General features: G+C 31.9%; 98 protein-coding genes, 2 tRNA genes, 7 pseudogenes and 1 other annotated feature. Of the genes and pseudogenes, 74 read left to right on the top strand and 33 right to left on the bottom strand.

Annotated features, from left to right (window positions below; all coding sequences use genetic code 11):
* Positions 1–49 precede the first annotated feature (49 nt).
* The 13 genes and pseudogenes from pglZ to VLK81_RS00475 all read left to right on the top strand — a co-directional run bounded on the left by pglZ (position 50) and on the right by VLK81_RS00475 (position 14,322).
* On the top strand, positions 50–2,695 hold the full coding sequence (gene pglZ / locus VLK81_RS00535; RefSeq protein ID WP_324618620.1) for a BREX-1 system phosphatase PglZ type A: 2,646 nt from the start codon (positions 50–52) through the stop codon (positions 2,693–2,695).
* A gap of 23 nt (positions 2,696–2,718) precedes the next feature.
* The gene (gene brxL, locus VLK81_RS00530; RefSeq protein ID WP_324618619.1) at positions 2,719–4,839 is read left to right on the top strand and encodes a protease Lon-related BREX system protein BrxL; all 2,121 of its coding nucleotides are present in this window, start codon (positions 2,719–2,721) and stop codon (positions 4,837–4,839) included.
* A gap of 414 nt (positions 4,840–5,253) precedes the next feature.
* The gene (locus VLK81_RS00525; protein ID WP_324618895.1) at positions 5,254–5,673 is read left to right on the top strand and encodes an Eco57I restriction-modification methylase domain-containing protein; all 420 of its coding nucleotides are present in this window, start codon (positions 5,254–5,256) and stop codon (positions 5,671–5,673) included.
* A 500-nt stretch (positions 5,674–6,173) separates the two neighbouring features.
* Entirely contained in the window at positions 6,174–6,341 is a 168-nt protein-coding gene (locus VLK81_RS00520; protein ID WP_324618618.1) for a hypothetical protein, read from the top strand.
* A gap of 957 nt (positions 6,342–7,298) precedes the next feature.
* Positions 7,299–7,571 (top strand): type II toxin-antitoxin system RelB/DinJ family antitoxin, encoded by a 273-nt coding sequence (locus tag VLK81_RS00515; protein WP_324618617.1) that lies wholly within the window; start codon positions 7,299–7,301, stop codon positions 7,569–7,571.
* Positions 7,561–7,839: a type II toxin-antitoxin system YafQ family toxin gene (locus VLK81_RS00510; RefSeq protein WP_324618616.1), complete on the top strand. Its 279-nt coding sequence runs from the start codon at positions 7,561–7,563 to the stop codon at positions 7,837–7,839. Before VLK81_RS00515 ends, VLK81_RS00510 begins: the two co-directional genes overlap by 11 nt.
* Before the next feature lie 183 nt (positions 7,840–8,022).
* Positions 8,023–8,319: pseudogene (locus VLK81_RS00505) on the top strand (DUF3847 domain-containing protein).
* Positions 8,320–8,427: 108 nt separating this feature from the next.
* Positions 8,428–8,661: a helix-turn-helix transcriptional regulator gene (locus VLK81_RS00500; protein ID WP_324618894.1), complete on the top strand. Its 234-nt coding sequence runs from the start codon at positions 8,428–8,430 to the stop codon at positions 8,659–8,661.
* A gap of 915 nt (positions 8,662–9,576) precedes the next feature.
* A pseudogene (locus tag VLK81_RS00495) lies at positions 9,577–9,788 on the top strand (hypothetical protein); the annotation flags it as partial.
* A 109-nt stretch (positions 9,789–9,897) separates the two neighbouring features.
* On the top strand, positions 9,898–11,340 hold the full coding sequence (locus tag VLK81_RS00490; protein WP_324618615.1) for a helix-turn-helix domain-containing protein: 1,443 nt from the start codon (positions 9,898–9,900) through the stop codon (positions 11,338–11,340).
* Between the two features lie 107 nt (positions 11,341–11,447).
* A pseudogene (locus tag VLK81_RS00485) lies at positions 11,448–11,613 on the top strand (toprim domain-containing protein); the annotation flags it as partial.
* Positions 11,559–11,681 carry a hypothetical protein gene (locus VLK81_RS00480; RefSeq protein WP_324618912.1) on the top strand — a complete coding sequence of 41 codons (123 nt, stop codon included), beginning with the start codon at positions 11,559–11,561 and terminating at the stop codon, positions 11,679–11,681. The pseudogene VLK81_RS00485 and the gene VLK81_RS00480, both read left to right, overlap by 55 nt.
* Positions 11,682–11,727: 46 nt before the next feature.
* Positions 11,728–14,322 carry a cell wall-binding repeat-containing protein gene (locus VLK81_RS00475; RefSeq protein WP_324618614.1) on the top strand — a complete coding sequence of 865 codons (2,595 nt, stop codon included), beginning with the start codon at positions 11,728–11,730 and terminating at the stop codon, positions 14,320–14,322.
* Positions 14,323–14,518: 196 nt separating this feature from the next.
* Here the strand turns inward: VLK81_RS00475 and VLK81_RS00470 are convergent, their stop codons facing one another.
* The 10 genes from VLK81_RS00470 to VLK81_RS00425 form a co-directional block, all read right to left on the bottom strand.
* On the bottom strand, positions 14,519–14,788 hold the full coding sequence (locus tag VLK81_RS00470) for a hypothetical protein (RefSeq protein WP_324618613.1): 270 nt from the start codon (positions 14,786–14,788) through the stop codon (positions 14,519–14,521).
* Positions 14,789–14,962: 174 nt separating this feature from the next.
* Positions 14,963–16,429 carry a YjiH family protein gene (locus VLK81_RS00465; protein WP_324618612.1) on the bottom strand — a complete coding sequence of 489 codons (1,467 nt, stop codon included), beginning with the start codon at positions 16,427–16,429 and terminating at the stop codon, positions 14,963–14,965.
* Positions 16,429–17,391: an agmatinase gene (gene speB, locus VLK81_RS00460; protein ID WP_324618611.1), complete on the bottom strand. Its 963-nt coding sequence runs from the start codon at positions 17,389–17,391 to the stop codon at positions 16,429–16,431. The genes VLK81_RS00465 and speB overlap by 1 nt, the downstream gene beginning before the upstream one ends.
* Before the next feature lie 264 nt (positions 17,392–17,655).
* A complete protein-coding gene (locus VLK81_RS00455) occupies positions 17,656–18,999 on the bottom strand; it encodes a sigma-54 interaction domain-containing protein (protein ID WP_324618610.1) in 1,344 nt (447 codons plus the stop codon).
* A gap of 27 nt (positions 19,000–19,026) precedes the next feature.
* Entirely contained in the window at positions 19,027–19,152 is a 126-nt protein-coding gene (locus VLK81_RS00450) for a hypothetical protein (RefSeq protein WP_324618609.1), read from the bottom strand.
* 511 nt (positions 19,153–19,663) lie between these two features.
* Positions 19,664–20,422, bottom strand: a complete 759-nt coding sequence (locus VLK81_RS00445) for an MBL fold metallo-hydrolase (RefSeq protein ID WP_324618608.1) — start codon at positions 20,420–20,422, stop codon at positions 19,664–19,666.
* Between the two features lie 361 nt (positions 20,423–20,783).
* Complete coding sequence (gene ahpF, locus VLK81_RS00440; protein WP_324618893.1) at positions 20,784–22,118, bottom strand: alkyl hydroperoxide reductase subunit F; 1,335 nt, start codon at positions 22,116–22,118, stop codon at positions 20,784–20,786.
* 28 nt (positions 22,119–22,146) lie between these two features.
* Complete coding sequence (locus tag VLK81_RS00435; RefSeq protein ID WP_324618607.1) at positions 22,147–22,344, bottom strand: hypothetical protein; 198 nt, start codon at positions 22,342–22,344, stop codon at positions 22,147–22,149.
* Positions 22,345–22,911, bottom strand: coding sequence for an alkyl hydroperoxide reductase subunit C (gene ahpC, locus VLK81_RS00430; protein WP_324618606.1), 567 nt, complete (start codon positions 22,909–22,911; stop codon positions 22,345–22,347).
* A 426-nt stretch (positions 22,912–23,337) separates the two neighbouring features.
* Complete coding sequence (locus tag VLK81_RS00425; RefSeq protein ID WP_324618605.1) at positions 23,338–24,252, bottom strand: helix-turn-helix domain-containing protein; 915 nt, start codon at positions 24,250–24,252, stop codon at positions 23,338–23,340.
* Positions 24,253–24,545: 293 nt separating this feature from the next.
* Between VLK81_RS00425 and VLK81_RS00420 the strand changes: the two genes are divergently transcribed.
* From VLK81_RS00420 to VLK81_RS00340, 17 genes are all read left to right on the top strand, one after another.
* Complete coding sequence (locus VLK81_RS00420; RefSeq protein WP_324618604.1) at positions 24,546–24,701, top strand: hypothetical protein; 156 nt, start codon at positions 24,546–24,548, stop codon at positions 24,699–24,701.
* A 374-nt stretch (positions 24,702–25,075) separates the two neighbouring features.
* Entirely contained in the window at positions 25,076–25,834 is a 759-nt protein-coding gene (locus VLK81_RS00415; protein WP_324618603.1) for a hydrolase, read from the top strand.
* Positions 25,835–25,957: 123 nt separating this feature from the next.
* Complete coding sequence (gene rpsF, locus VLK81_RS00410) at positions 25,958–26,242, top strand: 30S ribosomal protein S6 (protein WP_324618602.1); 285 nt, start codon at positions 25,958–25,960, stop codon at positions 26,240–26,242.
* 15 nt (positions 26,243–26,257) lie between these two features.
* Positions 26,258–26,788 carry a single-stranded DNA-binding protein gene (locus tag VLK81_RS00405; RefSeq protein WP_324618601.1) on the top strand — a complete coding sequence of 177 codons (531 nt, stop codon included), beginning with the start codon at positions 26,258–26,260 and terminating at the stop codon, positions 26,786–26,788.
* A 14-nt stretch (positions 26,789–26,802) separates the two neighbouring features.
* Positions 26,803–27,027 carry a 30S ribosomal protein S18 gene (rpsR, locus tag VLK81_RS00400; protein WP_324618600.1) on the top strand — a complete coding sequence of 75 codons (225 nt, stop codon included), beginning with the start codon at positions 26,803–26,805 and terminating at the stop codon, positions 27,025–27,027.
* Positions 27,028–27,408: 381 nt separating this feature from the next.
* The gene (locus VLK81_RS00395; protein WP_324618599.1) at positions 27,409–28,350 is read left to right on the top strand and encodes a DUF2232 domain-containing protein; all 942 of its coding nucleotides are present in this window, start codon (positions 27,409–27,411) and stop codon (positions 28,348–28,350) included.
* Positions 28,347–30,362 carry a DHH family phosphoesterase gene (locus VLK81_RS00390; RefSeq protein ID WP_324618598.1) on the top strand — a complete coding sequence of 672 codons (2,016 nt, stop codon included), beginning with the start codon at positions 28,347–28,349 and terminating at the stop codon, positions 30,360–30,362. The genes VLK81_RS00395 and VLK81_RS00390 overlap by 4 nt, the downstream gene beginning before the upstream one ends.
* Positions 30,340–30,786 carry a 50S ribosomal protein L9 gene (rplI, locus tag VLK81_RS00385; RefSeq protein WP_324618597.1) on the top strand — a complete coding sequence of 149 codons (447 nt, stop codon included), beginning with the start codon at positions 30,340–30,342 and terminating at the stop codon, positions 30,784–30,786. The genes VLK81_RS00390 and rplI overlap by 23 nt, the downstream gene beginning before the upstream one ends.
* Positions 30,786–32,114, top strand: coding sequence for a replicative DNA helicase (gene dnaB, locus VLK81_RS00380; protein ID WP_324618596.1), 1,329 nt, complete (start codon positions 30,786–30,788; stop codon positions 32,112–32,114). Before rplI ends, dnaB begins: the two co-directional genes overlap by 1 nt.
* A gap of 2 nt (positions 32,115–32,116) precedes the next feature.
* Positions 32,117–32,728, top strand: a complete 612-nt coding sequence (locus VLK81_RS00375; RefSeq protein WP_324618595.1) for a GNAT family N-acetyltransferase — start codon at positions 32,117–32,119, stop codon at positions 32,726–32,728.
* Positions 32,718–33,374: a DnaD domain protein gene (locus VLK81_RS00370; protein WP_324618594.1), complete on the top strand. Its 657-nt coding sequence runs from the start codon at positions 32,718–32,720 to the stop codon at positions 33,372–33,374. The genes VLK81_RS00375 and VLK81_RS00370 overlap by 11 nt, the downstream gene beginning before the upstream one ends.
* Complete coding sequence (locus VLK81_RS00365; RefSeq protein WP_324618593.1) at positions 33,349–33,492, top strand: hypothetical protein; 144 nt, start codon at positions 33,349–33,351, stop codon at positions 33,490–33,492. The genes VLK81_RS00370 and VLK81_RS00365 overlap by 26 nt, the downstream gene beginning before the upstream one ends.
* Positions 33,482–34,465, top strand: a complete 984-nt coding sequence (locus VLK81_RS00360; RefSeq protein WP_324618592.1) for an ATP-binding protein — start codon at positions 33,482–33,484, stop codon at positions 34,463–34,465. The genes VLK81_RS00365 and VLK81_RS00360 overlap by 11 nt, the downstream gene beginning before the upstream one ends.
* Positions 34,462–35,112: an NAD(P)H-hydrate epimerase gene (locus VLK81_RS00355; RefSeq protein ID WP_324618591.1), complete on the top strand. Its 651-nt coding sequence runs from the start codon at positions 34,462–34,464 to the stop codon at positions 35,110–35,112. Before VLK81_RS00360 ends, VLK81_RS00355 begins: the two co-directional genes overlap by 4 nt.
* 64 nt (positions 35,113–35,176) lie before the next feature.
* Positions 35,177–36,442 (top strand): serine--tRNA ligase, encoded by a 1,266-nt coding sequence (gene serS / locus VLK81_RS00350; RefSeq protein WP_324618590.1) that lies wholly within the window; start codon positions 35,177–35,179, stop codon positions 36,440–36,442.
* A complete protein-coding gene (locus VLK81_RS00345) occupies positions 36,432–37,622 on the top strand; it encodes a D-alanyl-D-alanine carboxypeptidase family protein (RefSeq protein WP_324618589.1) in 1,191 nt (396 codons plus the stop codon). The genes serS and VLK81_RS00345 overlap by 11 nt, the downstream gene beginning before the upstream one ends.
* A 258-nt stretch (positions 37,623–37,880) precedes the next feature.
* Positions 37,881–37,956, top strand: a tRNA-Arg gene (locus VLK81_RS00340).
* A 348-nt stretch (positions 37,957–38,304) separates the two neighbouring features.
* Here VLK81_RS00340 and VLK81_RS00335 read toward each other — a convergent pair.
* Positions 38,305–39,357: a glycosyltransferase family 4 protein gene (locus VLK81_RS00335; protein ID WP_324618588.1), complete on the bottom strand. Its 1,053-nt coding sequence runs from the start codon at positions 39,355–39,357 to the stop codon at positions 38,305–38,307.
* A 22-nt stretch (positions 39,358–39,379) separates the two neighbouring features.
* The gene (locus VLK81_RS00330) at positions 39,380–40,078 is read right to left on the bottom strand and encodes a TVP38/TMEM64 family protein (protein WP_324618587.1); all 699 of its coding nucleotides are present in this window, start codon (positions 40,076–40,078) and stop codon (positions 39,380–39,382) included.
* A 104-nt stretch (positions 40,079–40,182) separates the two neighbouring features.
* On the opposite strand from VLK81_RS00330, the gene VLK81_RS00325 reads away from it, so the two are divergent.
* From VLK81_RS00325 to VLK81_RS00270, 12 genes are all read left to right on the top strand, one after another.
* Positions 40,183–41,037, top strand: a complete 855-nt coding sequence (locus tag VLK81_RS00325; RefSeq protein WP_324618586.1) for a DNA-binding domain-containing protein — start codon at positions 40,183–40,185, stop codon at positions 41,035–41,037.
* An 88-nt stretch (positions 41,038–41,125) separates the two neighbouring features.
* Positions 41,126–41,545: a methylaspartate mutase subunit S gene (gene glmS / locus VLK81_RS00320; protein ID WP_324618585.1), complete on the top strand. Its 420-nt coding sequence runs from the start codon at positions 41,126–41,128 to the stop codon at positions 41,543–41,545.
* A gap of 27 nt (positions 41,546–41,572) precedes the next feature.
* On the top strand, positions 41,573–42,955 hold the full coding sequence (gene glmL, locus VLK81_RS00315; RefSeq protein ID WP_324618584.1) for a methylaspartate mutase accessory protein GlmL: 1,383 nt from the start codon (positions 41,573–41,575) through the stop codon (positions 42,953–42,955).
* Complete coding sequence (locus VLK81_RS00310) at positions 42,956–44,413, top strand: methylaspartate mutase subunit E (protein ID WP_324618583.1); 1,458 nt, start codon at positions 42,956–42,958, stop codon at positions 44,411–44,413.
* Between the two features lies 1 nt (position 44,414).
* On the top strand, positions 44,415–45,077 hold the full coding sequence (locus VLK81_RS00305; protein WP_324618582.1) for a methylaspartate ammonia-lyase: 663 nt from the start codon (positions 44,415–44,417) through the stop codon (positions 45,075–45,077).
* Positions 45,013–45,660 carry an enolase C-terminal domain-like protein gene (locus VLK81_RS00300; protein ID WP_324618581.1) on the top strand — a complete coding sequence of 216 codons (648 nt, stop codon included), beginning with the start codon at positions 45,013–45,015 and terminating at the stop codon, positions 45,658–45,660. Before VLK81_RS00305 ends, VLK81_RS00300 begins: the two co-directional genes overlap by 65 nt.
* A 153-nt stretch (positions 45,661–45,813) precedes the next feature.
* Complete coding sequence (locus tag VLK81_RS00295; protein ID WP_324618892.1) at positions 45,814–46,509, top strand: fumarate hydratase; 696 nt, start codon at positions 45,814–45,816, stop codon at positions 46,507–46,509.
* 8 nt (positions 46,510–46,517) lie between these two features.
* Positions 46,518–47,075, top strand: coding sequence for a Fe-S-containing hydro-lyase (locus tag VLK81_RS00290; protein ID WP_324618580.1), 558 nt, complete (start codon positions 46,518–46,520; stop codon positions 47,073–47,075).
* A 587-nt stretch (positions 47,076–47,662) separates the two neighbouring features.
* Positions 47,663–49,084: an IS3 family transposase gene (locus tag VLK81_RS00285; RefSeq protein WP_324618579.1), complete on the top strand. Its 1,422-nt coding sequence runs from the start codon at positions 47,663–47,665 to the stop codon at positions 49,082–49,084.
* A 103-nt stretch (positions 49,085–49,187) separates the two neighbouring features.
* Positions 49,188–49,484, top strand: coding sequence for a hypothetical protein (locus VLK81_RS00280; RefSeq protein WP_324618578.1), 297 nt, complete (start codon positions 49,188–49,190; stop codon positions 49,482–49,484).
* Positions 49,485–49,532: 48 nt separating this feature from the next.
* Positions 49,533–51,992 carry an ABC transporter permease gene (locus VLK81_RS00275; protein WP_324618577.1) on the top strand — a complete coding sequence of 820 codons (2,460 nt, stop codon included), beginning with the start codon at positions 49,533–49,535 and terminating at the stop codon, positions 51,990–51,992.
* Positions 51,993–52,267: 275 nt separating this feature from the next.
* The gene (locus VLK81_RS00270; RefSeq protein WP_324618576.1) at positions 52,268–53,089 is read left to right on the top strand and encodes a hypothetical protein; all 822 of its coding nucleotides are present in this window, start codon (positions 52,268–52,270) and stop codon (positions 53,087–53,089) included.
* A gap of 480 nt (positions 53,090–53,569) precedes the next feature.
* Here the strand turns inward: VLK81_RS00270 and VLK81_RS00265 are convergent, their stop codons facing one another.
* Complete coding sequence (locus tag VLK81_RS00265) at positions 53,570–54,301, bottom strand: HAD family hydrolase (protein WP_324618575.1); 732 nt, start codon at positions 54,299–54,301, stop codon at positions 53,570–53,572.
* A 1-nt stretch (position 54,302) separates the two neighbouring features.
* Positions 54,303–54,740, bottom strand: a complete 438-nt coding sequence (locus VLK81_RS00260) for a hypothetical protein (protein WP_324618574.1) — start codon at positions 54,738–54,740, stop codon at positions 54,303–54,305.
* A 323-nt stretch (positions 54,741–55,063) separates the two neighbouring features.
* Between VLK81_RS00260 and thrS the strand changes: the two are divergent.
* The 3 genes and pseudogenes from thrS (at position 55,064) to VLK81_RS00245 (ending at position 58,531) form a co-directional block, all read left to right on the top strand.
* Positions 55,064–56,985: pseudogene (gene thrS / locus VLK81_RS00255) on the top strand (threonine--tRNA ligase).
* Positions 56,986–57,352: 367 nt separating this feature from the next.
* Positions 57,353–57,748, top strand: coding sequence for a hypothetical protein (locus VLK81_RS00250; protein WP_324618573.1), 396 nt, complete (start codon positions 57,353–57,355; stop codon positions 57,746–57,748).
* A 15-nt stretch (positions 57,749–57,763) separates the two neighbouring features.
* Positions 57,764–58,531, top strand: coding sequence for an ISL3 family transposase (locus tag VLK81_RS00245; RefSeq protein ID WP_324618572.1), 768 nt, complete (start codon positions 57,764–57,766; stop codon positions 58,529–58,531).
* 59 nt (positions 58,532–58,590) lie between these two features.
* On the opposite strand, the gene VLK81_RS00240 is transcribed toward VLK81_RS00245, so the two are convergent.
* The 8 genes from VLK81_RS00240 to VLK81_RS00205 all read right to left on the bottom strand — a co-directional run bounded on the left by VLK81_RS00240 (position 58,591) and on the right by VLK81_RS00205 (position 65,032).
* The gene (locus tag VLK81_RS00240) at positions 58,591–59,649 is read right to left on the bottom strand and encodes an ABC transporter substrate-binding protein (protein ID WP_324618571.1); all 1,059 of its coding nucleotides are present in this window, start codon (positions 59,647–59,649) and stop codon (positions 58,591–58,593) included.
* A 15-nt stretch (positions 59,650–59,664) separates the two neighbouring features.
* Positions 59,665–60,411, bottom strand: a complete 747-nt coding sequence (locus VLK81_RS00235) for an ABC transporter ATP-binding protein (protein WP_324618570.1) — start codon at positions 60,409–60,411, stop codon at positions 59,665–59,667.
* Entirely contained in the window at positions 60,408–61,421 is a 1,014-nt protein-coding gene (locus tag VLK81_RS00230; protein WP_324618569.1) for a FecCD family ABC transporter permease, read from the bottom strand. The genes VLK81_RS00235 and VLK81_RS00230 overlap by 4 nt, the downstream gene beginning before the upstream one ends.
* 279 nt (positions 61,422–61,700) lie before the next feature.
* Positions 61,701–62,114: a hypothetical protein gene (locus tag VLK81_RS00225; protein ID WP_324618568.1), complete on the bottom strand. Its 414-nt coding sequence runs from the start codon at positions 62,112–62,114 to the stop codon at positions 61,701–61,703.
* Between the two features lie 86 nt (positions 62,115–62,200).
* Positions 62,201–62,440, bottom strand: a complete 240-nt coding sequence (locus VLK81_RS00220; RefSeq protein ID WP_324618567.1) for a hypothetical protein — start codon at positions 62,438–62,440, stop codon at positions 62,201–62,203.
* Between the two features lie 308 nt (positions 62,441–62,748).
* Entirely contained in the window at positions 62,749–63,156 is a 408-nt protein-coding gene (locus VLK81_RS00215) for a DUF4418 family protein (protein ID WP_324618566.1), read from the bottom strand.
* 14 nt (positions 63,157–63,170) lie between these two features.
* Positions 63,171–63,830: an ABC transporter ATP-binding protein gene (locus VLK81_RS00210; RefSeq protein ID WP_324618565.1), complete on the bottom strand. Its 660-nt coding sequence runs from the start codon at positions 63,828–63,830 to the stop codon at positions 63,171–63,173.
* Positions 63,830–65,032, bottom strand: a complete 1,203-nt coding sequence (locus VLK81_RS00205) for an ABC transporter permease (RefSeq protein ID WP_324618564.1) — start codon at positions 65,030–65,032, stop codon at positions 63,830–63,832. The genes VLK81_RS00210 and VLK81_RS00205 overlap by 1 nt, the downstream gene beginning before the upstream one ends.
* A gap of 262 nt (positions 65,033–65,294) precedes the next feature.
* Here VLK81_RS00205 and VLK81_RS00200 point away from each other — a divergent pair, with 262 nt between their 5' ends.
* The 3 genes from VLK81_RS00200 to VLK81_RS00190 are packed head-to-tail and all read left to right on the top strand — an operon-like array spanning position 65,295 to position 68,410.
* Positions 65,295–66,356 carry an ABC transporter permease gene (locus VLK81_RS00200; protein WP_324618563.1) on the top strand — a complete coding sequence of 354 codons (1,062 nt, stop codon included), beginning with the start codon at positions 65,295–65,297 and terminating at the stop codon, positions 66,354–66,356.
* A complete protein-coding gene (locus tag VLK81_RS00195; RefSeq protein WP_324618562.1) occupies positions 66,356–67,138 on the top strand; it encodes an ABC transporter ATP-binding protein in 783 nt (260 codons plus the stop codon). The genes VLK81_RS00200 and VLK81_RS00195 overlap by 1 nt, the downstream gene beginning before the upstream one ends.
* Before the next feature lie 42 nt (positions 67,139–67,180).
* Positions 67,181–68,410, top strand: a complete 1,230-nt coding sequence (locus tag VLK81_RS00190) for an ABC transporter substrate-binding protein (protein ID WP_324618561.1) — start codon at positions 67,181–67,183, stop codon at positions 68,408–68,410.
* An 824-nt stretch (positions 68,411–69,234) separates the two neighbouring features.
* Here VLK81_RS00190 and VLK81_RS00185 read toward each other — a convergent pair.
* Positions 69,235–70,065, bottom strand: coding sequence for a hypothetical protein (locus tag VLK81_RS00185; RefSeq protein ID WP_324618560.1), 831 nt, complete (start codon positions 70,063–70,065; stop codon positions 69,235–69,237).
* A 16-nt stretch (positions 70,066–70,081) separates the two neighbouring features.
* The gene (locus tag VLK81_RS00180; protein ID WP_324618559.1) at positions 70,082–71,779 is read right to left on the bottom strand and encodes a M3 family oligoendopeptidase; all 1,698 of its coding nucleotides are present in this window, start codon (positions 71,777–71,779) and stop codon (positions 70,082–70,084) included.
* Positions 71,780–72,300: 521 nt separating this feature from the next.
* Between VLK81_RS00180 and VLK81_RS00175 the strand changes: the two genes are divergently transcribed.
* From VLK81_RS00175 to grdD, 5 genes are all read left to right on the top strand, one after another.
* Complete coding sequence (locus tag VLK81_RS00175) at positions 72,301–73,587, top strand: glycine/sarcosine/betaine reductase component B subunit (RefSeq protein WP_324618558.1); 1,287 nt, start codon at positions 72,301–72,303, stop codon at positions 73,585–73,587.
* A gap of 98 nt (positions 73,588–73,685) precedes the next feature.
* Positions 73,686–74,165, top strand: a complete 480-nt coding sequence (gene grdA, locus VLK81_RS00170; RefSeq protein WP_324618557.1) for a glycine/sarcosine/betaine reductase complex selenoprotein A — start codon at positions 73,686–73,688, stop codon at positions 74,163–74,165.
* A gap of 35 nt (positions 74,166–74,200) precedes the next feature.
* Positions 74,201–75,517 (top strand): glycine reductase complex selenoprotein B, encoded by a 1,317-nt coding sequence (gene grdB, locus VLK81_RS00165; protein WP_324618556.1) that lies wholly within the window; start codon positions 74,201–74,203, stop codon positions 75,515–75,517.
* Positions 75,518–75,590: 73 nt separating this feature from the next.
* Positions 75,591–77,135 carry a glycine/sarcosine/betaine reductase complex component C subunit beta gene (grdC, locus tag VLK81_RS00160; RefSeq protein ID WP_324618555.1) on the top strand — a complete coding sequence of 515 codons (1,545 nt, stop codon included), beginning with the start codon at positions 75,591–75,593 and terminating at the stop codon, positions 77,133–77,135.
* A gap of 9 nt (positions 77,136–77,144) precedes the next feature.
* Entirely contained in the window at positions 77,145–78,299 is a 1,155-nt protein-coding gene (grdD, locus tag VLK81_RS00155; protein WP_324618554.1) for a glycine/sarcosine/betaine reductase complex component C subunit alpha, read from the top strand.
* 192 nt (positions 78,300–78,491) lie between these two features.
* Here the strand turns inward: grdD and VLK81_RS00150 are convergent, their stop codons facing one another.
* The 5 genes and pseudogenes from VLK81_RS00150 to VLK81_RS00130 all read right to left on the bottom strand — a co-directional run bounded on the left by VLK81_RS00150 (position 78,492) and on the right by VLK81_RS00130 (position 83,474).
* Positions 78,492–79,427, bottom strand: coding sequence for a homoserine dehydrogenase (locus VLK81_RS00150; protein WP_324618553.1), 936 nt, complete (start codon positions 79,425–79,427; stop codon positions 78,492–78,494).
* Positions 79,420–80,385 carry an aspartate-semialdehyde dehydrogenase gene (gene asd, locus VLK81_RS00145; protein ID WP_324618552.1) on the bottom strand — a complete coding sequence of 322 codons (966 nt, stop codon included), beginning with the start codon at positions 80,383–80,385 and terminating at the stop codon, positions 79,420–79,422. The genes VLK81_RS00150 and asd overlap by 8 nt, the downstream gene beginning before the upstream one ends.
* Positions 80,386–80,396: 11 nt before the next feature.
* Positions 80,397–81,272, bottom strand: a complete 876-nt coding sequence (locus VLK81_RS00140; protein WP_324618891.1) for an amino acid kinase family protein — start codon at positions 81,270–81,272, stop codon at positions 80,397–80,399.
* A gap of 75 nt (positions 81,273–81,347) precedes the next feature.
* Positions 81,348–82,182, bottom strand: a pseudogene (locus VLK81_RS00135) (homoserine O-acetyltransferase/O-succinyltransferase family protein); the annotation flags it as partial.
* Between the two features lie 11 nt (positions 82,183–82,193).
* Entirely contained in the window at positions 82,194–83,474 is a 1,281-nt protein-coding gene (locus VLK81_RS00130) for an O-acetylhomoserine aminocarboxypropyltransferase/cysteine synthase family protein (RefSeq protein WP_324618551.1), read from the bottom strand.
* Between the two features lie 40 nt (positions 83,475–83,514).
* Positions 83,515–83,749: a binding site (T-box leader), on the bottom strand.
* 178 nt (positions 83,750–83,927) lie between these two features.
* On the opposite strand from VLK81_RS00130, the gene VLK81_RS00125 reads away from it, so the two are divergent.
* Complete coding sequence (locus VLK81_RS00125) at positions 83,928–84,695, top strand: hypothetical protein (protein WP_324618550.1); 768 nt, start codon at positions 83,928–83,930, stop codon at positions 84,693–84,695.
* 105 nt (positions 84,696–84,800) lie between these two features.
* Here the strand turns inward: VLK81_RS00125 and VLK81_RS00120 are convergent, their stop codons facing one another.
* The gene (locus tag VLK81_RS00120; protein WP_324618549.1) at positions 84,801–86,426 is read right to left on the bottom strand and encodes an ABC transporter ATP-binding protein; all 1,626 of its coding nucleotides are present in this window, start codon (positions 86,424–86,426) and stop codon (positions 84,801–84,803) included.
* A gap of 195 nt (positions 86,427–86,621) precedes the next feature.
* Here VLK81_RS00120 and VLK81_RS00115 point away from each other — a divergent pair, with 195 nt between their 5' ends.
* The 12 genes and pseudogenes from VLK81_RS00115 (at position 86,622) to tuf (ending at position 101,214) form a co-directional block, all read left to right on the top strand.
* On the top strand, positions 86,622–87,806 hold the full coding sequence (locus VLK81_RS00115) for a S41 family peptidase (protein WP_324618548.1): 1,185 nt from the start codon (positions 86,622–86,624) through the stop codon (positions 87,804–87,806).
* 124 nt (positions 87,807–87,930) lie between these two features.
* Positions 87,931–89,911: pseudogene (uvrB, locus tag VLK81_RS00110) on the top strand (excinuclease ABC subunit UvrB).
* A complete protein-coding gene (uvrA, locus tag VLK81_RS00105) occupies positions 89,898–92,747 on the top strand; it encodes an excinuclease ABC subunit UvrA (RefSeq protein WP_324618547.1) in 2,850 nt (949 codons plus the stop codon). Before uvrB ends, uvrA begins: the two are co-directional and overlap by 14 nt.
* Before the next feature lie 30 nt (positions 92,748–92,777).
* Positions 92,778–94,382, top strand: coding sequence for an asparagine synthetase B family protein (locus tag VLK81_RS00100; RefSeq protein ID WP_324618546.1), 1,605 nt, complete (start codon positions 92,778–92,780; stop codon positions 94,380–94,382).
* A gap of 28 nt (positions 94,383–94,410) precedes the next feature.
* A complete protein-coding gene (gene gltX, locus VLK81_RS00095) occupies positions 94,411–95,874 on the top strand; it encodes a glutamate--tRNA ligase (protein ID WP_324618545.1) in 1,464 nt (487 codons plus the stop codon).
* Positions 95,875–95,885: 11 nt separating this feature from the next.
* A complete protein-coding gene (cysS, locus tag VLK81_RS00090; RefSeq protein ID WP_324618544.1) occupies positions 95,886–97,274 on the top strand; it encodes a cysteine--tRNA ligase in 1,389 nt (462 codons plus the stop codon).
* A 1-nt stretch (position 97,275) separates the two neighbouring features.
* Entirely contained in the window at positions 97,276–97,566 is a 291-nt protein-coding gene (locus VLK81_RS00085; protein WP_324618543.1) for an RNA methyltransferase substrate-binding domain-containing protein, read from the top strand.
* Complete coding sequence (gene rlmB / locus VLK81_RS00080) at positions 97,532–97,993, top strand: 23S rRNA (guanosine(2251)-2'-O)-methyltransferase RlmB (RefSeq protein WP_324618890.1); 462 nt, start codon at positions 97,532–97,534, stop codon at positions 97,991–97,993. Before VLK81_RS00085 ends, rlmB begins: the two co-directional genes overlap by 35 nt.
* Positions 97,986–98,525, top strand: coding sequence for a YacP-like NYN domain-containing protein (locus VLK81_RS00075; RefSeq protein WP_324618542.1), 540 nt, complete (start codon positions 97,986–97,988; stop codon positions 98,523–98,525). Before rlmB ends, VLK81_RS00075 begins: the two co-directional genes overlap by 8 nt.
* Positions 98,526–98,584: 59 nt before the next feature.
* Positions 98,585–98,660, top strand: a tRNA-Thr gene (locus VLK81_RS00070).
* 329 nt (positions 98,661–98,989) lie between these two features.
* Complete coding sequence (locus VLK81_RS00065) at positions 98,990–99,898, top strand: radical SAM protein (RefSeq protein WP_324618541.1); 909 nt, start codon at positions 98,990–98,992, stop codon at positions 99,896–99,898.
* 122 nt (positions 99,899–100,020) lie between these two features.
* On the top strand, positions 100,021–101,214 hold the full coding sequence (gene tuf / locus VLK81_RS00060; RefSeq protein ID WP_324618540.1) for an elongation factor Tu: 1,194 nt from the start codon (positions 100,021–100,023) through the stop codon (positions 101,212–101,214).
* Between the two features lie 561 nt (positions 101,215–101,775).
* On the opposite strand, the gene VLK81_RS00055 is transcribed toward tuf, so the two are convergent.
* The 3 genes from VLK81_RS00055 to deoD form a co-directional block, all read right to left on the bottom strand.
* A complete protein-coding gene (locus tag VLK81_RS00055; protein WP_324618539.1) occupies positions 101,776–102,510 on the bottom strand; it encodes a hypothetical protein in 735 nt (244 codons plus the stop codon).
* Between the two features lie 397 nt (positions 102,511–102,907).
* A complete protein-coding gene (locus tag VLK81_RS00050; protein WP_324618538.1) occupies positions 102,908–103,990 on the bottom strand; it encodes a BMP family lipoprotein in 1,083 nt (360 codons plus the stop codon).
* Positions 103,980–104,678: a purine-nucleoside phosphorylase gene (deoD, locus tag VLK81_RS00045; RefSeq protein WP_324618537.1), complete on the bottom strand. Its 699-nt coding sequence runs from the start codon at positions 104,676–104,678 to the stop codon at positions 103,980–103,982. Before deoD ends, VLK81_RS00050 begins: the two co-directional genes overlap by 11 nt.
* Before the next feature lie 221 nt (positions 104,679–104,899).
* On the opposite strand from deoD, the gene VLK81_RS00040 reads away from it, so the two are divergent.
* The 8 genes and pseudogenes from VLK81_RS00040 (at position 104,900) to VLK81_RS00005 (ending at position 114,990) form a co-directional block, all read left to right on the top strand.
* Complete coding sequence (locus VLK81_RS00040) at positions 104,900–105,907, top strand: LacI family DNA-binding transcriptional regulator (RefSeq protein ID WP_324618536.1); 1,008 nt, start codon at positions 104,900–104,902, stop codon at positions 105,905–105,907.
* Positions 105,900–106,604 (top strand): nucleoside hydrolase, encoded by a 705-nt coding sequence (locus tag VLK81_RS00035; RefSeq protein ID WP_324618535.1) that lies wholly within the window; start codon positions 105,900–105,902, stop codon positions 106,602–106,604. Before VLK81_RS00040 ends, VLK81_RS00035 begins: the two co-directional genes overlap by 8 nt.
* Positions 106,605–106,929: 325 nt before the next feature.
* On the top strand, positions 106,930–107,835 hold the full coding sequence (locus tag VLK81_RS00030; protein ID WP_324618534.1) for a DnaJ domain-containing protein: 906 nt from the start codon (positions 106,930–106,932) through the stop codon (positions 107,833–107,835).
* Positions 107,836–107,861: 26 nt separating this feature from the next.
* Positions 107,862–110,439: pseudogene (gene clpB, locus VLK81_RS00025) on the top strand (ATP-dependent chaperone ClpB).
* Between the two features lie 316 nt (positions 110,440–110,755).
* Positions 110,756–111,316 (top strand): ABC transporter transmembrane domain-containing protein, encoded by a 561-nt coding sequence (locus tag VLK81_RS00020; protein WP_324618533.1) that lies wholly within the window; start codon positions 110,756–110,758, stop codon positions 111,314–111,316.
* Positions 111,317–111,353: 37 nt separating this feature from the next.
* Positions 111,354–112,493: an ABC transporter ATP-binding protein gene (locus VLK81_RS00015; protein WP_324618532.1), complete on the top strand. Its 1,140-nt coding sequence runs from the start codon at positions 111,354–111,356 to the stop codon at positions 112,491–112,493.
* Positions 112,494–114,290 carry an ABC transporter ATP-binding protein gene (locus VLK81_RS00010; RefSeq protein ID WP_324618531.1) on the top strand — a complete coding sequence of 599 codons (1,797 nt, stop codon included), beginning with the start codon at positions 112,494–112,496 and terminating at the stop codon, positions 114,288–114,290. It begins immediately after the preceding gene.
* A 181-nt stretch (positions 114,291–114,471) separates the two neighbouring features.
* Entirely contained in the window at positions 114,472–114,990 is a 519-nt protein-coding gene (locus VLK81_RS00005) for an adenine phosphoribosyltransferase (protein WP_324618530.1), read from the top strand.
* Positions 114,991–115,343: the final 353 nt, after the last annotated feature.

Genomic DNA, 115,343 nt, shown 5'->3' with positions numbered 1-115,343 from the left:
GCTGCTGAAAAATGCGGCTTGAACTTTTATTAAGTAAGGAGGTGGCAGCATGGCCAGTATGGACAAGGTGAGCCCGAAAGAACGAGAGGGTGGTCTGGGTCATTTAGACACAATAATCCAAGATTTGAATAAGCGATTTGCTGCACCACTTCCGGAGTTTTATAAGCGTCGTATAATCTTCTGGTATGACGAGGATAGGGAGTTTGAGGACAAGCTAGATGATATTCAGATAGATAATGTAAAGCTACTGGTGCTTACAGGCACCAACAACTTTGCAGCTAAGAAGCTACTGAATGTGGATGATACCACCAGCAACTATCTGGTTTACAGTCCGATATCATATAAGTCACAGGAGGATAACTGGCTTTTGAATATCGAGCTTTACAGCGAAGAGTTTAGAGCTGACTTGGTGTCTATCTGGATGAATGAGACCTACCTTCCGGAGACTCCGGATTTCCGCAGACTTGTTAAGCTTTATAAGAAATTCTTCGGAGCACAGACCAGAAGAGCGGCATTCGCAAAGCTCAATAAGGGCATCAGCACGCCATCACAGATGCATCTTACTGTTATGGCGGCTATCTGTGGAACCAAGAATGCTCAGCCTAATAGCATAGTAAAAGCTGTCATAAGTGGTGGAAGCGATATAAAGTCCAATGAGGTGTTCCAGAGCCTTGTAAATTATGGAGCTGTAGCGCCATTCTGGGCACTTGTAAAGCAGGCGACCGGATATTTTGAAGGAGACGATTCCACCATCGAGAAGTTGGTGACACATATTCTGCTTACTGCAACAACCAGAACCCTTCGTATGGAGTATCTGGCAGGCCTCGATAGCTTTATTTCCACACCGCATCAGGCTTGGTGCTACGACTTTGTGTCTGAGTGGATTGCAGGAGATAACAGACAGGACCTCGTTGAAATTCTGCGAAATGTGGAAGAAGACCTCATTCTCAGAAAGCGTTTCAAGCAGGTACCATTGGATGACTTGGTAGCTACTGAGGTGTTCCCTTGCGTCAACGAGTGCATCCTGACTCAGATAATGACAGAAATCAGTAATAATATTATCAATGTAGATGTGATCACAAATACAGTCGAGAAGCGTCGGACTCTGGCGTGGTACGACGATGTGGAATGCTACTACGAGGGTATTCTTCAGGTTGCAAAGATGCAGGCGTTCTTCTTGGAACACTCTGCGGGTTTCCATACTGTGGAGGCAAGAAATGTCTGGAAAGAGTATACCGAAGATTACTACTGTATGGATACTTATTATCGTAAGTATCACTTGGCGTTTGGAAAGAGCCTGAAGGTCGGAAATGACCATCTGGATGATCTTTTCAAGCAGGTGACTGATAAGGTGGAGGGCCTTTATACGCACTGGTTCCTTGGTGAGCTGGGTAATAATTGGTCCGATGCTTGCGCTGATGAACTCGCAAAGTATGGTCGCATTATGGAAGTGCCACAGCAGGTGGACTTTTATGATCAGAATGTTAAGAGTAAGGACAATCGTGTGTTTGTCATAATCTCAGATGCCTTCCGTTATGAGTTGGCAGCATCTCTGGCAGACCAGCTTCGTCGTGAGACACAGAGTAAGGTTGCACTTAGCTCCTGTGAAGGTATCTTCCCTACTGTTACAAAATTCGGTATGGCAGCACTCTTGCCACATAAAAACTTATCTGTAAGTGAGCGCAGTTGCGGTGATTTGCAGATTCTTGCAGATGGAATGTCTACAGATGCAGGCAATCGAGATAAAGTTCTCAAGGCTGCAAATATCAAAAGCGTAGCCCTCAAATATAAGGATATTGCACCGATGAAACGTGCGGAAAGGAGTGCCTTAGTTAAGGGTATGGAAGTGGTTTATATTTACCATGATAAGGTAGACGAGGCCAGCCATACTTCTGACAGCATGGTATTTCCGGCATGTGATGATGCAATTGAAGAAATCAAAAATATTGTAAGAATCATCCGCAATGAGTTCGGTGGTACTCGTGTTTACATTACCGCTGATCACGGATTTCTTTATACCTACAGTCCGCTCTCCGAAGAATCCAAGGTGGATAAGACCTCGCCCAGTGAGCAGGATGTGGAGATTGACCGCCGCTATCTGATTACCCGTAAAGGAGCAGCTCCAGATTATTTACTTCCGGTGAAATTCATGGACGATGGATACGATGCCTTTGCGCCGAGAGAGAGCGTTCGCATTAAGAAGAAAGGTGGAGGCCTCAATTTCGTGCACGGCGGCATCAGTCTTCAGGAGATGGTTGTTCCAGTTATTGAATATCATTACCTTCGCAATGATTCCAAGGCTTATCAGCGCAATAAGGCTAAGTATGACACGAGGCCTGTAGAAGTAGGACTTCTTTCCGCAAGCCGTAAAATCAGTAATATGATATTCTCGCTGAACTTCTATCAAAAGGATGCGGTTGGCGATAACCGCAGTGCAGCAAACTATCTGCTGTATTTTGTTGATTCCAATGGAAAGCAGATAAGTGATACAGCAAAGATTATCGCAGATAAGACCAGTGATAATGGACAGGAGCGTACATTCCGCTGCAGCTTCAACCTGAAATCACTAAAGTATGATAATAGAGCAAGCTATTATTTGGTCATCGCAGACGAAACAGGTCTCAAGATGCCGCAGAAAGAAGAGTTTCAGATTGACATCGCATTTGCAGTCGATGAGTTTGACTTTTTTAGCTAAGAGCTTGTTCGGAAGGAGCAGTAATGAGTGACAATCTTGAAGTGGGCGAAGGCTCTCGTGAAATAATAAAGGACAAATTGCGTCAAAACTTTGATGGAAAGATTGTCCGCAAAGACCTGACTAAGAAAATCAAGGAGGGTGCAAATGTGCCGGTTTATGTTCTTGAGTTTCTATTGGGTCAATATTGCAGTTCAGACGATGATGAGGTTATCGAGCAGGGTGTGCAGAATGTCAAGCATATCCTTGCTGATAACTTTGTAAGACCAGATGAAGCGCAGAAAGTCTTGTCTCGTCTTAGAAGTAGAGGCAGCCATACCATCATTGATATGGTAACAGTGCGATTGGATATTAAGAAGGACTGTTTCTTTGCGGAATTCTCCAATCTGGGATTATCCAATATCCCTATTACTGATGAGTATCCACAAAAGTATGACCGACTTCTTTGCGGTGGTATCTGGTGTATTGTTCAGCTGGATTATGAAACCGAAGGTGATAATAACTTTGGAATCATCGATGTAGATGGAAACACACTTCAGTCCAAAAAGAAAAAACAGAAGGACATATTTCCGATTAGCATTCGTAAGCTGACACCGATTCAGATGCCTCATATCGATATCAAGGATTTGAAACAGGGACGTAAGGCTTTTACCAAAGAGGAATGGCTGGATCTTATGATGCGTTCCATTGGTATGGAGCCAGACGAACTTTCTTATCGTGAGAAGTGGCTTCTTTTGACTCGTATGATTCCACTTGTAGAGAACAACTTCAACCTCTGCGAGCTGGGACCTCGAAGCACAGGTAAATCACATCTTTATAAGGAGATTTCTTCGAATAGCATCCTTGTTTCTGGAGGCCAGACGACAGTAGCAAACTTATTTTATAACATGGCTCACAAGACTGTTGGTCTGGTTGGATTATGGGACTGCGTAGCCTTCGACGAAGTTGCAGGTATCAAATTCAAGGATAAAGATGGCGTGCAGATAATGAAAGATTACATGGCTTCTGGTTCCTTTGCACGAGGAAAGGAAGAAAAGGCAGCATCTGCTTCTATGGTATTCGTTGGTAATATCAATCAAAGCGTAGATGTACTTTTGAAGACATCAAGCTTATTTGACCCATTCCCTCCGGAAATGGGAACAGACACGGCATTCCTTGACCGTATGCATTGCTATCTGCCAGGATGGGAGATTCCGAAGTTTCGACCAGAGCATTTTACAAATGATTATGGATTTATCAGTGACTATCTTGCAGAGTTCATTCGTGAGCTTCGTAAGGAGCAGTACGGTGATGCTATTGATAATTATTTCCGTCTCGGTAAGAATCTTAATCAGAGAGATACTATCGCCGTGCGCAGAATGGCAGACGGATATTTAAAACTTCTGTATCCGGATGGCAGTTTTACAAAAGAAGAAGTAGAAGAAGTTCTCCAGATTTCTATGGAGATGCGTAGGCGTGTTAAGGAGCAGCTTAAGAAGCTGGGCGGTATGGAGTTCTACGATGTTAACTTTTCCTACATAGATAAGGAAACCTTTGAGGAACATTATGTTTCCGTACCTGAGCAAGGTGGCGGTAAGCTCATCCCAGAAGGAATGTGCAATCCTGGACAGGTATATACCGTCTCTCATGGTAAGAGCGGTATGTTAGGCTTATTCCGCTTGGAGAGCCAGATGCTTCCGGGTAACGGAAAGTTCGAAAGAACAGGTATCGGAAGTGATCGTGATGCAAAGGAATCCACTAATACAGCTTTCAACTTTCTGAAGGCAAATGGAAACCGTATCAGTGCTTCCATCAGTATCACAACAAAAGATTATATTATCAACTATCAGGATTTGCAGGGCATCGGCATGACAGGAAAGCTGTCCCTTCCCACACTGATTGCGATTTGCTCGATTGCACTTGGAAAACCAGCACTCAGCAGTCTTGCTGTACTTGGTGAAATCAGCATCAGTGGAACTATAATGAAGGTGGACGAGCTGGCAAATTCTCTGCAGGTATGTTTGGATAGTGGAGCAAAGAGAGTGCTTCTGCCTATCACATCAGCAGCGGAGCTCGGAACCGTACCGGCAGACCTGATTGGAAGTTTCAATTTAATTTTCTATAGTAGTGCTGAGGACGCAGTATTTAAGGCACTGGGTGTAGAGTAAGGAGGTGAGCGTCAGCGATGTATTACGATACATTAAATTCAGAAGAACAGGTTTCGTATCTTATCAAGCCGATTCTTGCCATATTTTTTAATTATTGAGAAAGAAGGTGTCGCTTTGGTATCAACAACCACAGCATATCGAACACAAATGGGTTCAATGGGCTGCTGTTAGAGTGGCCATAGATACAGGAAAACGCCCAGGAATAGCACGGATTCAAGGCATTTTCGGCACTTTGCCACAGATAGCCATTGTATCAAAGATTGCGTTTTGATAGACTATGCTTGCGGGAGCGGACATTTTTTGACAGAGGGAATAGATTTAATTAATAAAGTAGAGGGAAATTCTAACAATGATTGGGTTAGTGAAAACATCTATGATATATAGAAAGACTATAGGCTTGCAAGAGTATCTAAGATATCTCTTTTTATGAATGGAGCTGGAGAGGGAAATATTATTTTTGGAGATGGACTGGATAACCATAAAGAAATGGGAATTAAAAATGATTTTTTTGATATTCTTGTTGCTAATCCACCCTACTCAATAGAAACTTTTAAACCTCATTTAAAATTATTAGAAAATAAATTAGAGTTGATAGATTTAATATCTAATCAAGGTAGCAAAATAGAGGTTTTAGTTGTTGAAAGAATCTTACAACTATTAAAGCCTAATGGTATAGCGACTGTAATTCTCCCAGACACTTTTTTAAGCAGTACTCAAAGTAGTTATAAAGCGACTAGAAGCATAATTATAAAGAATTTTAGAATAATCTCTATTGTTAAGCTGGGAAATTCAACTTTAGGCAAAACAGGTAAAGATACAATAATTTTTTTTTAGAAAAATATAACGAACCACCGAAACATTATAAGATTATTGAAGATAACATACAGGCTATTTTCTCCAATCAAAAATTAAGCCTTTGGAAAGATGATGAAATTTTAGGTGATTATATTGAACATATAGGAGTAGATTTAGAAACCTTTACAGCTTTTATAGAAGAGATTAAAAATTACCATAAATTTGAAAATATAGAATATTTTAAAATGTATTATGATGATTTTAGTAAAACTACAGAACTAAAAACCTTTTAGAACGTGTTACTTTTAAAAAGTTAGATAAAGGTGAACAAATACAAAAGATAAATTCTATGTTTTATTCATTTGTTAAAGAAATAGAAAAGGATAAAATATTTTATTTTGCATTGGTTAAAGATCAGAAAACTTTAATTATTAAGTCTCCAAGTTCAGTAAAAGAACGGAGTGAATTTTTAGCTTATAGCTGGTCAGAAAGTAAGGGAAATGAAGGTATTCAAATAAAAAATATGGGAGGAATGCTATATGACCCATGTATTAGAAAAAGAGGGACAAGCTATTGGCTTTTCAAGATCACATAGGGCGTCAATAGACAGAATTAAAAGTATTAATATCAGTGTTCCTAATATAGAAATACAAAATCATGAAATGGAAAAAGTTTATAAATTAGAGGAGAAAATTCATAAACTATAAGAAAATCAACTAGACTTAAATAAAAGAATAAATGATGTGCTTAACAAATATTTAGGATGAAAGATTAAAGACGATTAGAAATAAAAATCTAATCGTTTTTTATTTTAAGAAAGTGTGCATTGTGGCGTGTAAAAGAATAAAGTTAAGTATTGAAGAACAGATCAAAAAGAAAGAGGAAAGAATAGAGAATTATAAAATCAAAAAGGCAGCTATAGAAAAACTTAATGAATAGGAAAGAAAAGCAAGAAACAAAAGACTTATAGAAAAAAGGTGCAGTGTTTGAAAGTATTTATGGATAATGAAGGTACTCAAAAAATACTTTTAAAATATTCCCACGAGAGATTTACGAAAGCCTAAGAGTAATTTAAGTAATTGAAATATAAAAGGAAAGCTAATAATAGAGAAAAAGGTGCCATATATGAAAGTCATATAATATTCTCGGAACTCTACAATAATCACAATGATAGGAAATTTATCCCAATCATTAGACAAGGAGATTTTAATACGGCTTTACCTACTTACCTAGACTTAAAAACTTGCAATAGATTTAAGAGGTAATCCATTTAATGAAAATTATTATAATGATCTTATCGCAGTGATATTTAATGTTAAAAGAAACCTAAACTAGGTATTAGACCATATTATTTAGATGAATATGAAACGATAACAATTGAGGGAGAAGATATAAAAATCGTAGGCATTATTACAAAAGAAGTTACCTTGCCAAGAAATGATGGAACAAGAGTTTTTGCTTTATATAGTATTCACTTTAGATTATCAGGTAAACTAACTAATACATGGTCTAAATTATTTTTAAGAAATTGGGAATACAAACCAAGTTTTACTCGAGCATGATAATGAAGAATAGAAATAATGAAATCAGCAGGGATAACATAATGACAATGTATTTACAGTAAACGAATTTTGTCATATAATTAAGTCAAAGGAGATGAGGAAATGGCTACAACAAATTTGAATATAAGAACTGATAAAGAAATAAAAGAAGCTGCAGAAAAAATCTACTCCAGTTTAGGCTTAAATATGACTACTGCAATTAATATGTTTTTAAGGGCAAGTATTAGAGAAAGGGGCATTCCTTTTGATTTAAAACTTGATATTCCAAATGATGAAACTATAAAAGCCATAGAAGAAGGAAGAATGATAGCTAAGGATAGTAATGTTATTTCTTACGATAATATGGATGACTTGAGGAAAGCCCTTGAAGTATAAGATAAAGTTTACAAGTAGATTTAAAAAAGATCTAAAGCAAGCTAAAAAACAAGGAAAAGATATTGAAAAGCTGTTTGAAATTATTGAGAAGATAGCAAAAGATGAAGCTCCTGATGAAAAATATAGAGATCATTCATTAGAAGGGATTTACAAAGGGACTCGAGAATGTCATATAGAGCCGGATTTTTTATTGATATATGAAAAAATAGAAGAGGTTTTAGTATTATCACTCGTAAGAACTGGCTCACATTCTGATTTATTTAAATAGCAACAATACATTAAAAAACGTAGGGATAGATTTATATGGTTAAAAGGAAGGAAGCAAGAAGAAATAGAAAATCATTATAGAAATATAGGCGATATTTCAAAAGGCATAAAATTCTAATAATGAAATTTTGAAAGGGATAGCAGAAATGTTATCTCTTTTTATATTGTAAGAAAGGAGTGTTATATGAAAAAATTAGATCCACTAAGTCAAGTGTCAAAAGAAATAAAAGATAAAACTTACGATACTGAAGAAAGATTAAGGCACGTGAAAATCAAGAAAAGAAGATATTGAAATAAGACATAGTAAAAAGAAGAAAAGAAAGAACACATAGACTAATAACAAGAGGATAAGTCTTAGAAAGCCTTATAGAAAATGCGGAAGTACTAACAGATGAAGAAATAAAAATTCTACTAGAAAACCAAAAAAACAAAAAAATTTAAAGAAACACTTAGAATAATGAGAAAAACGATAAAATATTAGGATAGATATTAGATAATAATAGACTGAGAAAAGGTAATCTAAAATAAGAAAAAACATTGACATTAAAATAAAATTATGATAATACTATAGTTAAGCAAAGAAAAAGAAATAAGGGATAATAGAATTGGGAACTACCATAAACCACTAGGTTTATCGCAGCATAGACTTGGTAAAAAAGTAGGGATTTTAAGAACAAGTATAAACAAAATAGAGACAGGGGAAACAATTCCTAGACTAAATGTTTCTAACTATATAGCAAATGCTTTAGGAGTTTGTATGTATAAGATTTTTGACTTGGATGGAAAAGAAACATATAAGTGTAATAGTCGTAATTGTTGTTAAGAATTATATGACTATATTTATTAAAATGGAGGTGATATTAATGAACTACAACAATCCTCAAAGGTATAAAAACGGTGATAAAGATTTCTTCCTTACTAAAAACAAACAGAGAAACGACTTATCCTAATATTTCCGAAAACAAAGGAGGAATTTAATTATGAAAAAATGATGTCATTAGTTTTAGTTTTTATATTAATAATGAGTATGAGTGTTAGTGCATTTGCAGCAGTAGACAATAATTTAGAACAAAATATTGGGTAAATTAGATGAGCACACATAAAAAAAATATAAGTCCAATTATTCAAGCCTTGTTGTGGTTCTTTATATATGTGATTTTTAGCTTAGTGGATAATTCACATTATTTGTTCAAGTGGATAGCTCATAATAAGGTTTTTTACATTTTAGTGGCATTAATTGCAATTTTAATAACTTTTTTTCGAAAAAATATAGGTTATTCCATAACTTTTGGAAATATTTGTGGTTTATTTTTAGGACGTTTTATGGGTGATTATATTAGAAATCAGTCTATGCTTAAGATTACTAAAGATATGAGTTCACAAACAAAATATCAACTAAGTAAGCATTATGGCGTTTTTATATGGATATGGTGTATTCTTATATCGATATTAATCTCACTTATTATAGAACTAATAAAAAACAATAAGGCAAAATGTATCTTAAAGTAAATGAGAAACTCATAACATCAGTATGATATATTGATAACATAACTGGCTTTTGTATTAGGGATTATTTTGCTAAATTTATATAATGTGAAAATAAAGAAGATAAAGATTGAAAAAGTAAAGTAATTCACTTAAAACCAAGAAACCATAATATAGCAATTCAAGAAACAGTAAATCAAATTGGTTTACTGTTTTTTCTTTGCTCAAATTTAGAAAGAGAGGAAAACGGAAGATGAAAAATATAGATGAAAAAATATTGATGGCAGAAGAAGAAATCAAGCAGTTACAAAATCAAAAAAGACAGTTGAAGAAAAAACTTAATGAACAAGAAAGAAAAGCAAGAAATAAAAGACTTATAAAAAAGGTGCGGTGTTTGAAAGTATTTTTGAAGAAAGTAAAGACTTAACAAAAGATGAATCTAACAATTATAAAACTCACAAAAATCATTAGCTGAAGATGATGAACTATTATAAATCTCAAGTCCTATCATCGAATAAACAATACAAAAATATGGTATAATTAAGTACAATATTTGCCAGAGAGGAGGGATACTTTGAACTTAAAAGACTATCTTGGAGAAACAAATCTATATGACAAAAAAGAAAAATTAGAAAGGAATAAACCAAAGTCTTGGTTAAAAACTGTGTCAGCCTTTGCTAATGGTAGAGGTGGGAAGCTTATATTTGGAGTAAAAGAGGATAACATAATTCTTGGACTTAGTGACTATCAAGAGACTTCTGAAAATATTTCTGAAATCATAAAAATTAAAATGGATCCGACTCCAGAATTTGATATGGAAATCAAGGAAATTGATGGAAAAGTTATATTGATTTTAAGTATATTTGCTGGGAAAAACACTCCATATTTTGTAGTAGATGCAGGAAACAGAACTGCTTATAAAAGAGTAGGAAATCAAAGTGTCCCTGCAAGTCGAATTGATCTTTTTAATTTGTCTTTAAAGGGAGAACATATAAGTTACGATTCACTTCAGTCAAAGAAAAAAATTGAAGATGTAAGCTTTAAGGAACTTAAAGTCGAGTACAAAGAAAGAACAGGAAAAGATTTTGAAGAAAAAGATTTGAAATCTTTTGGACTTGTAAATGATGAGGGAAATCTAACCATAGCAGGAGCTTTATTTGCTGATAACTATCAAGTTTATCAGTCAAGGGTATTTTGTACTAGGTGGAATGGGCTTACTAAAGCTAATGGGAGAATGGATGCCTTAGATGATATAGAATTTGAAGGTAACATTATTTATCTGCTAAAAGCTTCTTTAGACTTTGTGAAGAGAAATTCTAAAAAGATGTGGAAGAAAGGCCCAGTCTACAGAATAGAATATCCAGAATATCCCGAAAGGGCAGTTCAAGAAGCCTTAGTAAATGCATTAATTCATAGAGATTATTCTGTGATAGGAAGTGAAGTCCATGTAGATATCTATGATGATAGGTTAGAAATCTATTCTCCTGGAGGTATGTATGATGGTACATTTATTCAAGATATAAATCCACTAGATGTATCTTCATCAAGAAGAAATCCAATCATAGCAGACGTATTTGCTAGAATGGATTTAATGGAAAGACGTGGATCTGGACTTAGAAAAATTATAGAAGCTTATGAAGCTGAAGAAAATTATAAAGAAGAATTAAAACCAGAGTTTAAGTCAACAGAATCTTCATTTACTACAATTTTAAAGAATTTAAATTATGACACCCAAAATGACACTCAAAATGACACTCAAAATGGTACTCAAAATTACGGTCAGAGTGAGGGGAAAAATGAGGGTGAAAATGATGGTAAAAAATTAAAACCAAATGATAGACGAAATAAGATAGTGAAACTTATAAAAGGAAATTCAAAAATAACATCACTGGAGCTTTCTAGTATATTATACGTGTCCGTAAGTACAATTAAGAGAGATTTAAAAGTTCTCACAGATGAAAAAACAATCGAGTATAAAGGCAGTGCTAAAGATGGATATTGGAAAGTAAACAAATAAAGTTAAAAAAGAAAATAGAATTCTCCCGAAAATAATATATTATTCGGGAGAAATACTTTGAGCGAGAGAGAAATCTTTCGCTCTTTTTTTAATTTATGGAGCTATTAATGAAATTAGTAATAGCAGAAAAGCCAAGTGTAGCAGTTACAACTTGCAAAGGTAACCCACGCAAGAACAAGTAAAAACGGATATTATGAAGGAGGTGGATACATTGTTTCATGGTGCGTAGGTCATTTAATTCAAATGGCAAGTCCAGAAAGGCAAGACGAAAAATAGAAGAAATGGACAATAGACGCTCTCCTACAATTCCAGAAAAATATTTTTATAAGTTTTATTTATAATTTCTATGATATAATATAAACGATTTTAAAATATAGGAGGGGAAGTATGAAGAAAAAATTTGTTTTATTTTTTGTTTGTTTAGTGGCTGTAATAGGCATCTGCAATAATTTTGCTAGTGCTGAAGAAGGCTCTTTAGAAAAAGTCTATTTTAAAGACGACAAAGTAAGAATGGAAGTAGTAGAATCTTTAAAGAATAAGGATAATCTTATTGATGAGAGTAAAAAGCTAGATGCTGATACAGCTAAAGACTATGTTCCTACTAGGGATCAAATGAGAAACTTAAAAGCTCTTAGGATTGGACCAATATTTGATGAGTCTTTTGAAATTTTAAATGTAGATAGCTTGAAGGGGATTGAAGAAGCGGTAAATCTTGAAGATTTGCATATTTCTAGTATTCACTGCAAAGATTTAAGCCTACTTGCAAATTTCACTAAGTTAAAAAAAGTATATATCAAGAGCAATGATTTAGAAAATTTAGATTTTCTAAAAGATTTAAGAAGTCTTGAAGATGTGAATGTTAATTCAAATAATTTGACTAGCTTAAAAGGACTTGAAAATCTAAATAAGTTAAAGATTTTAACTGCGACTGAAAATAATATAGGTGATATTTCAGCTATAAGTAAACTTTCAAATTTAGAAGAATTATACCTAGATAATAACAAAATATCTGACCTTAATCCTATTAAGGACCTAACTAATTTAAAAGTTCTTAAGGCTCAAGGCAATATTATAAAGGATATTACTCCTTTAGAAAATTTAGTAAATTTAACTTCGCTTCATTTGAATGGAAATTATTCTGGCCCTTATGACAAGCCAGACCCAAGTGGAAATGCTATTTCAGATATTAGCCCACTTAAAAATCTTAAAAATCTTGAAGTTTTGTATTTACAAGATTTAGTTTATATAAAAGATTTAACTCCTCTAAAGGATTTAACTAAGCTAAAAAATCTCGTTTTAAGGGGAAATATGATAGAGGATATTAGTCCTTTAGAAAATTTAACTGACTTAGAAGTTCTCTACCTTTATAAGAATAAGGTTAAGGATATTAGTCCACTTGCAAAGATGTCTAAAATGAGAGAATTAAATTTTGCTGTAAATAAGGTTAAAGATATTAGCGCTCTTTATAACATGAAAAATTTAAATGATGTTAAGGGCTATTCTAATGAAATTGAAGATATTAGTCCTCTTAGGGAATGTAGGGCTGAAATAAAAAACTTTTCAGACAATAAAATTATTGACTTATCTTCATTAAATTCTCTTGTAGAAAATAAGGAAATGGGATCTTTCTATATAGAAAATCAAAATCCAAGTTTAAGCCTAAAATTAACTGACTATAAAGAAGAAGGGGATAAGTTAATTTTTAGGCTTGAAAATCCAATAATTTCTGTTGATGGTAAAAAGGTTGAAGTAGATTCAAGTAGAAAGTTAGAAATTCTTGAATGGGATGAAAATGAAACTATAACTTTTAAAAATAACTACAATAGGGCTTATGATGAGCTTAAAAGTAGGGGAATAAGTGTTAAGTCTGAAGATAATTACCTACTTATAAGTCTAGCTAAAGATTTATTAGAAGATAAAATTTCTTTACCTATACCTTATGAACTAAGCCTAAATTACTCAAATGAAGATGAAGATTTTTATTCTTTATGCCAAGTGGGTGGAGTTGTAGATTTAACAATTATTACTAAAGAAAATAAGGGTGACCTACCAGGCACAGATCCAATCCCAGGACCTAACCCAGGAACAAGACCAGATCCAAAGCCTGAAACAAAACCAGAAGTAAAACCAGAAAAGAACATCTTTGAAGGAATCGAACTAGGAAGACAAGCAGGAGACAATAGATACAAGACAGCAGTAGAAATCTCAAAGAAAAACTTTGATACTGCAGAGACCGTAATCCTAGTAAATGGAGAAAAAGAAGCAGACGCACTAGCAGCAAGCGTACTAGCAAAAGAAAAGAACGCTCCAATCCTACTAATAAAGAAAGACATGACTCCAGAAGAAGTAGCAAAAGAAATAGAAAGACTAGGAGCCAAAAACATAATCCTAATAGGCGGTTTAAACTCAATAACACAAAAAGCAGTAGAAAATCTAAAACAAAACATTACAAGAATAGCAGGAAAAGATAGATTTGAAACAGCAGTAGAAATAGCAAAAGCCGCAGGAAAAACAGAAAAACTAATCCTAGCAAACGGACAAAGCCTAGTAGATGCCCTAACAGCATCAAGCCTAGCACAAGTAGAAGACAGAGCAGTAATACTAGTAAACAAAGATAGCATACCAGAATGCGCAAAAGAACTAGTAGAAAAAGCCAAAGACATCCTAATAGTAGGCGGAGAAAACTCAGTAAAACTAGGAGTAAAAGCGGACAGAATCTCAGGAAAAGATAGATTCGAAACAGCAGTTAAAATAGCAGAAAGAGCATTTGTAAATCCAAAACAAATCGCTCTAGCAAATAGCACAGCTTATGCAGACGCACTAGTATTTGGAGCAATAACAGGAAAAGTAGAAGCCCCAATATTACTAACAGGAAAAGACAAATTACCACAAGTAGTAAAAGAATATCTAGAAAGAAACAAAATAGAAAAAATCTTTGTACTTGGAGGAGAAAATAGCGTAAGCGAAAATCTTTTCAAATAGTGAAAACAAAGAAAGAGGACATGCCTTTAAATAGCATGCCCTCTTTTTATATTGAATAATAAAATTTTTTATATTTTTTGATTTTTTTTAATATATCTTCGATTAGCTTAATTTAAGAAAAATAATTAAAATAGGTGTTAGAAAATTATATTTTTGTAAGTAAATCTCTTTTATTACTTTTAATCTTTTATCTTAATTATTCTAAACTTATTATAAATGTTTGGCCTCTGTCGTAAATTGGTTTAAAAACGTCTCTATATTCACTGTGATTGTTAAAAAATAAGATGGATTTGGAGTAGTCATCTTCTTGGTGCATAGGGAAAACTAGCTGGGAAGAAACTTCATCCATAAAGATTTTTAAGCCGTCTTCTGCTCTTTCCTCTAGCCTTGGATCAAGTGGGAAGAAAGCTATGTCTACTTTTTCTAGTGAAATTTTTTTAATTTCTTTTATAAAGGCTTTATACATTTCTTCTCTTTCTTCTTTAGTGTCCTCGTCCCATATCCAGAAAAAGTTAAAGGCTACAAGGGCTTTGAAGTGTAATCACTAATGGATGTACTTGAAGAAGTTTCTTACTTTGAAGAATATTTAAAATAAAAAGAGTCAGTATTTTGGCACTCGGCTAAAATACTGACTTTATTTTTAGAATAAGATGTGCATAAAGATTGAACCTATTATAATTGCAAGTATTGTTCTTTCAATGAACACAACAACAAGCTCCCATAATTTTATAGGCAACTTTGCAGACATCATTACAACTATTGTTTCAGCAAAGAATATTATTTGTGAAATTGAAACTGAAACAACTAAAAATCTCGCTTGTGGATCAAGCACAGGCACCTTTTCTGCTATTAATAGTACAGGTAAGAACATCTCTGCTATTCCCACAGGGAAACTTGCAGCAATGTCAGCTGCATTAGGTACTCTCAATAGGTTTAGAAGTGGTACGAAAAGTTTGCCTAAAAATGTAAATATAGGTGTGTTTTCTGCAAGTATCAAAGCTCCCGTACCAATAGCGCAAAGTGAAGTAACTACCTTTGGTATAACTTCCACGCTGTCCTTAAGACTGGATTTGATTTCTCCTGCAAGTGGTGGCGCTAAGAAAGCTTTTTTAACAGCTCTGTTTCCACCTGTTTTAAATACGCTATTTGAAGAAGACTTTGTATTGTCAATATCTTCTTTAGTTTGCACCTTACCATTTGGATAGATATCTCTCTTCTTACTAAAAGGAGGGATTCTTCCAATAATACCTGAAACTATAAGAGTCATTAAGGCAGACACAAGATATACAAGTGCAAAGTGATCTTGAAGTCCTGCAGTTTTAATAACCATGTAGGCGAAACCTACAGATACTGCGGAGAAACCTGTAGCAACTAGTACTGCTTCTTTTTCAGTATAAACTCCTCTACGATATAGCTTGTTAGTAATCAACACACCAACAGAACTACTTGAAAGGAATGAAACTAATGCGTTTATTGCAGCTCTTCCAGGAAGTTTGAAAACTGGTCTCATAAGTGGTTCCATCAAAGTTCCTATTAAATCAATAAAGCCATAGTTTATTAAAAATGGCATACAGAATGATGAAACCAAGATTATCCAGAAAACTGCAACAGCAATTGATGGAATTACTGTTCCTCCAGTTGATGCACCTACAACAATTTCTGGTCCACTTAAAGAAGTTGTTGCATCAAGGGTGTATAGCAATGCAAAAGCTGCTCCAATGGAATAGATTAGTGGATGAATCATAGAGTCTCCATGAAAGTAGTTGTAGATTTTTCCACTCTTTGCAAAGTACTTGCCATATATACTAAGTAGTGCTGTTGCTATGGTTATTAATGTCACAAACCACAGTCCATAAACTCCGGTTAAATTCATAAGTCCGTTATAAATTATTCCAAAAGTAATGTCGGTCTTGCCATTAATCGTAATTGGAATAAAAAAGATAAAGATTGCTATAGCTGTAAAAATTAAACTCTTAGCAATCCCTTTTTTCTTATCATTTGCTTTTAAATCAAAAGAGTCCAACTGATGTAAGTCTTCGAGATCTAAATTTAGATCTCGAATTTCTGACTTACTAAGAGCTCCCCTAAAATTAGTTTGCTCTTTCATTATTTTTGTTTCTCTCTCTTATTTAACGCAAGGATTGATAAGAATTCAAAGATTAAGTTAGCTGCAAGTAGAGAAGTTATTTCCGCATGGTCATATGGAGGTGCAACTTCAACTACGTCCATTCCAACAAAGTTCAATCCTTCTAATCTTCTGATAATGTCAACACCTTCTAGTGAAGTGTATCCACCAACTTCAGGAGTACCAGTACCAGGTGCATAAGCAGGGTCGATAAAGTCGATATCGAAAGTTAAGAATACTTTGTTATCTCCGATAATTTCTTTTGCCTTTTTAATTGTTTCAGGAATTCCCATTTCACGAACCTTGTGAGTTGGAATAAGAGTTAATCCTAAGTCCTTAGCTAGTTTAAACTCTCCAGCGTCATATAGAGAACCTCTCATACCAATTTGAACAGATTTATGTGGGTCGATTAGTCCTTCTTCAATTGCTCTTCTAAATGGAGTTCCGTGATTATATTTTTCTCCAAATACAGTGTCGTTAATGTCAGCGTGAGAGTCAAAGTGAAGTAGTGATACAGGTCCATGTTCCTTAGCAACTGCTCTAAGTTCTCCTAGAGTTATTGAGTGGTCTCCACCAAGAGCTATTGGAATAGCGCCTGCTTTTAATATTTCGCCTGCAAATTTTTCAATTGCATCATATGTTGGATGTATGTATCCAGGAACAACGTTAACGTCTCCAAGATCTCCACCCTTTAGGTAGTCAAGAATATTAACTTCGTGTACAGGATTGTTAGTCTTCATCATTACAGAAATATTTCTTATTGCTTGAGGACCAAATCTTGCCCCAACTCTGTATGAACAAGCTGTATCAAAAGGAATTCCATAGATTGCGAAGTCTAATCCTTCTGCATTGTCAAATCTTTGCATACGCATAAAGTTTCCTGTATTAACAAATCTTGGTGAAGCAAAAGCCGTTGCCGGTTGTTTAATATTTTTTTCTGTCATTTTTCATTACCCCTTTAATAAAATTTAAAAATTGTTTTCCTTGCAAGAAATGATTTACAAGCAAAGTATATGGGGTAATGGTTATAATTGCAAGTTTTAGAGTATAAAAAGGCAGTTAAAAAAATAGGAAAACATTCTCTTACAAAGAAATGTAATTGGAAAAAATTCCAAAATAAAAGTTTTAGGCCAAAGAATGGGAAATATGAATAAAAAAATTTCGGAAAAAATTCCGAACGTTTGGAAAATTTTCCGAAAAAAGATATGTTACGAAAATGTAATATTTAAATTAAATCTCTCAATTTTCTTTCGAAGGGTGGATTCGTTTATCCCTGCAAGGATTGAAAGCTCCTTAATTGAAGACACTTGTTTACTATATTCAAGGATTAATTTTTTCTCATAACTTTCTACTTTTTCTTTAAAAGTCTTGCCATCATCAATCTTAGTGTAGAAATTATTTATAAACTCTTCCACATGTTCCACGTCAATTACATCAGTGTCGCTGGTGACAACGAGTCTTTCAATTATATTTTCTAACTCACGCACATTTCCGGGCCAGCTGTAGTTAATTAAAAACTTTTTACAATTTGGAGAAATTGACTTGTCTTCGTTGTAAAACTCATTGTACTTGTTTAAAAATAGATTGATTAGTGGAATAATATCTTCACTTCTTTCCCTAAGTGGAGGAATTTTAATTGGGATGATATTTAGTAGATAGTACAAATCCATTCTAAACTTGCCATCAGAAATGTTTTTGCTAATATTTTCGTTTGATGCAGCTATGATTCTTATGCTAGGGCTAGCCCCATGAGATTTCATAGAATTTTTTATTCTATTTAGTTCATACACAAGTCTTTGCTGACAAGGTAGTGGCATGTCTGCAATCTCGTCAATAAATAGAGTTCCACCTTCCGCTTGTTTAAGTAGGGAACCATTGTAACTATTTTCGTCGTCAAACATTTCCGTTTCGATAATTGACTTTGGAATAGCAGAACAGTCTAGCTTTATAAATGGCTTATCAATTCTAAGTGAGTTTTCGTGGATGTACTTTGCAAACATAGTCTTTCCACATCCTGGCTCTCCAAGTAAAAAAATTGGAGTTTCTAACTTTGAAACTCTATTTGCGACCTTCATAATCCTTTGCATTGCCTTAGAGTTTGAAATTATAATTCCTTCCTTTAAGTACTTCGAATTATATTTAGAGAGATTTTTGGCCATGTAGTTATTTTCAATAAGTAAATCTTGTAGCTGCAAAGTCATATCACGTAGAACTTTAGAGTCTTTAACAAACACCACTACAGCTTCTAACTCTTTGTCCTTCGTTATAGGCACACCAGTGGCAATAACCACTCTATCATTTATATATTGCACAACCTCTTTTTGTTTGCATGACTCTATAACATCTAGGGCGACAGACCTTGAAAAAAGTCCTGTTTTAACAAGGTCCTTCATATTTTTGCCTAAAATTTCTTCCTTTGAAATTCCGTCAATCTCTTCGGCAGTCTTATTATAATATAGAGTTGTACCGTTAGAGTCTACTATGTGTATACCTTGGTTGGACTTGTCCAGAACCTTAGTCAAAAAATTCTTATTTATAATGTTTTTAGTCATAACTATTCACTCCCAACAATATCGCCTTTAACCCTTTGAGCAATATTTATTAACTTTTCCCACTCGTATATCTTTGGCCCTGCAATAACCTGTTTCAACAGATACTTTAAAACTTTTTTTTATGTTTTCACCTTCATATCCAATTTCAATCATGTCACTGCCATTTACAGCAAGATGTGAAAGCTTTGTTGACCCTTCATAAACTTTTTTGTAAGCTTCCTTTACATTTTCAAGATTTTCAAACAGTGGATATAATATGGATTTTGAATAGAGATGTCTGCCTTTTCCATTTCAAGTAAATCTAAAAAGTCGTCATAATAAAAATTTTTATATTCAGACTGCCCACAAAAAGGCAAAATCCAAAAGGAAGCGTTCCATTCGGAAGAAATTTTAAGAAATTCAAATTGAAATAATGCGCCCGTAAACCCTACTGCCGAGCTTAGCGAGTTACGGGCCTACAGCATTAGAGAAGCTAGAATTTCTAAATTTTTGTAGCCCACTAAGCGTTTTTGGATTTTGTCTACGCTCTGATTTTTATTTTTTTTGATTTTTTTAAAATATATCTACGATTAGTTTAATTTAAGAAAAATAATTAAAATAGGCGTTAGGAAATTATATATAAGTCAAGTAAATCTCTTTTATTAGCTTTAATCTTTTGTCTTAATTATTCTAAACTTATTATAAATGTTTGGCCTCTGTCGTAAATTGGTTTAAAAACTTCTCTATATTCACTGTGACTGTTAAAAAAGGAGATGGATTTGGAGTAGTCATCTTCTTGGTGCATAGGGAAAACTAGCTGGGAAGGAACTTCATCTATAAAGATTTTCAAGCCGTCTTCTGCTCTTTCTTCTAGCCTTGGATCAAGTGGGAAGAAAGCTATGTCTACTTTTTCTTGTGAAATTTTTTTAATTTCTTTCATAAAGGCTTTATACATTTCTTCTCTTTCTTCTTTAGTGTCCTCGTCCCATATCCAAAGGTTTAAATCTCCAGCGTGGAATATGCCTACACCTTGGGTTTGAACTAAAAAGCTAACTCCCAAATCTGTTGATCCGAATGTTTTTATTAACATATCATCTATTTTAAAAGTTTGGTTACTTGCCATAAGATGCACATTTTTTCCTAGGATTCTCTTTTTATTTTCTATTTCTTCCTTATTTTGACCGATATTTAAGATTTTACCTTCTTTTTTTACACCAAGAATATCATTTGATAGGATAAAGTAGGTTTTACCGATATCTTTATAGTCAAATATTTTATTATTGAAATGATCTTTATGTCCGTGACTTACAAAAAAATATATTTTTTTGTCTTTCTTTAGGAAATTACTTAAGGCTCCTTTATAGTAGTCAAATATAAGGATTTTATCGGGAAATTCCACTACATATCCTGAGTGAAATAGATATTTTATTCTTATACTATTCATGACTTCCTCCTTTTTATTCTACTAATATTATCTTATATAAATTTTTAAAAATCAATACTCCTACTTTAGCTTTTATTTTTCAATTAAAAAACCCAGGAAAAAATCCTGGGTCCATAGTGTAGACAAAATCCAAAAACGCTTATCCGACTGCAGAAACCCCGAAATTCTAAATCTCATAATCCTGTAAATCAATAGCTCGCTATCGCTCAAACAGTGCGATTTACGGGCGGATTATTTCAATTTTAATTTCTTACAATTTCTTTCGTATGGAAAGCTACTTTTTGGATTTTGCCACTTTGTCAACAACCTGAACCCAGGAAAAAATCCTGGGTCTTACTTTAATTATTTATCTAGTAATTTTTTATAGTCCATTTCTTACAATATAGTCATAGGCGGCAAGCCCTGCACTTGCTCCACTTCCTAAGGAAATTACTATTTGCTTGTATTTTGAATTTGTACAGTCTCCAGCAGCGAATAGGCCTTTTTGGCTTGTCATTTGAGACTCATCTACTAGAATTTCTCCAAGTTTATTTTTCTCTACTAGACCGTTTAAAAATTCTGTGTTTGGGTCTAGACCAATTTGTACAAAAATTCCGCTTAGGTTTATTTCTTTCTTTTCGCCGGTATTTTTATCTTTATAGATTAGCTTTTCTACTTTTTTTTCTCCTACAATTTCTTCACTTACTGCATTTAGTAAGATTTGAACATTTTCCTTACTTTTTAGCCTTTCTTGTAGGACCTCGTCAGCTGAAAGTTTATCTGATCTTTGAATTAGGTAAACTTTTCTGCAATTTGACGAAAGGTCGATTGCAGCTTCAACTCCAGAGTTTCCTCCGCCTATTACAGCTACATCCATCCCAGAAAAAAATGGGCCATCACAGTGGGTGCAGTAGGATACTCCCTTACCCTTAAACTCTTTTTCTCCTGGAATATTTAAATTTCTATAACTGGCTCCAGTTGCCACAATTACTGTCTTTGATTTTATAAGTCTTTTATTTGAAAGACTTGTTACAAATATTTCATTTACCTTTTCTATTTTTTCAGCCCTTACATTACTTGCAAGCTCGATAGGATAGTCCTCTACGTGTTTTTTTAAGCCCGATATATAGCTTGGACCTTCTATAATTTTATTTCCTATTATATTTTCTATTGACCCTGTATCTAAAACCTGACCTCCGAAAACTTCTCCAACCATTATTGTCTTTAAAGATTTTCTGGCTGCATATATGCTAGCACTTACCCCGCTTGGCCCCTGGCCAATAACTAGAAGGTCATATAATTCATCTGAAGAATTTTTTTCTAAAGCTGGAGTACTTTCAAGCTTATTTAGGCTAGTTAATTTATCTAAAATTTCATCTAAGCTTTTTCTCCCGCTTAAAAAATCTTCCTTATTTAGAAATACTTTTGGAACTGAAAGAATATTATTCTCTTCAGCCATCTTTCTATTGAAGGAGCCTTCTATAATTGTTGAAGAAATATTTTCATTTAATACAGCCATAAGATTTAAGTTTGAAACAGTTTCTGGACAGTTTACGCAAGATAGGGAAACAAATGTTGTAAAATCAAGCTTTTCCTCTATACTTTCAATTCTTTTTTTTGCTTCATCGCTAATTTTGGGAGGTCTTCCTCCAGCTTGAATTAGGCTTATAACAAAGCTTTCAAACTCGTGACCTAGTGGAACCCCTGAATAAGTTATTCCAATTTCTTTATTCTTCCTATCAATTCTAAATGATGGAGTGATTGGAAGTTTTTTTTTCTACAAGACTAATCTTACCGTCACTCTCACCTATAACTTCTTCTAAAAATTCCTTTAGGTCTTTGCTTTTTTCGCCAGAGTCCAAACTTAAACTTATCAAAAGATCATTTTCAATAAGCTTTAGATATTCTTTTAACTGATTTTTTAGATTTTCATCTAAAAACATTTAAATTTTACCTACTAGGTCTAGTCCAGGAGTAAGTGATTTTCCAGTTTCTTTCCATTTTGCTGGACAAACTTCTCCAGGGTTTTCTCTTAAGAATTGTTGGGCTTTTATCTTATCTACTACAAGAGAAGCATCTCTTCCCATATTTCCAGAGTTTATCTCAATTGATTGGATTATTCCGTCTGGGTCTATTATAAATGTTCCTCTTTGAGCTAGACCATCTTCCCCAAGAACATCTAATTTTTGTGTTAGGTCTTTTTGTGGATCGCCTATCATAGTAAATTCAAGCTTGGAAATAGCTTGAGAGTGGTCGTGCCAAGCCTTGTGAACGAAGTGTGTATCTGTAGAAACAGAGTAAACTTCAGTATTTAAAGATTTAAGAGTAGAATAATGCTCCTGCATATCTTCAAGTTCAGTTGGGCAAACGAAAGTAAAATCTGCTGGATAAAACATAAATACAGTCCACTTACCAGCTAAATCTTCATTTGAAACTGTGACAAATTTATCATTTTTAGAATCATAAGCATCTAATTTAAATTCTTCTATTTTTTTACCTACTAATGACATAAAGTCCTCCTTAGAATTTTATTTTTATAATATTAGTAGCCTTTAGACTACACAGAGTGTAGACAAAATCCAAAAACGCTTTTCCGACTGCAGAAACCCCGAAATTCTAAATCTCATAATCCTGTAAATCGCAAACTCGCTAACGCTCAAACAGTGCGATTTACGGGTGGATTATTTCAATTTAAATTTCTTACAATTTCTTTCGTATGCAGCGTACCTTTTGGATTTTGCTACTTTGTCAATAACTTGAGTAGCCTTTAGACTACATTAGCTATTATACCCATACTAAGTAAAAATAAACTCTTATTATAAAATTTAAAATTATTAAATAAAAAAATTACAGATACTTAGTTAAGTCTACTTGCATTCTTTAAAGATTTACTCTTTTGCCTTGTAGATTTATTATTATCTGTAATTTAAACTCAATTATTTACTTGTTTTTCTCGACTGTGTTATTATTTTGGATTTAGCTTTTATTCTATTTTTTAGGTCATAGGATGAATATACATCAGCCAAAGCTATTGCGCTTATTAAATACTGGTCAGATTTTTCATAATCCTTAACTATATTGTAATTTAAAAAATTTAGGTAAAACAAAAGCGGAAGAAATACTTGATGGTTATACTTTTTAGCTTTTTCAATAAGTTTATCAACTAGACTTAAACTTTCATCAATTCTTGATTGAAAAGTAAGGCTTGAAGCATATTGGTTGCCAAGTATAAAGTAGGTAGAACTTATTTTTTTTAAAGTCTTAAAAGAATATTCTAGTATATCTTCATATTCATCAGTTTTATCTCTTTTTTTGTAGGCTAATGAAAGAGCGCATAATGCCCTTAATTCTATATCTGAATATACAAAGTCTTTATATTCAGAAATTACAAAATTTTTATTGAAGATAGTTAATGCCCTGTTAAGAAATTCTATAGCAAGATTTAAATCCATCTTGGATGAATTTACATAGTAGAATCCACAATAAGTGTAATAGTATTGCAATAAATTTTTATTTTCTGGATCTTTTTCGCAAATAGAGTAGAGATCCTTAAGCACACTTTTTATTGAGTCGTAATTGCTATTCATACAAATATTTTCAAGATTTTGAATAATATGCATCGCCGATGCATTTTTAAATTTAATTTTTTCATATATTAATGAAAGAAGATTGGTCCTATATAGGTCGGATAGCTGAGAGAGAAGTTCTATAGTTGGCTCAGTTTCATCGTTTTCAATTCTTATAAGGGTCCTTCTACTCATGAATAAAGCTTTAGCGACATCTTCTTGAGTGTATTTATTTTCTTTTCTAATATCTTTTAAAAGTTGTCCTAAACTTTTTTCACTTTCCATAAAACATCTCCTTTTCTATTAAATATTGTCATTTGAAGTCACTATTAATTATAAGACAAGGAGTCTTTTTTATCAACATTAAGCTTTCTTTAATACTAAGTACTTTAAATAGATAATGTACTTTTCAAAAAACTTAAAATACTGTATAATATATTGAAGGAAATTGGTGCTTTATAAATCTTGCTATAATAAACTTTTTTTAAAATACCAAAAGTGACGAACTAGTCACATATTTCCCTTGTAAACTCTAACTAGATGAATTAATATATAAGTGTGAGGAGGAGATGATGCATATGAAAAAAATATTAGCGCTTTTATTAGTCGTTGCTACATTACTAACAGGATTTGCCCCTCTTAATAAAAATATCGACCTAGCTGCTAGCAAGCCAGGTTATGATTGGGATGTATTTATTTTCATCCTTGGTGACAATCCTACATCATTAATGTAACTTCAGTTTACAATTTGACTGAAAACTTTATTAACAGTAATTAAATTTAAAAAATGAGTTTATAAGAAAATGTTATTTTAGGTATATAGTTTTTAAAAAGTGAGTTTACCAATCATCATCCTTAAAAAAAGTTTTTGTTACAAAAAAATTTTGGTAAACAAAAGCTTCCCTGGAAGGTTGGCGAGAGCCTTCTAGGGCAAGTAGCCTACCCCTTAGTAGATTTATATTAAATCTTTCTAAGTTTAAAGCCTGCAGAAAATTCTGCGGGTTTTTTATTTTTTAAAATTTATTTTATATTAATCTAAAAATATACTATTTTTAATTTGAATATAGTATAATTTAATAAAAGATTTACCAAAAAAGGAGGCGTAGCTATGACTAAAAACAATGATCCAAGATCAATTGACAAGCAAATTGTAAGTGTAAGTGAACTTATTTATCCAGAAGAGAAAAAAGGAAAATTTATTCCTGAAGTTAAGTCAAGACTTAGGTCTAAAATAATAAAAGTACCAGAGGCTTCTTATAAGGCTTCTGGAATAAAAATCTTAGGAGTTAGAATAAAGACATTACTTTTTACAACGGATGTTGCCCTTGTTAAGAATCACAATGCCCAATCTGTAATTGCAGTCTACCCTTTTACTCCGCAGCTTTCCATAATGCAAGCTATTATAAATACGGCATCTGTTCCTGTATTCACAGGAGTAGGAGGAGGACTTACAACTGGGATTAGGGCTGTAAATATTGCTCTTCAAGCAGAACTTTTAGGAGCTTTTGGAGTTGTTGTAAATGCTCCTATGGCAAATGATGTTATAAAAGATATTGCAAACGCTGTAGATATACCAGTAATTGCTACTATAGTTTCTTATGATGATGATTTTAAAGGGAAAATTCACGCAGGAGCAAGCATATTAAATGTATCTGCTGGGAAAAACACTGCTGAACTTGTTTCTAGGATTAGAAAATCTATAGGCGAAGAATTTCCAATTATTGCAACTGGAGGAAATTCAGATGAGCTTATAAGCAAGACCATAGAAGCTGGAGCTAACTCTATCACCTATACTCCTCCAACCTCTGCTGAGATGTTCCATGAAATTATGATTAAGTATAGAGAAGAGATGGGCGATTATAAGTAAAAAATTTTTTAAAATTTTAAAAATGTGTTGTTAAACTCTAGCTTTTATGTTATAATTGAGCTTGCAAAACTCTCGCTCATAATTAACTATTATGGGCCGAAGACCATGAGGGAGGTGAAATATATGAGAAAATATGAATTAGTTTTAATTTTAAAACCTGATTTAGAAGATGAAGTAAGAAATGAAGTTTTTAATAGAGTTACTGATGTTATTAAAGAAAATGGACAAATTACAGATATCTCTGAATGGGGACAAAGAAAACTTGCATATGAAATCGACTATATTAAAGAGGGTTACTACTATGTAGTAAACTTTGAGTCAGATCCAAAGATAGTTGATGAAATCGAAAGAAGAGCAAGAATTTCTGATTATGTACTAAGATATCTAGTTTCAAGAATTGAAAAATAAAGTTAGGAGAATTTAATGAATAGTGTTGTACTTATAGGAAGGCTTACTAGAGATCCGGAGTTAAAATATACTTCTAGCCAAAGAGCTTATTGCCAATTCACTCTTGCAGTAGATAAGGGCCTATCTAAAGATAAAAAGATGGAATTTGAAAATTCTGGAAGGAATACAGCGGACTTTATTCGTATAATTGTTTGGGGTCCTCAAGCTGAAAACTGCTCAAGATTTCTTAAAAAAGGTAGACAATGTGCAATAAATGGTTCTATTACTACTGGAAGCTATAAGGATTCAGATGGTAAAACTGTTTATACGACTGATGTTACTGCAAATAGGGTTGAGTTTTTAGAGTGGGGAGATAGAAATGATTTTTCTAACTCCAATAATCAAAATCAAAACTCTTATCAAAGAAGTGACTCCAATAGTGGAAATAACCGTTCAAATGACTACAACAATTCTCCAAATAGTTTTAACAGTGGTAACTTTGATGATTTTGGGGACTCAAACGACGACTTTGAACCGTTTGACTCAGATGAATCTATTCCATTTTAGGAAAGGAGAAAACTTTGCAAAGAAAATATAGACCTAGAAAAAGAGTATGTCAATTTTGTGCTGACAAGAAAAAAGTAATTGATTACAAAGACACAAATACTCTTAAAAGATTTATCTCTGAAAGAGGTAAAATTCATCCAAGAAGGGTGACAGGTTGCTGCGCTAAACACCAAAGAGAAATTACTGCAGCTATCAAAAAAGCAAGACAAATAGTTTTATTACCATACACAGAAGACTAATCTAAAAAATTTTTAGATAAGTTTTATAAGTTGGCAAATATTATTTATATTATAGAAATTAAGCTATGGGCTTTTTGCCCATAGTTTTTTTGTTTAAAGATTTGCAAATATTTAATTATTAATTTTTAAAAAAATCTAGTTTTATATTAGTAAAAGCTCTTATTCTTTTAAGAATTTTTTACAAATTTTATTGTGGCTTTTTCTAATAGAATTTGATAGATTTGATAAAACTAAGTAACTTAGTTCAAATTTTATTCCTAAAAATATTCTCTTCTAAAGAATTTACTTATTTTTATTAAGTATTTTTTTATTCGGCCTTTAAAGTTTTCACTTATTTAGGGTTTTGTTGTATAATACATAGTATAAAGGAGAATTATGTTTATGAATATGACTGATAAATATAAAATTAGAGACTTAATATTATTTTCAATGCTTAGTATATTATTTTATTTATTAAGTATAAATTGTTTTCCTCTAATTGTTTTTGTTATTCCATCTTTATTTATTGTTCTTGGAATAAAAAGGGGATACACCTTTCTTCTATTAGAAGGGTTGATTTTCATTTTGGCAATGGGGCTTTTGAAGAATTTTTATGAGGGACTAGCTTTAGGAGGGCTACTTATTATTTCTTCCCTTCCTTTTATATATTCTTACAAAAAAAACCTATCTACCAACAAAACTTTGTTTGTATCGACTATAGTTTTTTTGCTTTTAACTCTTTTACTAACATTTTTATATAGTAAAAATGGAATTGACCTGGTAGAAAGTATAGAAAATATGCTTTTAGATTCAATAAATAAAAATATTGAACTACTTAATGGAGTTGATTTGGGACTTGAAATAGATAAGCTTCATGACTACCTTTCATCTTCGGTTAAAATTTTGATGGCACTTATTCCTAGTATTATTTTAGTTTCTTCGATTTTTATTAGCCTTATTAATTATTATTTAAGTTTTATTATTTTAAATTTTATGGGCTTTGGAACTGCTAGGATAGATAAATTTGAATTTTTTAAACTGGATAAGGATTTTTTAAAGGGCGTATTCATTTGTATGCTTGGCTGCCTTATTTTTGATCTAACAGGTTTTCAATATTCTCTTGAACTATTTTTAAACCTAAGTTTTATCTTCGTCTTTCTTTTTGGACTTCAGGGAGTGGCTGTAGTTTATTTCTTTTTAAGGAAAAGGCTTAGAAGTCTTGGTGCGGGAATTATTATATTTATTCTTTTAATTATGCCGCTAAGAAGTATGTTTACACTTTTTGGTCTTTTAGATCAGCTATTTAATTTTAGATTTAGGAATATAGGAAAGGGATTAAAATGAGAAATCGAGAAGATGCTATTTTTAAAATAAAGGATTTAATTTTTTCAGTTGTACTTCCATTTGGACTGAGTATTATTTTATTTTTCTTTTATAAACCTATTGGTTTAATTGGATTTATTTTGAGCTTTATATCAGGATTTGCCCTATATAAAGAAATTGAATATAAAAAGAAGGCTTTTTCTTCATATTTAGAAAATATCGATCAAGATTTTACAGATATTACTAAAACTGCTGTTTTTAAAATGCCTTTTCCTATGGCAATCTTTTATGGAAATGGTGAGATAATCTGGTATAATACGAGATTTAAGAAAATTTTTCCAGAATCAGAGATTTTGCATGAAGATATTAGAAAGCTTTTAAAAGATGTAAATATTAAAAAACTGAAGCTTGAAAATAAGGGAGATTCTTTTGATACTATTATAGATTTTAGGATTTATAAATTTTTCTACAATGTAGTTGAATCCAAACAGTTTATAGATAATAGGGCATTTTTAATCTATGGAATTGATAGGACAGATGACGAGAATCTTAAAAAGAAATACTTTGATGAAAGAACTTCTATAATGTCTTTAAATATTGACAATTTTGATGAGATTCAATCTCTTATTGGAGATGAAAACAAGCCAATAGTTTTTGCTGAAATTGATAAGGCGGTTAACTCTTTTGCCTTGGAATACAATGGTTTTTCAAGAAAATATGAAACTGACAAGTACCTACTTTTCTTTAACAAAAGAGATGTAGATAAGATGATTGTAGAAAAATTTCCTATTATGGAAAAAGTTCACAATATAGATGTTGAAAGTAAAATTAGCCCTACCTTATCTATTGGACTTGCTACAAACTTAGGTAATCCTCTTGAAGTTTTTAAAATTTCAAGACTTGCCTTAGATATTGCTCTAGGTAGGGGAGGAGACCAAGTTGTTGTAAATGATGGAGAAAATATTTCATATTACGGCGGAAAAAGTAAGGCTGTTGAAAAGTATAACAAGGTTAAGTCTAGAGTTATTTCCCATGCACTGGGCCAGCTTATTGACCAGTCGAATGTAGTTTATGTTACTGGCCACAAAAATCCTGATATGGACTCTTTTGGTTCTTGCCTAGGGATTTATGCCTTTGTTAAATCTAGAAGGACAGAATGTAAGATTCTTTTAGAGGAAATATCTCCTGCAATTGCCTCTATTTATGAATATGCGATTAAAAATATAGATGGACTAAGTAGGGATATTATAAAACCTGAAATAGCTCTTGACCAATCTACATCTAACGATTTAGTTATTGTCCTAGATAACCATAGAAAAAATTCTACAGAATCTCCAGAGCTTATTGATAAATTAGACCAGGTTGTTCTTATAGACCATCATAGGAGGGGACCTGACTATATTGAAAATCCAATTTTAACATATTTGGAGCCTTATGCTTCCTCAACTGCAGAGCTTGTTACGGAGCTTATTCAGTATTCTGAAGATAATATTGAAATAAATAATTTTTTTGCTGACGCACTACTTGCAGGTATAACTGTTGATACTAAAAAGTTTACTATTCAAACAGGTGTAAGAACTTTTGAAGCTGCTGCTCTTTTAAAGAGGTTTGGAGCAGACTCAATTGCTGTTAAGAAATTATTTAGAGAAGATGCTGATACTGTTAGAGATAGGTCGGATGTTGTAGCAAGTGCAAAAATTTATAAAAATAATATAGCTATTTCTAGATATGATAAAAATGAAAACAATTCTGTTCTTGTAGCTGCTCAATCAGCAGACTCTATGCTAGATATAAAGGGTGTTAAAGCATCTTTTGTACTAACTAGATTTGAAGATAAGATTCATATTTCTGGAAGAAGTGTTGGTGAGATTTCAGTTCAGTTAATTTTGGAAAAACTTGGCGGAGGAGGGCATCAGTCATCAGCTGGAGCTCAAATAAAAACAAGTAGTATGGATGAGGCAGAAAAGGCACTTAAGGGTGCTGTTGACGAATATTTAAGGGAGGAAAATAATGAAAGTAATTCTAAAAAGTGATGTTAATGGACTAGGTAAAAAGGGAGATCTTGTAAATGCAAAGGATGGCTATGCTAGAAACTTTCTTTTCGTAAAAGGACTTGCAGTTGAAGCTACAAGTGAAAATATGGCGATTTTAGAAGAAGAGCAAAAACTTGAAAAAGAAAGGATTGAAAAGGAAACTAAGGAGGCAAATGCTTTAAAAGATAGGATTGAAAGTATAGAAGTTTTAATTTCTCAAAAAGGCGGAAAGGGATCTAAACTTTTTGGGTCTGTTACTGCTATTGATATTTCAAATGCCCTTGGCAAAAATCATGGAATTAATATAGATAAGAAAAAGATAGAACTTAAGGGAAATATCAAGGAAGAAGGATCCTATACAATTCCTGTTAGGGTTTACAAGGATTTAACTGCTGATTTAAAAGTAGTAGTTAGAGTAGAGTAATGGACAAGACTATAAAGGAATTTCCCCATGACCTAGATGCAGAGCTTGCAGTTTTAGGGGTCATGATGCTTTCTGATGAGGGGATTTCTATAGCGGAGGAGATTTTAAACGCCGAAGATTTTTACGATAAGAGAAATCAGGAAATTTTTAGATCTATAATTAATCTATCTGCTAAAAATATAAAAGTCGACCCTATTCTTATATTGGAGGATTTGAAAAAAAGAGATCTTTCTGAAGAAATAGGTGGACTTGATTATATTATGGGTATAACAGCAGGTGTTTACTATTTAAGTCAAATTAGGCACTATGCAAATATAGTTGAAGAAAAATCTACCCTAAGAAAACTTATAGTTGCAGCCGATCAAATAATTTCAATGAGCTATGAGGACACTAAAGAGCGTGATGAGATTGTAGAGATTTCTGAAAAATTAATTTTCGATATAACTCAAAAATCACACGATGACGGCTTAGTAAGGGTAGGCAATTTAACATCTGAAGTTATTAAAAATATGTCTATTAGAAGCAGTTTAAATGGAGATATAACAGGTGTTACTACAGGACTTGTTGATCTTGATAATATGCTTTCTGGACTTCAAAAAAGTGATTTAGTTCTACTAGCTGCAAGGCCTTCAATGGGTAAAACAGCACTTGGAGTAAATATTGCTGTAAATGCTTCCTTAAATGAAAATCACGTTGCAATTTTTTCACTTGAAATGAGCAAGATGCAGCTAATGCAAAGAATTATATCTCAGTTATCTTTTGTAGATTTAACAGATATTATTACGGGAAATATAAGTGATTGGGACGAGATTTTAACTACTATTTCTGCTCTTGAGAAAATTGATTTATATATTGATGATACTCCATCAATTTCTCTATCGGAGCTTAGGGCAAAGTGCAGAAGACTCAAGGCTGAAAAGGGTTTAGATTTAATTGTAATTGACTACCTACAGCTAATGACAACAAAGGGAAGAACTGAAAATAGGCAGCTTGAAATCTCTGCTATTTCAAGAGGGCTAAAAGCCCTAGCTAAAGAGTTAAATGCTCCAGTTTTAGCTCTTGCTCAGCTATCTAGAGCGCCTGAACTTAGGCAAAACAAAAGACCGATTCTATCTGACCTAAGAGAATCTGGTGCTATCGAGCAGGATGCAGACGTTGTTATGATGCTTTATAGGGATGACTATTATAATGAAAACTCAGAAATACCAAACACCTGTGATGTAATAATTGCAAAACATAGAAATGGTCAAACTGGATCTGTTAGACTATTCTATAAAAAGACGATTACAAGATTTGCAGATATGCTTAAGGATGGCAAAGAGGAATAAGCGTGAAAAATTTTATAAAGGTTTTTTCTTATAAGGATTTAGTTTTTAGAAAATTAGAGTTAAATCATATAAATTTTATAAAAGAATGGGGAGTTCATGAATCTCCTCTTTTAGCTGACTACAACTTATCTCTTATGAGCCTTGCTTCTCTAAGTGTTTGGGTTAAGATTAGAGATACATCTTTTTCAAATCTTTACTATTCTATTTTTAAAGATGGGAAGATGATTGGCTATGTTGGTTTAAAGGATATTAAATTCTTTAGGAAAAAAGCTTATTTGGGTATTAGCCTTGACCCAAATTTTACATCAAAAGGATATGGAAGTATTATTTTAGAGGGCTTTTTAAAATATGCTTTTGAAAATCTAAATTTAAAAACTATATATTTGGATGTAAATGCCTTCAATGAAAGGGCTTTAAAATTATATAAAAAAATGGGCTTTAGAGAAAATGCAGAATATTTGGGAGAGTTTGGAGTTCCATTAAAGGATTTGGAAAATTTAGAAATTATACACAATGAAGATTATTTTATTATATATGGATCTAAACTTCTAAGTAGAATTATTGAGATGAAATTAGGGACTGGAGACTGGACTAGGAGGTTTTATGAGACTTAGCATAAGTGAATATGAGGTAGATATTTCTGAAACACCTATTGAAAATATGTTTATTAATCAGTTTCTTCCTGTCGCATCGGGAGATGATGTCAAGGTTTATATTTACCTTTACAAGTTAGCAAGAGAAAATAGGGAGATAGATCTTGAAAAAATTAGTGAGGAGCTAAATATATCTAGTTTGGATTTGCACAACTCACTATATTATTGGATAAATTTAGGTCTAATATCTATGAAAGACGAAGGATTTGAATTTGTTTCCATAAGAGAACTTTTTCTTGGAGTTAAAAAAGTTAATCAAGCTATTAATGATCCCTATCCAAATACAAAAGAAGACTTACAATCTAGTGAAGCTGAAAATATAGATATTAATGAATCTAATACTCTCATGTTTAGAGAAATTGAAAGGCTACTGGATACAAAACTTTTACCAAATGAAATTGAAAAAATCAACTCGCACTTGGATGAGTTTAAGCAGGATAGAGACCTTATTGTAACTGCTTTTAAGTATCTTGGAGATGAAGTTGGGAAGAAAAATGTAAACTATACAATAGCTGCTCTTAGAAATTGGGCAATAGATGGAGTTTTAACTGTTAAAGATTTTGAAGAGAAAATTATTGGAAGTGAAAAAAAAAGCTCCACGACCTAACAAAAAAAGAGAAAAGCTAAATTCTTCAAATAGGATAGGTAAGGATAAGGTTTTAGATTTACTTAAGAAAAAGCAAATGGAATCTTTAAGAAAAACAATGGATGGTGATGAGAATTAATATATATAAAAAAGTCAATGACACCATATTAAGTAGAAAATTAGAGGACAAAAAAAATAGGGAAATTAGAAAGAGAGAAGTTATAAAGAAGGTTCCAGAGTTTAGAGATTTAACTAAAAGAGAGGGAGAAATTTTATTTGAACTTGTATCCAATATTAAAAATAAAGAAATAAAATTAAAGCTCGAAGAAGAACTTGAAATTATTAAAGATAAAAAGAAAAGCCTGCTTGAAGAAAATGGATTTAGTAGTGACTATCTAGAAATGAGATATTACTGTCCAATTTGTAAGGATGAGGGAACAATTGGGACTAAAAACTGCTCCTGCAAAAATGAACTTATAAATAAAGAAATTTATAAACTTTCTGGCCTTTATAATAAAATAATCTATCAAAATTTCGATACTTTTGATTTAAATATTTTTAGGAAAAATAGAAAGGAAAATGAATTTATTTCTCCTTATGAAAATATGGAAGGTGTTGTAAAGATTGCAAAGGCATTTTGCCAAGATTTTAAAAATGGTAGGGCAAAAAATATTTTCTTTTATGGACAGGTTGGTACAGGTAAGACTTTTATTTTAAATTCAATTTCTAAGGAGATAATGGACAGCGGGAAAATAGTTTACTATGATACCGCCAACAGCCTATTTAACCTCTACACAGACTATCAATTTTCAAATTTTGAAGATAAGGAAAAATATAGAGATAAGATAGGACTTGTAGAAAAGTCAGATCTTCTTGTTATTGATGATCTTGGGGCAGAGCCGCTTAATAGTTTAAAGGCTTCTATATTTTTAGATATTTTAAGCAAGAGGAGCCTTTCAGCTAAAAATGTACTAATTTCTTCAAATCTTTCACCTTATGAGCTTGAGAATTTTTATGATGAAAGAGTCCGGTCTAGGATACTTGGAGAATATAATTGTTTAGAGATTTTTGGAGATGATTTAAGAATGAGAAGCTTAGGAGGTATGTTTTGATTGTAAATAGTGATAAATGTAGAGAAATTGACCACTATGCGATTAAGGTTTTGGAGATTCCATCAATTTTACTTATGGAAAACGCAGCACTTAAGGTCTTAAAACATATTGATACTGTTAGATTTTCCAAAATAGCAATTTGCTGCGGGCCTGGAAACAACGGAGCAGACGGACTTGCCATAGCTAGACATTTGGTTAATCTTGAGGTGGATTTAAGAGTTTATATTATTGGAGATATAAATGAAGATAATAAGGATTTTATGACATATTATAAAATTCTAAACAATTTAAAAGTTGATATAAGGACTATAGAAACTATAGAAGATATTGAAAACTTTGAAGATGATATTAGTAAGTACGAACTAATTGTAGATGCTATTTTTGGCACTGGACTTGAAAGACCTGTAAAGGGAGTTTTTGAATATATTATAGATATGATTAACCATTCAAAGAGAAAGATAATTTCTGTTGATGTACCTTCTGGATTAAATACTCAAAACGGAACTAGGATTGGTAGCGTTATTGATCCAGATATTTGCGTTACATTTCAGTATAGGAAGCCAGGAATGAAAGAAGAAAACTTTTCTAATATTATTGTTGAACCTATAAGTCTACCTAGAGAGGCTATAAAAAAAATACTAGGTTAGATTTGTAATAGAGAAGTTTTTTTGATATATTATATTTATCATTTTTAATTATTGGAGGAGACAAATGCTTGACATTAAGAGAATAAGGCTTGAAAAAGATGAGGTTATAGAGGCCTTAAAAAAGAGAAGAAAAGAATATCCAATAGAAGAAGTTTTAAAAGCAGATGAAAAAAGAAGAAATTTACTTACTGAAGTAGAAAAGAAGAAAGAGCTTCAAAACAAGGTTTCCAAAGAAATTCCTAAACTTAAAAAAGAGGGAAAGGATATTAGTGAGACTTTAAAGGAAATGAAGGAGCTTTCAGCTGAAATAGAAAGTGGAGATAGAGAGATTAGTGAGGTTGTAGAAGGTCTTAAAAATCTATTACTTCAAATTCCAAATACTCCAGATGAGTCTGTTCCAGATGGTGCAAGTGACGAAGACAACAAAGAAATTAGAAAATTTATGGAACCAACAAAGTTTTCTTTTGAACCTAAAGCCCACTGGGATCTTGGAGTAGATCTTGATATACTTGATTTTGAGAGAGCAACAAAGATTGCAGGCTCTAGATTTTCAATATTTAAAGGAAAGGGAGCAAGACTAGAAAGGGCATTAATTAATTTGATGCTTGATATGCATGCTGATCAAGGATATGAAGAGCTAAATGTTCCAGTTCTTGCAAATAGAGATTCTATGACTGGCACTGGACAGCTTCCAAAGTTTGAAGAGGATATGTTCTATCTTCCTTCAAAGGACTTTTATTTAATCCCAACAGCAGAAGTTCCTGTAACAAATTTAAGATCAGGAGAAATTTTAGATAATAAAGAACTACCTTTATATTATACAGCACATACAACTTGCTTTAGACAAGAAGCTGGTTCTGCTGGAAGAGATACTAGGGGTTTAATTAGAAATCACCAATTTGATAAAGTTGAAATGGTAAAATTAGTAGATGAAGAAACATCATTTGATGAACTTGAAAAGCTAACAAATGATGCTGAATCAATCCTACAAGCTTTAAAACTTCCATATAGAGTTGTAGTTCTTTGCGGGGCAGATTTAGGATTTTCTTCTACAAAGACTTACGATATAGAAGTTTGGATGCCATCTTATGGAAGGTATGTAGAAATATCTTCTTGTTCAAACTTTATAGACTTCCAAGCTAGGCGTGCAAATATTAAATATAGGGGAGAAGATGGAAAGCTAAGATTTGTTCATACACTTAATGGATCAGGCTTAGCAGTAGGTAGAACTTTTGCGGCAGTTATTGAAAATTATCAAAATGAAGATGGATCAATTACAGTCCCTGAAGTTCTTAGAAAATATATTGGGATAGATAAAATTGAAAAATAAAAAAATTGGATTTATAATTTTTGCCTTGGTGGGAATTCTTTTTTCAAGTTTTCCCACTAGGGTAAATGCTGAAGAACTTGGAATAGAACACAGGGTTAAGTCTTATCTAATCGGATCTTTTGAAGATGGAGAAATCTTAAACGAGTATAATAGCGATGAAGCTATGAATATGGCATCTGTATCAAAGCTTATGACCTATCTTGTTGTAAAGGATAGTATAGAAGAAGGAAAAATTAGCTTAGAAGATAAGGTTACTATTGATGAAAATATAGAGGCAGTTGAAGGATCAAGCTTCGAATTAAAAAAGGGCGAGGAAGTTAGCGTAAATGATCTCTTAAAGGGACTGATGGTAGTTTCTGGAAATGATGCTGCCTATGCTCTTGGCGTGCATACTGCTACAACAGAAGAAAAATTTGCAGACCTTATGAATCAAAAGGCAAAAGAGCTTGGGCTTAAAAATGCAAAATTCGTAAATGCTTCTGGTCTTCAAAGTGAAAAGGGTCAAAACACTCTTACCACAAAAGAAATATTTGAATTAGCTAGACACATTATAAAAAAATATCCTGAAATTTTAGACTATTCTAAGATTGAAGTTTTAAATATGCCTGAACGTAACTACACAGGATATTCCACAATTCCGCTTGTGGGAGAAGTTGCTGGAGTTGACGGCTTAAAGACAGGCTTTACAGAAGAAGCTGGTTACTGTTTAGTTTCCACTATAGATGCTAGAAAAACTCCTCAAAGAGGAGAATTTAGATTAATTACAGTAGTTATGGGAACTAGTTCAATGCAAGAAAGAAAAGACATAACTAAGTACTTAATTGATTATGCTCTTGAAAATTATAGTATAAGAACTATAATTGACGACAAGGCTCCCTATACTGAAATAGAGATAAATAGTGCAGAAAATAAAAATATAGAAATATTCCCAGCAAAATCTTATAAGACATTAGCTAGCAAATCAAATAAATATGTGTTAAAATCTAATATAGATAAAGAAATCAAACCTCCTTTAAAAAAGGGGGATAAGGTAGGAGAGCTTTCTCTTTTAAAAGAAGATAAGCTAGTAACTAAAGTTGACCTTATAGTCAATAGAGATGTAGAAAAAGCTGGAACTTTTTCCAGAATATTAAGAGCAATACAAAAATTCTTTACATCTTTAGGAAATTTATTAAGATAAGATATTAAGTAAAGTGTTTATACTTTACTTAAGCTTGTTGACAAAGCGGCAAAATCCAAAAGCTAGCGCTCCATACGAAAGAAATTGTAAGAAATTCAAATTGAAATAATCCGCCCGTAAACCAAACTGTTTGAGTGTTAGCGAGCTTGCGATTTACAGGATTATGAGATTTAGAATGTCTCAATTTCTGCAGTCGGATAAGCGTTTTTGGATTTTGTCTACACTCTGTTTAGTAAAGTATTTATACTTTATTTTTAAGCTCCCATAGTTAAGCAGGATATAACAGACCCCTCCTAAGGGTCAGTCATCAGTTCGAATCTGGTTGGGAGTGCCAAAGCTTCCCGGCATCAGCTGGGATTTTTTTATTGTAGGAAAGTTATAAAATATCTTATATTAAAATATATTAACTTATTTGTTTAAAGAAACTACTGGTCATTAAATTAAAAAAATGAAAGATAAAAAATTTAAAGATTAGCATATATTGAAAATAGATATAAATTCTAAAACTTATATATATTTTAAGCGCATTATAAAAATAAAAAACACAAACTAATTTTATTTAAAAAGAAATTAATGGAAAGTTTTTAGATTTTTATATAGATAATTAAGAAGGATTTTAGATATTTAAAAGCCATAAGATAAATAGCAAATAACTATTATTCTTATGGCTTTATTATTTTATTTATTTTTCTATATAGTCTTTAATAGCCTTTCTTATTGGGCTTTTACTTGCTTCACTTATAGTGGCTGCTTCATTATAATTTTCTACAAGCTGCCTTCCAATATTTTCTATAGATTTTTCTGAAACTTTTTTATATCCACTTTCAGTTAAATCGTCTAGCTCACCACTAAGTATTTTATCAATTTTATCCATAAAATCATCATTAGAATCTGCCTTGTAGATGTCCTTATTTTCTTCATAGTCATCAAATACTGGAAGGTTTCTAACTAGAGTTTTTACCCTTGAAGCTAGGGCTTCTAAAAGGACAATTCCTTCAGTTTCTTCATAACTTGGAAACAAAAATAAATCTACTGCTTGGTAGGCTACCCTCATATCATCTCTTTTTATATAGCCTGCAAAATTGCAATTTTTGGGGGCAGATTTTATTCTATCGGAAACTTCCTTTGGTATAAGACTTTTGTTGCAGGTACCAAACCAGATAAATTTATATTGGGGCATTTTTTCAGCAAATTCTATAAAATCCATTATGCCCTTTCTTTTAATTAAAAGGCCGGAACACATAATTACTTTATCCTCATTTGTATAGCCATATTTTTTTCTAAAATCTTCTTTTTCTTTTTTGTCAACCTTCCAATAAGATAAATCTATTCCATTGGAAATTACTTTAATTTCCTTATCAATTCCATAATTTCTTAAAAGCTTTTTGGAATAATTCGAAGGAGTAAGAATAAGGTCGGCTTTTCTATAACAAGCCATTATCCAAAATTTAAAAAGTGGGGATAGGAGATTAGAAAGTTTGAAAGAGTTTCTAAAATCTTCTTCAGTTGAGTGGGCATGATATACAACTGTTTTACCTCTTAATCTATTAAATACAGCTGCTAGATAAGATGAAAAAAAGACGGTATTAATATGAATAAGGTCATAATCGTCTCTTGGATTTAAGGTATAATCAAATCCCATAGATTTAAGGGCAAGAATTTGGTGGTCTCTTGCTCTACCTACTCCCGAGTATTTAATAAGATTTTGTTTATTTGAATAAATTAAAACTTTCATTTACTACTCCTAACGCAAATTTTTATAGAAAAATCTTTGCAAAAAATTTAAAAAGTTCAGTTATTCCATAAGTATATATAAAAAGCGTTATGGGTTTACCTAAAGATAATATTATAAAGAAATCTTTAAAAGACATATTTGAAAGGCCAGCAAGCATACATAGAAAATCTGCTGGTGATACTGGGAAAAACATCCCAAATGTAAATACTTTTTTAAAAGTATCTTTTTTATCTAAGTAACCTATATATTTTGCATATGTTTTTTTGCTTACTAAGGCTCTTACTAAGCCTCTTCCATATTTTCTGGCAAGAAAAAAATCTATTACAGAACCAATCATAATTCCTATAAAATTAAGAATAAAGCCAAATCCATTTCCAAAAACTAAGGCTCCAGCTGGGCAGGTTAATGCACCTGGTATAATTGGTATAACTGTTTGGATTATTTGTATTAGAATAAAAACCCAAGGTGCTCCTTTTCCAAGAGAGTCTAAAAAAGCTTTTAGCTTTTCCTGGTCTGTAAATAATCCCATCCTATATCCAACAATAGAAAAATATATTGTGATAATAACTCCTATTATAGAAAGTATAAGAGTTATGTAGTTAACTATTTTTTGTCCCCTACTTAATTCACCAATTTCTTTTTCATCAACTCTTCCTTCAGATTTTAATTCCTTAAGTTTGTTATATTTATTATCCTTAGAATTAAATTTTCCAAATTTCATATAATTTCACCGTTTTTATTATATCATGTAATAAATATATTTCATAATTTAATTTATAAATTCTTAATAATTTGATATAATCTTTAAATAAGAAGGTGAGATTTTTGAATACTATCCTAATAGCTGATTCAACTATGGAGCAAGTTAAAATTTTAGAATTTTTAATCCAAAGGAAAAAACTTGGAGATGTAATTGAAACTACTGATGATGGGCTTAAGGCTCTTGATCTTATTAGGGCTAATAGGCCAGATCTTGTAATTTTAGAGTATAGTTTAAAAACAATTGACGGAAATGAAGTTATGCGTAGGGCTAAAAAAGATGGCTTTACAGGTAAGTTTATAATGATTTCGGATAAAAAAGATAATGAGCTTATTACAAAAGCCTACAAGGAAGGAGCTTCTTTTTTTATTAGGAAGCCAATTAATCTAATAGAGGTAATTTTTGTAATTGAAAATGTTTTATCTCACCACAATAGCGAAAAATTTAAAATAGGAGTAGAAAGACTGTTAAATTATTCTGAAGATAAAAATATTATTCTTAAAGATGAGGATGATAGGGAGAATAATATAAGGCGAATACTTGTTGGGCTTGGGGTAAATGGATATGGAGGATATCAGGACCTACTTGATTTTATCCTAATAGCAAATGAGTTTGAAAAGGGAAATGAAAAAAATTATTCTCTTGAAGAAATCTATCAAACTATTGGAAAAAGAACTTCTAGGAATTCAAAAACAGTTCAGCAAAATATAAGAAGGTGCATACAAAGGGCAATGGATAATGTTGCCTTAGCTGGACTAGAAGATTATGATTCTATTTTATTTGACAGATATAGCCAGTCTCTTTTTGTTTTTTCAGAGCTTAGAAAGAGAATGAATTACTTAAATAAGGGAAGGGGAGATAAGGGAAAAATAAATATTAGAAAATTTGCTGAAGGAATATTTTTATTATCAAATGATTAGCCTACAAATTGTATTTATTTGTAGTATAGTGTAGGATCTGGATTATGATACAGATGCAAACGTTAATATTTTATAGGAGGAATGATTTATGGCTAAGGCGACTGTTGTTCTAGGTGTAATCGGCTCTGACTGTCATGCAGTTGGGAACAAAATATTAGATTACTCAATTTCTAGAGCAGGATACAATGTAATCAACATTGGTGTTTTGTCACCTCAAGAAGACTTCATAAACGCTGCAGTTGAAACTAATGCAGATGCAATACTAGTTTCTTCTCTTTATGGACAAGGAGAATTAGACTGCCAAGGTTTAAGAGAAAAGTGTGATGAAGCTGGTCTTAAGGGAATTAAACTTTATGTTGGCGGAAACATTGTTGTTGGAAAACAAGATTTTAATGAGGTTAAGAAAAGATTTCAAAAGATGGGATTCGATAGAATCTATCCACCAGGAACTTCAATTGAAACTACTTTGAGAGATTTAGCTGAAGATTTCCCTGATAATGAAGAGTAATTTTAGATGAGAAAATTAGGTAATTAGATGGAATGCTATTTATTTGTAGACTTTGGGTCTACTAATACTAAACTTACATTAATTGATATTGAAAAAGAAGAGATCGTTGCTACAGCAAAAAGTTATACTACTGTTGAAACAGATATAATGATTGGCTTTGATAAGGCACTTGAGACTATTAAAGAAAAAGCTGGAGAGGATTTTGAAATTGTTGAAAAACTTGCCTGCTCATCAGCTGCTGGAGGTCTTAAGATGATAGCTATAGGACTTGTAGAGGAACTTACAGCTGAAGCTGCAAAGAGGGCAGCCCTTGGAGCTGGTGCAAAGGTTATCAAAACTTACAATCAAAAACTCAATAATCTTGAGCTTGAAGAGATAAAAAATACAAATCTTGATATTATTTTGCTTGCTGGTGGAACTGACGGAGGTAATGAAGAAGTAATTATTCATAACGCTGAAATGCTTAAAAATATCGATGCACCTATTGTTGTTGCTGGTAATAAAAGTGCTGTAGATAAAATTAGCAAGGTCCTTGAAGGTAGAGATTTTTATATTGCTGAAAATGTAATGCCAAAGATTAATGTACTTAACGTTGAGTCTGCTAGAGATACAATTAGAGAAATTTTTATGACTAATATTGTTAAGGCAAGGGGCATGCAAAGAGTATTAGAAGAAATTTCAGAAATAGTTATGCCAACTCCCGCAGCAGTTTTAAAAGCGGCTGAGGTTTTAAGCCTTGGAACTGAAGATGAAGATGGACTTGGAGATATTGCAGTTGTCGATATTGGCGGGGCTACAACAGACGTTCATACAGCTTGCTCAGGAGATCCAACTAAAGCCGGAGTTTATCTAAGAGGACTAGAAGAACCTTTTGCTAAGAGAACTGTAGAAGGAGATCTTGGCATGAGATACTCTATAGAAGCTGCAGTTGAAGTTGCTGGAAAGAGAATGCTTAAATCTTATTTAGGAGACAAATATGAATATGACATTCTTGAAGAAGCTTCTAGTAGATATTTAAATCCTTCTTTTATAGCTGAAAATGAAAGAGATTTAAATTATGATACTGCCGTTGCAAAAGCCTTAACTAGAATTTCTGTTACAAGGCATGCTGGTCAAACTAAGGAAGTCTACTCTCCCGTTGGAGCAATTTTCCAACAAACTGGAAAAGATTTAACTGAATTACCGGTAGTAATTGGTACTGGTGGGATTTTAGTTTTCAATCCGAACCCTATAGAAATTCTTAAAGAGGCCTGCTTCAATATGGAAGAGCCAGAAAGTCTTAAACCTAAGAATCCAAAATTTTTCTTAGACAAGGAATATATTTTGAGTAGTATGGGACTTTTATCTTGCTTAGATAAAGATATGGCTGTTAGAATGATGAAAAAATATTTAGTAAAATTGGGGGAATAAATGAAAGTTCAAAATAAAAAAATACCTTTAGGTGAATTTATGGAGGAGAGGGAAGAAGTTTTAGCGACTTGGCCAACTGGTAAAGACGTAGACCTTGAAGATGCTATTGACTATTTAAAAAAACTTCCTGACCATAAGAATTTTGCAAAAAAACTTGAAAATGCAAAGCTAAAAGGAATAACACTAGCTCAACCAAGAGCTGGGGTTCCACTTGTTGACAAACATATTGAATTATTAAGATATTTGCAAGACGAAGGTGGAGCAGACCTACTTCCATCAACCATAGATGCCTATACAAGACAAAATAGATACGAAGAAGGCGAAAGGGGAATTCAAGAATCTGCAAGAGCAGGAAGAGCTATGATGAATGGTTTCCCAGCTGTAAATCATGGTGTAGCTAGATGTAGGGAAATTGTCGAAGCGGTTAATTTACCAGTTCAAGCAAGACATGGTACACCTGATTCTAGACTTTTAGCTGAAATCATTCACGCAGGTGGCTGGACATCAAATGAAGGTGGAGCAATTTCCTACAATATACCTTATGCAAAATCTGTTCCAATAGATAGATCAATTAAATTCTGGCAATACTGCGATAGGCTTGTTGGATATTATGAAGAAAATGGTATTTCTATAAACCGTGAACCATTTGGACCATTAACAGGTACTTTAGTTCCTCCATCTATTTCAAACTCTGTTGCTATTATTGAAGCACTTTTAGCTGCTGAACAAGGAGTTAAGTCAATAACAGTTGGATATGGACAATGCGGTAATTTAAATCAAGACGTTGCTGCTATAAGAGCTCTTGAATCTCAAACTAAATATTATTTAGATAAATTTGGTTATGACGGAATTTTAATAACTACAGTATTCCATCAATGGATGGGTGGATTCCCAGCAGATGAAGCAAGAGCATTTGGAGTTATTTCTCTTGGATCAACAGCTGCTGCCCTAGCAGGAGCAACTAAGGTTATAGTTAAAACTCCTCACGAAGCTTTTGGTATTCCAACAAAGGAAGCAAATGCAAGCGGTATAAAGGCAACAAAGATGGTATTAAACCTATTAGCTGAGCAAAGAATGTTAAATTCTAACGCACTTTTAAATGAGATAGAAATTATAAAAGCTGAAACTTCTTGTATTATTGACAAGGTTATAGAACTTGGTGGAGGGGACTTAGCTGAAGGAACTGTTAAAGGATTTGAAGCTGGAGTTATAGATATTCCTTTTGCACCTTCAAAATACAACGCAGGTCTTATGATGCCAGCTAGGGACAATGAAGGAAATATAAGATTCCTTATGACAGGAAACTTACCATTTACAAAAGATCTTAAAGATTTCAATAGAATGAAACTTGAAGAAAGAGCAAACTTTGAATATAGAGATGTAGATTTCCAAATGACTGTAGATGATGTATTTGCAGTTGGAAAAGGTAGATTAATAGGAAGAAAAGAGGATATGTAATATGAAAATTGTAGACGTTTTAGCAACACCAGGATTTACAGGATTTTATTTTGACGACCAAAAAGCTATTAAAATGGGAGCAGAACATGACGGAATGTTCTATATTGGAAAGCCAGTTACAGAAGGATTCAAAGAAATTAGAGTTGCTGGAGAATCTATCTCAGTTCTTTTAATTCTTGAAGATGGACAAGTAGCTCACGGAGATTGTGCAGCTGTTCAATATTCAGGAGCAGGCGGAAGAGATCCATTATTCTTAGCTAAAGATTTTATCCCTGTTATTGAAGGAGAAATCAAGGAAAAATTAGTTGGAAGAGAATTAACTTCATTTAAAGAACTTGCAGAAGAATTTGACCACTTAAAAATTGATGGAAAAAGACTTCATACTGCTATAAGATATGGAGTTACTCAAGCTCTTTTAGATGCTGTAGCTAAAGCAAGAAAAATCACTATGGCTGAAGTTGTAAAAGATGAATATAATACTGGCGTTGAAATAAAAAGAATTCCAATCTTTACTCAATCTGGTGATGATAGATATCTAAACGCTGACAAGATGATTATTAAAAAAGCAGACGTACTTCCTCATGGTCTTTTCAACAACGTTGAAGAAAAAACTGGTAAAGAAGGCGAAAAAGTTAAGAGATTATGTAATTTGGTTAAGAGATAGAATCTTAGATAAAAGAAGCGATGAATCATATAACCCAACTTTCCACATTGACGTTTATGGAACAATTGGTGACTTTACAAATAATGATGTTGAATATATGACAAAATATCTAAAGACACTTGAAGAAGCTGCAAAACCATTTAAGTTAAGAATAGAAGGCCCTATGGATATGGGAAATAAAGAAGACCAAATTAGAGTTCTTGCTGAGCTTACTAAATCACTTGATGACAATGGAATTCACGTAGAACTTGTAGCTGATGAATGGTGTAACACTTATGAAGACTGTGTTGATTTTGCAAAAGCTAAAGCTGGACACATGATTCAAATTAAAACTCCAGACCTTGGCGGTATCAACAACACAATTGAAGCTATATTAATGTGTAATAGAGAAGGCGTTCTTTCATACTGCGGAGGAACTTGCAATGAAACATCAAGATCAGCAGAAGTTATCGTTAACTGCTCTATGGCAGCAGGTGCAACTCAACAACTTGCTAAACCTGGTATGGGAGTAGATGAAGGATTTATGCTAGTAAACAACGAAATGGAAAGAGTAGTTAGACTAGCACAAAGGAATAAGAAATAGACATGAAAGAAGTTTCTTGTAAAGATATAACTACAGCTGTTAAGGCTATGGCTATTGAAATGAGCTACCTTTTACCAAATGACGTAAGAAAAAGGTTAGAAAAAGCTTAGAGCCGATGAAGACTGGGACTTAGCAAAAACAGTTCTAGATAGCATCCTTGAAAATGCAGACATAGCTAAGAATAGAAAAATCCCTATGTGTCAAGATACAGGAATGGTAGTTGCCTTTGTTGAAATTGGTCAAGAAGTAAAAATCGTAGATGGATTTATAGAAGATGCTATAAATGAAGGAGTTAGACAGGCTTACACAGAAGCTCTTTTAAGAAAATCTGTAGTAGCTGATCCAGTTTTAAACAGAGAAAACACTAAAGATAATACTCCAGCAGTTATTCATTATATAATGAAGCCTGGCGATGAGCTTAAAATAATGGTTGCAGCTAAAGGTTTTGGATCAGAAAATATGAGCCAACTAAAAATGTTAAAACCTGCAGATGGAATAGAGGGAGTTAAAGATTTTGTTCTAAAAGTTGTTGAAGAAGCTGGCCCAAATCCATGCCCTCCAATAGTTGTTGGAGTTGGTATTGGATCAAGCTTTGACAAAGTTGGATTTTTAGCAAAAAAAGCTGTAATGAGAGATATGGATACAAAAAATAGCGATCCTAGATATGCAGCTTTAGAAGAAGAACTTTTAGACAAAATAAACAAACTTGGAATAGGACCACAAGGCTATGGCGGAAGGGGAACCTGCTTAAGTGTAATGATTGAAACTTACCCTACTCACATTGCTGGTCTTCCTGTAGCTGTTAACATCAACTGCCATGCTACAAGACATAGAGAAGTTACTTTTTAGGAGGAAATATGAAAAAAATAAAAACTCCTGTTACTAGAGATGATTTAAAAGATTTAAAAATAGGCGATGTAGTAGAAATTACAGGGACAATCTACACAGCTAGAGATGCTGCACATAAAAGATTTGTTGACCTACTTGAAAAAGGCGAAGATCTTCCATTTGATCCAAAAGGTGCCTTTATATATTATGTTGGACCAACCCCAGCTCCAGAAGGAGAACCAATAGGATCATGCGGACCAACAACAAGTTATAGGATGGATCCATACACACCACAAATGCTTGATGTTGGACTTATGGGAATGATTGGTAAAGGAAAAAGAAGTAAGGAAGTTATAGATAAAATAGTTGAAAAGGGAGCAGTTTACTTTACAGCTATTGGAGGAGCAGCTGCCCTACTTAGATCAAGAGTAAAAGAAGCTAAGCTTATTTGCTATGAAGATCTAGGAGCAGAAGCAGTTAGAAAACTTTATGTTGAAGATTTTCCTGTTACAGTTACTATAGATTCAAAAGGCAATAACCTTTATGAAGTTGGAAGAAAAGCTTATTTAGAGTCAAAAAACAAATAGAATAATTTTTAAAACTAAAAGTAAAAGGCAGACTCATTTTGAGTTTGCCAATTTATTGACAAAGCAGCAAAATCCAAAAGGTAGCGTTCCATACGAAAGAAATTGTAAGAAATTTAAATTGAAATAATCCGCCCGTAAATCGCACTGTTTGAGCGTTAGCGAGTTTGCGATTTACAGGATTATGAGATTTAGAATTTCGGGGTTTCTGCAGTCGGAAAAGCGTTTTTGGATTTTGTCTACAATCTGGGCAGACTCATTTTGAGTCTGCCTTTTTTTAATTGAGTAAAATTAAAAATAAAATTTTTATAATCATAAGAATTTCTAAAATTAGAAAAAATATTCTTAAGTTTTTCTACAATATTAGAATTTAAAATATGATCCTAAAAATCATACCATTTATTAAATTATTACTAAAATTAACTTAAACAAACTATTGAAAAATATATTTTATTATGGTAACATATAGTATATAGATTAATATATATTTTCTATATAAGATTTAGAGTATTTAAAAAAAGGAGGTGAAATTTGAACTGACCCCAAAAAGTTGGACCTGAAAAACCAACTTTGAGGAGGTCATTTTTTTCATGGCAAAATATAGTACAGAATTTAAGATAAAAGTAGTTAATGCATATCTAAATAACGAAGGAGGATATGGAACTTTAGCTAAGAAATATGATATAAATGGTGCATCAATAGTTGAAAGATGGGTAAATTCATACAAAACACAAGGATATGAAGGCTTAAAAATTTCTAGAAAAAATAATAGTTACTCTTTCGAATTTAAGAAGAATATAGTAAACTTGTACTTAACAGGAGAAATGTCCTATCAAGAACTTTCTAATCAATTTAAGATTAATAATCCAGCGATCATTGCTAGATGGGTAATTGATTTTAGAAATCAAGGACTTGATGGACTTAGACCTAAAAAGAGAGGAAGACCTTCAAGTATGACTAAAGATAAAAATAATGAAAAAGAAAAAGAACAAGTAAAGAAAGAATATTCTAAGGAAGAGATAGACGAAATTGCTGAACTTAAAGATAAGCTTTACTGGGCACAAATGGAAATAGATTTTCTAAAAAAAAAAGATGGAATTAGAGGACGAGGAAGATCAGAAAATGAGAGAATGGCTAGAATAATTCACTCATTAAGAGAAAAATATCCACTAAAAGATTTACTTAAACAATTTAATTTTCCAAAATCAACATACATGTATTGGCAAAAAAGATTTGATAGAAAAAATAAAGATGAAGCCTTTGAGAATCAAATCAAGAAAATAAGAAAAGATAATCCAAACTATGGATACAGAAGAATACATGCGATGCTTAGAAGACTTGGAATTTTAATAAACAAGAAAAAAGTTCAAAGGTTGGTACAGAAGCTGAAACTTCAGGTAACAAACTTTGCACGTAAATCAAGAAAATATTACTCATACAAGGGAACAGTAGGTAAAGTAGCACCAAATAGGATAAAAAGAAGATTTAAAACATCTGTAGTACATCAAAAAATCACAACAGATACAAGTGAATTCAAATACTATGAAACAGATAAGTATGGGAATATGCAAGTAAAAAAACTTTACTTAAATCCTTTCTTGGATATGTTTAATGGAGAAATCATTAGCTATTCAATAACAACTTCACCATCATTAGAGGCAATAATAACGCCTCTTGAAGAAGCAATTTCAAAGACTTCAGATTGCAAGTTTAAAAGAATTTTCCATTCAGATCAAGGATGGGCATATCAATTAAAACAATATACTGAAAAATTAGAATCTAATGGAATTTTACAGAGTATGTCAAGAAAAGGAAATTGCTTAGATAATTCTCCTATGGAGAATTTCTTCGGGATATTAAAACAAGAAATTTACTATGGTAGAACGTTTAAATCATTTAACGAACTAAAAAAGACAATAGAAGAATATATAAAATATTACAATGAAGATAGAATAAAAGAAAAACTTGGATATTTAAGTCCAGTTGAATATAGGAAATTAAATGCAGCTTAGCTGCGATTTCCCCTAGGGGAAATATGAGGACAAAAAAACCAGAGACAAATATTTCTAAATGTCTCTGGTATAAAGTCCAACTTTTTGGGGTCACCTTAAATTTATGAAAAAGCTTAGTAGGATTTTACTTTTATCTTTATTACTAGCTCTAAGTTTCAGCACAAATGCTAAAGTTTTAGCAGACGATGAAGCTAGTGAGGTAGTATTAAGAGCTCCTGTATATGAATATTATCCTCATAAAGAAGTATTTTATTCTTATCAGGGATATAAAATTTGGAGAAGTATCGAAAGAGGTGGGCACCTTTATCAAGGATATATAAAGCTTACAAAATTTAAAAATGATATAATTAATAAAAATACAATATATATTTACGAAGGTACTCTTAAACTTGTTAGGTAAAATTTGGATAGGAGAAAATCCTATCCTTTTATAATCAAGGAGGGCATTATGCTTAATTTTGAATTAAAAAAGATTTTAAAATCAAAGCAGCCTATTATTATTATTTTACTAGCCTTATTTATGGCATTTAGTAGCTTTAGATCTATTGACATGAGACACTTCGTTATTGTTGCAAATGAAAAGATACCTTATTCAAGAGAGAGCTATCTAAATTACTTTGTAGAAAATATAGAGAAAACTGATTTAGATGAACAGGAGCAGAAAGAATTAAAAAGAGAAGCGATAAGCGAAGAATTTGCTTTTCTTGATGAGGCATACAAAGAATCCGAAGGTCTTAATGAAGAAAGAGCCTTTATACTTAGAGACGCCGCATTTAAATATGCAGAAAAACAGTTAGATATTATAAAAAAATATAATTTAAAAATACCTACTAGTATGCAAAAGGCAATAGAGTGGAATAATTTTGAAGAAGAAATTATAAAAAAATATAATACTTCTTTATATACAGGGCCATCCACTGTTTTAGCTTTAAATCCCTTTAGGATTTTAATTGAATCGACAAACTCGATTTTTGGGATAGTCCCAATATTATTAATTATAGTTTTATCACTAGCTATTACTGGAAAAGAAAAGTCGGATGGCAGCGCTTTATTTTCTAAATTTTCTCCAGTTAAGACAAATAAACTCATTTTCTCCAAGCTACTTACATCAATACTACTTGCTTTATTATATTCTATTTTTGCAGTTTTCTTTAGTTTAATCATTTCTAAAATGTATGGCTATAGCTGGTTAAATGGTCAGTATGAGATCTATAGGATATTCACTGAGGACGGAAGCTTTAAATATTATCTTGCCTATGAGCTTTTACTTAGGATAATTCTTATATTTTTATTTATGACAACTTTTTTTACTTCTGTAGGCATATATATCTCTAGTAAAAATGGAAATTTTGTTTCGAAAATTTTTATTATATCAACTATAGTTATTATATTAACTATACTTACAAAATCTTTTGATTCTTTTAGAACTATTTTTAATCCTATCTATAGTTTAAATATAAAAGAAAATATATTGGGATATATTATATATACAAATACTTCTAGTTTAGACGGACAAAATTATATTTATAGCAAAGGACAGTTACAATATATTATATATTTTTTCATTTCATTTATTTTTTTACATTTGAGTCAAAAAAATTGGTGGAATATTAAAAATGAGGAGAAAGCTAGCTTTAAAAAAGTAGAATCTTTATTTAATTTTGAAAAAGTTAAGATTTTATACAATAATTCCTTTAAAACACTAATACTAGCCACCCTATCAATCTTTTTAGTTATATTTATTTCTCTAATTGTAAAAGATATAAAAATGGATAAGGCTAATCAGCATACAAGATTAGCAGGTAATTTTGAACTAATGTTAAACAATTTAAAATATAATGCTGAACTTGTTGCTGATTTGTATGGAGATGATGTAAGTGGAGACGTAAAAAGTAAAATTGAAAAATATGAGAATTTATATAATGAAGCATTAAAAGCATATTCTTATTACAAAGAGGGAAATGGTAAGGATTATTATAATATAATGTTAACTGAATTAAATTACGATGAAAATGAAAATCATGATTCAATAGAGGGAAGAAATGCAGGTATTGCTACTTACTTCGAATCAAAAAAATTATATGAGTATTTATCTGAAAATAATATAAAGCCAGAGACAATTTCCTATACGATATTTATATCGGCATACGAAAAACTAATTCCAGAAGCTTTTTTATTTAAAGAAGATAATATATATTCTCATTCAGCCCTATATTTGCCAAGAAGACTCGAGAGAACTTATCCTATTGATTTATTAATTATAGGTATTATAAGTATGGTTGCCTTTGGCGCCTATACTTTTGATAAGGAGCATGGAAACCAAATCGAGCTTTTATATACTCAGCCTGTAACTAGACGTAAGTATCATATAAATAAAGTTGCCTCTTCATTTTTGGTTGGGCTTTTAACTCTTGCTATAATATTTGCTTTTATATTTTTATTTGGCTTAATATCAGGCGGCTTAGGAGATTATAGATTTCCAGTGTTAGAATATATAAAAGATATTGATCTCGAAACAATTCAGTCTAACACCGAAAGCTACTTTAAACTTATTCCAATATGGAGATATGATATCAAACTTTTTGTAATCTATGTTTTCCAAATTGGATTTTTGGCAAGTTTGGTAAGCTTTGTGTCAATATTTGTAAAAGAAAAGATGAAAGCTCTTGGACTATCTTTGGGCTTAACAGCTTTATTTACCTATATTCAGTCTACTATTAATAGTCCGATAAAAGCTTTTAGTCCATTTACCTATATGAGAGCAAGCACTCTAGCAAATGGAAGTTATATAATTAATAGCGGATTAAAAACAAATAATGTATATATTGGATTATGTGTACTTTTAATTTCATCAATTATTTTATTTTTTGCTGGTAGTTTTTTAGTTAAAAAAATAGATGTGAAATAAAAGTAAGTGTAAGAGAATTTTTTATATTCAGATTAAGTCTTATAAAGTATTATCTTTATATTTTTTGATTTGATGTAAAAAGTTCTCTTTTTTTGCTTAATAATTCTAATATCTAGAAGCTAATTATTTATTAATGATTTTAGGTATAAAATAATTATAATTTAAATAATTTTGCTTAGAAATTATAAGCGAAATTTAACGTAGAATACTATTTATTTACAAAAAAATTCCTCTATGGTATAATTACCCTTGTTAATAAATTATAAGGAGGAATTATGATGAAAAAATTATTGTTGTTACTTGCACTACTCGCTTTTACTGCTTGTTCAAATGACAGCCAAAAGCCTACAAATGAAACAAAGCCTAGCCAAAGTGAAAGTAAAACTGAAGGAGAAAAAGAAAATAAGGAAACTCCAGAAGGAAAAAAAGCAGATGAAGATGCTAAAGCAAACGAAGATGCCGAAGAGCTTCCATCTATCCTATTTGAAAGTGTGTATGAAGATTTAAAAGGACAAATTTTTAAAGTTGAAACAAATGCTCAGAAAGAGTATGATTTTGATGGTTTAGATTCCTACAAAGAAAAAGCTAAAAATGTTGTACTTGCAAAACTTATCGACAGGGAAGATTCTTCTAAGGAAGATGGTGATGACTACCCTAAAACTAAACTAAAAATTGAAATAGTTGACAGTTTATATGGGGATTTAAAGGTCGGCGAAACAAGTGTTTTTATGCCAGGAGCTATTATTTCATACGAAGATGTAAAAAACATGAACTATAAAGATGGATTGCCAAAGGGAATAGCTGACAAGAGTGAAGAAGACCTATCTAAATATAATTATCAAGTTGGTCCAAAATTCTATATTCAACCTAAAAAAGAACAAGCATATATTTTATTTTTAGATGAAAATAATACTGTTATTGGAGATGGACTTGGAAGTTTTGAAATAGTTGGTAATAGACAAGATGCTTATAAATTCCTTAAAGACTACAAAAAGGATAAGGAAATGATAGATAAGGAAAAAACAAGTTTTTCTCATGATATGGGTAAGGGAATTGAAAAATTCACTTTTGCAGAAATTTTAGATACTTTAAAATAGTTTATTTTAAATATCTTTAAAGGAAGTTAATATAATAAATATTTAAATTACAAAAAAAGAATGAAGGATAAATAATAAGGCTTCATTCTTTTTATTTTTAAGATTGTTTACTAAGTGCTTTTAAATTTGAATTTTTCAAAGTTTTAAAATATTCTATTAAGTTTAAATTTAGGCTAATTTAATTATTTTAAAAAAACTTAAATCTACTTTTTGTAAAATATAGTCCTATATATAAATTAGAAAATTTGGTATTAGGTAAAAACTACGAATTTTTGAAAATTATTATATAAAGTGAAGTGCATCATGAAACTCTATAAAGCATTTTAATCTAGGCTTGATAGAGGAACTCTTTAACTCTATTTATAATGAATAATTCTTGAAAGTTAGTCTAAATTTTTACTAGATATTTTTAAATCTTTTAAGATCACTTAATTTACAGACTAAAAAATCCTCTCTACTTTAAAGTGGGGAGGATATATTTTAATATAAGTCAAGAGTTTTTGTATCTGGTCCTAAAGAGTAGATAACATCTTTTCTTTCAACTATTATTTTAATCTTTTTTCTTACTAATTCATCATTTCTAATCTTTTTAAGTAGGTTATTGGATGGATTTATTGTGATAGGGTTTCCAGATAATCTAAACATAGAAAGGTCTCCCGTTGTATCACCATAAGAAAAAGATTTAGATAAGTCTATACTGTATTTTTCTACAAATTGCCTCATAGTTTTTAACTTATTAGATGAGTCCCACATTTTAAAATAATTGCCAGTAAAAAAATTATTCTTATCTATCTCATATATGGTTCCTAAAAAGTCAGTAACTTCATACTTTTTTGCTATATGGGATACTAAAAAATGAGGAGAACCAGATATAAAGAAAATTTTATGTCCCATTTTTTTATGAAATTCAAGTCTACTCCTGGTGTATTTATAGACTTCTTCAAACCCTGCTTCTACAACTTGTCTTGCAAGATGATCTATAAAGTCAAACTTAACTCCCTTTAGTGCCTTTGTATAGAGGGAGGCTATATTTTCCAAATAATCATCATAAAATGTGTGCCTTTTGTTGTAGGAATCGCTTATCGGTTTTACTTCGTTAACAAAGGTAAATATGTCTATTGTTTCAGTTTGGACAAGTTTTTCAAAGTGCTTTAACATTAGGCTGGTTCTTGTAAGAGTGCCATCTATATCAAAAAAAGCGCCTATCTCCATATTAACCTCCATACACATCGTTAAAGTAGTCTATCTTGTCATCATCCTCATCTTTTATTTTTTTGTCCTTATTTTCTTTTTTTATTTCTTTTTTATCCTTTACTTTCTTTTCTTTTTTAGCTTTATTTTTTTTATTCTTTGGCTTCCTATAGAGCTGCAAAATAAAAGCAAACATAAGTGAAACAAAGCCAGCAACAAACAAAACTCCAAAAGTCATAATTTTTTCTAAACCATAACTTTCAGTGATTTTTGGAAGCCCCAAATAAAGTTCGTAGATGCTTATGATAATTAAGAGAAATGGGGGTATATATTTAATGTAGGCATTTCTATTGGATATCCAATAAATTAAGTAAGTAACTAATATAGCGATTAGACCAGCTAGAGAAAATAAAAAGAAGTTCTGCCCATGGTCTAAAACGAGGTTTAATATTGATCTCATAATATCTCCTAGTTTAAAATTATTCATACTCATTATAACATAAAGGGCAAAAGACTTAAAGATTAGTAGATATTACTTGATAATATAAATAGAATTTGATATAATAAAACAAAATTTAATAATTGCCATGATAAAAGACAAGTAGAAAAGATTAAGCCTTACAGAGAGGGTATGCTGGCTGAGATTTACCTAAGAAAACTAATTTTTTTGAAACTACTTTTTAGCAATCTTTAAAGAGAATAAATTAGGGTGGAACCACGACGACTCATCGTCCCTTTTGGGAGATGGGTCTTTTATATTTTTAAAATAAAAAAGGAGGATATATGATAAAAATTACTTTTCCAGATGGAAATATCAAAGAATTTGAAAAGGGTGTACTTTTAAGTGACATTGCTAAGAGCATTTCTGAAGGACTTTATAGAAATAAGCTTGGAGCTGTTGTAAATGGCAGAACTATGGGCTTTAGGGAAAGAGTTGAAGAAGATGCTGAGGTAAGATTTGTAGATTTTGAAGATGAAGAAGGTAGAGACATTTTTAGACATACATCTTCTCATCTTATGGCATTAGCTGTTAAGAGGATTTTTCCAGGCGTGAAGTTTGCCATCGGCCCAGCTATAAAAGATGGATTTTACTATGATTTTGACCTAGAAGAAAAGCTTACTCCTGAAGATCTTGAAAAGATTGAAGGAGAAATGAAAAAAAGATTGTAGGGGAAAATCCTGAGCTTGAAAGATATGAGATGAAAAAAGATGAAGCGTTGGAATACTTTGAAAAGCTAGGTGAAGAGTTTAAGATAGACTTAATTGAACATCTTCCAGAGGGAGAAACTATTTCATTTTATAAGCTTGGTGAATTTATCGACCTTTGTAGAGGCCCTCACCTTGAAGATTTAAAGAAAATTAAGGCCTTTAAACTTCTTTCTATTGCAGGCGCTTACTGGAGAGGGGACGAAAATAACAAGATGCTTCAAAGGATCTACGGTACAAGTTTTCCAAAGAAAAAAGATCTTGATGAATATCTTGAAAGACTTGAAGAAGCTGAAAAGAGAGACCATAGAAAACTTGGCAGAGAACTTGACTTATTTTCTTTCCACGAAGAAGGTCCTGGATTCCCATTTTTCCATCCAAATGGAATGGTTCTTAAAAATGAGCTTTTAAAGTGGTGGAGAGATGTTTTAGTTAAAAATGGATATGGTGAGATTGAAACTCCTCTAATTTTAAACGAAGATTTATGGCATAGGTCTGGTCACTGGGATCACTACAAGGAAAATATGTATTTTACAAAAATAGATGACAAGGACTATGCAATTAAACCTATGAACTGTCCTGGATCTACTCTTGTTTATTCATCTTCTCCTCACTCTTATAGGGACCTACCAATTAGACTTTCAGAATTTGGTAAGGTTCATAGACACGAGCTTTCTGGAACTTTACACGGTTTATTTAGAGTTAGAACATTTACTCAAGATGATGCTCACGTTTATTGCTTAGAAGACCAAGTTGAGGATGAAGTTTTTAGAATGATTGACCTAGCTGATTATCTATATAGCACTTTTGGCTTTAAATATACAGTTGAACTTTCAACTAGACCAGAAGATTATATGGGAGATTTAGAAACTTGGGAAAAAGCTGAAGAATCTCTAAAGAAAGCCCTTGAAAAAAAAGGAATTGAATATAGGATAAATGAAGGAGATGGAGCTTTTTATGGCCCTAAGATAGATTTTCACTTAATGGATGCCATAGGAAGAGACTGGCAGTGTGGAACAATTCAGCTAGATTTTCAAATGCCAATCAATTTTGATTTAACTTATATAGATAAGGATGGAGAAAAAAATAGACCTGTTATGCTTCACAGAGCTCTTTTAGGATCAGTTGAAAGATTTCTAGGTATTTTAATTGAGCACTTTGCAGGTAAATTTCCAACTTGGTTAAATCCAGTTCAGGTAAAAATCCTACCTATTTCCGATAAATTTAATGATTATGCGGAAAAGATTAAAAAAGCCTATGAAGAAAAAGGCATAAGGGTAGAAGTTGACGATAGAGCAGAAAAAATTGGCCTAAAGATAAGACAAGCTCAATTAAATAAAATACCTTACTCTTTAATTGTTGGAGAAAAAGAAGAAGCTAATGAAGAAGTTTCCATAAGAAAAAGAGATGAAGGAGAAAAAGGTCAAAAGAATTATCTTGAATTTATGAATGAATTGTTAAAGGAAATAGAAGAAAAAAAGATAGGATTAAATATTTAAAAGCCAATTAAGTTTATAAGCTTAACTGGCTTTTTTTTTTATTATCTTAAATTATTTACTATCTCTAAAAAGAAATTTTGAAAAGCCAATTAGCTTAAAAATATTTGCAATAATTAAAAAATTATTTATCCTATTTATAGATCTACTAGCTTTAAATGTAAGACATTTTTATAAAAAATTAAGCCAATTAGAAACAGTCTTAGAGCTTTAGCTATAGATTTTAGTATTTATTTTGGTTCTATACTAAATAGTGTTGATGGAAATATCCATTGACACTATTTTTTAGTTTTTAGTGTAAAAAAATAGACATAACTTACACTTTCTCATAAAATATAGTCATCATCAATCTAATAAGGAGTGGTTTGTTATGTCTATTAATCTTAATTCTATCAGAGATATCTTAAATGTTAAAGATGATAATATTTCTTTTTCTAATAATTTTTATCTTAAAAAGAAGTTTAGGTATGTTGATTCTCATTTTTTCTATGCTTCTTTGTCTTATGTGCCTAGTGCTTGTCCTTGTTGTGGGTCTTCTTTTATGGATGAGTCGTCTTTTGTGGATCCTTATTGTAATTTGTCTAATGATCTTAAGAATTCTATTTTATTGGATTTAATGGAGGTTTATTCTCTTAAGTCTATTGCTAAAAGGTGGCATGTGTCTCCTTCTACTGTTTTAAGGGTTTTGGATTCTGTTCCGCCTCTTAAGAATAATTTTTCTTCTCTTCCTGAGTTTATTTGTATGGATGAGTTTAAGTCGGTTTAGAGTGTTGATTTTAATATGAGTTTTATTTTTATGGATGTTATTTCTAGAAAGGTTATTGATATTTTACCTGATAGGAGGATTCGTAGGCTTATTTCTTATTTTCAAAGGTATCCTATTGAGGTTAGAAGAAGGGTTAAGGGGGTTGTTATTGATATGTATGAGCCTTATATTTCTCTTATTCAGTCTGTTTTTCCTAATACTGTTATTATTTTCGATAGGTTTCATATTGTTCAAAATCTTACTCGTGCTTTGGATAAGACTAGGATTGCTGTTATGAACGGTTTTGCTCGTGACTCTCAAGAGTACAAGGTTTTAAAAAGGTATTGGAAGATGTTTTTAATGTATGAGTTTGATTTAAATACTAGTTATTTTATAAAGTATACTCATTTCAATAATCTTATGAGTCAGGTTTCTATTGTTTCTTTTATGAGAGATATTGATCCTGTTTTAGATGAGTCTTACAGGTGTGTTCAGAATATCATGGCTGCTATTAGGCTTTCTAATACTGATATGCTTTCTTCTTTGTTTGATATGAAGCTTAAATCTAGGGTTTCTCCTTATGTTAATGTGGCGATTGAAACTTGCAGGAAGAATGAGGAGCTTATTTTAAATGCTTGTAGATACAAGCTTTCTAATGGTCCTTTAGAGGGAAAGATCAACAAGATTAAACTTATTAAGAGAAATGCTTTTGGTCATAGAAATTTCTATAATTACAAGAAAAGAATAATTTTGGTCTTTGAAAAGTTTCAGTATATTGAAAATGGCCCAGACACTTTTGTCTGAGCCATTTGATAGTTATTTTCCTCTTCATCAACACTATTTGACAAAGAGCCTAAAGTAATTTATTGGTGAATTTGTTCTGCTAGTCTTTCTAGGGCTTCAACTGTTCTAACACCTGGAGTTATTTCAGATAGTCTTACCTTTATAAACCTATCATTTTTAACTGCATCTAGATCTTGTAGAAGTGGATTGTTTTTAATTTTTTCAACCTTGCTTCTAAAGTCATCATCATTTCTAATACTTTCACTATAGTCAACTATAATAAAGTATTCTGGATCTTCATTAACAATGTCTTCCCAGCTTGCTTGGCCCCAAGTTTGGTCTGAGCCTTTTCCTGATAAGACGTTATGAGCACCAATTAAATTTAAAATATTTGTTGTATAGCCTTCAAAAACTGTAAATGGTTTGTCGTCTTCTGAGTCAAAGATAAATACTCTTTTTTCTGGTAGGTCTTTTAACTTTTCTTGGACCTTAGCAAGTTTTTCACTTTGGTCAGCTACAAATTTTTCTGCATTTTCTTGTTTATCAAAGATTTCGCCTAAGGTTAATAGGTCTTTAAAGTTCATTTCCAAGTCTGCATCTGGATCAATCATAGATTGTGGAATCCAAATATTTACATTTGCATCAATAAGTTGTTGGGCAGGAATTCCACGTTTTGTAAATGGAACTGGCCAGCCTGTTACAAAGTCTGGTTCTTCTGCCATTAAAACTTCATATGAAGGCCACTTGTCAGAAAGAACTTTTACTTTGTTATAGGCTGCTTCTTGTTCAGGAAGGACGTCATCTTCTCTAAAAGCAGTTCCTGCCATTTGGTCTTCAAGGCCAAGGGCTAACATCATTTCAGTAGTTGCGAAGCTCATTGATACAGCTTTCTTTGGTGCTTCGTTTTGAGTGAATTCTACATCCTTGCCATCAAAATTTTGCTTCCAGCTAACTGGATATACAGTAGCTTGGCTTTCTTCTGCTGGTTTTTCTTCTGCCGGTTTTTCTGCAGATTGTTCTGTGCTTACTTGACTTTCTGGACTAACTTCAGTTTCCTTTGTTTCATTGACCTTGCCACATCCTGATAGGACTAAGACTAAGGCTAGTAGCATAAGTAATAACGATCTAAATCTTTTCATTTCTTCCTCCTTGTATTAATAATAGATAATAAATTCCGGATTTCTCAATATTTTGTAGTTTATTGAAAATGTTTCTAATAATAGTTCTTCAGTTAATATAGTCTTTGGTTGACCTTGGTGGATAAGTTTTCCCTCTTTCAAAATTATAATTTCGTCACAAAATTTCACTGCCATTTCCAAGTCATGTAAACTTATTAGACATAGGGCATTAAATTTTTTTAATGTCTCCATAAGTTCCACCTTGTATTTTATATCTAAGTGATTAGTCGGTTCGTCTAAAATTATTAATTGAGGTTGGCTGACTAATGCCTTGGCCAACATCACTCTTTGAAACTCACCGCCAGATAGGTTTTTAACTGACCTGGTTCTTAGGTCCTTTAGCTTTAGGTTTTTTATAGCTTGGTCAACTAATTTATAGTCTTGGTCATCATAGCTGGAAAAAAATTTTTTATAAGGATACCTGCCCATTAAAAGAACCTCTTCAACCCTGAGGTTCAGATCCATTTCCTTTTGAAATTGAGTAAGGACACTAACTTTTTGAAAAAATTTTCGACTATTGATTGTGCTTATGTCCACTCCATCAACAAAAATTTTTCCCTCAGTGTCTATTTCCCTATAAATATGTTTTAAAAGACTTGTCTTTCCTGACCCATTTGGTCCTAAGATGCCAATTATCTTCTTTCCTTCAAGGCTTAGATTAATATTATTTAGAATTTTCTTGTCTTTAATAATATAATCCAGGTTTTTTATTTGGATAATCATATATTCTTCTCCCTTGAGTTTAAAATGGAAATAAATATTGGCGCTCCAATAATACCTGTCATAACTCCAATTGGAAGTTCATTTGGTGAAAATACTGTTCGAGCAAAAGTATCTACAACCATAAGGCCCATTCCTCCAAGAAGAATAGAAGTCCACAAAAGGTCTTCGTGTTTTACTCCAATTATTTTTCTAGAAATGTGAGGAACAATTAGGCCTACAAAACCTATTACTCCAACCTTTGAAACTACTAAAGCAATGGCAAGGGAACTTACTATAATCAAATAGACTTGAAGTCTAAATAAATTTAAGCCTAAATTCTTTGCCGCCTGGTGACCTAGTAACAAAAGGTCTAGCTCTTTAATAATTAGTCTGTAAAATAAAATCAATATAACCAGACCAAAGGCTACTGGAAACAGATCTTTAAAGTGAATGCCAGACAGACTTCCTGTTGTCCAAAACATTGCTGACCTAACTTGGGCTTCGTTTCGCGATGAATAAATTAAAAATGTAGTCAAAGATGTAAAAAATGCATTTACTCCCATGCCTACTAGAACCAAACGAATAGTATCCTGGCTCCTGCCTTGTAAAAAAATAACTAAAACTGTTGCAAGACTAGCTCCAATAAAAGATGCCAAATAAACATTAAAGGGTCCAAAAAACCTAAACCATCCAAGGACAATTGCAGCCACTGCTCCTAATGAAGCACCAGCTGAAACCCCTAGGACATAAGGCTCGGCCAGAGGATTTTTTGTAATAGTCTGCATCAAAAGACCAACTATGGACAAAACTCCACCAGCCAAAAAGGCCATTAAAAGTCTTGGTGCTCTTATTTTAAAAATAATTAACTGTATTCGACTTGAAGTGTCGATAGAGAAATTGTTTTTAATAAAGCTAACTATTCCACTTATAACATCAGCAAAGTCCAAGTGTACACTACCGAAAAAAATACAAAGGAAAAATATAATTGGAAGCAAGAATATAAGTGTTAAGAATATAAGTCTTTTATTCATCTAAACCTCCGTTTACATTTTCCAGCCTTCCAAAGGCATAACAACAAAAACATTACTCCTTTCGAAAAAAATTTAGAATAAAAAAACGCCTTACCTTGAACCGAGGTAAAAATCGTAAAAACAAGTATTGGACTGATGCAAAAGCAAACACCATAGCGGCACTGTGTAGGACTCCCACCTACTTCCTTGTATATTCTATTGAGAATAATTATATCATATAAAATTTTTTATAACAATAGTAAAGTCCACTTGCCCAAGCTAACTTAAGCATCAGAAAATTTAAAGCTGACTTATTAAAAACTTACAATACCTTTCATTGTCTAGGATAATTTTATTACAATGACTATATCCCTTCCAAATTTTCATTAGGCTGTTTTTGAAATTTCTTCTCATAGCTTTCTTGGCAATATTTAAGCTTTTATCATTAGATCCATAGCAGAAAATACACTTCTCTTGGTCGTCTTTAGAAAGAAGTGGAAGCCTAACATAGGCACAAGCATGGATAATGTTTTTAATACTTTCCTTATCCATAGCGATAAAAGAATCCACCAAAACCTTACTAAGGTCGTCACCATAAATTTTGCTTATAAGGTCAACTGCGTAAGATTTGTCTCTAAGGGCATGCCTGTGCTTTGAAAGAACAAAGTTTTTAAAAATTCTTCTAAGAATAGAGATCCTTGAGATAGGCTGCAACCTTCAGAAATATATTTTTTAATTTCCAAATCCTTTTTGTTTAATAGACTTAATAAAACAACTCCACCTAAAGAAACACCAAAGGCCTAATCAATTTCGCCTATACCTTCATCAACTAAGTAGGCATAAATTTTTTCTCCTTCAATTTCAACAGAAAGAAAGCTTTCCTTAGACCTGCCGTGGCCTGCCATTTCGGGAATAATAATCCTAGAATCCTTTGGCATCTTGTCTGCAATTAAACTCTTAATAGCCTCGCTAGTAAATAACATTGGATGAATAAGTAATATAACTTTTTTCTCATCTTTATTTATATTAATAAAATTCATTTGTCCTCCTGTATGTAAAGGTATGAAAATATTTTTATAGGTGTAAATGATAATGGATGTCATTGGCTTAATTATAAGATATTTAAATATTAGTTTCAATTGAAATTATTCAGAGTTTATTATAGATTGATTTGAAAATAAAAAAGCTATTAGTCCATAATTTTGGTCTTTGAAAAGTTTCAGTATATTGAAAATGGCCCAGACACTTTTGTCTGAGCCATTTGATAGTTACTTTTCTCTTCATCAACACTATTTGACAAAGAGCCTTTATTTTTTAATCTGGTATATATTAGCACAAAAGCTTATTTTTAGCTAGGAAGCTGATCACTTTTTCCACTAAATAAACCAAAAAGACTACAAATTGCAACTACTCCTGCTGCGATTTTACCCCAAAGTGCAGTTTTGTTACATGGCATACTAGGATTCATACATACACCGATAATATTAGTAAAAGTTAAAAATAAAAGACAGGCTAAAACTAGATTTAAAAAATAAAATTTTTTAAATTCAACTTTACTCATAAGTAAAAGAATAGAAACTACTATTATTAAAAATGCTAGAACAAGTCCTAACTTGTCTGCATAAAAACATTTCATATTTACATTTTTTCCACTTACTAATTCAAGTTTTTTATCGCAAACTGGAGCCCAAATTCTAGATGCACCAATTAACAATAAAGAAGCAATAATTTGAATTATTCCTAAAATTTTTTTCATTTTTTCAACTCCTTTTATATATTTTTCAAAGATCCATCTTTAAGTAGGTAAGATTTACTAGCAAATTTAATTAAATCTTTGTTGTGAGTTACCATAACTACAGCTGAATTTTCTTTAGTTTTTTCTACGAGTAGATTCATAACGACATCCGACCATTTTTGATCAAGGTCATTTGTAGGTTCATCAGCTAAAATAAGTTTTGGCTTACAAATTATACTTCTAGCAAGACCAGCCCTTCTTCTTTGACCACCTGAAAGCTGAAAGGGTAGGAAATTTTCCCTGTCATCTAGACCTAGTTTTTTAAGTAAATCTGTTAATTCTTTAGAATCTATTTTCTTTTCTTTGCTAACAAACTCTATATTTTGTCTTAAAGTTAGGGCTTGAATTAGGTTAGATTCTTGAAATAAAAAGCCAATCTTTCTAGCTCTAATATTTGAAAGCCCTGAATCATTATACTCATCTATATTTTTTCCTTCAAAGAAGTATTTACCTTGGTCAGCTTTAAGTAGGGTTCCAATAAGGTAAAGAAGGGTACTTTTACCGCTTCCTGAAGGGCCTTCTATAATTATAAAATCACCCTCATTTACGGTTAGATTTAAATTGTATAGGGGAGTAACTTCTTCACCCATATTAAATTTTTTTACTATATTTTCTAATCTACATATTTCTTTCATTATATTTCCCCTTGCGTGATAGCTTCTCTTGGATCAAGTGATACGCTTTTTTTAATTGGATATATTGAGGATATAAATCCGATAATTAAAGAGAGTAATATTCCAGCTATAATACTTATAAGATTAGTTTTAAAATTCCAAATTCCAGGCGATAAACTAAACGAATTTTTAATCATATCTAGTATCATATTCATACAGAGGCTGGCAGATATACTGCCTATAAGGCCTCCAATAAAAGCCATTAAAGAACATTCTCCAAACATTTGAAGAAATATTTGACTTTTTCTAAAACCAAGTGCTCTAAGTAGTCCAATTTCTTTCTTCCTAGAGTTTACTAGTGAGTTAAATCTACCAAATAGGGATAAGATAGTTATAATTAGTGAACCAAGCCATACAAATATAAGTACCTTTATAACGGCCTTCATTTGATTTTGAAGACCCTTTATTGTTTCACCAGTTAAAACGACCTTTGCATCAATTCCACTATTTTCTAATTCCTTCTCAAAATCTTCCGCACTATAACCATCTTCAAGCTTTACTAAAATATTTGAAATAAAGTTACTTGGATCTTTGTCTTTCCAGAGATTTTCAGCTAAGAGTGATTCGCCGCTTATTTTTCTAAGTGTATCAATATTTAGAAAAATGGTATAATCCATGCCAGTTCCAGTTGCCTTGGTCTTGGCTTTAACATTAAAAGAATGTCCTAGAATTAGATATTTTTCTCCAACAAGACTTTCATCAAAATTGCTACCAAGAACTAAATCATCAGCATCTGAAAAGTCCGCATCATTTTCTAAATGAGATGATACTATAAAGTCTGTATTTGGATCAATTCCAACAATCCTAACTTCCTCTCCAGGTTCACAGCAAGAAAGTTCAAGGGTTTGAGAAAAAAATTGGCTAGAAATATTTTTTATTCCATCAAGTTTTTTTACATCGTCATATATTTCTTTTGGCATATAAACATTTTCTGGATAAGCTGTAAAAAGCAGCTCTCTATTTTCTATGCTGGCATATTTTGGAATTACCATAAGGTCTGCTCCCAGTTGTTCATTTGTAATTTTTAAACCATCACTTATTAGTATTAGACTTGCAAAAATTAAAGTAAATATAAAAATAGTTATTGAAACAATAAGAACTGTTAGTAGTGACTGCGATCTTCTTCTTTTAATATTGTTGTAGATTAGAGTTAAATTTCTCAATATCTTACCTCCGATAAATTATATGAGAATTATCCCACAATAGAATATTAATGTCAATTATTTTAAAACATTACTTTTAAATAATTGACATTAAATTTAATTTTTAAACTTAAAAAAATCTTAAAATTATTAAAAAAATCATCTTTTATTTTAATTGACAACTGAAATTATAAATATTCTATTCAATTAGAACATTCTTGACAATTGTTGGACGTAAGAATATAATAGGTTTTAACATAAAAGTTTTTAAGGAGGTTTATTTTTGGAAAATTTAGATAAAAATAATAAAAATGAATTAGAATATAATAATTTGAGCAGAAATGAACTTATTAAACTTGAAAGTAAGAAAAAAACTAAAAAAGATAAAATAATTGATGCTCTTTTTTTAAAATTACCATATATATCTGGAATTATTTGTATTCTCGAATATACTCTAATTCCAGATAATTCAATTAATCCAAATCCTATGACCTATATTTACTTTATTATTTGTCTTTTAGGTCTTTACTCAATATATTTGCTTTATGGACTTTTTAAAAAGAGAGCTAATAATCCTAGCACATTTGAAAAAGTTCGCTACAATGCTCCACTTTATACTGGAATTCTTTTATTTTTAGCTTTTTATGATTATCTTACACTTAAAACAGGGGTTCTAACTCAGCCCTTTGTTCCTTGTGTAAATCTTATATTAAATGCTGGGATAGGAGATTACAAACTTCTTCTTGACTGTGCAAAAAATACACTTATTTTGCTCTTCTTAGGATATTTTATAGGAGTAGTACTAGGCTTAATCACTGGTATTCTTTGCGGATATTCTAAAAGAGTTCACTACTGGGTAAGTCCAATCATAAGCATACTTGGACCTATACCAACTGCAACTTGGGTTCCTATTATGATGGTTATAGCTTCATCACTTTATGCTGGATCTGTTTTTATCATTGCACTAGGTTCATGGTTTGCAGTAACTGTTGCAACCATAACTGGAATTTCTAATGTAGATAAGGATTACTTTGAGGCAGCTAGAACTCTTGGTGCTACTTCTAAACAGCTTATTTCTAAAATAGCTATACCAGGAGCTGTTCCTTCAATCCTACAAGGATGTACTCAAGCTATGAGTTCAGCTTGCGTATCAATTCTTATTGCTGAAATGCTAGGTGTTAAGTCTGGACTTGGCTGGTATATGACTTGGCAAAAATCATGGGCTAGTTACGACAAAATGTTTGCAGCTTTAATAATAATCTGTATAGTATTTATTATTGTAACAAAGGGATTAAATAAAATTAAAAGCTACTTATTACGCTGGCAAGTTGGGGAGGGAAAATAATGGAGAATAATACTACTACCCTATATTTAGAAAATGTAAATAAGTCATTTGCTAAAATAGAACATGATACAGTAACCCACGCTCTTCACAATATTTCTTTAAAGCTAAATGAAGGAGAGTTTGTAAGTTTAGTTGGCCCTTCTGGCTGCGGAAAATCTACTATATTAAAGCTAGTTGCAGGACTTATTTATCCAACATCTGGAAGAGTTTTAGTTGATGGTAAGGAAGTTAAGGGTCCATCTCCAGATAGAGGAATGGTTTTTCAAAATCCAACCTTATTTCCTTGGCTAACTGTTGAGGATAATATTGCCTTTAGCTTAAAAGTTAGGGGAGTTTTGAAAAAAAACGATGAAAGGCTTGATAGGATGTTAAAAGTTATCGGCCTTGAAAATTTTAAAGATGACTATCCTAGACAACTTTCAGGTGGGATGGCACAAAGAGTCGCACTTGTAAGGTCTTTAATTAACGAACCTGAAATACTCCTTTTAGATGAACCTTTAGGGGCACTTGATGCTTTTACAAGGATGAATATGCAGGATGAAATTCTAAGAATGTGGAAACAGAGAAAGCAACTTGTTCTTATGGTAACTCATGATATAGATGAAGCTATTTATATGAGTACCAGAGTTATAGTTTTAGATACCAATCCTGGTAGAGTTGTCGATGATATAAAAATTGATCTACCATCTAATAGAGATAGGGCATCAGATAAATTTATTGAATATAGAAAAAGAATTCTAGATGAACTTCATTTTAGTAATTCAAATCAATCTGGCTTATAGGCATTTTGCTTATAAAATATATATTTAAAAATAGGAGGAATTATGAAAAAGAAAATTATATGCTACCTACTACTTTCATCACTATTATTAACTGCTTGTGGACCAAAAGACAAGACAAATAATGGAGCTGAAAAACCAAAGACAGAAGAAACAATGGGCGATAGGAAAAAGGCGGATAGCGAAGAAGAAGCTAAAATCGACCCAACAGTTGGTCAAGTTGACGATGTAGAAGTTAATGAACAAAAGGAACATATGGATTCATTTGAAGCTTCAACTTCAGGAAAATGGGAAGCAATGTTTGTTCCAATAGATGTTCCAGATAGAAAAATAGATTTAGCTAATAAAGATCTTACTCCAACAGCTGAAGAACTTGAAGAAATGAAAAAAGAACCAGCTTATGGAAAACCTGTTAAGTTCTATATGGAAGACGGATGTACTTCTGGCCCTACAGTTGCTGACCATCTTGGATATTACAAGGAAGCAGGATTTGAATCCGAAGGAGTTAAGGGAACTTCATCTCTAGAAGCAATAGGTACTGGACAAGCTACTATAGCTGTAGGACATATTGCTAAAAACTTAGTTCCTATTACAAATGGTGTAGATTTAACTTTTGTTGGTGGAGCACATATTGGTTGTAAATCACTTTATGTACTAGCTGATAGCAAATATAATAGCACAAAAGATTTAAAAGGCACTAGCATTGCAGTTCCAAATGGAATAGGTGCATCTGACTATAATATTACAAGTATTTTACTAGATGCTGATGGAATTAATCCTCAAAGTGAAGTAACTCTTACTCCTGTAGCAGCAGATGCTTGTATAGCAGCTATGGAAAGAGGAGAAATTTCTTCTGCTCTTTTAAGTGATACATTTGCTTACCACCTAGTAAAAGAAGGCAAATTAAAATGTATAAGATCATTACTTGATAGTGACTTTGCAAATCAAAATTGCTGCGTAGTATTTATGAATGGAACATTTGTTAAACAAAATCCTATGATAGCTAAGAAAATAACTCAAGCTGTTCAAAAAGCACACTCATATATGCGTGAAAATCCAGAAGAAGCAACTAAAATGCTTATCGACCAAGGATGGAACAGTGGAGATTATGAAATGAATGTTATGTTAAATAACTCACTACAATTTGGTCTATCAGACGAAATGACAGAAAGAACACTAAAAGAAGTTATTGGAAAATATATAAGACTTGGTCTAATAACTAGCACAGACAGCGTAGACGAAGTTATGGAAAAAGCTTGGACAAAAGTTCAATAATTCTTTATAAAAGAAAATTAGAATATTTCTAGAATAAAAACTAACCCAGGGATTATTATTCCTTGGGTTAGTTTTATTTAGGGAAAAAATAATACTGCTATATTTGAATCCATTTAAATAAATAGTTTAAAGTCTAGTATTTTAGCTATAAATTAATAACTATTATTAAAAATTACTTAAAAAAACTACTACATACATTTTTTAATTTTAGAATCTTAGAAAGGATTAGAAACTTAGCTTAAAAGTAGCTTTATAATTAGTAAAAGTAAGACTTTATTTTTTTCTACTCTACTAAGATTTTACTTCTTAATTTAAATGCTACAAAAAAAAGCAGAATGTCTTCTGCCTTAAAAAAAGCTAAATATTGAGCTTTTTTAAAATATAGAAAAAGCTTCTAATTTGTTATAATCAATATTTTCAAATAGGGAGGAAGAAAAAACGTATAATAAATAAGAAAAAGAAGCTTTTAAATTCTCTACAAGTATATATTACACTATTTAGATTAAATAAAGTTAAAGTACATGTAAAATTAAAGTTAAATAAATTAATAGAAAAGACTTAAGAAATTTATTCTTTTATAAGTAAAAAAAAGGCGGGAAACCCCGCCTCAGAGTGTAGACAAAATCCAAAAACGCTTTTCCGACTGCAGAAATTGAGAAATTCTAACTCTCATAATCCTGTAAATCGCAAACTCGCTAACGCTCAAACAGTGCGATTTACGGGCGGATTATTTCAATTTAAATTTCTTACAATTTCTTTCGTATGGAACGCTACCTTTTGGATTTTGCTACTTTGTCAACAACTTGAGGCGGGAAAACCCGCCTTTACTCGTTATCTATATTGCTTTTTACAATTCCAGATGAGCTAAAATAAGTTAAAAGTCCTGCTTTTGAATTTTTTAAATCATCTAAAGATTTAAATCCAAGTGCTAAATCTACATCTATAGGGCTATCGCCTAAAGTTACACTTCCAAAAACTCCATAGTTAAACTCATAAGTTTCACCATTTTTATCTTTAACAAGTTCATTTGTATAGAGCTGAACTGTTAGATTTTCGCTTGAGAGATCTCCCTTTTTTTCTAGAGCAAGAATTTCATTTATTGCAGCTTTTTTTATTTCTTCTTTAAATTCTTCAGCATAATTATCCTTTAGTTTAAAGTCATTTTCAACTTCTTCCATGAGCCTTTCACTAGCAGCATCACTATTTTGAGCCATAAATTCTTTTAACTCTTCAACAGTCATATTATGTTTTTTAGAAATTTCATTGTAAGCTGTATCTTCGTCCTCGTAATTTTCCATTTCCATATATATATCTTTAAAAAGTTTATAATCTTTTTCAGAAATGGAAGTATTTTGGCTTGAATTAGAGTCTTTGTTCGAAGGTTCATCTTCTTCTTTTTTATCTTTTGGATTTTCTTTTTTGTCTTTAGAATCCTTATCTTTATTTAGATCCTTTTTTTCTTCATCATTTTTATTTTTCTTTTCATCTTTATTCTTTTTTTCTACAAATTTTTCCTTTGAATCATTACTATCTTTTTTATCGTTTTCACTTATCTTTGTTTCTTTTTCTAAAGAATCTTTTGGATCTTTTTTGCTACAAGAGGCTAAAGATAAAATGACAAGAGTCATAATTAGTAGATTTTTAAATAATTTCAATCCTATTTTCTCCTAGTTAAATATTTTCTTTTAAATCTTCCAAGATTTTTAAAAGTTTAGGAAGTATATCTTCTATTACGCCATCTTTCATAGGATTTTTAAGATTTCCATCTTCTATTATTCCAAAGAAAGATTTTATACCTCCAGTTTTACAAATGTTAAGGTAGTCCTTAAAAGCCATTTGTCTATCGTCAAGTGATTTTAGTAAGAATTGGAAGGCTAAAACTTGAGCAAGAGTATAGTCTATATAATAGAAAGGAGTTGAGAAAATATGTCCTTGTCTATACCAATAAGTTCCCTTCTTTAAAAATTCATTGTCATCGTAGTCGATGTCTGGTCTATATTTTCTTTCAATTTCACTATATTTTCTTTTTCTTTCTTCTGGACTAGCGTATGGATTTTCATAAACCCAGTGCTGAAATTCATCTACAGTAACTCCATAAGGTATAAAGCTTATAGCACCATCAAGGTGTGAAAATTTAAATTTATTTGTATCTTCTCCAAAGAAAAGCTCCATCCAAGGCCAAGTTAAAAACTCCATACTCATAGAGTGGATTTCGCAGGCTTCATAAGTTGGCCATATATATTCCTCAAGTCTACCATCACTTGAAGTATATGATTGAAAAGCATGTCCTAATTCATGAGTTAAAACTTCCACATCATGAGTAGTTCCATTAAAGTTTGCGAAAACGAAAGGAGCATTATATTCATCTAAGGTTGTACAGTAGCCGCCTCCAGCCTTACCAGGTTTACTTTCTAGGTCAAAAAGTTCTTTTTCAGTCATAAAATCTATGAATTTTGCAGTTTCATTAGAAAGCTCGTGGTACATTTTTTTAGCTTTTTCTAATTTTTCTTCTGTGCTTCCTTTAGGGAAGGCATTTCCGTCTTTAAATTTAAATGAAGTATCATAGTATTTTAGAGAATCTAGACAGGTTCTTTCTTTTTGCATTTCCCTAAGTTTTAAATAAACAGGTGTTACATATTCCCTTACAAAATCTCTATACTTTGCTACATCTTCCTTGTTATAGTCTACTCTCATAAGATTTTTATATTGGTAGTCAATGAATGAATCATAGCCAAGAGCCTTAGCCATTTCATGTCTTTGTTTAACAAGCTGATCGTAGATATTATCAAATTTTTCTTCATTATCTATAAAGAACTTAGTAGTAAGCTCTGATACTTCCTTTCTTTCCTTCCTATCTTCAGATTGAGAAAAAGGAGTTAACTGAGAAAGATTATATATTTTTCCCTTGTACTCTATTTCAGCTGAAGCTATAAGCTCGTCATATTCAGTAGTTAGTTTATTTATTTTTTGAAGATACTCAATACCTTCTTCCTTAAAAATAGTGAAACATTCCAAAAGTTCAAAGTAATGTTTTCCAAAAAAGCCTTCAAGTTCTTTTCTAAATTTAGAAGAAAGAATTTCTTCATAAAATTTATTTTTGCAAACATCGTAGATTGGTAGATGTTCATCTAAAAAGTCTTTTTCAGCCTTATAGAAACTATCCTTAGTATCTATACTATTTCTTATAAAGCATAGGGAACAAGTGGTAGAAAGCTCCTTATTTTTTTTATCAAAATTAAGAATAATTTCTTTAGCTTCTTCTGCACTTTTAGCATTTATAAATTTCTCTCTTAAATCATTTAAAAAATTAATTTCTTTATCAAAATCAATTCTTTCATATTTATAATCTTTAAATTTTGTAGTATCCATTTAATCACCTCAAGACAATTTTATATCACTAATAAAAACTTATCAAGCAAAATAAATAAATGAGTAAAAAAATATTAAATTAAAATATATTAATTTTATTTTTTAAATTTTATTTACATTAATTTTAGTAATTATATTTTATTTTAGAATTTCTATTATATTTTTAAATGATAAGAAAACTTTATCGCAAAAATTTATATAATAGTTAAAAAGTTAAAAAAATGATATTTGACAATTTAAAAAATCTATGATATTATAAAAATAAGCTTGGTTTTTGATTTAATTATTCTTAAGTTATTAATAAATCTTATGGATAAATTAAATATATCTATCAAAGACTGAGTAGATTTTAAAAATCCACGCAAATTATAAAAAAATTATATTGACTTTTGATATAAGTGTTGTATATTTGCAAATGTGGGTATATAATAATAGTGAGGATGGATATAAATATTATCTGTCCCTCGTTATAAGTAAACCTTATAGGTTAAAATTAGTCTAAAAAATTAGGAGGTGAGTTTATGCGTCTTGAATTAGGAAATATCCTTATTAATGATGTTCAATTCGGAGAAAAAACTAAAGTAGAAGATCATGTACTTTATGTAAACAAACAAGAGATAATTGATCTTGTAATGGAAGATGAACACATCACAAATGTAGACGTAGAACTAGCAAGACCTGGTGAGAGTGTAAGAATCACACCAGTAAAGGACGTTATTGAACCACGTGTTAAGGTTGATGGACCAGGCGGAGTATTCCCTGGAATGATCAACAATGTTGTACAAGTTGGTTCAGGCAGAACTCATGTATTAAAGGGTGCTGCTGTTATGACAGTTGGTAAGGTTGTCGGATTCCAAGAAGGAATCGTTGACATGACTGGCCCAGGAGCAGATTTTACTCCATTTTCAAAACTAAACAATGTTGTTTTAAACATTACTAGAGATGAAAAACTAGAATCACATGCTCATGAAAAGGCTATTAGAATGGCTGGCCTAAAAGTTGCAGCTTATCTTGGAGAAGCTGGTAGAGAAGTTGAACCAGATGAAGTTGAAACTTTCGAAACTAAGCCTATCTTCGAACAAGCTAAAGAATATCCAGATCTACCAAAGGTAGTTTATGTTCAAATGATTCAAACACAAGGACTTCTTCATGACACTTATGTTTATGGAGTAGATGGAAAACAAATTATTCCAACAATCCTTTATCCAACAGAATCAATGGACGGAGCTATTTGCTCAGGTAACTGTGTATCTGCTTGCGATAAGAATACAACTTACCATCACCAAAACAATCCAGTTGTTAGAGCTCTTTATGGAAAACATGGAAAAGATATCAACTTCATGGGAGTTATCGTTACAAACGAAAACGTATATTTAGCTGACAAGGAAAGATCATCTAATATGACAGCTAAATTAGCTGAATTCTTAGGAGCAGATGGGGCTGTAGTATCTCAAGAAGGTTTTGGTAACCCAGATACTGACCTTATTATGAACTCTAAGAAACTAGCAGCAAAAGGCATTGCTCAAGTTATTATAACTGATGAATATGCAGGAAGAGACGGAGCTTCTCAATCATTAGCTGACTCAGACCCAGCAGCAGATGCTTGCGTTACTGGTGGAAATGCTAACGAAGTAATCGTACTTCCAAAGCTTGACAAGGTTATAGGTACTCTTGATTATGTTGACATTATCGCTGGTGGTGCTGCGGGATCACTAAGAGATGATGGATCAATAGAAGTTGAAATCCAAGCTATTACTGGAGCTACAAACGAACTTGGATTTAATAAGATGTCTGCAACAGGATATTAATATTATATTAATATCTAAGTAACAAATTAACTAATTATTAAAAGTTCAAATTTTAAATTTGGCAAAATATTAAAAGGATAACGAAAGGAGATCGAAAAATGGCAATTTTTCAAGAAGGAAGAAAAGTCATCATTATCGGTGATAGAGATGGCGTTCCAGGACCTGCTATAGAAGAATGCGTTAAGACAACTCCTGCTGAAGTTATATTTTCAGCTACAGAGTGTTTCGTCTGAACCGCTGCAGGGGCAATGGACCTAGAAAATCAAAAGAGGGTTAAAGAGCTTGCTGAAAAGTATGGCGCTGAAAACATCGTAGTAGTTTTAGGAGGATCAGAAGCTGATTCTACAGCATTAGCTGCTGAAACTGTTACAGGTGGAGACCCAACTTTCGCAGGTGCATTGTCAGGAGTCCAGTTGGGACTAAGAGTTTATCACGCAGTAGAACCGCAATTCAAAGAAGAAGTAGACGAAAGTGTTTACGAAGACCAAGTTGGTATGATGGAAATGGTTCTTGATGTTGACGAAATAACTGAAGCTATCACAGAAATAAGAGACGAACTTACTCAATTTAAAGACTAATTAAAAAAATATATATAACGAGAGGGGTGAAATTAATGGGTAAATTAAAAATTGTTCATTATATTAACCAATTCTTCGCAGGTATCGGTGGAGAAGAAAAAGCTGACATCGAACCTTTAGTAAAAGAAGAAGTTATCGGACCTGGTCTTGCGATTCAAGCAGGATTTAAGGACGAAGCTGAGATTGTTGCTACAGTAATTTGTGGGGACTCATATTTCGGCGAAAACATGGATAAAGCAAAAGAAACTATCCTTGAAATGGTTAAGAAATATGATCCAGATTTATTCATTGCGGGACCTGCTTTTAACGCTGGTAGATACGGAGTTGCAGCAGGTGCTATAACACAAGCAGTACAAGAGGAACTTGGAATTCCAGCTATAACTGGAATGTACATCGAAAACCCAGGTGCCGACATGTACAAAAAAGATATTTATATAGTATCAACAAAAAACAGTGCTGCAGGTATGAGAGCAGCCATGAAAAGTCTTATTCCTTTGGCTAAGAAACTTGTTCACGGAGAAGAAATTGGTTCTCCAGATGAAGAAGGCTATATAGCTAGAGGTGTTAGAAAGAACATTTGGAGAGATAAGGTTGGTGCTGAAAGAGCTGCCGACATGCTTGTTAAGAAGTTAAGAGGAGAAGAATTCGTTACAGAATATCCAATGCCTAACTTCGACAAGGTAGATCCAAATCCAGCAGTTAAAGATATTACTAAGGCAACTATTGCTATAGTATCTTCAGGTGGACCAGTTCCATTTGGTAACCCTGACCATATTGAATCATCTTCAGCTTCTCACTATGGAAAGTATGATATTGAAGGCGTTGATGATTTAACTGAAGGAAAATGGGCTACAGCTCACGGTGGATATGACCCATCTTACGCTAACCAAGACCTTGACAGAGTTATTCCAGTTGACGTTCTTAGAAAATATGAAAAAGAAGGTAAGATTGGAAAACTTCATAGATATTTCTATTCAACTGTAGGTAACGGAACTTCAGTTGCTAATGCAAAAGCTTTTGCAGAAGAATTCTCAAAAGAATTAGTTGCAGATGGAGTAGACGCAGTTATTTTAACTTCTACGTGAGGTACTTGTACACGTTGCGGTGCAACAATGTATAAAGAAGTTGAAAGAGCTGGAATCCCAGTTGTTCACGTATGTACAGTAACTCCTATTTCATTAACAGTAGGTGCTAACAGAATTGTTCCTGCTGTAGCTATTCCTCACCCATTAGGAGATCCAAAACTTTCTCATGAGGAAGAATTCCACTTAAGAGAAAAAATCGTTGATGAAGCTCTTAGAGCTCTTCAAACAGAAGTTGATGGACAAACTGTATTTAATTCAGTATTTTAAGATTTAAATTTAGGGGTGATTTACTCACCCCTTTTTTTAGCTTAATATATAATAAATTAATTGGAGGTATTTAATGGTTAAACCGGTATTAAAAGCTGCAAGTTATGTACTAGTTCATACACCAGATATGATTATGAATAATGGTACAACTCAAACTACTGAAAAAGTAGTTAATCCTGATTCAGAATATTTAAAGGAAGCTCCTAAGCACATTAGAACTTTCGAACAAGTTGTAAACTATCTTCCAAACCAAGTTTACATTGGAAATGAATACTATGGAAAATTAAAAGAAGTTAAACAACCTTGGACAGACGAAGACAAATATCTAACTGGTGCTTCAAAGGACGGTAAAAAAGGTGAAATTCTTCCTCAAGAAGAATTCATTGGTCTTATTAAGATATGTGACGTATTTGACCTAGTACATCTTTCAAAAGAATTTACAGCTGTAGTAAAAGAAAAGCTTACAAACCACAAACTAATAGGCGATAACTTAATAGCTAGATTAGGTGAAGGAGACGATCCTGAATTTATTCAAAAGCTTGTTGATGATCATGCTGAAGGTCTATATAATCAAGATAAGTTAGTAGGATGTGTAAAGAGAGCTCATGACGTTGATGTTAACCTTTCAGCTCATGTAATGTTTGAAAATCTTGTTGCTAAGGCATCAGGACTTATTGCTGCTCTAAACCTTATTGACAAAAATAATATTGATCCTAATTCAGTTGAATATGTAATCGAATGTTCAGAAGAAGCCTGCGGTGATATGAACCAAAGAGGTGGAGGAAACTTTGCAAAGTCCGTTGCAGAACTTGCAGGATTTACAAATGCTTCTGGTTCTGACGCTAGAGGTTTCTGTGCTGCGCCAACTCATGCATTAATCCAAGCAACTTCACACGTTGCAGCTGGAACTTTCAAGAATGTTGTAGTTCTTGCTGGTGGATCAACTGCAAAACTAGGTATGAATGGTAAAGACCACGTTAAGAAGGGTCTACCAATTATTGAAGACGTAGTTGGAGCTTTTGCTGCACTTATAAGTGAAAATGACGGAGTATCTCCAATTTTAAGAAATGACTTAGTAGGTAGACATACTGTTGGAACAGGTTCATCTCCTCAAGCAGTTATAACATCTTTAGTTACAAATCCACTTGAAAAAGCTGGACTTACTGTTAAGGATGTTGACAGATACTCTTCAGAAATGCAAAACCCAGACATAACTAAGCCAGCAGGAGCAGGAGATGTTCCAGCAGCAAACATGAAGATGATTGGTGCTCTTGGAGTTATGAAAAAACAACTAGAAAAGAAAGAAATGCCAGCATTTATCGCAGAATCTGGTATGGAAGGTTGGGCTCCAACTCAAGGACATATCCCATCAGGTGCTCCATATTTTGGATTCTGTATAGATGACTTAACTACAGGAGATTTAAATAGAGCTATGATTATAGGTAAGGGTTCATTGTTCCTAGGAAGAATGACAAACCTATTTGATGGTGTTTCTATAATTCTTGAAAGAAATAATGGAGAAGCTGAAGAAGAACAAGGCGGACTACCAAAAGAAGAAATCAAAAAACAAGTTGCTGAAGCTATGAGGGACTTTGCTAAGTCTTTAATTGAAGGGTAAGGTGATAAAATGACTGACGTTAAAAAAATGATTGGTCAAGTCTTTGAAGAAATTGCCGATGGTATCGAAAGCGGTTCATTTGGAAAGAAGGCTGTTGTCGCCGTAACTACTTTAGGTTCAGAACATGGAGTAGAAAATGTTGTTAAAGGTGCAGAACTTGCACAAAAAAAGGATCCATCAATTGAAGTTCGTTTAATCGGACCAAAGGTAGAAACTTCTTTAAAACAATATGAAGCTAATACTGATGAAGAAGGATATAAAGTGATGGAAGAATTATTAGACTCTGGAGAAATTGGTGCCTGCGTTACTATGCACTACAACTTTCCAATCGGAGTATCAACAGTAGGTAGAACAGTTACACCTGCATTTGCAAGAGAAATGTATGTGGCTACAACTACTGGTACTTCTTCTGCTCATAGAATTGAAGCAATGGTAAAGAATGGTATCTATGGTCTAATAGCAGCAAAAACAGCTGGAGTTAAAAGACCAAGCCTTGGAATTCTAAATGTTGATGGAGCCAATCAAGTAGAAAGAGCTTTTAATCAATTAAAAGAAAATGGATTTGATTTTGATTTTGCTGAATCTCATAGAGCTGACGGCGGAGTTAAAATGAGAGGAAATGATGTTCTACAAGGAACTCCAGATGTTTTAGTTACTGATACACTTACAGGAAATATCCTTATGAAGATGTTCTCATCTTTCACTACTGGTGGAGGATTTGAAGCACATGGATATGGTTATGGTCCTGGTATTGGTGAAGACTATAATAGAACAATTTTAATTGTATCAAGAGCATCAGGATATCCAGTTATTGCTAATGCTTTAATATATGCAGCTGATTTAGTTAAGGGAGACTTAGGAAAAGTTTCTAAGGAAGTCTTCAAGAATGCTAAAGCGGCTGGTCTTGATAAAATTTTAGATTCATTTAAAGAAACTAAAAAAGAAGAAAAAGAAGATGAAGAAATAACAGCTCCAGCTAAAGAAATTGTATCTGAAGCGATTGCTGGTATTGATATTCTTGAACTTGAAGATGCAACACATAAACTTTGGAAAAATGGAATCTATGCAGAAAGTGGAATGGGATGCACAGGTCCAGTAATTATGGTTTCTAAAGAAAAGATTCAAGAAGCAAAAGAAGTTTTAAAAGCTGAAGGATATATGTAATAAAATTATAAATCCAGCCAATTTTGGCTGGATTTTTTACTTTCTATATATTCTTTTTTTAAAATAAAACTAAGAAAATACTCGAAGAATTTTAATAAGTTTTTTAAAAATAAAATATTATTAGAGAAATTATTTAATTTTACTTTTCATATAAGAGATGGAGATAGAATTTTGCTTCCTCTTATTTTTATTCTACTTTCCATAAATATCTATTAAGTCGCTAACTAAAGAGTAGGCAGTTTCTCTGCCGCCTGCTCCCATGCCCTTTATGACAATTTCTCCAGCATTTTCTGTAAAAAAAACAATAGCATTTTCACCACCCTTTAATGAACCTAAAATAGAATTTTTCTCAAGCTCTTCTGGTCTTACATAGATTTTTCCATTTTTATCTCCATAACCAATAAGCTTTATAGTCTTACCACTTTTTAAAGCGTCTTTTATTCTATCTTCATTTATTTTTCTTATACCAATGGTTTCAATTTCTTCTTCCTTAAAGAATTTATCAAATAGGAGAGAAGAGGTGATATTTATCTTTCTCATGGTATCTATTCCATCTATATCAGCTGATGGATCAGCTTCAGCGTAGCCTTTTTCTTTTGCTAATTCAAGTGCTTTTTCAAAAGAAAGCCCATTTTCAATTTGACTTAAGATAAAGTTGGATGTGCCATTTAATACTCCAATTACTTTTTTTACTCCTCCAGCTGCCTTTAGTTTTTCTATATTTGAAAGAATGGGAATAGCACCCCCAACTGCTCCTTCAAATTTTAAGCTTGCCTTAGATTTTTTACTTGTAAGAATCAACCTTTCCAAGTATTTTGAGATAAGTGCCTTGTTGGCAGAAATTACATTAACTCCTCTTTTTAAGGCTTCTTCTATAGGACTGGCTAGCCTATCCACTTCCCCAGTTGCTTCAACAATTAAATTTATTTCCCTATCCTCAAATATATCCTCTTTATTAATTGTAAGTAGATTTTTGCATCTATTATATTTTCCTATATTTCTAACTAAGATTTTTTTAAATTCAATTTTCTGACCAGTGATTTTTTCAAGCCCTTCTCTATTTTCTTCTACAAGGTCGTAAAATGAACCAGCAACTGTTCCAAATCCTAAAAGCCCTATTTTAATCAACTAGTAGCTCTCCAATCTGAACAGCATTTAAGGCTGCACCCTTTCTAATATTGTCTGAAACTACAAAAAGGTTTAAAGAATTTTCTCTAGAGAAATCTCTTCTAATCCTACCTACAAAGATTTCATCTCTTCCCCTTGCATAAAGAGGCTGAGGATAGATATTATCCTTTGGTGAGTCTTTAAGAACCATACCAAGTTTTCCATCGAAAAGCTCTCTTACTTCTCCTAGGTCAAAAGGCTTTTTAAGCTCTACATTTATAGAAACACAGTGTCCATAAGATACTGGAACTCTAACTGTAGTTGCAGTTACTTTAAGATCACTTATGCCTAGAATTTTTCTAGTTTCCTCTATCATTTTCATTTCTTCCTTTGTATATCCATTTTCTAGAAAAGTATCAATATGTGGAAGGATATTATCTTTAATAGGATAAGGATAAACTTCACTTGTACCATTTTCAAGATCTAAAAGTGCTTCTTTTCCTGAACCTGAAACTGATTGGTAGGTTGAGAAAACTACCCTTTCTAGTCCATATTTTTTCTCTAGTTGATATAGGGGAGCTATGCATTGAATGGTAGAGCAGTTTGGGTTTGAAATAATATAGTCATCATCTTTTATGATTTTTCCATTGACTTCTGGAACTATAAGAGGAGTACCATCTTTCATTCTGAAATATGAAGAGTTATCGACTACTCTAACTCCTCTTTTTTTAGCTTCTTCTGCGAAAATTTTTGAAAGAGATCCATCCAAGGCAAAAAAAGCCAGGTCAAAGCCGTCAAACTCACTGGCTTTAAGTTCTCTTATTTCTATCTCCTTACCCTTAAATTTTATCTTTTCTCCTACAGAATTTTTAGAAGCTAAAAACTTTATTTCACTTATTGGAAAGTTTCTTTCTTCCAAAATACTTATTATTGTTGATCCAACTAATCCTGTTGCTCCAGCAACTATTACTTTTTTCATTTTACTTCCTCCTAATCTGAAATCACAGTGCCCTCATCCTCGGGCCTATTTGTGTTTAGTATTTTAAGTTCTATATTTTTTTCAATAAGGGGCTCAAGCGCATCTTCTTGGTATACCTGGGCTCCATTTTCAATTATTTTTTTAAGCTCATTATATGAAAGAGATTTATAGGCTTTAGCATCTTTGTCTTTCGCTGGATCCTTATCCATTATTCCACTTACGTCTGTCCAATTTTCGTAAAGTAAGCAGTTAAGACTTGATGCAAGGATAGAACCAGTGTAGTCTGATCCTCCTCTTTTTAATAGACCTATTTTTCCTCCTTGATTTCCATAAAATCCAGGAATTACATATTTTTTACCAGGCTCAATTTTTTCTCTTATAGCTTTTTCAGTTTTTTCTTCATTAATCTTAGAACCATCTAAAAATATAATATCTTTTGCATCCAAGAATTCATATCCAAGATAGGCGGCTAATATTTTTCCATTTAGGTATTCTCCTCGGCTAACAATATAATCCCTAGAGTCCTCATAGTAAAGAGAATCTATAATATATTTGATTTCATCTTTTAAGCTATCTTCCTTAAGCTCTCCTAAAATATCCAAGTATCTTTCACTAATTTGATCTAAGTTTTCTCTAATTAAATAGTCTGTATTTTTAATTTCCTTTTTTATAGATTCAAGTCTTTCCTTTAAGCTAGATAGTTTTTCCTTGTCATCATATAGATTAATTAGCCTATCGGTAACTTTTATATCATCTTTATATCTTTTTCCTGGAGCTGAAACTACAATTATATTTCTATCTCCACTAGCTGCTATTTTTTTAACCTTTTCAAACTGCTTACTAGATGCTAGGGAAGAACCTCCAAACTTAGCTACTTTTTTTGGCATTATTTCCTCAAGTTTATAAGGAGTTTTTTGGTAAACATAGTAGTTGAGCCAATTATTAAAGAAAATTGAGGCTGTGGACTTCCAGCTAAGTCGTATATTTTCTGGACTAGAATTATGGCTCTTATAATAATTTTTAGGCTTTTCTATTTCTAGTCCTTTTTTAATATCTCTTAAATACTCATCATGTAAAGTTTCCTTTGAATATTCTAGATGACCTAGGTTAAAGACAAATCTTCCGTCAAGAGATTCTATAAGACTTATTCCGCTTTCCTCATTTTCAGCTAGAATTTTTAACTCACCTAAAGATAGATCATCTCTATTAAGCTTTCTATATCTGGATTGGGGAATATAGAAATAGTCATCAAGTCCATCAAGAAGTCTGGAGGAAGATTTTTTTTTCATACTCGTAGACTCCAAAAATTTTCTTCTTTTCCAAATTTGATTTTGCTCCGTAAAAGTAGTCCAAGGAGGCAATAGCCCCCCAGCAAATAAATAAGCTTGAGTAGACATTTACTCTTGCAAAATCAAAAATCTCCTTTAACTCCTCCCAATAGGTAATTTCACTATAGGGCATATCCTCTAGAGGAGCACCAGTAACTATTAGACCATCGTACTTGTCATTTTTAATTTGATCAAAAGTCTTATAATACTCTTCTAGTCTTTTTGGATCTGAGTGCTTACTTGTATAAGAAGCAGTTCTTATTAAATCAACTTCAATTTGCAGAACCTGACTGGAGAGAAGTTTCAGTAAATTTATTTCCGTTTCTTCCTTGTTGGGCATAAGATTTACGATAGCTATTTTTAAAGGCCTTATATCTTGCCCCCTTGCCCTTTCTCTATCTATGGTAAATATATTTTCTTTTAATAAATTTTCCTTTTCTATTAGGCCATCTTTTAGTATTAGTGGCATAACTTCCTCCTTTATTCTATTTTTTCAAAGGCTTCTTTTAAGTCTCTTATTAGATCATCCGTATTTTCAATTCCAATAGAAAGTCTTATAGAGTTTTCTTTAATTCCAGCTTTTTCTAGAGCTTCACTAGAAAGCTGCCTGTGGGTCATGCTTGCTGGGTGGAGGGCAGATGACCTAAGGTCTCCAACATGAACTACAAGTGAAATTAAATTTAGACTATCTATCCACTTCTTACTAGCTTCAAGTCCGCCTTTTATTCCAAAACTTATTACTCCACTTGCTCCATTTTTTAGGTATTTTTTAGAAAGTTCATAATAAGGACTGGACTCTAAACCAGGATAATTTACCCACTCTACTTTTTCATGTGACTCTAGGAATTTTGCAATTTTTAGAGCATTATCAGAATGTTTTCTCATTCTTAAGTGTAGAGTTTCAAGACCTAAATTGGTTAAAAAAGCATTAAATGGGTTCATAGGATTTCCTAAATCCCTTATAAAGCAAACCCTAGCTTTTGTAATATATGCCTTTTCCTTAAAAGTTTCAGTATAGGAAAGACCATGGTAGGCAGGGTCTTTATCTGAAATGGACTTGTATCCATTTTTTTCCCAGTTAAATTTTCCTGAGTCTACAATTATTCCTCCAACTGAAGTTGCATGGCCATCAATATATTTAGTAGTGGAGTGAGTTACAATATCCGCTCCAAATTCAAATGGTCTTAGAAGAACAGGACTTGGGAAGGTATTATCCACTATAAGCGGAATATTATACTTGTGGCAAATCCTAGCAGCTTTTTCAATATCTAAAACTTCAACGCTTGGGTTAGATAGGCTTTCAGCAAAAAATAGCTTGCCGCCAGCTTTTATTGCTTCTTCTAAAGCTTTTTCATCATTTAGGGGAATAAAAATAGTATTAATTCCAAATTTTTTTAAAGTAGATGAAAATAGGGTGTAGGTTCCACCGTATAAGTTACTTGCTGCAATAATACTATCTCCAGCTTCTGCAATAGTTAGAATAGAGATAAGATTGGCACTTTGTCCAGAGGATGTTGCAACAGCACCAAGTCCTCCTTCAAGTGCTGCTATCTTTTTTTCCAAGACTTCAACAGTAGGATTTGAAATCCTAGAGTACATGTGACCCTCAGCCTTTAAGTCAAAAAGATCTCCTACAGCATCGCTTGAGTCATATTTAAAAGTTGTTGACTGCACTATAGGACATATTCTAGCTTCAGCATTTTTTGGAGAGTAACCTCCATTTGCACAAATTGTTTCTAAATCATATTTTCTTTCATTCATAATTATTTCCTCCTTCTTGTATAAAAAAAGAGCCTTCTCCCATAAGGGCGAAGACTCGCGTTACCACCTTAATTCACTATTAGTATATTCTAATAGCCTCATTCTAGATATCCATCAATATCTGCACGCTATAACGGGCGGACCCGTACCTGCTTAATTATTCAGCAAGTCCCCACATAAAGACCATCTTCACTAGCTTTGCTTCACTTCTCTCACCAAAACGAAGTTCTCTGTAATCCACTAGACTAGTTACTCTTCTCTTGAATTGGTTTTACATATAATAACATGTGGGAAAATACTTGTCAAGGCTTTTTTAAAAAAATATATAAAAAATATTTATAAAGATAAATTTTCACTATAATCTAATTTATTAAAGCTAACTTTTTATTTAATAAGTGAGCTATAATAAATTTAGGGTATATATATTATATAATTATTTTGGAGGAGGATTAGATGAAAAAGTTTATACTTAGTTTAATAGCAGTACTTTTAATTTTTTCTTCGTGTGAAAAAGAAAAAAAAGTTTCTATTCCTTCAAATGAAGAAGAAAAAAAGACTAAAACTTCTCCATCCTTTGTTGAAAAAGCTGAAGGATTAAGCCCAGATTTTAGCTTGAAAGGAGATAAAAAGAAAGTAGTTAGAAAGAATAAAAAATTAAAAGAAAATATAGATAAGAAGAAACCCTTTATGAATTCCAAGCCAAAAGAAAAGCCAGAAATAGAAGAAAAGGATAAACCATATGTTCCAAAAAGAGAAGTAATAAAAGTGAAAAAAGAGGAAGTGGATATAAAGGCAAAGACATTTAAAAAACCAAGATATAGGGTTCAAAAAGAATTTGAGAATGTAGATTTTTTTGATGTTTATTCTGATACTAAAATCCCTCATGAAAAGACTAAAAATCTCAAAAAAGTAAGTGAAATTATTTTAGATAATGATGGAAGTTATTTTTTATTCATGCCCAATATAACAGAAGGAAAATTCACAGTTCAAAAAGTCACTTATGATCCAGATGAAAAAGAGTATAGTCTTGATAAAGAAGTATATTCAAAAGTCCTAGAAGAAAAAGAAACGGTTTTATTAAAGATGGATACATCGACAGAAAATGAGTATTACTTGATAAGATACGAAGATAGTAATTCTTATTTTGTAGAAACTATTTTAAAACAAGCTTCAGATGGTAAGATTGGAAGTTTAGACAAGGGTTTTAACCTAGAAAAATAAAAGTAAGATAAAAAATAAGATGCTCTCTTAAAGTAAATATTTTTGTACTGCCCCCTTAAATCCGGACAAGGAAATAAGGGGGCATTTTTTTAAAAGACAGATATTTTATTTTCTTATTAATTTTTTATCTTCTAATAGATAGATTTTTTCAGTAATCTCTAAAATCTTTGGTTCGTGAGATATGATTATTAGAGTTTTGTCTTTAAAATTATCTCTTATATAGTTCATTATAATATTTTTAAAATTTTCATCTACATAATTTAAAGGCTCATCAAGTAGATAAAGGTCAGATTCTAGGCTAAGACACCTAGTTAATTGAATCAGTTTTTTTTCTCCAGAAGAAAGAGTAGATTTTATATTTTTAATTTCAAAATTTAAATCTTTATTTTTAGCTTCTAGACTTGAAGTTAGGTAGGAAAAATCATTTAAGCATATATCCCTACCAAGTTTAATATTGCCTGCTATTGAGTCATTAAATATAAACGCTTCCGCAGGAACAAGGCATATATGGCTAGTAGCTGTAAGAAAAGAATAGTCCCTTAAATTATTTCCATTTAAGTAAATATCCCCCTTATAATCTCTATTTATACAGCTTAAAATATTTAGTAGACTTGTTTTTCCACTTCCATTACTTCCTAAAATACCAATCTTATCACCTTTTTTTACTTTTAAGTTCAAATCTTTAAATATTTCTCTTTTTTCGTATGAAAAACTTAATCCTTCAATATTTAAACTTTCAAAACTATCAATTTTCAAACCATCTTTACATTCATCTTCTAAGCTTAATATTTCATAAAGTCTATTTAGTGAAACTTTTTCCGCAGCATATTTTTTAGGAAATCCCATAATTAGTTCAATTGGATCCCAAAGACCTGAAGAATATAGAGCAAAGGCAGTTATATCTCCAATACTTAATTGAGATTTAAAAACGAAAAATCCTCCAATTAAGTAGGGCATTAACTGCATCAGGTTCATAAGTCCAGTAACTAATAGAAAATCATAAAAGATATCTAATTTTGATTTTTTAACCTCCAAGTTAAATATCTTATCAAGACTATTTTTTATTCTTTTAATAGCATATATTATAGATCGACTAAGCCTAATATGGTAGTTTCCGTCTACTAGTTCTTCAAATTTACTATTAAGATCTTCATTTTGTATACTTATTTCCTTTTCAAGTTTACTTATTTTTGGACTGAAAAATTTTTGCAATACAAAAAAGATAGGAAAAAAGATTAATAGTGCAAGAGCAAAATATATATTGAGTTTAAAAAGAATAATAAAAACTGCAATTATATAAAATGTATTTATAAATAAGGTAACTGGTTCAAATATTATTAGGTCTTTTATATTATTAATGTCTTGGTTAAATCTTTGAATAAAATAACCATTTTCTTTTCCAGCAATTTCATTTAATGAAGTATATAAAAGCTTTTCTGAAATGTCACGTTTAATCTCTCTATTTGCTTTAATCTCAATTTTATTTTGTATAAAATATCTTAATGAAAGAATAAGCATAAATATAAAATCAAGTCCTAAAGAAATATAAATCCAGAATTTAAAATTTTCAAAAGAACTTTTACTAGAAATTGTATTTATTAGATATTTTGTTGCAAGTGGGATTACTATAAGAAGTATTTTTTGCAGTAAGGTCGATAAAATGTAGATGGCAAATAAAATTTTGTTTTTAAGAACATAGTTTCCATAGAAATCTTTTAAAATAAGTCGCATGATTAAATCTCCTTTATAGTTATTATGGTTTTAAATAAATTTAAAATAATGCTTATAATTAAAAATCTATGATCATGTTCTCCATCTCCATTTTTATTTATTTATCTCTAGTTTATCATTATATTTTCTGCAAGGCAATTAAGTTCACTTAATAGTTTTTGACTTTTGTGGTAAAATATATAAAAGAGGTGGAATATGAAAAAGTTTTGTAAGATTATTATTTCTTTAACTTTGGTCTTAGCTCTCTCATCATGCTCCAGCATTACTGGAAGAGTTAGTTTATCTAAAGAAGAATATCAAGAATATTTAAAAAACAAGGAAATTATCGACAAGGTTAAGTTTTTAGAAGGGGTTATAGATGATAATTACCTATTCGATTACAATAAAGAGGATTTAGAAAGCGGAATTTATAAGGGGATTTTTGAAGCACTTGACGATCCTTATTCTCAATATTTTACTGAAGAAGAGTTTAAATCTCTAATTGAACAGACCGATGGTAAATTTGGAGGAATAGGTATTGTTGTAACCGCAGCTGATGATGGATATTTAACTGTGGTATCACCTATAAAGGATACGCCTGCAGATAAGGCGGGGATTAAAAGTGGAGATAGAATCGTAAAAATAGAGGGACAAGAGTTTACTGCGAAGGAAATGGAAGCAGCTGTAAAACTTATGAAGGGAGAAGCTGGAACTGATGTTAATGTAACTTTTTCCAGAAAGGGAGAAGGAGATCTTTGGGAAGATTTTGAGAAAAAAATTACTAGAGAAATTATAAAAATAGATTCAGTTCTTAAAAAAGATATTGATGATTATTCTTATATCTTAATTTCTTCTTTTGAAGATGAAACTGATGAAGATTTTAAAAAGGCTATGGAAGAAGCAAAAGACAAAAAAGGAGTTATCATAGATCTTAGGAATAATCCAGGAGGAAGATTAGATACTGTTGTTAATATTGCGGATTATTTACTTAAAGAAGGGCCAATTGTTTACACAGTGGATAAAAAGGGCAAGGAAGAAGTTGAAAATTCCGACAAAAACATGAATGATATGCCTTTAGTTGTGCTTGTAAATGGTGCATCAGCCTCAGCATCTGAAATTTTAGCCGGCTCCATTAAGGATTACAAAAGAGGAGAGATAATAGGAGAAACTACTTTTGGAAAGGGAATCGTTCAAAGACTATTCCCAGTTGCTAATGAGGGTTTTAAACTTACAGTTTCTGAATATTTTACTCCAAAAAAGAATAAGATTCATAAAAAAGGAGTTAATCCTGACATTGAAGTTAAATTAAATGATGGAGTGGAAAGAATAGGAATTGAAAATTTAAATGAGGATAATCAGCTTCAAAAAGCAATTGAAGTTTTAAAGAATAAAACTAAATAAATTTTCTTTTAAAAATAGCAAGGTCACTAGAAAGAGGCCTTGCTTTTAAGTTTTTTAAAAGGCATTTATATGGTATAATTATTATGAATAAGTGTGATAAAAACCTATTTTGAGAAAGGGATTTATGAATAAATTTGTATTAAAATCTAAATTTAAGCCAACAGGAGATCAGCCTGAGGCTATAGAAGAAATTTCAAATAAAATACTTTTAGGACAAAGGTCACAGGTTTTAAAAGGAGTTACTGGTTCTGGCAAAACTTTTACCATGGCAAATATTATAGAAAGAGTTCAAAAGCCAACCCTTGTTATTGCTCACAATAAAACTCTTGCCTATCAATTAGCTTCTGAGTTTAAGGAATTTTTTCCAGATTCTGCTGTAGAATATTTTGTATCCTACTATGATTATTATCAGCCTGAAGCCTATGTTCCTATGAGTGACACATATATAGCAAAAGACTCATCTATAAACGATGAAATAGATAAGCTTCGTCACTCTGCAACGGCTGCTCTTTTTGAAAGAAAGGATGTTATAATTGTGGCTTCTGTTTCCTGCATATATGGACTGGGAGACCCAATTGACTACGAAAATTTAATGGTTTCTTTAAGGCCAGGTATGATAAAAGACAGGGACGATGTAATAAAGGAACTTATAGATATTCAATTTGAGAGAAATGATATAAATTTCACTAGAGGAACTTTTAGGGTTAGAGGTGATTCTTTGGATATTTTTCCTCCAGATGAGTCTGAAAACTCTGTTAGAGTTGAGTTTTTTGGGGATGAAATTGAAAGAATAACTGAAATAAATTCTATAACTGGAGAGATTATTGGATATAGAAATCATATTGGAATTTTTCCAGCTTCTCACTATGCTACCACTCCAGATAAGATTAAAAGAGCCATCCAAACGATAGAAGAAGAGCTTGAAGAGAGAATAAAATATTTCAAGATGGAGGGAAAATTATTAGAGGCTCAAAGAATTGAAGAGAGGACAAGATATGATCTTGAGATGCTTGAGGAGATGGGCTTTACATCAGGAATTGAAAATTATTCAAGACACCTTTCTGGTAGGGCTCCTGGATCTAAGCCCTACACTCTGATTGATTATTTTCCAAAGGACTATTTAACTATTATAGATGAATCTCATGTTACTATCCCTCAAATTAGAGCCATGTATAATGGAGATAGGGCAAGAAAAGAAAATCTTGTGAACTATGGATTTAGACTTCCTTCAGCCTTAGATAATAGGCCAATGAAATTTGAAGAATTTGACAAGATGATTAATCAAATACTATATGTTTCTGCAACTCCAGGTCCTTATGAGTTGGAAGAGGTAAAGGGAGTAGTTACAGAACAAATTTTAAGACCGACAGGTCTACTTGATCCTTTAATAGAAATTGTTCCAACTAAAAACCAAATTGATGATCTAATTTCTAGAATCAATAAAAATATTCAAAAAAATGAGAGAGTCCTTATAACTACACTCACCAAAAAAATGGCTGAGGACTTAACAGACTATCTTAAAGGTCTAGATATTAAGACAACTTATATGCACTCTGATATAGATACAATTGAAAGAATGGAAATTATTAGGGATTTAAGATTAGGTAAATACGATGTTCTCGTTGGCATTAATTTACTTAGAGAAGGACTTGATCTTCCAGAAGTTTCTCTTATTGCAATTTTAGATGCGGACAAGGAAGGCTTTTTAAGAAGCGAAACTTCTCTTATTCAAACTGTAGGAAGAGCTGCTAGAAATTCAAATGGAAGAGTTGTAATGTATGCAGATACTATTACAAAATCTATGAAAAAGACAATAGATGAAACTGAGAGAAGAAGATCTATCCAAGATTCTTACAATAAATTACATGGAATTAGTCCAAAGACTATAGTTAAGAAAGTAAGAGAGGTTATTGAAGCTACAAAGAAAGTTAGCGAAAAAGGATATAAAAACTTCCAGCAAAAACAAGACTATTAGTAGAGAAGATATTGAAGCAATTATTATAAACTTAGAAAATGAAATGTATAAGGCAGCTGAAAATCTTGAGTTTGAGAGGGCTGCAAATCTTAGAGATGAGGTTAGAAAGTTAAAGAATGAGTATAGATAAAATTGTTATTAAGGGAGCAAGAGAGAATAATTTAAAAAATATAAATCTGGAATTACCTAGGGACAAGATGATTGTTTTTACGGGCCTTTCTGGTTCAGGTAAGTCTTCGCTTGCTTTTAATACAATTTATGCTGAGGGGCAAAGAAGGTATGTAGAATCTCTTTCATCATACGCCAGACAATTTTTAGGGCAAATGGATAAACCAGATGTTGAATATATTGAAGGACTTTCTCCATCAATAGCTATTGATCAAAAAACTACATCTAAAAATCCAAGGTCTACTGTGGGAACTGTCACAGAAATTTACGATTATTTTAGACTTATATTTTCAAAAATAGCTACTCCATACTGCCCAGTTTGTGGAGAAAAAATTGTATCTCAATCCGTAGATGAAATTGTAGATAAGATAATGGGTCACAAGGAAAGAGAAAAACTTATTCTCTTAGCTCCAATAATTAGGGGTAAAAAAGGTGAGCATAAAAGAATTTTAGATAGTGTTAAAAGAGAGGGCTTTACTAGGCTATATATTGATGGAAAAGAATATGAAATTCAAGAAGAAATTAGCCTAGATAAAAACAAAAAACACGATATAGATGTTGTAGTTGATAGAATTATTGTAAAAGATGGAATTGAAACAAGGTTAACTGACTCTACTGAAACAGCCCTTAAACTTGGAAATGGCTTAGTAAAAGTAATGGACTTAGAGGGAAATATTGAAACTTTTTCAGAAAAGCTAACTTGTCCAAATGGCCATATTACAATTGAGGAGGTTGAACCTAGAAGCTTTTCTTTCAACTCTCCATTTGGTATGTGTGAAGACTGCAATGGCTTAGGTTTTCATTTGGAGGTAGACGAGGATTTAGTTATTCCAAATTATAATTTATCTTTAAAGGATGGAGCTATAGATCCTTTTCACACATCTCAAAAGGGGACTTATTATTATGAAATATTTAAAACTATTATAGAAGATGCTGGTTTTACTGAAGAAACTTTATTTAAAGACCTACCTAAAAAAACAATAGATGAAATCCTATATGGAACAAATAGGGATATTAGATTTAAATTTAATTCTCATTTTTCTGGTCATAAGATTTATAAAGGCCCATTTGAAGGAGTTATAAACACTTTAAATAGAAGGTATCACCAGACAAATTCCGATGCTGTTAAAGATAAGGTTGAAGAATATTTTGTAGAAAAAACTTGCAAGACCTGCAATGGGAAAAGGCTAAAAAAAGAAATTCTATCTATGAAGATAAATGGTCTTAATATATCTGAAGTTACAGATATGAGTGTAACGAAGGCTTTAGAGTGGTTTAAGGATTTAAAACTTTCAAAAACAGAAGAAAAGATAGCAAGACTTATTTTAAAGGAAATAATTGCAAGGCTTGAATTTTTGGATAATGTTGGCTTAGGTTATCTAACTTTATCAAGGGCGGCTGGATCCCTTTCAGGAGGAGAGTCCCAAAGAATTAGGCTTGCAACCCAAATAGGCTCAGCCTTAGTTGGAGTGTCCTATGTACTTGATGAGCCAAGTATTGGCTTGCATCAAAGAGATAACCATCTTCTTATAAAATCACTTAGAAATTTAACTGATGTTGGAAATACGCTTATAGTTGTAGAGCATGACGAAGATACTATGATTGCATCGGATATGATTGTAGATATTGGACCAGGAGCAGGAGTCCATGGAGGAGAAATTGTCTTTCAGGGAACATACGATGAGATTTTAAAAGATGAAAATTCAATTACAGGAAAATATCTCTCAAGAAGGCTAACAATTGAGCCTCCTGAAAAGAGAAAAAATTTTACAGATTTTCTAGAGATAAAAGGAGCTAGGGAGCACAATCTCAAAAATATAGACGTAAAAATTCCCCTAGGTAGTTTGACTTTAGTTACAGGAGTTTCAGGTTCTGGAAAAAGTTCTCTAATAAATTCTATTTTGGAGAAAGAGCTTTCCAGAAAATTAAATAGGGCAAGAACTAAGTCTGGAGATTTTGATAAGATTGTTGGATATGAAAAATTAGACAAGGTTGTTAAAATAGACCAATCGCCAATCGGAAGAACTCCAAGATCAAACCCAGCTACTTACACAAAAATTTTTGATAGAATTAGGGAAATTTTTGCCATGACTAAAGATGCAAAAATGAGGGGATATAAAAAAGGCAGATTTTCTTTTAATGTTTCTGGAGGAAGATGCGAAAATTGTCATGGAGATGGAACTATAAAAGTTGAAATGCATTTTTTGCCAGACGTATATGTTCCATGTGAAGTTTGTCATGGAAAAAGATATAATAGGGAAACGCTTCAAGTAAAATATAAGGGGAAAACTATAGCTGATGTTCTTGATATGACAATTGAAGAGGCTAGCGTTTTTTTTGAAAATATACCAAATCTTAAGTCTAAACTAGACCTTATGGTAGATGTTGGGATAGGATATTTAAAACTTGGCCAATCTTCTACAGAACTTTCTGGAGGAGAAGCCCAAAGAGTAAAGCTTGCATTAGAACTTTCAAAAAGAGCCACTGGAAAAACAATTTATATATTAGATGAACCCACAACAGGCCTTCACACCCATGATATTAAAAAACTTATTGCTATTTTAAATAGGTTAGTTGAAGGAGGAAACACAGTCGTAGTAATTGAGCATAACTTAGATGTTATTAAATGTGCTGATTATGTAGTAGACCTAGGGCCTGAAGGAGGAGATAAGGGAGGAGAATTGGTCTTCCAAGGAGAATTTGAAGATTTACTAAAATGTGAAGAGTCTTATACAGGTATATATTTAAAAAAAGAACTTGAAAAAGATAAGAAGCTCAAGGCAAAATTTAAGAGCTAATGTGATAAAATATATATTAAGGAGGAAGATATGATTCTACTTTCAAAAAATGATGCTTTTAAATGGCAGGAAAATGATGGCCGTTATGTAAAAGGATATTTCTATGATGGCTTTACAAATAATGAAAATTTTTTAGAAGAGTTAAGCAAAATAAATAACTTGGATGACTTTGTTAGCTTTTTCAAAGAATTAAATGGAGAATTTGCTGTAAGTATAGAGACAAATGATTTTATACTAGGAGCTACAGACTATACTAGAAGTTTTCCCCTATTCTTCTGTAAAAAAGATAGAGAGCTAGTTATATCAGATACACCTGAGTCTTTATTAAATATTATAAAAGATCCTAAAGTTTCAGAAATCGCTGTTAGAGAGCTTAGAATTTCAGGCTCAACTTTTGGAAATAGAACCCTCTATGAAGACATAGAAACTCTAGGAGCTGGAGAGCTTATTTATTTTGACAAGAAAAATAGGTCAACTTCAATTATTGAATATATGGATTTTGATTCAGCGGAGCGTTCAAACCAATCTACTGAGTCCCTATTTGAAGAAATGACTAAAACTTACAGGGCTGCTATAAAAAAGACTTTAGATCCATATGAAGGAAGACAGATAGTTATTCCGCTTGGATCTGGCTGGTGGGAGAGGGTCCTTGTTAGAAATATTTATGATTTGGGCTATAAAAATGTCCTATGCTATACTTATGGCAAAAAGGATTCTATAGAGATAGAAAAATCTAGGGAAATTGCAAAACACTATGGATTTAGCTGGCATGTTACTAACTACGATCCAAACACTTGGTATAGGTGGTTTACTGGACCTGATTATAAAAAATATAAAACTTATGCTGCTCAGTTTGTAACTGTTCCAAATATCAGAGAATACTTGGCAGTAAAAGACCTTAATGAAAAGGGAATCATTTCAAAAGATGCTATATTTATAAATGTTTGTTTTACAGGAGTTATGAGGGGAGATCTTTTATCTAAGTATTTTCTAGATGAAGATATTCCTGAAAATAACCTTAAATATGAGATTTTGAGAGAAATTGGTTCCAATATTAGCTGGACAGCCAAAGACATTCAGTTAAAAGATAAATATATTGATGATATTTTCCAAAAAGTTAGAAAAGATAATGATTATAAAGATAAAACGCAGCTTTGGAAATTTAAATATGCCTATTGGAAGGAAAGAGCTGCAAAGCACCTTTCATCATCAAGAAGATGCTATGAAATATTTGGCTATATGTGGAGAAATATCCAAAATGAAAGAACAATTTTAGATTTTTGGTCAAAGGTTGATCCAAATATTAGATACAAACATACCTTACAAAATATGTATGATGAAAAATATAATAAAGAGCTTTTAGATAAATTGAATTTCAAAAATACCCATCCAAAAGACGATTCAGTAATCATGCAAGGTATTAGGAGGAAGTTTCCTTCTCTTTATAGAAAACTTGATTTCAATAGAAGATCTAGGGCTTTAAAAAATAAGTACGACAATGATGATCTTTTATGGTTTAATATAATTTCTAGAAGAGAATTTACTAGATTTAGACCAAATATTTCAAACATAATAGCAGTTGAATCAATAAAATATTTAAGGGAATTCTGTAAAGACACAGGACATACCCTTTAGTAATAGATTATAAATAAAGGAGAGAAAAATGGAAAAAGTTAGAGTTAGATTTGCCCCAAGTCCAACTGGATACCTTCACATAGGAGGACTTAGGACAGCTTTATATAATTACCTATATGCAAAAAAAATGGGCGGAGATTTTTTACTAAGAATCGAAGATACAGATAGGACAAGATATGTAGAAGGGGCTATTGAAAATTTAATTGCCGCTTTAGACTGGGCGAGTGTCAAAAACAACGAAGGAGTTATGGTTGGAGAAAATGGAGTTTACGAAGAAGGAGAATATGGTCCATATATCCAATCAGATAGGGTAAAGGAAGGAATTTACCAAAAATATATAGATATTTTAATAGAAAAAGGCCTAGCTTATTATTGTTTTTGTAGTAAAGAAAGACTTGATGAAGTTAGAAATAGACAAAAAGCAGATGGACTAATACCTAGATATGATGGACTTTGTAGGTCTCTTTCAATCGAAGAAGCTAAAAAGAGAATTGCTGCCGGGGAAGAATATGTAGTTAGATTAAAACTTCCTACAAATGAGGATATAGAATTTGAAGATGTAGTAAAGGGAAAAATCACTATAAATACATCTGACCTTGATGACCAAGTCCTTATAAAACAAGACGGCTTTCCAACATATCACTTTGCAGTTGTTGTAGATGATCACTTAATGGGAATTACTCATATAGTTAGAGGAGATGAGTGGATTTCTTCAACTCCAAAACATGTTTTCCTATATGATGCGTTTGGATGGGAAAGACCAAAATTTGTCCACCTTCCAACAGTATTAAACAAACAAAGAAAGAAACTTTCAAAAAGACATGACGATGTTTCAGCAATGGATTTTAAAGAGCAAGGCTATCTTCCTGAAGCACTGGTTAATTATTTAGCCCTAGTAGGATGGAGTCCAGACGATAACGAAGAAATTATGTCAATGGATAAATTAATTGAAAAATTCTCATTTGATAGAGTTTCTAAAAATGGAGGAATTTTTGACAGGGACAAGCTTAATTGGGTTAATCAGCACTATATAAGAGCCTTAGACGATGAAAAATTAAAGGAACTTATAAAACCCTACCTAGTAAAAGATGGAGTAATTGATGAAGATTTTAGCGATGAAAAACTTCTACTAATAGCATCTACATTCAAAGAATCTCTAGATAGACTAATGGATATAACAGAAAAAACTAGCTTTGTATTTAATGGAGATTTCGACTTAGAAGAAGATGCAAAAGAATTTATAGAAAATAGTGATATCGCTTCTCTGTCAAATGCTTTTATAGAAGAATTAAAAGAGATAGATGAAGTAGATGAAGAATTTAGCAAGGGCGTTATGAAAAAAATTCAAAAGAAAACTGGAATTAAGGGAAAAAATCTTTATATGCCTACAAGAGCTGCTTTAACAGGAATGGTTCATGGTCCCGAATTTGATAAAGTTTTACTATTACTAGGAAAAGAAGAAATTATTAAAAGATTAGAAAAATATATTTAAAGGCTGATAATATGAAAATTTACAACACCTTAAGTAGAAAAAAAGAAGAATTTATTACAATCGAAAAAAATAGGGCAAAGATTTATGTTTGCGGGCCGACTGTTTATAACTATATTCATATAGGAAATGCTAGGCCAATCGTTGTTTTTGATGTTCTAAGACGCTACCTTCTTTACAAGGGATACAAGGTTGATTTTGTTTCCAACTTTACAGATATAGACGATAAAATAATAAATAAGGCAAATGAAGAAGGGGTAGACTTCAAGGAAATTACTGAAAAATATATAGCTTGCTACAAGGAAGATTGCAAGGATTTAAATGTAATGGATAGCCAAACCATTCACCCCAAGGCAACAGAATATGTATCTCAAATGATTGACTTTATTAGTGGACTTATAAAAAAAGATGCTGCATATATAGTTCAAGGGGATGTTTACTTTGATATATCTAAAGCTAAAAATTATGGAATTCTCTCAAAGAAAAACATAGATGATTTAATTGCAGGAAGAAGAGTTGAGAAAAATTTAAATAAAAGATCCCCACTAGATTTTGTACTATGGAAGGCAAAAAAAGAAGGGGAACCTTACTGGGAATCTCCATTTGGCGAAGGTAGACCAGGCTGGCACATTGAGTGCTCAGTAATGGCAAAAACCATTTTGGGAGATACAATAGATATTCACGCAGGTGGGGAAGATCTTCAATTTCCACATCACGAAAACGAAATTGCCCAGTCAGAAACTCTAAATGAAAAAAGATTTGCAAATTACTGGATGCACAACGGAATGATAAATGTAGACAACAAGAAAATGTCCAAGTCGGAAGGAAATTTCTTCTTAGTTAGAGATGTAAAAAAGGTTTATGATCTTGAAGTTCTAAGACTTTGGATACTTTCTTCCCACTACAGAAACCCTATTAACTTTACAAAAGAAATCTTGGATATGAACAAAAACTCACTTGAAAGACTCTATAATGCCAAGGAAAAACTAGAAGGCTATATAAAATATTCAAAGAGTTTAAAGCTAGAAGATGAAGTAGTAGAAAAAGTCGATAACTTTAGAAAAAATTTTGAACAAAAGATGGATGATGACCTAAATACAGCAGATGGTTTAAGTGAAATTTTTGAACTTGTTAGCTTTATAAATACCGATCTATCCAGTGAAAATTCAAAAGAAAGCCTGGAATACACCTTAAAGACATTAAAAGATTTAACGGAAGTTCTTGGACTTTTATACAAGGAAAAAGAAATTATTCCTGAAAATGTAAAAAAACTTGCAGAAGATAGGAAAATTGCTAAGAAAAACAAAGACTTTGCCCTTGCAGATAAATTAAGGGAAGAAATAGAAAATCTAGGATTTGAGATAAAAGATACCAGAGAAGGCTACAGCCTTAAGGAGAAGTAGAATGGGAGAGTATATTTTTGGAAGAAATCCAGTAATTGAACTACTCGAACAAGAAGGAAAGATTAGAAAAATTTTCCTTGAAGATAAAAAATTAGAGGGCTCTGCACTAAAAATAATAGCTATAGCAAAAGATAAAAATATAAGAATAGAAAAAGTAAACAGGAAATTTTTAGATAAAATTTCAGATGGACAAAATCACCAAGGCGTTGGAGCTGAAGTAGAAAATTACAAATATTATAGCTTAGAAGAAATAATAGATTCTGGAGCAAAAAAGACTAGTAATATTAGATAGAATTGAAGATCCACACAATCTAGGAGCCATAATAAGAACAGCAGAAGCGGCAGGATTTGACGGAGTAGTCATACAAAAAAGAAGGTCTGCATCAGTTACGCCAGTTGCAGTAAAAGCTTCATCAGGTGCCACAAGCTATATGAAAGTTGCAGAAGTTACAAATCTAACTAGATCTATAGAATATCTAAAAGAAAATGGATTTTGGATATATGGAACAGATGGAAGAGCGGAAAAATATTATACAGAAGTAAAATATGATGGAAAAGTTTGTATAGTTATAGGTAACGAAGGAAGAGGTGTGTCAGAGCTTATAAAGAAAAACTGTGACTTCCTTGTTAAAATTCCAATGCTTGGGAAGATAGAATCCCTAAATGCTTCTTCAGCAGCTGCAGTTATTATCTACGAGGTAGTAAGACAAAATGCCTAAAAAAAAGGCCTTCCTAATAGTTGACGGTTATAATATAATAGGCAACTGGGAAAAGCTCAAGGAATGTCTTAAAATTAGTTTAGAAAATGCTAGGAATAGTCTTCTAGACATGATGGCAGAGTATTCAAAGATGTCGGGAGAAAAGATAATAGTTATCTTTGATGCCTACAATACAGATCAGCCTAGAACAACTTATAAGTACAAGGGACTTGATGTAGTATTTACGGAAAAAGAAGAAACAGCAGATAAATATATTGAAAGATTTTTGGATAGTGAGGGTAGGAGGAAATTAATAGAAGTAGCAACTAACGACTCACTTATACAAAAGACAATTTTAAGTAGGGGAGGACTTAGAATTTCGGCCTCAGAACTTAAACATAGATATTTAACTTATAAAGAAGACCTATATAGATTAGAAAAGAAGAAGAGAAATTCCTACAATAAAAACCTTGTTTCCCTAGACGATGGAGTGATTAAGAAAATAGATCATTTAATAGAAAACTTAGGCGAAAAAGGTAAAGGTAAAAAATAAAAAATCTCCACCCTCTTGATTAAATTCATAATTTAAGTTATCATAAGGGTTGAGAATTTGCCCTCTTAGCTCAGTAGGTAGAGCGCATCCATGGTAAGGATGAGGTCGACGGTTCAATTCCGTCAGTGGGCTCCATAGAAATATTAGAAAATAGCCATTTGTTATTGGCTATTTTTTTATTATCTATATAAATATGCTAGAATCTCTAGGATCTTAATTTATAGTCCATATAAATCTCTATGTACTTTATAATGCCTTTAGGCCTTAGTTATAGGAAGCTAAATGCCACAAATTAAAATAAGGAAAAATAGTTAGAAAAATAAATGTATCAAAAGAGAGATTATTTTTAATATATTTAAACTTTTATATTCTTTTTTTTTAATTTTCAATTTAAGTAATTTATATCTTATGTTACAATTAGTATAGATATTTAAATTGAATGTAGTTTTTTAGAAAGGTTTATTATGATTGATAAATTTTACAATGAATATATGTACACGCCTATGCCGGAGATGCACTCGGAAATGATTCCGGTGACTCAGGGTTGTAGCTATAATAAATGTCTTTATTGTGATTTAAATTATAGGCAAAAGTTTAAAGTTTTTGATTTTGAAGATATAAAAACATATATTGAATCTAGGAGAAGATTTTACCAAGATAAGAGAGTAAAGCCAACTAAGTTTAATCTTCTTGAGGGTAATCCCCTTTGTCTTGACACAGATTTTCTACTTAGGATTATGAAGGAGATAAACAAAAATTTTTCCTGTAAATATATAAGTATGTTTGCTAGGACCCGTGATGTTTTATCTAAAAGTGATGATCAGCTTCTCCTTTTAAAAAATGAGAAGATGGATAGACTTTGCCTTGGACTTGAGTCTGGATCAGATAAAGTTTTGTCTTTTCAAAATAAGGGGACAAATTTAGATGATAGTTTGAAAGCTTGCAAAAAGCTAGAAAGACTTGGCATAAAGTATAGTGCTTATATAATGCTGGGTCTAGGTGGAAGGGATCTTTCAAAGGACCATATAGAAAAAACTGCTTTTTTATTAAATCAAATTCACCCTTTTGAAATTGTAATTGTGACTACAGTTATATTTAAAAGAGCTGGGCTTGCTCAAAAAGTTAGAAGTAAGGAGTTTAAAAGATTAAGTGTAAGAGAATCTATATTAGAAGAAAGAGATCTATTAGAAAAGTTAGAGTTAGAAACTATATTTAATGCAAGTCACAAGACAAATGCACTTATCTTAACTGGACTTATTCCAAATCACAAGAAAAAACTTTTAGATAAGATTGATTCTCATTTGGAAGAATATTCTAAAAGAGACCTTGTTAAGCTTGAAAATAAAAAGTGGAGAGTTTGGGATAAGGAGTAGAGACTCAGCTAATAGTAGCTTTTTTAGCCTAGCTTTAATATTTAAACGTACCTTTAATATAATTGAATAAAAGGATATATAATGGTATAATTAGATTAATTATTATATATAGGAGGAAAATAATGGCTAAAGCAAAATTTGAAAGAACAAAACCACACGTTAACATAGGAACAATAGGACACGTAGACCACGGTAAGACAACAACAACAGCAGCAATTACCCTAGTACTAAACAAGAGATTCGGTTCAGGAGAATACGTAGACTACGCACACATAGACAAAGCACCAGAAGAAAGAGAAAGAGGAATCACAATCTCAACATCACACGTAGAATACGAAACACCAAAGAGACACTACGCACACGTAGACTGTCCAGGCCATGCTGACTACGTAAAGAACATGATCACAGGAGCAGCACAAATGGACGGAGCAATCCTAATCGTAAGTGCAGCAGACGGACCAATGCCACAAACAAGAGAACACATCCTACTAGCAAGACAAGTAGGCGTACCAAAGATAGTAGTATTCCTAAACAAAGAAGACCAAGTAGACGACCCAGAACTAATCGAACTAGTAGAAATGGAAGTAAGAGACCTACTAAACGAATACGACTTCCCAGGAGACGACACACCAATCATCGTAGGATCAGCACTAAAAGCCCTAGAAGATCCAGACGGAGAATGGGGAGATAAAATCGTAAAACTAATGGAAGCAGTAGACGAATACATTCCACAACCAGAAAGAGCAACAGACCAACCATTCCTAATGCCAGTAGAAGACATCTTCTCAATCACAGGAAGAGGAACAGTAGCAACAGGAAGAGTAGAAAGAGGAACAGTAAAAGTAGGCGACACAGTAGAACTAGTAGGAATCCAAGAAAAGCCAAGAGACCTAGTAGTAACAGGAGTAGAAATGTTCAAGAAACTACTAGACCAAGCCGAAGCAGGAGATAACATAGGACTACTACTAAGAGGAGTACAAAGAAACGAAATCCAAAGAGGTCAAGTACTAGCAGCACCAGGAACAATAAAGCCACACACAAAATTTGAAGCAGAAGTATACGTACTAACAAAAGACGAAGGAGGAAGACACACACCATTCTTCTCAGGATATAGACCACAATTCTACTTCAGAACAACAGACGTAACAGGAAATATCGAACTAGAAGACGGCGTAGAAATGGTAGTACCAGGAGATAACGCAAAATTCATAATCGAATTAATCCACCCAATCGCAATCGAAGAAGGACTAAGATTTGCAATAAGAGAAGGCGGAAGAACAGTAGGAGCTGGAGTAGTTTCTAAGATAATTGAATAATAAAAAAAGATAAAATTAAAGAGCCTGAAAAGGATCTCAGGTTGTTGACAAAGTAGCAAAATCCAAAAAGTAGCTTTCCATACGAAAAAAATTGTAAGAAATTCAAATTGAAATAATCCGCCCGTAAATCGCACTGTTTGAGCGTTAGCGAGTTTGCGATTTACAGGATTATGAGATTTAGAATTTCTCAATTTCTGCAGTCGGATAAGCGTTTTTGGATTTTGTCTACACTCTGAGAGTCTGAAAAGGCTCTTTTTTTAATTTCTTAAAGGGAAAAATTCAGGTTAGATTTAGAATATAACTAGAGAAGGATAAAAATCTTTATGGGATATTTTAAAATTATTACATAATGTTAGGAAATTTTATTCTAATAAAAGTGCTTGAGCTTAAAATTAATATTATATTTTCTAAGATGCTTGGCTTATACTTATTTAACTAAGATTTTTATTCACTAAAATACCCCCTTATTTCCGTGTCCGGATTTAAGGGGGCAGTACAAAAGTCTATTATCTTTTACGCCGAATTATTTTAGAGAAAAACTCCTATTAAATATTTTTTAATTTATTTTACACTTATTCTATAAATTTTTTCAAGAGAAATTGGGCTAGATAAAAGTGGATCTGTATTTTTAATTTCACCGCCAAAATAAACTTCAACAGTCTTTCCTTCAAGACCATCAGTACTTATCACACCATCTTTTTCATTATCTAAATTTTGGATTGATAGGAGAATTGGCTTTGTCAATGAGTCTTTAAAAATAAACCTATCGTCCATTTCAATTTTTTCAACCAAAAGTGAATCTTCTTCCGTATTAATAACTTTTCCTGTAAAATGGGCCACCCATTCTGGAATTTGGTCATTTTTATCTTCTAGCTTGATATCCCTAAACAAAACCCACCTATTGTCTATTTCAACATTTATATAGCCATCCTCCCAAACCTGATATCCATATCCTTTACCAAAGTTTGACTCATCATCATTTGTAGGCATTTTTGTTCCATCAACACTTGTTTTAATTTTCCCATCAGACGTTCCGCAAGTAGCCATAGCATTCTCGTAAGAAGTGTCCACATAGGTAATTCCATCAACTTTTACCATTGGCGGATAGGCAGAATTACCTGCCTCTTCGCCGGCTTTTTCAGGAGTATTTTCACTTTCTATATTTTCAGATTCATTTTTATTTTCTATACTTTCAGATTCATTTTTATTTTCATTATTTACTTTTTCACCGCTCTTATTACAAGCAGTAAATAAACATATCATAGCTAAAAGCAGTATCAATATATTTTTTTTCATAAATTCCTCCTATTCTTTTAATTATAAGTTTTTTTCAAGATTTTTATATCCTCTTAGGTATTTTCTAGTAAATTTAGGTTTTCTAAACAAAAAGCATAAAAATTACTACATTTTAAAAATAATAATTAAGCTAGTAACTTTATATACTATTAATCTACATCTATACTTTATTATATCACATAAATGAAAAAATAGAAAGCAAAATAAATAAAGAAGATAAAAATTATAGATATGTATTTTAATAAATGGACACTTAATTTTATTTATAGTTAAATTTAGTTTAAATTTTAATATATCTAAAAAAATAGAAAATAATACGTATTTAAATAAAAGACTAAAATTTTTTATAAAAAAAGTCTACTTTTAGTTTTATCCAAAAAGTAGACTTAATAACTTACTAATTCTTTTCAATTATTTCTTTTACTTCATCTTCTGACATATCAAAAGCAGAAGGAACCTTAATCTCGCCTGATTTTATCTTTTTTTCAACTTCTTCTATTTCATTTTGAACATCAGCTGGAACTATCTTTTTATAATTTTCATTTTTTACAATTCCAACAGCGTCTTCTTTAAGTCCAAGACTTTCACTACTTCCAAAAGGTAGTTCTCCTTTTGAGTAAAGGTCAATTGCTCTTTTTAAGGAATTTCCTACGTTTTTTAAAACTGATGTTACAATATATTTTCCCTTTTCTTCACCAAAAAGAGCATATTGGTCTGAATCTATTCCAATCATATACTTTCCCTTTTCAAGTGATGCTTCAACTTGTCCCATTCCAGCTAGGGCTGCTGGAGAAAAACCGACTTCAACACCACCATCATACTGACTATTTGCCATTTGTTTTCCTAAAGCTGCATCAAAAAAATCATTGATAAAAGCAACATTTAAAGATACTTCAGGATTAGCATAGTCTCTACCTGCACTATATCCTACTAAAAAATCATTTATTACAGGAGTAATCATTCCACCCAAAAAACCAATTTTACGATTCTCAGTATTTTCAGCTAATTTCGTAGCTATATAACCGGCAAGAAAACTTCCTTCATTTTGCTTATAGGTAATTGAGTAAATATTTTTATATTTTCCATCACTATAATCCATCTTATCATCATATAGGATAAATTTTTGATCTGGATATTTTTCACTGGCATTTTTTAAAGGTTCAATCATTTGCCATGTTCCAACAACAATTATATCCCAAGTACCGTCTTCGCAGTATTCCATAAGTGTTTTTTCGTGCTTAGAAGTATCATCAGTCATTTCAACAGATTTAAATTCAATACTTTTATTCTCATCTGCTAGGTCGCTTAGGCCTAAATTTGCAGAATCATGAAAAGACTTATCTCCAAGATAACCATTTACTAAGTGAGCTATCCTAATCTTTTTTTCTGCTTTTTCAGAATTAGTTTTGCCAGCTCCGTCATTACTGCAAGCACATAAGGCTAAAACTAAAGCCAAGACAAATAAAAATTTAGATTTCAAGGGCCACCTCCATCATTTTTGTAAAAGCTTTTTCTCTATCGTCTGTTTTAACAGCTTCTTTTGTAACTAACTGGTCAGATACACTTAAGATTGAAAGAGCTTCAGCCCCCAGCCTACTAGCATTACAATAAAGAGCATAAGTTTCCATCTCAACAGCAAGAACTCCTAGACTTGCCCACTTTTTATAGGAATTTTCATCAGGTTCGTAGAATATATCTGATGTGAGAACTCCTCCAACGTGGAACTTATAATTTTTTTCTCTTAAAATATTTGCTGCTCTTTCAAGTAGGTTAAAGCTTGAAATGGCAGAGTATGTTCCATTCAATTCATACTGACTTTGAAAGTTTGAATTTGTAGATGCCCCCTGGGCAAGTATGATATCATGTAAACCTACATCTTTTTTGTAAGATCCACATGTTCCAACCCTAATTAGTTTTTTTACATCAAAAAATTTAATAAGTTCGTAGGAGTAAATTCCAATTGAACTAACTCCCATACCTGTTCCCATAACTGAAACTTTTTCTCCCTTATAAATTCCAGTAAATCCAAGCATATTTCTAATATCGTTAAACTGAACAGAATTTTGTAAAAAATTCTCGCTTATAAATTTTGCACGCAAAGGATCTCCTGGAAGGAGTATTTTTTCTGCAATATCTCCTTTTTCCGCTCTAATATGTGGTGTAGCCATAACATCCTCCTTTATATATAAAATATTATATCACAAAAAAGAGTTTTTACTAAGAAAAAATAGGTGGTTTAAAGTTTTAACTTATTTCAAATCTCAGATTTGTATTAAAAAAATTAATAAAACTTTTACTAAATAAGTTTACTTTAAGCTGCTTATGTAGTAGAATAGTTATAAGCAAAAAAAGTTCACGTTTTAGCTAAATTAGACTTATGGAGGGTAAAATGACCACAACGATTAAAGATGTAGCAAGAGAAGCCGGATGCTCACCTACTACAGTATCTCTTGTTTTAAACAAACAGGAAAATAGAATCAGTGAAGAAACAAAAAGAAAAGTTATAAAAGCGGCTGAAAAACTTAATTATACCAGAAATGAGCTTGCTAGAAATTTAGTTAGAAAAAAATCTAATCTTATAGCAATGATAGTTCCTGACCTAATTAATCCATACTATACTGAAATTTCCAACCATATTATAAATGGGTTTGCAAAACTAGGTTATACAGTAATGGTTCTTTCAACAAATAATGATGTAAGAATTGAAGATAGTGGACTGGAAATTTTAAATAATGGATTTTTTGAGGGCGGGATAGCAGTTTCCATTGATTTTGAAAATTTTAAAAATAAGTTAAATCCAAAAGTTTATGAAAAACTAGTTGTCCTTGAAGAAGTTCAAGATATTATGGAAGATATCCACGTTGTAACTACAGATAATTATAAGGGAGGAAGGCTTGCAGCCAAATACCTATCCGATATGGGACACAAAAGGTTAATTTGCTGTACAAGTCTTGACAAGGTCCCTAACCACGAAAAAAGACTTGAAGGTTTTGGATCTTACCTACACGAAATAGGGGTAGAGTTTGATGATTATAATTCTATTTTAAGATCAAATCTAGAAATTGACGGGATAGAGATGTTTGCAGAGTATGTTATAAGTGAAGATGTAACTGGAGTTTTTTGCGTCAATGACCTAATAGCCTTGGGACTTATATCTGGACTTAGAAAAAGAGGAAAGAGAGTTCCAGAAGATGTTTCAATTATTGGCTACGACAATGCATATCTAAATAGGTTCTACTCATCCGATCTTACAAGCGTTGATTCTCAAATTAAAAGAATATCTAGGGGGGCAATAAATATTCTAACTAGCCTACTAGATGAGGAAAAGTGCGAAAAGATAAACCTAGTTCCTCCTATTTTACACGAGGGAGAAACTGTAAAGAGAATAGATGAATAACTATATTTTATTTTCGGATTTTTTTCTGGATGATAAGGTGCTTATTCATTTTTTAAAAAAGAATAAATTTAAGCTTACTATTTTTCCTGCAGAATTTTGCTTAGTGGATAAAAATAAAGAAAAGCAATTTGATCTCTTAGAAAAATTTAAGCAAATAATTACAAATAAAGGTCCGCAAAATAATATTATATTATCTGCTGGACCTATTGAAATGCTTGCATTTTTTATAAATAATATAAGCCTAGAACTTAAATGTAATATCTCTAACATACTACTTATGGGAGGCTCTTTTGATGGGGGCAATATAACAGAATATGCTGAGTATAATCTCTACAAAAATCCAAAGGCATTTCAGGATCTTATTAAAACTAAGCTTCCTATAAGTCTTTTTTGCCTAAATTCAACTAGAGATCTTTACGTTAGAAAGCTAGACTATGAAAAAACTAAAGATAAGACTTTAAAGGAATTATTAAAAAAGTTTGAAAACTTAAATTTCAAGCATAAAGCTTCACTTAACGACCTTATTCTTTATAGCTATATTGTTAATCCTTTAAATTTTTCTTCATTTGAAAAAAATATAGATATAATCTTAGAGGGCGAAAAAAAGGGAATGTTAATAGATGGTCCTTATAAGCTTAGGGTAAAATCTATAATAGATAAAGAGAAATTCTACAAAATATTTGAAGATAGTTATTAAATATATTAGACGAAAGTCTTGTAACTTATAGATATATTAAGATAGGGCAGTTAATTAAGAGAAAATTTATATTAATTTATAATGATCTACAATCGCAAAATTAATTTTATAAATTAAATTATCTTATAGACAAATTTATATAATTAATTTATAATTAGATTGAAAGCAATTTTATTTACTTTAAAATTAATTATATTTAAGACTGTGATTGAAAAGATTATTTTTTAAAAATTATTTATTCAAAATATATTTAAAATACTTGTATTTTTTTATAAAAGGTAGTATAATAAATATAGGTCAGAGAAAGTCAAAGTCAGGAGGAAATATGGAATACAAAGATTATTATAAAATTCTTGGGGTAGAAAAAAAAGCGACCCAAGCTGAGATAAAAAGTGCTTTTAGAAAACTTGCTAAAAAATATCATCCAGATATGAACCCAGGAGATAAAAAAGCTGAAAAAATGTTCAAGGAAGTTAATGAAGCCTATGAAGTTTTAGGTGACGAAAACAAAAGGAAAGAATATGACAGCTTTGGCAAGGGATTTAGTTTTATGGGCGGACAAAATTTTGATCCTAATAAATATGGCTTTAAAGGATTTAGAGGTTTTTCTTCCTCTTCTGAGTCTTCAGATTTTTCAGACTTTTTCAACCTAATTTTTGGAGGGGGAAATAGGCAAAAAACATCTAGATCCACTAGCGATATCTTTAGTGGTTTTTCTTCTAGAAATGTTCCTAAATCAAGGTTCGATTTAGATTTAGAACTTACAGTAAGAGAAGCCTACGAAGGTACTACAAAAATTATGAATGTTTCTGTAAATGGCAGAAACGAAGTTTTGGAAGTTAAGGTTCCTAAGGGAATAACTAAGGGCAAGAAGATTAAGGTTCGTGGAGAAAAGATTGGCGAAAAAAATAGTGAAATTTTTCTAAAGATAAAAATTAAAGATGATGATCTTAGCCTTGATGGACTAGATGTAACTAAAAAAATTGATATTAAGCCTTACCAAGCTGCTCTCGGATCTAGCGTGACTGTACAAACTATGTCTAAAAAAATCCAAGTTAATATTCCAAAGGGAGTTTCTTCTGGTAACAAAGTTAAGATAAATAATCAAGGTTTCAGGGATATGAAGGGGAATTTAGGAGATTTTTACCTTGAGTTTAGAATTGTTGTTCCTAAACATTTAAGCGAAGAAGAAAAGAAAGCCTACGAAAAACTTAGAGATCTTGATAGATAAAATATTTTAAATAGGGGGGTAATACTATGGATAAAAATTTTACAAATATGGCTAAGGAAGCTATTAGAAATTCACAAAATACTGCTATAAAAAACCAAAACCCTCAAATAACTGATTTTCATTTATTATATGGATTACTTGAGGGTGAAGACTCTTATGTGAGAAAACTTCTTAGACTTATGGGTTCAGATGAAAAAGGACTTTTTAGAGAAGTAGAAGAAGTAGTTTCATCATACCCTAGGCAAGAAGGTGGGGATTCTCTATACCCAGAAACTTCATATACAAGAATTCTATTAAAAGCAGAAGACGAGATGAAAAAGCTTGAAGATACATTTATTTCTGTAGAGCATATTTTTTTAGCTATGCTAAAGGAAAGAAATTCAGACTTAAGTAATCTTTTAAAAAAATACAATTTAACTTATGAAGCTTTTAAGCAAACTTTATTGAGTTTTAGAAAGGGAAGAGTCGTAGACTCTGAAAATCCAAATGTTGATGGTGAGGGAATACTAGAAAAATATGGTAGAGACCTTACTGAAGAAGCTAGACTTGGCAAAATTGATCCTGTTATTGGAAGGGATGAGGAGATTAGGCACACGATCAGAATTCTTTCCAGAAGGACAAAAAATAACCCTGTTCTTATTGGTGAGCCAGGTGTTGGTAAGACTGCAATTGTTGAAGGCCTTGCTAGAAGAATAATAAATGAAGATGTACCTGAATCACTAAAGGATAAGAAAATATTTGCTTTGGATATGGGACTTTTAGTCGCTGGTGCAAAATATAGGGGAGAGTTTGAAGAAAGGCTTAAGGATGTATTAAAGGAAATAAAAAATTCTGAAGGAAGAATTATTTTATTTATAGATGAACTTCACACAATAGTTGGAGCAGGTGCTAGCGAAGGGTCTCTTGATGCTTCAAATATGCTAAAGCCAATGCTTGCTAGGGGAGAAATTCATACAATTGGTGCAACTACACTTAAAGAATACAAAAATTCTATAGAAAAAGATGGGGCCTTAGAAAGAAGATTTCAAAAGGTTATGGTTCTTCAGCCAACCGTTGAAGATACAATCTCTATTTTAAGAGGAATCAAAGAAAAATACGAAATTCATCACGGAATTAGGATCTCTGATGGGGCAGTTATTGCTGCGGCAAGTCTTTCAGATAGATATATTACAGATAGGTTTCTTCCAGATAAGGCAATCGACCTAATGGATGAAGCTTCTAGTATGGTAAGAACTGAAATAGACTCTATGCCGGAAGACCTTGATGAGATGAATAGGAGAATTCTTCAGCTTGAAATTGAAAGAGTTTCTTTAAAGAAAGAAGACGACCTTGACTCAAAGGAAAGACTTGAAAGCATAGAAAGGGAAATTTCAGAATTAAAATCAGAATATGATTCAAGAAGATTAAAGTGGGAAGAAGAAAAAAGCTCCATTGACAAGGTTAAGAAGATAAAAGAAGAGATTGACGATGTAAAAAATAAAATAGAAGAAGCAAGTAGGGCTTATGATTTTGAAAAACTTTCAGAACTTAAATATGGAAAACTTGCTAGCCTTGAAAAAGAGCTTGAAGACCTTAGTAAAGTTAAACAGGTGAAAAAAACTATCAAGGAAGAAGTAACAGAAGAAGAGATAAAAGAAGTTATTTCAAAATGGACTGGCATCCCAGTTTCAAAACTTGATGAATCTGAAAGAGATAAGGTATTAAATTTAAAGACCCACCTAGAAAAGAGAGTTATCGGTCAAGATGATGCCCTTGAAGCTGTAACAGAAGCAATTATTAGGGCAAGGTCTGGACTTAAAGATCCAAATAGACCAATTGGTTCATTTATTTTCCTTGGCCCAACTGGAGTTGGTAAGACAGAACTTGCTAAGACCTTAACCGAAAGCCTATTTGACAGTGAAAAAAATATGATTAGGCTAGATATGAGTGAGTATATGGAAAAATTCTCCGTATCAAGACTTGTAGGTTCTCCTCCAGGATATGTTGGCTACGAAGAAGGGGGACAACTAACTGAAGCAGTTAGAAGAGCTCCTTATTCAGTTATCCTTTTTCGATGAAATTGAAAAAGCCCATCCAGATGTATTTAATATTTTGCTTCAAGTATTAGATGATGGTAGACTTACAGATAACCAAGGTAGAACTGTTGATTTTAAAAACACAGTTATTATCATGACATCAAATGTCGGTTCAAAACTTATTAAAGAAACCATAGAAGATGGTAAAGATCTTGAAAGTGCAAAAGAAGCTGTAAGAGAAGAAATGGGAAGATTATTTAGACCAGAGTTTTTAAATAGGGTTGACGATATAATTATGTTCAAGCCTCTTTCAAGAGACGATGTTAAGAGGATAATTGATATAGAAGTTGGAAAACTTTCAGAAAAATTAGAAGCTAGAAAGATTAAAATTGAGCTAACAGATGCTGCAAAAGATCTTATCTTAGAGAGATCTTACTCAAGAGAATTTGGAGCAAGACCAGTAAAGAGATACCTTCAAAAGAATATAGAAACTGAGCTTGGCTACAAAATTCTTAAAGGGGAAGTCGAGTCAAGAGAAGTAGTATCAATAGACTCAGATGGTGAAAAATTCATATTTAGAAGTAAATAGAAACACTAATCCCCATATCTATATTTTGCGGTATGGGGAATTTTTTTAGAAAATTGTAAAAAAATTTTTAAAAAAATCATTGACATTATATATAATATGCTTTACAATAAAAAAGGTAAACAAAATTTTGAGAAAAGGAGGGTTAAAAAATGAAAATATTATTAGTAAATTATATGAGTTTTACAAATTTTTATAAAAAATTAAATAACCCTACCTTAAATTTTTGTAGTAAGTAGGGACAACTACCTAATAATAAGCTTTTACGCCTATTAGGCGTATTTTTTTTGCTTAATTTTTAAGAAAACGGAGTGATTAAATGTTTAAAATTTTTAAAAAGATCAAGTGGTTTTTTTCTTATTATAAGAAAGAATACACAGTAGCAATACTACTTATGCTAACATCCTATGGTCTTTTTCTAGTCCCACCCAAAATAATCGGAGAGGTTTCAGACCTTATAAGTAAAAGAACCCTAACTAAAGAAGTTTTATTTTCTAAAGTTATTTTACTTCTAGTAGTCACAATAGTTATTTACCTTTCAAATCTTATCTGGCAGTATTTTATCTTTAGGTCAAATGATGAAATAGGAAGAATTGTAAGATCAAACTTAGCAAAGAAAATTCTTTGGGAAAGTCCAAGATTTTTTGAAATAAATTCAACTGGATCACTTATGGGGAAAATAACAACAGACGTATCTAACCTAGCTGAAATGTCTGGATCAGGAGTTTTATCTTTTTTTGAATCATTCGTAGCCCTTAGCATATACCTAGTTGCAATGCTAATGATAGATCCACTACTTTGCCTAGTTTCATTTATTCCCCTACCACTTATAGCCGTATTTACAAAATACGTTTCCGCAAGACTTTATAGTCTTTTTTGACAAGGTTGAAAAAGTAAATGACAAGATAAATGAACTTGTGCTAGAAAATGTACTTGGAGTTAGAGTAATTAGAGCCTACTCAAAAGAAGAAAATGAAATAAAAAGATTTGAAGAAAGATCTAAAAATCTCTACGATAAAATGATGGATGAATCTAAAACATCTGCCCTTTGGGGACCTATAGGAAGGGGAGTTTCAGGAGCATCTTACGTAATAGCCTTTCTTTTTGGAGCCCATCAAATTTCCAAAGGAGCCTTAACTATAGGCCAGCTTATAACTTTTATTATGTATCTTGGAAATATCGTAGGTCCAATGTTTTCTCTTGGAGACTTTATAACCATGTCCAACCAAGCTTCAGCTTCATCTGATAGGATAAGTAATGTTTTAAATGAAAAAATAGACCTGCCAGATGGAGAAAAAGAACTTAATAGCCTTTGGGATAAAACTATAGAATTTAGAAATTTCTCATTTAAATATCCATCTTCAAAAAGCGATTTATTAAAAGAAATAAATCTAACCATAGAGCCAGGACAAACCCTGGGAGTAGTTGGAAAAGTTGGATCTGGAAAGACAACATTTTTAAAACAAATATTAAAATTTTACAAACAAAACGAAGGAGAGCTTTTTATAGGTTCTAGCGATATAGTAGATATTAAATCATCAACTATAAGAGATAAAATAGGTTATGTACCTCAAAACCACTTAGTTTTTTCAAAAAGTTTGGAAGACAATGTTCTATTTTCCAAAAAGAAGGATTCTAAAGGTGGACTAAGCTTAGAAGAAGCTTTAAGTCTTGCCGATCTTGAAAAGGACTTAAGCCAGCTTCCAAATGGTATTGAAACAATGATAGGAGAAAAGGGAGTTTCACTTTCAGGAGGACAGAAACAAAGACTTCAAATAGCTAGAGCTCTCATTATAGATCCAGAATTACTTATCTTAGATGACTCACTTTCAGCAGTAGATGCTAAAACTGAAGAGAAAATTTTAAAGAATTTAAGAGAAACGAGAAAAGGTAAGATGACCTTCATTTCAAGCCATAGACTTTCGGCTGTAATAAACGCCGATACCATCATAGTTTTAAAAGATGGTAGGATAGATGAAATTGGTAACCACGAAAGCCTAATGAAAAATAAGGGCTGGTACTATGAGCAGTTCCTAAAACAACAAAAGGAGGCTTAAATGGAAATAAAAGCAGAAAGAATAGAAGATAAAAAACTAAAAAAACAAAAGACAAAAGAGAGAAATAAAAAACTTTTTTCCTACTTAAAAAGCACAAAAGGGCCACTAATAATAGGGTTTACTGCTGCTATATCCCTTGTTGCCTTAGACCTTATAAACCCTTATATAATAGGAGAAATATTAGATAACAACTTAAAAGAAGGAATTGGCGCTATTAATAGAGGAGAGTTTAATAAACTTGTTTTCTTACTAGCCCTAACCTTTGCCATTACTTCCCTTATGAGATATCTAACTAGGAGATTTTTTGACAAGGCGTCAAATTTAATCTGCATGTATATGCAAAATGAAGTATTTGCCCATGTAGAAAATCTTCCGATCAAATTTTTTGACAGCCTGCCAGCAGGAAAGGTAGTTTCCAGAATAACTTCCGATACTAGAGATGTAAGAATCCTCTATAGAGTAGTTTTGTCCCAGTTAAGTATAGCCTTTTTATTTACGCTTGGCATACTAATAACCCTACTTTTAATTGACTATAGGATGTTTCTCTTACAAATGGTATTTGTTCCACTACTTCTAGTAGTTTACAAGGATTTTAAAGGGAAATCTAAAAAATACAACTACAGATTTAGAAGGCACATTTCAGAATTAAATGCAGCCATCAACGAAGATATTTCTTCAATCGAAGTTATAAGCGCCTTTAACAAAGAAGAAGATATATATGGGGAGTTTGAAGAAGTCAATAAAAAAATCTACCATGAAGGACTAAATATAACAAAACTTTTTTCCTACTCAGCTTTTAATGCCGTAGATACAATCCTACTCCTAACTAAAATAGCTGCACTTTTATACTTTGGCTATGGATTTGTTACAGGAGCTTGGAAAAGTTCAGTTGGACTTCTCTATGTATTTATGGATTACTCCACAAGACTTTATGACTGGATACTTGAAGTAGTTTTAAGGGTAGGAAATTTTGAAAAAGCGGGCGTTGCAGCAGATCATATTTTTGAACTCTTAGAGATGGAAAAAGTAAAATATGAGGACGAAGAAATTGAAAAGATTGAAGGACAGGTAGAGTTTCAGGATGTAACATTTGCCTATAAAGAAGGGGAAGATGTTTTAAAAAATATAAATTTCAAACAGAAAGAAGGCACTTCCGTAGCCTTTGTTGGCCATACAGGATCCGGAAAATCTACAATTATGAACCTACTTTTTGGCTTTTACAAACCTTCCCAAGGTAGAGTTAAGATAGATGGAAAAGATATTTATACAATAAATGTAAAAGAACTTAGAAGGGAAATGTCTATAGTCCTTCAAGACCCCTATATATTTACAGGAAGCTTAAAAGATAATGTTACCCTTTTTGATAATACCTATAAAGACGAAGAAGTTAAAGAAGCTTTAGAGAAAGTTGGAGCAAAAAGACTTATAGAAAGAACGCCAGAAGGAATTTATACCGAAATTAGAGAAAAAGGCTCTGGCTACTCTCAAGGAGAAAAACAGTTAATCTCTTTTGCAAGAGCGCTTATAGTAAATCCAAAAATCTTAGTCCTAGATGAAGCAACCTCATCTATAGATACAGAGACAGAAAGCTATATACAAAAGGGAATTGATGCACTTAAAGAAGGTAGAACAACCCTAATCATCGCCCATAGACTTTCTACAATAAAAAATGTTGACAAAATATATGTATTAGATAAGGGAAGAATCATAGAAGAAGGAAGCCACAGTGAACTTATAGAACTTGGCGGAGTTTACAAAAAAATGTACGATGCCCAAGGAAAAACTAGAAATATTTAAGATAGAAATTCTAAGTAATAGATTTTGCCCCCACGAGTATTTTTCTTTCATCCAAATTTTTCAAAAATATATATTAAATATATATTAAAAGAAGGAAACTAAGTAAAAATAAATAGAAAATCAAATCTACACTAGTGTTTATTGCACCCGTATATGATAATATATAACTTGGAGGGAAGATATGAACTTAAAAGATTATATAGATATAATAGAAGATTTTCCAACAGAGGGAATTAGTTTTAAAGACATAACAAAACTTGCTGCAAATAACGAAGCTTTTGATTATACAATAGAAGAGCTTAAAAAAGAGCTTGAAAAGGAAGAGATAGAATATATAATCGGGCCAGAAGCAAGGGGATTTTTGTTTGGATCTGCAGTAGCTTATGCTATGGGAGTTGGTTTTATACCAGTTAGAAAAGAGGGAAAACTTCCTGGAGAAGTTATCTCCTACACCTACAAAAAGGAATATGGGGAAGATAGACTTGAGATAAAGAAAAATGCCTTTAAAGAAGGTGCAAAAGTTGCCATAGTGGATGACCTTCTCGCAACAGGTGGGACAGTAAAAGCTGCAACAGACCTTTTAAAAAGCATGGGGGCAGACGTAAGAGCCCTAGCCTTTGTCATAGAACTTACAGAACTTGGGGGCCGTGAATTAAATAAAGATGTAGATATAATATCCCTAGTAAAATATCCTTACTAAAAGAAAAATAAGAGATAATCGTGTAAAATTAAAAACTAACTTTAAAAGACTTAAGATAGCTATTAGCATATCTTAAGTCTTTTTTATCCTACTTTGTAGTTTATTTCTTGCAAATAATACGTAAACATATAAAAATATATAAAAATAATAATAAACTAGCAAAAAGGCACAAAAAAAGTGTGCAAAACTCCACACTTATGTAATCTCTTTATAAAATTAATATTCATTCACTGTTTTAGTTATTTATTATTAATTTTGATAAATACATATTATAAACTATTTTGCGGTTGCCAACAGGTAGCCAACTTTTAGTATTTTTCAAAATAAAAATGGCTTGTATCCAATAGATACAA

Origin of the sequence: Citroniella saccharovorans (genome assembly GCF_035481615.1) — a bacterium.
GTDB lineage: Bacteria > Bacillota > Clostridia > Tissierellales > Peptoniphilaceae > Citroniella > Citroniella saccharovorans.
The sequence above is the reverse complement of the archived record's forward strand: the minus strand, read 5'-3'. Positions and strand labels throughout refer to the sequence as shown.

Coding starts and splice junctions, on each gene's coding strand:
- pglZ (WP_324618620.1), top strand. CDS start 50: ATGGCCAGTATGGACAAGGTGAGCCCGAAAGAACGAGAGGGTGGTCTG.
- brxL (WP_324618619.1), top strand. CDS start 2,719: ATGAGTGACAATCTTGAAGTGGGCGAAGGCTCTCGTGAAATAATAAAG.
- VLK81_RS00520 (WP_324618618.1), top strand. CDS start 6,174: ATGACCCATGTATTAGAAAAAGAGGGACAAGCTATTGGCTTTTCAAGA.
- VLK81_RS00515 (WP_324618617.1), top strand. CDS start 7,299: ATGGCTACAACAAATTTGAATATAAGAACTGATAAAGAAATAAAAGAA.
- VLK81_RS00480 (WP_324618912.1), top strand. CDS start 11,559: ATGGTGCGTAGGTCATTTAATTCAAATGGCAAGTCCAGAAAGGCAAGA.
- VLK81_RS00475 (WP_324618614.1), top strand. CDS start 11,728: ATGAAGAAAAAATTTGTTTTATTTTTTGTTTGTTTAGTGGCTGTAATA.
- VLK81_RS00470 (WP_324618613.1), bottom strand. CDS start 14,788: ATGTATAAAGCCTTTATAAAAGAAATTAAAAAAATTTCACTAGAAAAA.
- VLK81_RS00465 (WP_324618612.1), bottom strand. CDS start 16,429: ATGAAAGAGCAAACTAATTTTAGGGGAGCTCTTAGTAAGTCAGAAATT.
- speB (WP_324618611.1), bottom strand. CDS start 17,391: ATGACAGAAAAAAATATTAAACAACCGGCAACGGCTTTTGCTTCACCA.
- VLK81_RS00455 (WP_324618610.1), bottom strand. CDS start 18,999: ATGACTAAAAACATTATAAATAAGAATTTTTTGACTAAGGTTCTGGAC.
- VLK81_RS00450 (WP_324618609.1), bottom strand. CDS start 19,152: ATGATTGAAATTGGATATGAAGGTGAAAACATAAAAAAAAGTTTTAAA.
- VLK81_RS00445 (WP_324618608.1), bottom strand. CDS start 20,422: ATGAATAGTATAAGAATAAAATATCTATTTCACTCAGGATATGTAGTG.
- VLK81_RS00435 (WP_324618607.1), bottom strand. CDS start 22,344: ATGTTTTTAGATGAAAATCTAAAAAATCAGTTAAAAGAATATCTAAAG.
- ahpC (WP_324618606.1), bottom strand. CDS start 22,911: ATGTCATTAGTAGGTAAAAAAATAGAAGAATTTAAATTAGATGCTTAT.
- VLK81_RS00425 (WP_324618605.1), bottom strand. CDS start 24,252: ATGGAAAGTGAAAAAAGTTTAGGACAACTTTTAAAAGATATTAGAAAA.
- VLK81_RS00420 (WP_324618604.1), top strand. CDS start 24,546: ATGAAAAAAATATTAGCGCTTTTATTAGTCGTTGCTACATTACTAACA.
- VLK81_RS00415 (WP_324618603.1), top strand. CDS start 25,076: ATGACTAAAAACAATGATCCAAGATCAATTGACAAGCAAATTGTAAGT.
- rpsF (WP_324618602.1), top strand. CDS start 25,958: ATGAGAAAATATGAATTAGTTTTAATTTTAAAACCTGATTTAGAAGAT.
- VLK81_RS00405 (WP_324618601.1), top strand. CDS start 26,258: ATGAATAGTGTTGTACTTATAGGAAGGCTTACTAGAGATCCGGAGTTA.
- VLK81_RS00395 (WP_324618599.1), top strand. CDS start 27,409: ATGAATATGACTGATAAATATAAAATTAGAGACTTAATATTATTTTCA.
- VLK81_RS00390 (WP_324618598.1), top strand. CDS start 28,347: ATGAGAAATCGAGAAGATGCTATTTTTAAAATAAAGGATTTAATTTTT.
- rplI (WP_324618597.1), top strand. CDS start 30,340: ATGAAAGTAATTCTAAAAAGTGATGTTAATGGACTAGGTAAAAAGGGA.
- dnaB (WP_324618596.1), top strand. CDS start 30,786: ATGGACAAGACTATAAAGGAATTTCCCCATGACCTAGATGCAGAGCTT.
- VLK81_RS00370 (WP_324618594.1), top strand. CDS start 32,718: ATGAGACTTAGCATAAGTGAATATGAGGTAGATATTTCTGAAACACCT.
- VLK81_RS00360 (WP_324618592.1), top strand. CDS start 33,482: ATGAGAATTAATATATATAAAAAAGTCAATGACACCATATTAAGTAGA.
- serS (WP_324618590.1), top strand. CDS start 35,177: ATGCTTGACATTAAGAGAATAAGGCTTGAAAAAGATGAGGTTATAGAG.
- VLK81_RS00335 (WP_324618588.1), bottom strand. CDS start 39,357: ATGAAAGTTTTAATTTATTCAAATAAACAAAATCTTATTAAATACTCG.
- VLK81_RS00330 (WP_324618587.1), bottom strand. CDS start 40,078: ATGAAATTTGGAAAATTTAATTCTAAGGATAATAAATATAACAAACTT.
- glmS (WP_324618585.1), top strand. CDS start 41,126: ATGGCTAAGGCGACTGTTGTTCTAGGTGTAATCGGCTCTGACTGTCAT.
- glmL (WP_324618584.1), top strand. CDS start 41,573: ATGGAATGCTATTTATTTGTAGACTTTGGGTCTACTAATACTAAACTT.
- VLK81_RS00310 (WP_324618583.1), top strand. CDS start 42,956: ATGAAAGTTCAAAATAAAAAAATACCTTTAGGTGAATTTATGGAGGAG.
- VLK81_RS00305 (WP_324618582.1), top strand. CDS start 44,415: ATGAAAATTGTAGACGTTTTAGCAACACCAGGATTTACAGGATTTTAT.
- VLK81_RS00290 (WP_324618580.1), top strand. CDS start 46,518: ATGAAAAAAATAAAAACTCCTGTTACTAGAGATGATTTAAAAGATTTA.
- VLK81_RS00285 (WP_324618579.1), top strand. CDS start 47,663: ATGGCAAAATATAGTACAGAATTTAAGATAAAAGTAGTTAATGCATAT.
- VLK81_RS00280 (WP_324618578.1), top strand. CDS start 49,188: ATGAAAAAGCTTAGTAGGATTTTACTTTTATCTTTATTACTAGCTCTA.
- VLK81_RS00275 (WP_324618577.1), top strand. CDS start 49,533: ATGCTTAATTTTGAATTAAAAAAGATTTTAAAATCAAAGCAGCCTATT.
- VLK81_RS00270 (WP_324618576.1), top strand. CDS start 52,268: ATGATGAAAAAATTATTGTTGTTACTTGCACTACTCGCTTTTACTGCT.
- VLK81_RS00265 (WP_324618575.1), bottom strand. CDS start 54,301: ATGGAGATAGGCGCTTTTTTTGATATAGATGGCACTCTTACAAGAACC.
- VLK81_RS00260 (WP_324618574.1), bottom strand. CDS start 54,740: ATGAGATCAATATTAAACCTCGTTTTAGACCATGGGCAGAACTTCTTT.
- VLK81_RS00250 (WP_324618573.1), top strand. CDS start 57,353: ATGTCTATTAATCTTAATTCTATCAGAGATATCTTAAATGTTAAAGAT.
- VLK81_RS00245 (WP_324618572.1), top strand. CDS start 57,764: ATGAGTTTTATTTTTATGGATGTTATTTCTAGAAAGGTTATTGATATT.
- VLK81_RS00240 (WP_324618571.1), bottom strand. CDS start 59,649: ATGAAAAGATTTAGATCGTTATTACTTATGCTACTAGCCTTAGTCTTA.
- VLK81_RS00235 (WP_324618570.1), bottom strand. CDS start 60,411: ATGATTATCCAAATAAAAAACCTGGATTATATTATTAAAGACAAGAAA.
- VLK81_RS00230 (WP_324618569.1), bottom strand. CDS start 61,421: ATGAATAAAAGACTTATATTCTTAACACTTATATTCTTGCTTCCAATT.
- VLK81_RS00220 (WP_324618567.1), bottom strand. CDS start 62,440: ATGAATTTTATTAATATAAATAAAGATGAGAAAAAAGTTATATTACTT.
- VLK81_RS00215 (WP_324618566.1), bottom strand. CDS start 63,156: ATGAAAAAAATTTTAGGAATAATTCAAATTATTGCTTCTTTATTGTTA.
- VLK81_RS00210 (WP_324618565.1), bottom strand. CDS start 63,830: ATGAAAGAAATATGTAGATTAGAAAATATAGTAAAAAAATTTAATATG.
- VLK81_RS00195 (WP_324618562.1), top strand. CDS start 66,356: ATGGAGAATAATACTACTACCCTATATTTAGAAAATGTAAATAAGTCA.
- VLK81_RS00190 (WP_324618561.1), top strand. CDS start 67,181: ATGAAAAAGAAAATTATATGCTACCTACTACTTTCATCACTATTATTA.
- VLK81_RS00180 (WP_324618559.1), bottom strand. CDS start 71,779: ATGGATACTACAAAATTTAAAGATTATAAATATGAAAGAATTGATTTT.
- VLK81_RS00175 (WP_324618558.1), top strand. CDS start 72,301: ATGCGTCTTGAATTAGGAAATATCCTTATTAATGATGTTCAATTCGGA.
- grdC (WP_324618555.1), top strand. CDS start 75,591: ATGGTTAAACCGGTATTAAAAGCTGCAAGTTATGTACTAGTTCATACA.
- grdD (WP_324618554.1), top strand. CDS start 77,145: ATGACTGACGTTAAAAAAATGATTGGTCAAGTCTTTGAAGAAATTGCC.
- asd (WP_324618552.1), bottom strand. CDS start 80,385: ATGAAAAAAGTAATAGTTGCTGGAGCAACAGGATTAGTTGGATCAACA.
- VLK81_RS00140 (WP_324618891.1), bottom strand. CDS start 81,272: ATGCCAAAAAAAGTAGCTAAGTTTGGAGGTTCTTCCCTAGCATCTAGT.
- VLK81_RS00130 (WP_324618551.1), bottom strand. CDS start 83,474: ATGAATGAAAGAAAATATGATTTAGAAACAATTTGTGCAAATGGAGGT.
- VLK81_RS00125 (WP_324618550.1), top strand. CDS start 83,928: ATGAAAAAGTTTATACTTAGTTTAATAGCAGTACTTTTAATTTTTTCT.
- VLK81_RS00120 (WP_324618549.1), bottom strand. CDS start 86,426: ATGCGACTTATTTTAAAAGATTTCTATGGAAACTATGTTCTTAAAAAC.
- VLK81_RS00115 (WP_324618548.1), top strand. CDS start 86,622: ATGAAAAAGTTTTGTAAGATTATTATTTCTTTAACTTTGGTCTTAGCT.
- uvrA (WP_324618547.1), top strand. CDS start 89,898: ATGAGTATAGATAAAATTGTTATTAAGGGAGCAAGAGAGAATAATTTA.
- VLK81_RS00100 (WP_324618546.1), top strand. CDS start 92,778: ATGATTCTACTTTCAAAAAATGATGCTTTTAAATGGCAGGAAAATGAT.
- gltX (WP_324618545.1), top strand. CDS start 94,411: ATGGAAAAAGTTAGAGTTAGATTTGCCCCAAGTCCAACTGGATACCTT.
- cysS (WP_324618544.1), top strand. CDS start 95,886: ATGAAAATTTACAACACCTTAAGTAGAAAAAAAGAAGAATTTATTACA.
- VLK81_RS00085 (WP_324618543.1), top strand. CDS start 97,276: ATGGGAGAGTATATTTTTGGAAGAAATCCAGTAATTGAACTACTCGAA.
- VLK81_RS00075 (WP_324618542.1), top strand. CDS start 97,986: ATGCCTAAAAAAAAGGCCTTCCTAATAGTTGACGGTTATAATATAATA.
- VLK81_RS00065 (WP_324618541.1), top strand. CDS start 98,990: ATGATTGATAAATTTTACAATGAATATATGTACACGCCTATGCCGGAG.
- tuf (WP_324618540.1), top strand. CDS start 100,021: ATGGCTAAAGCAAAATTTGAAAGAACAAAACCACACGTTAACATAGGA.
- VLK81_RS00055 (WP_324618539.1), bottom strand. CDS start 102,510: ATGAAAAAAAATATATTGATACTGCTTTTAGCTATGATATGTTTATTT.
- deoD (WP_324618537.1), bottom strand. CDS start 104,678: ATGGCTACACCACATATTAGAGCGGAAAAAGGAGATATTGCAGAAAAA.
- VLK81_RS00040 (WP_324618536.1), top strand. CDS start 104,900: ATGACCACAACGATTAAAGATGTAGCAAGAGAAGCCGGATGCTCACCT.
- VLK81_RS00035 (WP_324618535.1), top strand. CDS start 105,900: ATGAATAACTATATTTTATTTTCGGATTTTTTTCTGGATGATAAGGTG.
- VLK81_RS00030 (WP_324618534.1), top strand. CDS start 106,930: ATGGAATACAAAGATTATTATAAAATTCTTGGGGTAGAAAAAAAAGCG.
- VLK81_RS00020 (WP_324618533.1), top strand. CDS start 110,756: ATGTTTAAAATTTTTAAAAAGATCAAGTGGTTTTTTTCTTATTATAAG.
- VLK81_RS00010 (WP_324618531.1), top strand. CDS start 112,494: ATGGAAATAAAAGCAGAAAGAATAGAAGATAAAAAACTAAAAAAACAA.
- VLK81_RS00005 (WP_324618530.1), top strand. CDS start 114,472: ATGAACTTAAAAGATTATATAGATATAATAGAAGATTTTCCAACAGAG.